The organism is Aestuariivivens sp. NBU2969 (genome assembly GCF_019931125.1).
Taxonomy (GTDB): Bacteria; Bacteroidota; Bacteroidia; order Flavobacteriales; family Flavobacteriaceae; genus Aestuariivivens; species Aestuariivivens marinum.
On sequence record NZ_JAIOUU010000011.1, the window covers coordinates 1 to 110678 of the forward strand.

At 35.7% G+C, this 110678-nt stretch carries 90 protein-coding genes and 1 tRNA gene; 43 read left to right on the top strand and 48 right to left on the bottom strand.

Annotated features, from left to right (window positions below; genetic code table 11):
* Window positions 1-102: 102 nt before the first annotated feature.
* From K7G79_RS09235 to K7G79_RS09245, 3 genes are all read right to left on the bottom strand, one after another.
* On the bottom strand, window positions 103-1923 hold the full coding sequence (locus K7G79_RS09235; protein ID WP_223551284.1) for a lysophospholipid acyltransferase family protein: 1821 nt from the start codon (window positions 1921-1923) through the stop codon (window positions 103-105).
* Between the two features lie 23 nt (window positions 1924-1946).
* The gene (locus K7G79_RS09240; RefSeq protein ID WP_223551286.1) at window positions 1947-3197 is read right to left on the bottom strand and encodes an aspartate kinase; all 1251 of its coding nucleotides are present in this window, start codon (window positions 3195-3197) and stop codon (window positions 1947-1949) included.
* Window positions 3198-3391: 194 nt separating this feature from the next.
* Window positions 3392-3871: a GNAT family N-acetyltransferase gene (locus tag K7G79_RS09245; RefSeq protein ID WP_223551288.1), complete on the bottom strand. Its 480-nt coding sequence runs from the start codon at window positions 3869-3871 to the stop codon at window positions 3392-3394.
* A gap of 120 nt (window positions 3872-3991) precedes the next feature.
* Here K7G79_RS09245 and fbp point away from each other — a divergent pair, with 120 nt between their 5' ends.
* Window positions 3992-5002 carry a class 1 fructose-bisphosphatase gene (gene fbp, locus K7G79_RS09250; protein ID WP_223551290.1) on the top strand — a complete coding sequence of 337 codons (1011 nt, stop codon included), beginning with the start codon at window positions 3992-3994 and terminating at the stop codon, window positions 5000-5002.
* Between the two features lie 85 nt (window positions 5003-5087).
* On the opposite strand, the gene K7G79_RS09255 is transcribed toward fbp, so the two are convergent.
* From K7G79_RS09255 to gltB, 8 genes are all read right to left on the bottom strand, one after another.
* Window positions 5088-6944 carry a SulP family inorganic anion transporter gene (locus K7G79_RS09255; protein WP_223551292.1) on the bottom strand — a complete coding sequence of 619 codons (1857 nt, stop codon included), beginning with the start codon at window positions 6942-6944 and terminating at the stop codon, window positions 5088-5090.
* A 128-nt stretch (window positions 6945-7072) separates the two neighbouring features.
* Window positions 7073-7738 carry a DUF2490 domain-containing protein gene (locus K7G79_RS09260; protein ID WP_223551294.1) on the bottom strand — a complete coding sequence of 222 codons (666 nt, stop codon included), beginning with the start codon at window positions 7736-7738 and terminating at the stop codon, window positions 7073-7075.
* A gap of 24 nt (window positions 7739-7762) precedes the next feature.
* Window positions 7763-8392: a carbonic anhydrase family protein gene (locus K7G79_RS09265; RefSeq protein WP_223551296.1), complete on the bottom strand. Its 630-nt coding sequence runs from the start codon at window positions 8390-8392 to the stop codon at window positions 7763-7765.
* A 36-nt stretch (window positions 8393-8428) separates the two neighbouring features.
* Window positions 8429-9241 carry a universal stress protein gene (locus K7G79_RS09270; RefSeq protein WP_223551298.1) on the bottom strand — a complete coding sequence of 271 codons (813 nt, stop codon included), beginning with the start codon at window positions 9239-9241 and terminating at the stop codon, window positions 8429-8431.
* 6 nt (window positions 9242-9247) lie between these two features.
* Window positions 9248-10840, bottom strand: coding sequence for a SulP family inorganic anion transporter (locus K7G79_RS09275; protein ID WP_223551300.1), 1593 nt, complete (start codon window positions 10838-10840; stop codon window positions 9248-9250).
* Between the two features lie 87 nt (window positions 10841-10927).
* Window positions 10928-11224 (bottom strand): hypothetical protein, encoded by a 297-nt coding sequence (locus K7G79_RS09280; protein WP_223551302.1) that lies wholly within the window; start codon window positions 11222-11224, stop codon window positions 10928-10930.
* 167 nt (window positions 11225-11391) lie between these two features.
* Window positions 11392-12855, bottom strand: coding sequence for a glutamate synthase subunit beta (locus K7G79_RS09285; RefSeq protein ID WP_223551303.1), 1464 nt, complete (start codon window positions 12853-12855; stop codon window positions 11392-11394).
* A gap of 4 nt (window positions 12856-12859) precedes the next feature.
* A complete protein-coding gene (gltB, locus tag K7G79_RS09290; RefSeq protein WP_223551304.1) occupies window positions 12860-17374 on the bottom strand; it encodes a glutamate synthase large subunit in 4515 nt (1504 codons plus the stop codon).
* A gap of 515 nt (window positions 17375-17889) precedes the next feature.
* On the opposite strand from gltB, the gene K7G79_RS09295 reads away from it, so the two are divergent.
* The 4 genes from K7G79_RS09295 to K7G79_RS09310 all read left to right on the top strand — a co-directional run bounded on the left by K7G79_RS09295 (window position 17890) and on the right by K7G79_RS09310 (window position 21988).
* Window positions 17890-18909 (top strand): outer membrane beta-barrel protein, encoded by a 1020-nt coding sequence (locus tag K7G79_RS09295; protein WP_223551305.1) that lies wholly within the window; start codon window positions 17890-17892, stop codon window positions 18907-18909.
* A 76-nt stretch (window positions 18910-18985) separates the two neighbouring features.
* Window positions 18986-19324, top strand: coding sequence for a P-II family nitrogen regulator (locus K7G79_RS09300; protein WP_223551306.1), 339 nt, complete (start codon window positions 18986-18988; stop codon window positions 19322-19324).
* Between the two features lie 21 nt (window positions 19325-19345).
* A complete protein-coding gene (locus tag K7G79_RS09305; protein ID WP_223551307.1) occupies window positions 19346-20575 on the top strand; it encodes an ammonium transporter in 1230 nt (409 codons plus the stop codon).
* Between the two features lie 234 nt (window positions 20576-20809).
* Window positions 20810-21988 carry a serine hydrolase gene (locus K7G79_RS09310; protein WP_223551308.1) on the top strand — a complete coding sequence of 393 codons (1179 nt, stop codon included), beginning with the start codon at window positions 20810-20812 and terminating at the stop codon, window positions 21986-21988.
* A 268-nt stretch (window positions 21989-22256) separates the two neighbouring features.
* Here the strand turns inward: K7G79_RS09310 and K7G79_RS09315 are convergent, their stop codons facing one another.
* Window positions 22257-24845, bottom strand: a complete 2589-nt coding sequence (locus tag K7G79_RS09315; RefSeq protein ID WP_223551309.1) for a phosphoenolpyruvate carboxylase — start codon at window positions 24843-24845, stop codon at window positions 22257-22259.
* A gap of 287 nt (window positions 24846-25132) precedes the next feature.
* Here K7G79_RS09315 and nadA point away from each other — a divergent pair, with 287 nt between their 5' ends.
* Window positions 25133-26059 (top strand): quinolinate synthase NadA, encoded by a 927-nt coding sequence (gene nadA, locus K7G79_RS09320; RefSeq protein WP_223551310.1) that lies wholly within the window; start codon window positions 25133-25135, stop codon window positions 26057-26059.
* A 5-nt stretch (window positions 26060-26064) separates the two neighbouring features.
* Window positions 26065-27621 (top strand): L-aspartate oxidase, encoded by a 1557-nt coding sequence (gene nadB, locus K7G79_RS09325; RefSeq protein WP_223551311.1) that lies wholly within the window; start codon window positions 26065-26067, stop codon window positions 27619-27621.
* A gap of 40 nt (window positions 27622-27661) precedes the next feature.
* Here the strand turns inward: nadB and K7G79_RS09330 are convergent, their stop codons facing one another.
* Window positions 27662-27994, bottom strand: coding sequence for a single-stranded DNA-binding protein (locus tag K7G79_RS09330; protein ID WP_223551312.1), 333 nt, complete (start codon window positions 27992-27994; stop codon window positions 27662-27664).
* Window positions 27995-28240: 246 nt separating this feature from the next.
* On the opposite strand from K7G79_RS09330, the gene K7G79_RS09335 reads away from it, so the two are divergent.
* Genes K7G79_RS09335 through K7G79_RS09350 form a run of 4 tightly spaced genes read left to right on the top strand, consistent with a single transcriptional unit; the run spans window position 28241 to window position 30309 of the window.
* Window positions 28241-28675 carry a GNAT family N-acetyltransferase gene (locus K7G79_RS09335; protein WP_223551313.1) on the top strand — a complete coding sequence of 145 codons (435 nt, stop codon included), beginning with the start codon at window positions 28241-28243 and terminating at the stop codon, window positions 28673-28675.
* A 9-nt stretch (window positions 28676-28684) separates the two neighbouring features.
* Window positions 28685-29194 carry a DinB family protein gene (locus K7G79_RS09340; protein WP_223551314.1) on the top strand — a complete coding sequence of 170 codons (510 nt, stop codon included), beginning with the start codon at window positions 28685-28687 and terminating at the stop codon, window positions 29192-29194.
* 12 nt (window positions 29195-29206) lie between these two features.
* A complete protein-coding gene (locus K7G79_RS09345; protein WP_223551315.1) occupies window positions 29207-29557 on the top strand; it encodes a hypothetical protein in 351 nt (116 codons plus the stop codon).
* 50 nt (window positions 29558-29607) lie between these two features.
* Entirely contained in the window at window positions 29608-30309 is a 702-nt protein-coding gene (locus K7G79_RS09350; protein ID WP_223551316.1) for a hypothetical protein, read from the top strand.
* A gap of 71 nt (window positions 30310-30380) precedes the next feature.
* On the opposite strand, the gene K7G79_RS09355 is transcribed toward K7G79_RS09350, so the two are convergent.
* Window positions 30381-30851, bottom strand: coding sequence for a CBS domain-containing protein (locus K7G79_RS09355; protein WP_223551317.1), 471 nt, complete (start codon window positions 30849-30851; stop codon window positions 30381-30383).
* Between the two features lie 127 nt (window positions 30852-30978).
* Here K7G79_RS09355 and K7G79_RS09360 point away from each other — a divergent pair, with 127 nt between their 5' ends.
* On the top strand, window positions 30979-33258 hold the full coding sequence (locus K7G79_RS09360) for a M28 family peptidase (RefSeq protein ID WP_223551318.1): 2280 nt from the start codon (window positions 30979-30981) through the stop codon (window positions 33256-33258).
* A gap of 75 nt (window positions 33259-33333) precedes the next feature.
* On the top strand, window positions 33334-34056 hold the full coding sequence (locus K7G79_RS09365; protein ID WP_223551319.1) for a hypothetical protein: 723 nt from the start codon (window positions 33334-33336) through the stop codon (window positions 34054-34056).
* A gap of 53 nt (window positions 34057-34109) precedes the next feature.
* On the opposite strand, the gene K7G79_RS09370 is transcribed toward K7G79_RS09365, so the two are convergent.
* On the bottom strand, window positions 34110-37565 hold the full coding sequence (locus tag K7G79_RS09370; protein WP_223551320.1) for a T9SS type A sorting domain-containing protein: 3456 nt from the start codon (window positions 37563-37565) through the stop codon (window positions 34110-34112).
* 5 nt (window positions 37566-37570) lie between these two features.
* Window positions 37571-38086 (bottom strand): hypothetical protein, encoded by a 516-nt coding sequence (locus K7G79_RS09375; RefSeq protein WP_223551321.1) that lies wholly within the window; start codon window positions 38084-38086, stop codon window positions 37571-37573.
* A 199-nt stretch (window positions 38087-38285) separates the two neighbouring features.
* Between K7G79_RS09375 and K7G79_RS09380 the strand changes: the two genes are divergently transcribed.
* The 3 genes from K7G79_RS09380 to K7G79_RS09390 all read left to right on the top strand — a co-directional run bounded on the left by K7G79_RS09380 (window position 38286) and on the right by K7G79_RS09390 (window position 41173).
* Window positions 38286-38876 carry a HupE/UreJ family protein gene (locus K7G79_RS09380; RefSeq protein WP_223551322.1) on the top strand — a complete coding sequence of 197 codons (591 nt, stop codon included), beginning with the start codon at window positions 38286-38288 and terminating at the stop codon, window positions 38874-38876.
* A 276-nt stretch (window positions 38877-39152) separates the two neighbouring features.
* The gene (locus K7G79_RS09385; protein ID WP_223551323.1) at window positions 39153-39584 is read left to right on the top strand and encodes a dCMP deaminase family protein; all 432 of its coding nucleotides are present in this window, start codon (window positions 39153-39155) and stop codon (window positions 39582-39584) included.
* Window positions 39584-41173: a S41 family peptidase gene (locus tag K7G79_RS09390; RefSeq protein ID WP_223551324.1), complete on the top strand. Its 1590-nt coding sequence runs from the start codon at window positions 39584-39586 to the stop codon at window positions 41171-41173. The genes K7G79_RS09385 and K7G79_RS09390 overlap by 1 nt, the downstream gene beginning before the upstream one ends.
* A gap of 86 nt (window positions 41174-41259) precedes the next feature.
* On the opposite strand, the gene K7G79_RS09395 is transcribed toward K7G79_RS09390, so the two are convergent.
* The 3 genes from K7G79_RS09395 to K7G79_RS09405 all read right to left on the bottom strand — a co-directional run bounded on the left by K7G79_RS09395 (window position 41260) and on the right by K7G79_RS09405 (window position 42746).
* The gene (locus K7G79_RS09395) at window positions 41260-41865 is read right to left on the bottom strand and encodes an FAD-dependent oxidoreductase (RefSeq protein WP_223551379.1); all 606 of its coding nucleotides are present in this window, start codon (window positions 41863-41865) and stop codon (window positions 41260-41262) included.
* Entirely contained in the window at window positions 41865-42068 is a 204-nt protein-coding gene (locus K7G79_RS09400) for a hypothetical protein (RefSeq protein WP_223551325.1), read from the bottom strand. The genes K7G79_RS09395 and K7G79_RS09400 overlap by 1 nt, the downstream gene beginning before the upstream one ends.
* 96 nt (window positions 42069-42164) lie before the next feature.
* Entirely contained in the window at window positions 42165-42746 is a 582-nt protein-coding gene (locus K7G79_RS09405) for a MarC family protein (protein WP_223551326.1), read from the bottom strand.
* Between the two features lie 100 nt (window positions 42747-42846).
* Here K7G79_RS09405 and K7G79_RS09410 point away from each other — a divergent pair, with 100 nt between their 5' ends.
* The 5 genes from K7G79_RS09410 (at window position 42847) to K7G79_RS09430 (ending at window position 49775) form a co-directional block, all read left to right on the top strand.
* Window positions 42847-43410, top strand: a complete 564-nt coding sequence (locus K7G79_RS09410) for a DUF3109 family protein (protein WP_223551327.1) — start codon at window positions 42847-42849, stop codon at window positions 43408-43410.
* Window positions 43411-43699: 289 nt separating this feature from the next.
* Complete coding sequence (locus tag K7G79_RS09415) at window positions 43700-44680, top strand: ribonucleotide-diphosphate reductase subunit beta (protein ID WP_223551328.1); 981 nt, start codon at window positions 43700-43702, stop codon at window positions 44678-44680.
* A 190-nt stretch (window positions 44681-44870) separates the two neighbouring features.
* Window positions 44871-47360: a ribonucleoside-diphosphate reductase subunit alpha gene (locus K7G79_RS09420; protein WP_223551329.1), complete on the top strand. Its 2490-nt coding sequence runs from the start codon at window positions 44871-44873 to the stop codon at window positions 47358-47360.
* 110 nt (window positions 47361-47470) lie between these two features.
* Window positions 47471-47995 (top strand): RDD family protein, encoded by a 525-nt coding sequence (locus K7G79_RS09425; protein WP_223551330.1) that lies wholly within the window; start codon window positions 47471-47473, stop codon window positions 47993-47995.
* A 13-nt stretch (window positions 47996-48008) separates the two neighbouring features.
* Window positions 48009-49775, top strand: coding sequence for a Na/Pi cotransporter family protein (locus K7G79_RS09430; protein WP_223551331.1), 1767 nt, complete (start codon window positions 48009-48011; stop codon window positions 49773-49775).
* Window positions 49776-49840: 65 nt separating this feature from the next.
* Here K7G79_RS09430 and K7G79_RS09435 read toward each other — a convergent pair whose 3' ends face one another.
* Window positions 49841-52150 (bottom strand): inorganic phosphate transporter, encoded by a 2310-nt coding sequence (locus tag K7G79_RS09435; RefSeq protein WP_223551332.1) that lies wholly within the window; start codon window positions 52148-52150, stop codon window positions 49841-49843.
* Between the two features lie 73 nt (window positions 52151-52223).
* Window positions 52224-53450 (bottom strand): porin, encoded by a 1227-nt coding sequence (locus K7G79_RS09440; protein WP_223551333.1) that lies wholly within the window; start codon window positions 53448-53450, stop codon window positions 52224-52226.
* Between the two features lie 574 nt (window positions 53451-54024).
* On the opposite strand from K7G79_RS09440, the gene K7G79_RS09445 reads away from it, so the two are divergent.
* The gene (locus tag K7G79_RS09445) at window positions 54025-55368 is read left to right on the top strand and encodes a deoxyguanosinetriphosphate triphosphohydrolase (protein WP_223551334.1); all 1344 of its coding nucleotides are present in this window, start codon (window positions 54025-54027) and stop codon (window positions 55366-55368) included.
* Window positions 55369-55386: 18 nt separating this feature from the next.
* On the opposite strand, the gene dxs is transcribed toward K7G79_RS09445, so the two are convergent.
* The 3 genes from dxs to K7G79_RS09460 form a co-directional block, all read right to left on the bottom strand.
* Window positions 55387-57141 carry a 1-deoxy-D-xylulose-5-phosphate synthase gene (dxs, locus tag K7G79_RS09450; protein WP_223551335.1) on the bottom strand — a complete coding sequence of 585 codons (1755 nt, stop codon included), beginning with the start codon at window positions 57139-57141 and terminating at the stop codon, window positions 55387-55389.
* Between the two features lie 63 nt (window positions 57142-57204).
* Window positions 57205-58572, bottom strand: coding sequence for a PAS domain-containing sensor histidine kinase (locus tag K7G79_RS09455; RefSeq protein WP_223551336.1), 1368 nt, complete (start codon window positions 58570-58572; stop codon window positions 57205-57207).
* Entirely contained in the window at window positions 58562-59908 is a 1347-nt protein-coding gene (locus K7G79_RS09460) for a sigma-54 dependent transcriptional regulator (RefSeq protein WP_223551337.1), read from the bottom strand. Before K7G79_RS09460 ends, K7G79_RS09455 begins: the two co-directional genes overlap by 11 nt.
* 201 nt (window positions 59909-60109) lie before the next feature.
* Between K7G79_RS09460 and K7G79_RS09465 the strand changes: the two genes are divergently transcribed.
* The 6 genes from K7G79_RS09465 (at window position 60110) to K7G79_RS09490 (ending at window position 67198) form a co-directional block, all read left to right on the top strand.
* Window positions 60110-61360, top strand: coding sequence for an efflux RND transporter periplasmic adaptor subunit (locus K7G79_RS09465; RefSeq protein ID WP_223551338.1), 1251 nt, complete (start codon window positions 60110-60112; stop codon window positions 61358-61360).
* 94 nt (window positions 61361-61454) lie between these two features.
* Window positions 61455-62132 carry an ABC transporter ATP-binding protein gene (locus K7G79_RS09470; RefSeq protein WP_223551339.1) on the top strand — a complete coding sequence of 226 codons (678 nt, stop codon included), beginning with the start codon at window positions 61455-61457 and terminating at the stop codon, window positions 62130-62132.
* Window positions 62133-62183: 51 nt separating this feature from the next.
* Window positions 62184-64643 carry an ABC transporter permease gene (locus K7G79_RS09475; protein WP_223551340.1) on the top strand — a complete coding sequence of 820 codons (2460 nt, stop codon included), beginning with the start codon at window positions 62184-62186 and terminating at the stop codon, window positions 64641-64643.
* Between the two features lie 33 nt (window positions 64644-64676).
* Window positions 64677-64829, top strand: coding sequence for a hypothetical protein (locus K7G79_RS14800; protein WP_370634204.1), 153 nt, complete (start codon window positions 64677-64679; stop codon window positions 64827-64829).
* A 281-nt stretch (window positions 64830-65110) separates the two neighbouring features.
* On the top strand, window positions 65111-66541 hold the full coding sequence (locus tag K7G79_RS09485; RefSeq protein ID WP_223551341.1) for a TolC family protein: 1431 nt from the start codon (window positions 65111-65113) through the stop codon (window positions 66539-66541).
* A gap of 207 nt (window positions 66542-66748) precedes the next feature.
* A complete protein-coding gene (locus K7G79_RS09490; RefSeq protein ID WP_223551342.1) occupies window positions 66749-67198 on the top strand; it encodes a nucleoside deaminase in 450 nt (149 codons plus the stop codon).
* 42 nt (window positions 67199-67240) lie between these two features.
* Here the strand turns inward: K7G79_RS09490 and K7G79_RS09495 are convergent, their stop codons facing one another.
* The 4 genes from K7G79_RS09495 to aspS are packed head-to-tail and all read right to left on the bottom strand — an operon-like array spanning window position 67241 to window position 71799.
* Complete coding sequence (locus tag K7G79_RS09495; protein ID WP_223551343.1) at window positions 67241-67477, bottom strand: hypothetical protein; 237 nt, start codon at window positions 67475-67477, stop codon at window positions 67241-67243.
* 10 nt (window positions 67478-67487) lie between these two features.
* Window positions 67488-69269: a chloride channel protein gene (locus K7G79_RS09500; RefSeq protein WP_223551344.1), complete on the bottom strand. Its 1782-nt coding sequence runs from the start codon at window positions 69267-69269 to the stop codon at window positions 67488-67490.
* A 2-nt stretch (window positions 69270-69271) separates the two neighbouring features.
* A complete protein-coding gene (locus tag K7G79_RS09505; protein ID WP_223551345.1) occupies window positions 69272-69985 on the bottom strand; it encodes a DUF6503 family protein in 714 nt (237 codons plus the stop codon).
* 59 nt (window positions 69986-70044) lie between these two features.
* Window positions 70045-71799, bottom strand: coding sequence for an aspartate--tRNA ligase (gene aspS / locus K7G79_RS09510; protein ID WP_223551346.1), 1755 nt, complete (start codon window positions 71797-71799; stop codon window positions 70045-70047).
* A 171-nt stretch (window positions 71800-71970) separates the two neighbouring features.
* Between aspS and K7G79_RS09515 the strand changes: the two genes are divergently transcribed.
* On the top strand, window positions 71971-74550 hold the full coding sequence (locus K7G79_RS09515) for an alpha/beta hydrolase (RefSeq protein ID WP_223551347.1): 2580 nt from the start codon (window positions 71971-71973) through the stop codon (window positions 74548-74550).
* 63 nt (window positions 74551-74613) lie between these two features.
* Here K7G79_RS09515 and K7G79_RS09520 read toward each other — a convergent pair whose 3' ends face one another.
* Genes K7G79_RS09520 through K7G79_RS09535 form a run of 4 tightly spaced genes read right to left on the bottom strand, consistent with a single transcriptional unit; the run spans window position 74614 to window position 81248 of the window.
* Entirely contained in the window at window positions 74614-78126 is a 3513-nt protein-coding gene (locus K7G79_RS09520) for an efflux RND transporter permease subunit (protein WP_223551348.1), read from the bottom strand.
* A 14-nt stretch (window positions 78127-78140) separates the two neighbouring features.
* A complete protein-coding gene (locus tag K7G79_RS09525) occupies window positions 78141-79307 on the bottom strand; it encodes an efflux RND transporter periplasmic adaptor subunit (protein WP_223551349.1) in 1167 nt (388 codons plus the stop codon).
* Window positions 79308-79309: 2 nt separating this feature from the next.
* Window positions 79310-80635: a TolC family protein gene (locus K7G79_RS09530; RefSeq protein WP_223551350.1), complete on the bottom strand. Its 1326-nt coding sequence runs from the start codon at window positions 80633-80635 to the stop codon at window positions 79310-79312.
* 10 nt (window positions 80636-80645) lie between these two features.
* Entirely contained in the window at window positions 80646-81248 is a 603-nt protein-coding gene (locus K7G79_RS09535; protein WP_223551351.1) for a TetR/AcrR family transcriptional regulator, read from the bottom strand.
* Between the two features lie 124 nt (window positions 81249-81372).
* On the opposite strand from K7G79_RS09535, the gene K7G79_RS09540 reads away from it, so the two are divergent.
* From K7G79_RS09540 to ric, 4 genes are read left to right on the top strand one after another with little or no spacing between them, the layout of a single operon-like run.
* On the top strand, window positions 81373-82347 hold the full coding sequence (locus K7G79_RS09540) for a polyprenyl synthetase family protein (RefSeq protein WP_223551352.1): 975 nt from the start codon (window positions 81373-81375) through the stop codon (window positions 82345-82347).
* On the top strand, window positions 82347-82697 hold the full coding sequence (locus K7G79_RS09545) for a hypothetical protein (RefSeq protein ID WP_223551353.1): 351 nt from the start codon (window positions 82347-82349) through the stop codon (window positions 82695-82697). The genes K7G79_RS09540 and K7G79_RS09545 overlap by 1 nt, the downstream gene beginning before the upstream one ends.
* Before the next feature lie 46 nt (window positions 82698-82743).
* Window positions 82744-83178 carry an Rrf2 family transcriptional regulator gene (locus K7G79_RS09550; RefSeq protein ID WP_223551354.1) on the top strand — a complete coding sequence of 145 codons (435 nt, stop codon included), beginning with the start codon at window positions 82744-82746 and terminating at the stop codon, window positions 83176-83178.
* A 50-nt stretch (window positions 83179-83228) separates the two neighbouring features.
* Window positions 83229-83963: an iron-sulfur cluster repair di-iron protein gene (gene ric / locus K7G79_RS09555; RefSeq protein ID WP_223551355.1), complete on the top strand. Its 735-nt coding sequence runs from the start codon at window positions 83229-83231 to the stop codon at window positions 83961-83963.
* Between the two features lie 76 nt (window positions 83964-84039).
* Here the strand turns inward: ric and K7G79_RS09560 are convergent, their stop codons facing one another.
* The 8 genes from K7G79_RS09560 to K7G79_RS09595 all read right to left on the bottom strand — a co-directional run bounded on the left by K7G79_RS09560 (window position 84040) and on the right by K7G79_RS09595 (window position 91129).
* Window positions 84040-84822 carry an ABC transporter permease gene (locus K7G79_RS09560; protein ID WP_223551356.1) on the bottom strand — a complete coding sequence of 261 codons (783 nt, stop codon included), beginning with the start codon at window positions 84820-84822 and terminating at the stop codon, window positions 84040-84042.
* Window positions 84815-85522: an ABC transporter ATP-binding protein gene (locus K7G79_RS09565; RefSeq protein WP_223551357.1), complete on the bottom strand. Its 708-nt coding sequence runs from the start codon at window positions 85520-85522 to the stop codon at window positions 84815-84817. The genes K7G79_RS09560 and K7G79_RS09565 overlap by 8 nt, the downstream gene beginning before the upstream one ends.
* Window positions 85516-86703 (bottom strand): nitrous oxide reductase family maturation protein NosD, encoded by a 1188-nt coding sequence (locus K7G79_RS09570; RefSeq protein WP_223551380.1) that lies wholly within the window; start codon window positions 86701-86703, stop codon window positions 85516-85518. Before K7G79_RS09570 ends, K7G79_RS09565 begins: the two co-directional genes overlap by 7 nt.
* 153 nt (window positions 86704-86856) lie before the next feature.
* The gene (locus K7G79_RS09575) at window positions 86857-87294 is read right to left on the bottom strand and encodes a nitrous oxide reductase accessory protein NosL (protein ID WP_223551358.1); all 438 of its coding nucleotides are present in this window, start codon (window positions 87292-87294) and stop codon (window positions 86857-86859) included.
* A 30-nt stretch (window positions 87295-87324) separates the two neighbouring features.
* Window positions 87325-87918: a hypothetical protein gene (locus K7G79_RS09580; RefSeq protein ID WP_223551359.1), complete on the bottom strand. Its 594-nt coding sequence runs from the start codon at window positions 87916-87918 to the stop codon at window positions 87325-87327.
* 116 nt (window positions 87919-88034) lie between these two features.
* A complete protein-coding gene (nosZ, locus tag K7G79_RS09585) occupies window positions 88035-89999 on the bottom strand; it encodes a Sec-dependent nitrous-oxide reductase (RefSeq protein WP_223551360.1) in 1965 nt (654 codons plus the stop codon).
* A gap of 30 nt (window positions 90000-90029) precedes the next feature.
* Entirely contained in the window at window positions 90030-90605 is a 576-nt protein-coding gene (locus tag K7G79_RS09590; protein ID WP_223551361.1) for a fasciclin domain-containing protein, read from the bottom strand.
* Window positions 90606-90628: 23 nt separating this feature from the next.
* The gene (locus tag K7G79_RS09595; protein ID WP_223551362.1) at window positions 90629-91129 is read right to left on the bottom strand and encodes a cytochrome c; all 501 of its coding nucleotides are present in this window, start codon (window positions 91127-91129) and stop codon (window positions 90629-90631) included.
* Window positions 91130-91839: 710 nt separating this feature from the next.
* Here K7G79_RS09595 and K7G79_RS09600 point away from each other — a divergent pair.
* Both K7G79_RS09600 and odhB read left to right on the top strand, forming a co-directional pair.
* A complete protein-coding gene (locus K7G79_RS09600) occupies window positions 91840-94584 on the top strand; it encodes a 2-oxoglutarate dehydrogenase E1 component (RefSeq protein ID WP_223551363.1) in 2745 nt (914 codons plus the stop codon).
* Window positions 94585-94626: 42 nt separating this feature from the next.
* Entirely contained in the window at window positions 94627-95841 is a 1215-nt protein-coding gene (gene odhB, locus K7G79_RS09605) for a 2-oxoglutarate dehydrogenase complex dihydrolipoyllysine-residue succinyltransferase (RefSeq protein ID WP_223551364.1), read from the top strand.
* A 113-nt stretch (window positions 95842-95954) separates the two neighbouring features.
* Here the strand turns inward: odhB and K7G79_RS09610 are convergent, their stop codons facing one another.
* Window positions 95955-96395: a TIGR02281 family clan AA aspartic protease gene (locus K7G79_RS09610; RefSeq protein WP_223551365.1), complete on the bottom strand. Its 441-nt coding sequence runs from the start codon at window positions 96393-96395 to the stop codon at window positions 95955-95957.
* Window positions 96396-96475: 80 nt separating this feature from the next.
* On the opposite strand from K7G79_RS09610, the gene K7G79_RS09615 reads away from it, so the two are divergent.
* The 8 genes from K7G79_RS09615 (at window position 96476) to K7G79_RS09650 (ending at window position 101621) form a co-directional block, all read left to right on the top strand.
* Complete coding sequence (locus tag K7G79_RS09615; protein WP_223551366.1) at window positions 96476-97243, top strand: TatD family hydrolase; 768 nt, start codon at window positions 96476-96478, stop codon at window positions 97241-97243.
* Between the two features lie 4 nt (window positions 97244-97247).
* Window positions 97248-98279, top strand: coding sequence for an asparaginase (locus K7G79_RS09620; protein WP_223551367.1), 1032 nt, complete (start codon window positions 97248-97250; stop codon window positions 98277-98279).
* Window positions 98280-98358: 79 nt separating this feature from the next.
* A tRNA-Ser gene (locus K7G79_RS09625) sits at window positions 98359-98446 on the top strand.
* A gap of 73 nt (window positions 98447-98519) precedes the next feature.
* Complete coding sequence (locus K7G79_RS09630) at window positions 98520-99293, top strand: MotA/TolQ/ExbB proton channel family protein (RefSeq protein WP_223551368.1); 774 nt, start codon at window positions 98520-98522, stop codon at window positions 99291-99293.
* A gap of 25 nt (window positions 99294-99318) precedes the next feature.
* Complete coding sequence (locus tag K7G79_RS09635) at window positions 99319-99750, top strand: hypothetical protein (RefSeq protein WP_223551369.1); 432 nt, start codon at window positions 99319-99321, stop codon at window positions 99748-99750.
* A gap of 1 nt (window position 99751) precedes the next feature.
* Window positions 99752-100360, top strand: coding sequence for a biopolymer transporter ExbD (locus K7G79_RS09640; RefSeq protein ID WP_223551370.1), 609 nt, complete (start codon window positions 99752-99754; stop codon window positions 100358-100360).
* A gap of 22 nt (window positions 100361-100382) precedes the next feature.
* The gene (locus K7G79_RS09645) at window positions 100383-100865 is read left to right on the top strand and encodes a biopolymer transporter ExbD (RefSeq protein ID WP_223551371.1); all 483 of its coding nucleotides are present in this window, start codon (window positions 100383-100385) and stop codon (window positions 100863-100865) included.
* A gap of 63 nt (window positions 100866-100928) precedes the next feature.
* The gene (locus tag K7G79_RS09650) at window positions 100929-101621 is read left to right on the top strand and encodes a porin family protein (protein ID WP_223551372.1); all 693 of its coding nucleotides are present in this window, start codon (window positions 100929-100931) and stop codon (window positions 101619-101621) included.
* Here K7G79_RS09650 and K7G79_RS09655 read toward each other — a convergent pair.
* The 7 genes from K7G79_RS09655 to pyrH form a co-directional block, all read right to left on the bottom strand.
* The gene (locus K7G79_RS09655; protein WP_223551373.1) at window positions 101616-102221 is read right to left on the bottom strand and encodes a hypothetical protein; all 606 of its coding nucleotides are present in this window, start codon (window positions 102219-102221) and stop codon (window positions 101616-101618) included. The two genes, K7G79_RS09650 and K7G79_RS09655, sit on opposite strands and share 6 nt — an antisense overlap.
* On the bottom strand, window positions 102221-103678 hold the full coding sequence (gene rpoN / locus K7G79_RS09660) for an RNA polymerase factor sigma-54 (RefSeq protein WP_223551374.1): 1458 nt from the start codon (window positions 103676-103678) through the stop codon (window positions 102221-102223). Before rpoN ends, K7G79_RS09655 begins: the two co-directional genes overlap by 1 nt.
* Window positions 103679-103841: 163 nt before the next feature.
* The gene (gene asnS / locus K7G79_RS09665) at window positions 103842-105278 is read right to left on the bottom strand and encodes an asparagine--tRNA ligase (protein ID WP_223551375.1); all 1437 of its coding nucleotides are present in this window, start codon (window positions 105276-105278) and stop codon (window positions 103842-103844) included.
* Between the two features lie 116 nt (window positions 105279-105394).
* Entirely contained in the window at window positions 105395-107791 is a 2397-nt protein-coding gene (locus K7G79_RS09670) for an RND family transporter (RefSeq protein ID WP_223551376.1), read from the bottom strand.
* Between the two features lie 59 nt (window positions 107792-107850).
* Window positions 107851-109119 (bottom strand): hypothetical protein, encoded by a 1269-nt coding sequence (locus K7G79_RS09675; protein WP_223551377.1) that lies wholly within the window; start codon window positions 109117-109119, stop codon window positions 107851-107853.
* A 58-nt stretch (window positions 109120-109177) separates the two neighbouring features.
* Entirely contained in the window at window positions 109178-109735 is a 558-nt protein-coding gene (frr, locus tag K7G79_RS09680; RefSeq protein WP_223551381.1) for a ribosome recycling factor, read from the bottom strand.
* 41 nt (window positions 109736-109776) lie between these two features.
* Window positions 109777-110484: a UMP kinase gene (gene pyrH / locus K7G79_RS09685; protein WP_223551378.1), complete on the bottom strand. Its 708-nt coding sequence runs from the start codon at window positions 110482-110484 to the stop codon at window positions 109777-109779.
* Window positions 110485-110678 lie beyond the last annotated feature (194 nt).

Sequence of the window (110678 nt, forward strand, 5' to 3'; positions counted from 1 at the left end):
GATAATTCCAGCAAACAATTAATTATGCCCCTATAAACAAAGGGACACAGAAACTTTATTGCCCGTTTTCAAAAACTTTTGGACGGCAGTGAAAAACTAACCTCAATTATTCTCCAACTTTCGTTCCAATTCGGCCTGGAATTCTTCCATAACGGGACGTACGGTGCTTTCTGGAAGATCGGCAATTTTAATGTACATCAACCCATCTACCGCATTGTTAAATAAGGGGTCTACATTAAAGGCAACCAGTTTGGCGTTTTGTTTAATATACTTTTTAAGCAGTACGGGCAAGCGCAAGGCCCCTGGTTCCACTTCATCAATAATCTTATCGAACTTGTTTAAGTCGGCTTCGGTTTCATCAAAAACAAAGTCCTTGTCGGCATCCTTCAACTTTACCTTAAATTCCTTTTTTGGGTGCACGTATTGTGCTATGTAGGGGTCGTAATAATGCGATTTCATAAACTCAATCATCAGCGACTTTGAGAAGTTAGAAAACTGGTTGCTAATACTTACCCCACCAATTAAATACTTATGTTCTGGATAGCGTAAGGTGGTATGTACAATACCTTTCCAAAGTAAAAATAAAGGCATGGGGCGTTGCTGGTATTCTTTAATGATAAAGGCACGTCCCATTTCTATGGACTGGCTCATCATTTTGTACAATTCTGGTTCAAAACGAAACAGGTCCTGCAGATAAAATCCGTTAATTCCATAATGGTCAAAAATTAGCGATCCTAAGCCCATACGGTAAGCCCCAACGATAACCTGCTTTTCGTTATCCCATAAAAACATGTGGTGGTAGTAACTATCAAAGCTATCCAGATCGATGGCTTCATTAGTACCTTCTCCAACTTCCCTGAAAGTAATTTCCCGTAACCGTCCTATTTCCCTTAAAATATTAGGAATATGTTCGGCCTCGGCTAAAAACACTTCATAATTTTTACTTGTTAATAAGCGATTGTCTTTTTCTCGAAGGACTTCAACTTCTTGGTTCATAGTGTTATTGTCAACCGGAGTAACAATATTTTTAGGAGGTTTAGGGGGTTTTAACGACGAGGATATGTTTTCTAATATTTTTGGTTTATCCTCAAAAGCATTAGACAGCATATAGGTTTTTTTACGCACAAAATTTGAAAATTCCTCTAGTCCTTCAAACTCTTTTTGATCGGCTACAGCAATGGGTTTTCCAACTCTTACCTTAATTACACGGCGTTTTTGCGTTAATAGTTCCGAAGGTAACTTGGCTGTTCTAAAAGTGTCATTAATTTTTGATAACTTGTAAAATAGCTTACTGTTCTTGGCGTGAAAATAAATTGGGACAATAGGTACTTCGGCTTTTTTAATGAGTTTCATAGCAGCTTCTTCCCAAGGCTTATCAACTACCAATTTACCATCCCTGTAGGTCGAAACTTCTCCTGCTGGAAAAATACCTAAAGGATGCCCATCCCTTAAATGTAAAATGGAATTTTTAAACCCAGAAACACTAGACATCACTTCCTTTCTGTCCTCGAAAGGATTAACGGGAATAATATAAGGTTTTAGGGGCTCTATACGATGCAATAAAAAATTAGCGATAATCTTAAAGTCCTTACGTTGTTCCAACATTAATTTTAAAAGTAATATCCCATCTATGCCTCCTAGTGGGTGATTGGACACGGTAATATATGGCCCTTCTTTGGGCAAGCGTTTTAGATCTTCCTCGGGAATTTCAAACTTGATTTGAAAATCGTCCAAAATACCATTTAAAAAGTTTAAATCTTCTAGATGTTTGTTGCTGAGGTAAATTTTGTTGAGGGTGGATATTTTAAGTAGTTTCATTAAAATCCAACCTATAAACGTGCCTATAACACCATATTTATCCATTTGGATGGCCTTGGCAACTTCTTTAGCAGATACTAATCCAGAATATTGTGGTTTGGTCATGGGCATAAATGTACTAAATAAAACTATTGGGTAACGACTTGAACGGTTTCTTGTGTTAGTTGTTTTAATAATACCGTTTTACCAGTTTCAATTTGTGCAATGGCCTTATCATTATAGTGCCTAATGGTGTATAACGAAACATTTTGGTGGCAAACTACTTTAAAATTTGCTTTTAATTGCAACAATAATTTGTCCAGATTATTGTAAATATTGTCCACGCATACTGAAAAACTAATAGCCGAATTTTGAATAACGTCCACCTTCATTTTATGCTGATGCAACAAGTTGAAAATATTACTTATGTTTTCTTCAACAATATATGAAAAGTCTAATGAGGACAAACTAATGAGCACTTGATTATTTTTAACGATAAAACAGGGCATCATGGGTTCTAAAACAATATCCTTACATATTATTGTGCCGTTTGCCTTGGGGTTTAAAAACGATTTCACAAACAAGGGTATTTCCTTGCGCTGTAAAGGCTGTAGCGTTTTAGGATGTATTACCGATGCACCATAAAAAGCCAGTTCTATGGCTTCGCGATAGGATATTTTGTTGAGTAATTTGGCATTTTCAAAATGGCGTGGATCGGCATTTAACACACCCGGAACGTCTTTCCAAATGGTTACGCTTTTGGCGTTAAGGCAATAGGCAAAAATGGCAGCGGTATAATCGCTTCCTTCCCTGCCTAAACTGGTCGTAAAATTATTGGCATCGCTGCCTAAAAACCCTTGCGTTATGTTTAGAGTTAACGTGTTTAGGTTTTGGGTTATTAAACTTTGTGTCACTTCCCAATCAACATTGGCACGTCGGTAATAGGTATCTGTTTTAATGTAATTTCTAACATCTATCCAATTGTTTTTTATGTTGACGCTGTTAAGGTATTCGCTTATTATGGTAGTAGAAATTAACTCACCATAGCCAATAACCTGATCGTAAACAAAATTATAATCGGGTGATTTGTTAGTGTTTAAAAAGGTATTTAATTCATTAAAAAGTGTACTAACGTTTTTAAATACTGAATGGTTCTCGTTGTCAAAAAGTTCCAAAAGGATTTCATTATGGTATTTTTTAACTTCTTGCAATGCACTTTGTAATTCAGGCTTGTTGTTGAAATAGTTTTTAATAACCACCTCAAGGGCATTAGTTGTTTTTCCCATAGCCGAAACCACTACCAGAGTACTATCATAACCTATGGTTTGTAAAACATTAGCTAGGTTTTTTACACCGTTGGCATCTTTTACTGAAGCGCCGCCAAATTTAAATATCTGCATGTTGAGTTAATGGTTATTGAGTTATTGGTTATTGAGTTAATGGTTGATGAATGCAGTTCTCTTTGTTTGTATTTTACGATTTGAATTTCGAACATAATATCCAGCGTATAAAAATCTACCACCAACTATTAAAAATACAATTGCTCCAATTAAGTTTTCCATTCAGTTTCTTGAACTACTACAGTTATTTACAACTAAATATTATCAACATAATTCTTAATTCCAGCTTCGTTTAAATGTACAACATCCCATTCGCGCATCACATTAGCTCCTTTGCTTTCATAGAACTTAATGGCAGGTTCGTTCCAATCCAACACTTCCCAGTTCACACGTTTAACGCCTAGGTTATGCGCATATTTAACAACTTCATTCAATAGTGCTGTACCAAGTCCACTACCACGCATGGCTTCGCTTACTATTAAATCTTCCAAATGGATAGCTTTGCCTTTCCAAGTGGAGTAACGGTTATATATTAAGGCGATACCTTCTATTTTTGAGTTAACTTCGGCAACAAAACAATGAAATGCTGGAGCCTCACCAAAGCCATCACTCTGTAGGTCTGTAACCGTTACCTCTACGGCATCAGGTTCCTTTTCAAAAACCGCTAATTCTTTTATCAGCTCCAGAACGGCAGACATATCATGTTTTGTAGCGTCTCTTATTGTATAATCCATAATTATTTTGAGATTTTTCAAATATAGTTTAAAGTTGATTATTTAAAGCCATGATTAGTTTACGAAAACGTTGTAGTTAGCTAAAATTTATTGGATATTTGCAGCAAAAAATAACGACGCATGTCCTACAAAAAGCAGACTTTAGGTGAATTTATTATTGAAAACCAGACTTCTTTTAAATACTCATCAGGGGAACTGTCCAGTTTACTCAATTCTATTCGTTTGGCGGCAAAAGTAGTAAATCACGAAGTCAATAAGGCTGGCTTGGTCGATATTATAGGCGATGTGGGCGATACTAATGTTCAAGGGGAAAACCAGCAAAAGCTGGATGTTTATGCTAATGAAAAGTTTATACAAACCCTTACCAAACGTAACATTGTTTGTGGTATAGCAAGTGAAGAGGAAGACGATTTTATAAGTATTAACAGTCAGGATGAAAACCACCAGAATAAATATGTTGTTTTAATTGACCCGTTGGATGGGTCTTCTAATATTGACGTTAATGTTTCAGTAGGGACTATCTTCTCCATTTACCGTCGTGTTACTCCTATTGGGACTCCAGTTGGACTTGATGATTTCCTTCAAAAAGGAAGTAAACAGGTAGCGGCAGGCTATGTGGTATATGGTACGTCTACCATGTTAGTTTATACTACTGGGAATGGTGTTAATGGGTTTACGCTTAACCCAGCTATAGGGACCTTTTACCTATCACATCCCAATATGCAGTTTCCTTTAGATGGTACTATTTATTCGGTTAATGAAGGGAACTACGTTCATTTTCCGCAAGGCATTAAGGATTATATCAAGTACTGCCAAAAGGAAGAAGGTGATAGGCCATATACATCGCGTTATATAGGATCTTTAGTATCCGATTTCCATAGGAATATGATAAAAGGGGGCATTTATTTATACCCACAGAGTTCCAACAATCCTAATGGAAAATTACGTTTACTATACGAATGTAACCCTATGGCTTTTTTAGCCGAACAAGCTAATGGTAGGGCCAGTGATGGCTTTACTCGCATTTTGGATATTGAACCTACAGAGTTACATCAACGTGTGCCTTTTGTATGTGGGAGTAAAAACATGGTTGAAAAAGCAGAAGCGTTTATGGTGGGGCATAGAAATTAAACTTTTTGGTAAGTTTATAAACCACTTCGATAAACACATTTCCATAACCTTTTGGTAACTGAGATTATGGAAATGAGTTTAATTATCATTCTTTCATATTGGCCTTAATCCACTTGGTACACTCCTTAAAATTATCAAAAATATGCTCTTTGGGAATTAAATCGGGGATAATATCAATACGTTCCATCATATAACGTGGCTGCTTCAACACATTGACCAAAAGTACAGTGATACCCGATTTTTCCAAATCAACTAAAACGTCTTCCAAAGCATACAAACCTGACTGATCAATATATTGCATGCGACCGGTTCTAATAATAACGGCTTTAGCGTTATTAGGGATTTGTTTTGCCAGTTGTTGGAACTCACTGGTAGATCCAAAAAACAAAGGGCCTTTAATGTGTTTTATAAATACCTGTTCTTTTAAATTTTCAGGAAAATCGACTTCGTCTGCCCAAGCCTTTTCTTTTAGGGGTTCTACATCAGAGCGTTCGGCAGTTAAATCGCCTATCTTCTTCATAAACATTAACGAAGCAATTATCAAACCTATACCTACAGCGTATACTAGATTCCAGAATGTTGAAAGTAATAAAACAGTAAGCATAATCAATACTTCAGAACTTAATTTTACACCTCCTAGGGTTATATCTCTAGGTAAGCTGGGGATGGCTTTTAATCCTTTATAGTCCATAACGCCAATACCTACAGTAATTAAAATACCTGCTAAAACGGCGGCAGGAATTTTAGAGGCCACAGGTCCTAAGCCCAGTAAAATAACAAGTAGCATAATGCCGGCAATCATTCCTGAAAGTTTGGTTTTTCCGCCAGAAGTAATATTTACAACAGTTCTAATGGTCGCCCCAGCACCTGGAATACCACCAAATACGGCAGCGATACTGTTGCCAATACCTTGACCTACCAATTCCTTATTGGGTTTGTGCTTGGTTTTGGTCATGTTGTCGGCTACAACACTTGTTAGTAATGAGTCGATGGCCCCAAGTAAGGCCAAAGTCAATGCGGTGAAAATGTAAGGAGTAAGATTACTTAAGCTAAAGCTTGTAAAGATTTCCAAATTAGGTACTGGTAGGCCACTTGGTATTTCTTCAATAGGTCTATAATCCAAACCGAATCCTACGGCAATACCCGACATGATCACTAGGGCAACAAGGGTGCTAGGTACAGCTTTAGTAATACGCTTAAAGCCATAAATTATGATAATGGTGCCTATTGCTAGTAAAAGCTCTAACCAATTAATATGTTCTAATGCCCGTGGCAATACTTTTATGGCTCCGTAAGCCCCAGAAGCATCTTTGGCTGCTAGGGTTTGTGATTCCTTTAAAATATCGGCATCGGTTATTTTTTCAGCACGGCTTATGGTTTCCTTAAAATTTTCTAACACTAAAATACCTTCACCTGCTTCTTCTTTTAGGATGTTTTCTAGAATTACTTCTTCAGCTTGAGGTTTAAACTGATTTACAAATGCTGCATCTTCCTTGGGATAATACCCTAAAGACGGTAAAATTTGAGTTAACAAAATAATAACACCAATGGCGGTCATAAACCCTGAAACTACAGGATAGGGAATGTACCTAATGTATTTTCCCAGGCCTAAAGCCCCAAGACCTATTTGCATAAGTCCCGCCAATAAAAACACAGTAAGTATAATGGGTAGGGCTTTATTAACATCACCGTCGTTAACCGCTATAATACTGGCAATAACCACCATGCTTACGGCTGTCATTGGTGCTGTTGGTCCCGATATTTGTGTATTGGTACCACCAAATAGGGCAGCAAAAAAACTAATAAATATAGCTCCGTATAACCCTGCCGTGGGGCCTAAACCAGATGACACCCCAAAAGCCAATGCCAAAGGCAATGCAACAATACCTGCCGTAATACCTCCAAAAGCATCCCCTTTAATATTTGAAAACAAATTCTTCATAGTTGTAGTCTTTTTATTTCTACTAATTTACTTTTTTTTAGCACAAAACAAAAAAGTAAGTATAAAGCCTAAAACTAAATGAAGTGTTTAAGATATTTTATTCCAGTGTTTTTTTAAAAGTGGTTTGATTAGAAATTGACAAAAGTGATAATGTTTAGTTGGTCTCTTCCAGAATTCTCAAAAAATTGGTTCATGTAACCTAACTCTACTTTTACGGCATCTGAAAATTTATACCCCAAACCACCGTACAAACGATTTCTATCAAAAACCGAAGATTTTGAGTTTAGGAAAATCTCATTATAAGCTGAAAAATATAACGGGTTTTTACCCGACTCTTTATATTGTAATGGCATGTTAATACCTAAAAAGTACCGAAAGCGTAATTTAAAATCTGATTCCACAAAACGTTGCTCAAATCGGTAACGGTGATTTAATTTGACCTGACCAACAGATTGCTTAGTAGTAAACTGCTGGAATATTCTATGCTCGTTGATGGATATTTTATCATCTTCATTAAAATAATTTTCAGATAAGATATAGCCATATCCTAACAGGATATTATTTTTGTTTTCGTTAAAACTATACCCTAATCCAGTACGTAATAACAATTGCTCTAAATCACCAATGGCGTTATAATTTCTATATTGAACTTCGTTATGGATGTTCCATTTGTTATTAAGCTTTTTGTTCCCAATATAAATTAACCAATTACCAAAATTACTTTCTTGACCCTGTATGTAGACTAATGGCATTAACATAAAGGTTAATGCCATTAGTATTATTTTCTTTTTCATAAAATTTTCTCCCAACAACGGTTTTTAATCATAAAATGTAACAGCGCCTGTTGCTATGTCGTACATGGCACCAATAATTTTAATTTCTCCATTCTGTTCCATTTCAGCCAAAATAGGACTTTCTTTACGAATTCTTTCTATAGTGAGGTGTACGTTTTTTTCAGATACGCTATCTACAAAATCTAGATTGGAAGAATTTCTTTGACTTTCATCTTTTGGTTCTTCAACAGCATTAACAGCTGGTTCTATCTTTTGAATAAGCTTGGTTAAATTCCCCATTTTAGCATGATCGCAAGCTCCTTTTATAGCACCACAGCTAGTGTGACCCAATACCACAATTAACTTAGTCCCAGCTAGTTTGCATGCAAACTCCATACTGCCTAAAATATCTTCGTTAACAAAGTTTCCAGCAATTCTTACACTAAAGATATCGCCAAGTCCTTGGTCGAACACTAACTCTGCCGATACCCTCGAATCTATACAGCTTAAAATGGTAGCAAAAGGAAATTGTCCCTCACTAGTATCGTTTACTTGTTCTAAAAGGTTTCTATTGGCTTTAAGATTATTTTGAAATCTTACATTTCCCTCCTTTAGGAACTGTAATGATTTTTCTGGTGTCATTGTGGCCTGTGTTTCTCTTGTATGTGCTTTCATAATTTATTTTTAATTAATGTTCTTTGATTGGGGTGTTTAATTAACCCCCGATAATAATAATGAAATATCTAGATTATTGATAATTTGGTTTATGTCCGACCCTTTTAGCGTTGTCTTTGTTTTTGCTTTTTGGGACGCTCTATTTAAGCAAAGTAAGTTAACATTATTTTTCAAAATATAATTTGAAAGATTTTTAACCGAATTATCATTATGCTGAAAAATATATTCCTCTACATCTTTAGAAAAGGGTTTTGACCTTTCTTTTAAGGGATGGTTTGGTTTAATCATTTGAAAAGCCTTTAAAGGGCTGTTGGTACAATCCATTAATTCTTTCTCAAAACCAACCTTAAGCGAACCTTCAAAATTATTTAACAGACCAATGGTCAATGCTTTATTTGGTTCAAAGAGATTTTCTTCAGAAGAAATTATAACGGTACCTTTAAAATGTTTCAACACGAAAGGTGTAATAGAATCCCCGGACAATTGTGTTCGCCTTGGTTTTCTTTTGCCAATAACAATAACGTCTGGTTTGTACTCATTAATATAATGTCTTATTTCATCTTTCACATTGCCATAAGATAGAGTATGGCTTATATCGATACCATGTTTTTTAGAAATGGGTGTAATACTTTTTAATATTGCTTTTTTCGTACTAAGATATTCTTGGTTCATGGTGCGCATGGCCGATAATTGGTTGTCACTTCTTACAACACTGGAGGGTTCTTTTACACACAGGACCTCGACCGAAGCGTTGATTATTTTCGCTAGTGACACCGAATTGTTTAGCATCGTATTTACAGGACTTTTAAAGTCTGTAAGCACTGCTATTTTGTATTTATTTGTTTTCATGACGGTTTAATTTAAGCCTAAACTCGATTTAGGTCGTTCTTTAAAAAATTGAACAAAACTAGGCGGGTTTTCTACTACTCCACGTTTTGAAACAAGATTAATGTCAATGTTGCGCTCTTTGGCCTTTATGGCAAAGTCTTCTAAAATTTCGATAATGTCGTTATCCAAGTATCGCGTTTTAATAAGATTGAGCTCTAAGTATGTATCCCTTGGTAAGCTGTCCAACTCCTTTAAAATAGCTCCTTTATTGAAAAAGGTAACCTCTTCGGCCAGGGTCATTTTTATTTTATGCTTGCCGTTACTCTTATCTTCTATATGAAGGAAATGCGAATTTTGGTAACTTTTTAGAAGGATGACAACTACACCAACAGCCAAGCCCAAACCAATACCCCATAGTAAATCAATAAATACGATACCGAGCACTGTAATAGTAAATGGAACGGATTGCTTCCAGCCTAAATCATACATTTGTTTAAATAGCTTTGGTTTAGCAAGCTTATATCCCACTACAAACAAAATAGCTGCCAATACAGACAAGGGGATCATATTTAATAATTTAGGAATTAATACCACAGAGATTAGCAATAAAATTCCATGTATTATGGTTGATGATTTTGAAACACCTCCCGATTGAATATTTGCAGAACTCCTTACAATTACCTGAGTTATGGGCAATCCACCGATTAATCCTGAAATAATGTTGCCTGTACCTTGCGCCAATAACTCCCTGTTTGTTGGAGTAACATTTTTGTGTGGGTCTAATTTATCTGTAGCCTCTACACACAATAAGGTTTCCAAACTTGCCACTAATGCAATGGTAAATGCTATAACCCATACATCTGGATTAGTAATAACTCCAAAATTAGGAAAGTTAAATTGTGCTAAAAAGGAACTGGCATCTTCTGGTACTGGAACATTTACCAAATGTGATTGAGATATAGATAAAGTACTATGCGATTGGGTTAATGAAAAAAAGATAATACCAACAATAACAGCAACCAAAGGGCCTTGTATTAATTGGAAAATTTTAGCTTTTTTAGATAACACCTTATCCCAAAGAATTAAAATAGCTAGACTAACAATACCAATAATCAAAGATCCCAAAATGATATTGTCGGTAATGTGTAATAAGGAAGAAAATGTGTTTTCACTTGAAGTCTGAAAAAACCCATCCTTTCCGTCTGGACCAGCATCATATCCAAAAAAGTGCGGTATTTGCTTTAAAATAATAATAATACCAATACCCGTAAGCATGCCTTTAATTACTGATGATGGGAAATAATAACCGATAATACCAGCTTTTAACACGCCAAAAATGAGTTGTATAATCCCCCCCAATACTACGGCAACTAGAAAATTTTGATACCCTCCAAGGGTGCCAATAGCCGTTAAAACAATAGCAGCCAAACCAGCTGCGGGGCCACTAACCCCAATTTTGGAGCCACTTAGGCTACCAACAACAATACCTCCAATAATTCCTGCAATTAATCCTGAAAAAAGTGGTGCACCACTCGCCAATGCTATACCCAAGCATAAAGGTAGTGCAACAAAAAATACGACTATACTCGCTGGTAAGTCATTTTTAATAGTTCTAAACATGTAATAAAAAGTTAATTTAAATTGAATAAATAAAAAGATAACAGCCAAGTCCCGCTTTGGAATAGACTGTATTTAAAACAAGATAAACTAACTGAGGTCTGGAGGAGGAGAGATAAGGTTTAAATGAGGTTTAGCATAGGTTTTAAAAAAATATGCCAAGTTGTTTTCCGATTCGTCCAAACACAAGTCAGACTCAAATAAATTGGCCGAAGAAAAAAGAATTTCTATGTTTTTGTCTTTTTCACTGCCTTTTTCTTCTTCTTCAGCTAAAGAGTAAAAAATAGAAATGTCAACAGCGTCATCTAGAATAGTAATGATTGATGGAGCCATAATAAAGCCCATAAATATTACTATGAAAAATGTTGCTATTGTGTTTTTGGACATTTTTAAAATTTGAAAAGCAAATATACTATTTAGCTTCTTTAAAATTGTTAACAGAAATTTAAAAATTAAAAAAATCATTCAGAACACGAACCTTTATACTAAAAAACAAAAAAGGTTCTTCAAGCAGCCCTTTGGGCCTATTCTGAATGAAACTAAGATGTACAAATCTATAAGGTTACTAAATCACCACTAGCATCTTTAGTGGTTAAATCCGATTTACCCATAAGGTAAATATCCACTTGTCTGGCGGCTTCACGACCTTCTGAAATCGCCCAAACAATCAGCGATTGTCCACGACGCATATCACCAGCTGTAAATATATTTGGGATATTGGTTTGATATTTGCCATATTCTGCTTTATAATTAGAACGAGCATCCCTTTCAATACCTAATTTATCGGCCAATGTGCTTTCCGGTCCAGTAAAACCAAGAGCCAATAAAGCCAAATTACAAGGCCATATTTTTTCGGTGCCTTCAATTTCTATTAGTTGGGGACGTTCACCAGAAACCATTTTCCATTCAACATTTACTGTTTTAAGAGCGGTTAGTTTCCCATTTTTATCTGTAATAAATTCTTTGGTGTTTATTAGCCAGTTACGTTCAACACCTTCTTCGTGTGAGGACGATGTTTTTAACTGCAAGGGCCAAAATGGCCAAGGTGTTGTAGGCGAACGATGACCTGGAGGTTTTGGCATGATCTCGAAATTGGTCACTGATTTGGCCCCTTGACGGTTTGAGGTTCCAATACAGTCTGACCCAGTGTCACCTCCACCAATAACAATTACATCTTTTCCTGTAGCCAATACTTGGTCTTTTACCTCTTTACCAAACAATACTTTGGTTTGTTGGGTTAAAAAATCCATGGCCTGTACCACGCCATCAGCATCAATTCCTGGTGTTGGTAAACTGCGTCTTTCTGTAGCACCACCACATAAAACCACAGCATCAAATGCTTTGAGTTCTTCAACATCGTAATTAACCCCAACATTTACATTGGTCTTAAAGGTAATGCCTTCAGCTTTTAAAATGTCTAAGCGACGGTCTATAATTTCCTTTTCCATTTTAAAATTGGGGATACCATATCTCAGTAGTCCTCCAATTTCATCGTCGCGTTCAAAAACGGTTACAGTGTGCCCTGCTCGGTTTAATTGCTGAGCAGCTGCTAACCCTGCAGGACCAGAACCCACTACGGCAATGGTTTTTCCTGTTCTTGTTTTTGGTGGTTGGGGTTTTATCCAACCTTCCTTAAAGGCGCGCTCTACGATGTTTTTTTCAATATTTTCAATAGATACAGGATCTTCTATAAGTCCCAATACACATGATTTTTCACAGGGTGCTGGGCACAAACGACCTGTAAATTCTGGAAAGTTGTTGGTTGAATGTAATATCCAAGAGGCTTTTTGCCATTCACCTTGATGGACCATGTGGTTAAAATCTGGAATTAAGTTTCCTAACGGACATCCACTGTGACAAAAAGGAATGCCACAGTCCATGCAACGTGATCCCTGTTTGGTCAATTCGGGTTCACTTAACGGAATCGTAAATTCTTTATAGTTTTTTACACGATCCTTTACAGGTTCGTTTTGTTCATCTTGTCTTTCAAATTCTTTAAATCCTGTTACTTTTCCCATGACACTATGCTATTGTTAATTCTTCAACCATTGGTTCATCTGTCTCAATGCGCTTTAAAGCGACTTTATATTCTTTAGGCATCACTTTAACGAATTTTGGTAAGTAATCTTGCCAGTTAGCTAGGATTGCAGAACCTTTTTCGCTATTGGTATAAGCTACATGCTTTTCAATAAGGTTTTTTAATTCCGTTTCATCTTCATTGTTGATCGGATCAAAGTCAATCGTTTCTTCATTGCAAAGGCCTTTAGTGAATTGACCGCTTTCATTTAATACATAGGCATAGCCACCACTCATACCAGCAGCAAAGTTTCGTCCTGTTTTGCCCAGTACAACTACTTTTCCTCCTGTCATATATTCACAACAATGGTCTCCAACGCCTTCAACAACAGCGATTGCTCCAGAGTTGCGTACGGCAAAACGTTCACCTGCAATACCATTAATGTAAGCTTGGCCTTCTATGGCACCAAATAGGCACACATTACCAACAATGATGTTCTCATCAGCAACAAAAGTGGCCTTAGCTGGTTTCTTCACAATAATTTTAGCTCCAGACAATCCTTTTCCTAGATAGTCATTCGTATTGCCTTCTAATTTAAAGGTTAATCCGTTTGCACCGAAGGCTCCAAAACTCTGACCTGCAGATCCAGTATAATTAACATTAAGCGTATCCTCAGGTAAACCTAAATGACCATAAATCTTGGAAATTTCGTTGCTGATTATGGCACCAACAGTACGGTCGGTATTTTTAATTTTATAATTAAGTGCAGTTTTCTCTTTTCTATAGATAGCTTTATGGGAATCCTTTAATATTTTAAAGTCTAATACACCATCTAAATTATGATCTTGTTGTTCAGTGTTTCTTACTGGTAATTGACTATAAACAGCGGGCCTGTGTAGAATATTTGTTAAATCCAATCCTTTGGCCTTATAATGTTTTATAGCTTTATTGGCGTTTATCTTGTGGGTTTGTCCTACCATTTCCGCTAAGGTTCTAAAACCTAATTGCGCCATGATGCCTCTTAATTCCTCGGCTACATAATAGAAGAAATTGATAACATGTTCAGGTGTGCCTTTAAAGTTTTTACGTAATTCTTTATCTTGTGTAGCCACACCAACAGGACACGTATTCAAATGGCATTTACGCATCATAATACAACCTGAAGCGACTAGCGGTGCTGTAGCAAAACCAAACTCTTCTGCGCCTAAAAGGGCAGCAATGGCTACATCGCGACCTGTTTTTAACTGGCCATCGCATTCTACAACAATTCGGCTTCTTAGTTTATTTAAAACAAGGGTTTGCTGTGCTTCAGACAGACCAAGTTCCCATGGTAACCCTGCATGTTTTAATGACGTTAAAGGAGATGCACCCGTACCACCATCATAACCAGAGATAAGTACTACATCGGCTTTGGCTTTGGCTACCCCGGCAGCAATGGTACCTACACCAACTTCGGAAACTAACTTCACATTGATTCTAGCATCGCGATTGGCATTTTTTAAATCGAAAATTAATTGTGCCAAATCTTCGATGGAATAGATATCATGGTGTGGTGGTGGTGAAATCAATCCTACAAAAGGTGTTGAGTTACGTGCGGCTGCAATCCAAGGCAATACTTTTTCACCTGGTAACTGGCCACCCTCACCAGGCTTGGCGCCTTGAGCCATTTTAATTTGAATTTCCTTAGCATTGGTTAGGTAATGCGAAGTAACGCCAAAACGACCTGAAGCCACTTGCTTTATGGCAGAGTTACGATTATCGCCATTGGCATCTAAGCGAAAACGTTTTCTGTCTTCACCACCTTCACCAGAATTGGATTTTCCGCCAATACGGTTCATGGCAATAGCTAGGTTTTCGTGGGCTTCTCTTGAAATGGAACCGTAGGACATGGCACCGGTTTTAAAACGCTTAACGATTTCGGTCCAAGGCTCTACTTCTTCAATTGGAATAGGGTTTAAATTATCGAACTCAAATAAACCTCTAATGGTCATTAAATTCTCAGACTGTTCGTTAACTGCCTTAGCATAGGTGTCGTAACTTTTTTGGTCATTTAGTCTAACCGCCTGCTGTAGCTTGGCTACTGTGGTTGGATTGAACATGTGACGTTCACCGTTTCGTCTCCACCTATAATCACCACCTATGTTAAGCCCTAAACGTTTATCAATATAGTTGTCCGGATAGGCATATTTATAACGTTCATTAATTTCCTTTTCAATTTCGTAAAGACCAATGCCCTCAATCCTCGATGCGGTATAAGGGAAATATTTTTCAACAAATTGGGAATTGAAACCAACAATTTCGAATATTTGTGAACCTCTGTACGAATGTAACGTTGAGATACCTATTTTATTCATAATCTTCAATAAACCCTTACCAATTGCTTTATTGAAATTTCCTACAGCTTTATCTTCGTCTATACCGGTAATGAAGCCTTCTTTTACCTGCATTCTAATGATTTCGTTTACCATGTATGGGTTTATGGCACTTGCGCCATAGCCAAAAAGGGTGGCAAAATGGTGAGGTTCACGTGGTTCTGCAGATTCTATGATGATATCGAAATAAGAGCGCTTGCGAAGTCTGTTTAATTGATGGTTTACATAAGAGCAAGCCAGTAAAGCAGGTATTGGAGCAAAATCTTTGTTGACACCCCTGTCGGATAGAATGATAATATTGGTTTTTCTGTCCAGTGCTTTTTCAACTTGTTTAATAATATCTTCCAAGGCATCTTCAAGACCGTTTAATCCTTGCGCTTTAGGGTAAAGCATATGAATAGTCTCAGCTTTGAAACTTTCAATTTGAATAGTCCTAATTTTTTCTAAATCGGCATTTGAAATCACAGGGTTTTGGATACGTAGCTTTCTACATTGTCGCTCAGTAATACTAAAGATGTTTCGGTCTTTACCCAGATTTAGACTAATATCGGTAACAATTTCTTCACGGATACCGTCCAATGGAGGGTTGGTAACCTGTGCGAACAATTGTTTAAAGTAATTTGAAATCAGCTGAGGCCTATCCGATAAAACTGCCAAAGGCGTATCTGTACCCATAGAGCCCAAGGCTTCTTTTGCATTAACTGCCATGGGTGTGATAATCTCTTGAATATCTTCAAAAGTATAGTTAAATAAACGCTGCCGTGTTTTAATGTCGATGGTTTCAATAGGGCAAGTTTCGTTGGTATAAGGTACGTCTCTTAAATGTAACCTTGTTTTGTCCAACCATTCTTTATAGGGTCTTTCGGAAACAATTTTATTCTTTATCTCTTCATCATCAACAATACGTCCTTCGTTCATGTCTACTAAGAACATTTTGCCAGGTTCTAATCTGCCGTGTTTTTCAATATCGCTTGGGTCGAGATCAACAACACCAACTTCTGAAGACATGATTAATTTACCGCTTTTGGTAAGTGTATAACGAGAAGGTCTTAAGCCATTTCTGTCCAATAAAGCACCTATATAATCACCGTCTGTGAATGGCACCGAAGCTGGGCCATCCCAAGGCTCCATGATACAGCAATTATATTCATAGAATGCCTTTTTTTCAGGCGACATTGTTTTATGTTTTTCCCATGCTTCGGGAATCATCATCATCATAATTTCAGGCAGTGATCTATCGGTATGCGTGAGTAGTTCCACAACCATATCCATGGAAGCCGAGTCAGATTTACCCGGTAAGATAATAGGGAATAATTTATCGATTTGGGGACCAAACACCTCACTTTTCATTATTTCCTCACGTACGCGCATTCTACTTACATTGCCACGAAGGGTATTTATTTCTCCATTTTGGCACATAAATCGGAATGGCTGTGCCAATTCCCAGGTAGGCATGGTGTTAGTAGAGAAACGTTGGTGTACCAAAGCCAATCGTGTTACCAAATCCTTTTCTTGTAAATCGGTATAATAGGGGCCAATATCTTCGGGCATGATGATGCCCTTATATATTATGGTTGTGTTAGATAAACTTGGTACATAGAAATAGCCGCTTTGTGAAATTTTGGATTGCCTAATAACATGTTCGGTAATTTTTCTAGCGGCATAAAGTTTTGCCTTAAAAACAGATTCGTTGTAATCTTTTGCTTTGCCAATAAATACCTGTTCTATGGTAGGTTCAGAAGCAAGAGCAATCTCACCTAATTGAGTGGAGTCTACAGGTACTTTTCTCCAGCCAAGGATTTCTAGACCTTGTGCCTGTATTTCTTTTTCGAAAGTATTCTTACAGTATTGGTATTGGTTTGCTATTTTAGGCAAAAATACCATCCCAACAGCATATTCTCTTGGATTTGGAATATTGAAGTCGCAAACACGCTTAAAATAATCGTGGGGAATATCAATTAACAAACCAGCGCCATCACCTGTTTTTCCATCGGCACTAACACCACCACGATGTTCCAGTTTTACTAGAATTTCCAGAGCGTCATGTATAATTTGATTTGTTTTTTCTCCTTTAAGGTTACAAATAAAACCAGCACCACAATTTTCGTGTTCGAATTCTGGGGAATAGAGTCCTTGTTTCTTCAGCATAATCAACAAAATTTGGTTTAAAAACTTGAGTTGGAAAAGCTAAGATAGAGACTAGGTTTGGAAAACCAATGGAGGCTATTTCATTATTCCGATTTTAGGAGCTTTAGGAATATAAAAATAAGCATATAACAATTATATCGGTAATTTTTAATAAAAATTCAATATGTAAAATTCAGTAATAAAAACAAAAACGTGAATTATTAATAACAAATACTGAGAAATCCAAAAATAATAGCTATAAAAAAGTATAAAAGCTAACAATAATTCAATGATTCGAATTGTTAAAAACTCAAAAAAAAACAATATTGAAATTATACCCATAAAAAAATAAGGGTTAAAATGAAATATTGATAAAAATCATTATTATACCCCTATATTTTTGGGGGGTAAATTATTTTTAACATAGTTTTACATCGTCTTAAGGAAATTTTAGGTCTAACTTATTTAAAAAATTAACTCAAAACTAAAATCAATTTTCAGACCTAAGAGATTAATAACTTAAAATGAAAACTATTATGAAAAAATGTATTACAGTTTCAATGCTTTTTATGGCAACAGTATTATTTGCACAAGAAGAAACAAAAGAAAAGAAATTATCGATTAGCGGTAGTGTTGATGCCTATTATAGAGCAAACCTAACCGCGCCAAATGATGAGAATGCCATTGCTCCAGGCTCTTCATTTGCTAATTTATCTGGTTTTTCACTAGGTATGGCCAACGTTATTGCGAGTTATGAGGGCGAAAAAGTAGGTTTTGTTGCCGATTTGGTATTTGGGCCCAGAGGGACCGATGCTATTTTTGCTTCTCCAATGTATTCGGCTACTGGGAATATTATAAATCAATTGTACGCTTATTGGAATGTGAGTGAGTCTGTCACATTAACCATGGGTAACTTTAATACCTTTTTAGGATATGAAGTTATTTCTCCAACAGGCAATTTTAACTACAGTACTTCGTACTTATTCTCTTATGGGCCATTTTCGCATACAGGGTTAAAGGCTGATTTTGACCTTGGCAATGATTTTAGCTTAATGTTGGGAGTGATGAACGATACCGATTTAACCGAATTTAATCCAACGGGCGATTATGCCTTTGGTGCGCAATTGGGGTATTCTGGGCAATACTTAAATGTATTGTTGGATCCTTCTTTCTTTGAAATTGATTTTACCGGTGGGTTTGATATCTCAGATTCTTTCTATTTAGGGATAAATGCAGCCCACTTAAGCCTAGAGGATGATGCTGGAGGATTTACTGGAGTAGCATTATACCCTCAGTTAGCAACATCCGATACTTTTACCATTGGACTAAGAGGAGAATATTTTGTTGAGGATAAGGATTTTGGAGCTATTGGTACAGGGGTAGAAGATTCCAGTGTCTTTGCTTTAACCCTTACAGGAAGCTTGGCGGTTGACGATTTAACCATTAAGCCAGAATTTAGATTAGATAATGCATCAGATGATGCGTTTATAGATAATGATTTAGCTGCAACCAAGAGTTTAGGTTCTTTTGTGTTGGCCGCTATCTATTCGTTCTAAGGATAAAAACAAAGCATTGCTAAATAGTTGGCAATGCTTTATAATATAAATGTCTAACCATAAAACATGCTTAAATATGAAGAAAATTGAAGCAATTATTAGAAAATCCAAATACAGTGCAGTAAAAGAAGCATTGCACGAAGTTGGGGTAAATTTTTTCTCCTACTGGGATGTTACCGGTATTGGAAATGAAAAGGAAGGTCATGTGTATAGGGGGATCTCCTATAGTACTAGTGATATACAACGTCGGTTTTTATCCATAGTTGTAAACGACGACTTCGAAGAGGTTACTATAAAGGCCATTCTTAAGGCTGCAGCTACTGGAGAAGTGGGTGACGGTAAAATCTTTGTGTCCGACATCAATGAAATTTACCGAATAAGAACGGGAGAAAAGGGAGGAGAAACTTTAAGATAACACGCATCAAACATTAAAATTATGGAATTACTTACAACAAATAATGTATGGATGATGATCTGTACAGCTTTAGTTTTCTTTATGCACGCTGGTTTTGCATTTTTGGAAATTGGATTGACAAGACAAAAGAATACAATTAATATTCTGTTTAAAAATATTTTTATCATTACAATAGGCCTTTTGCTATACTGTCTAGTGGGCTTTAACTTAATGTATCCAGGTTTTGCTGAAGGATCATCAGGGTTCTTTGGCTTTGCAGGATTTGGTTTGGATGCAGCTGCTGCAGCTGATTTGGCTTATAATGAAGGCTATACCTATTGGACCGACTTTTTATTTCAAGGGATGTTTGCAGCAACAGCAGCAACTATAGTGTCTGGAGCAGTTGCTGAACGTGTCAAGATAGGGCCTTTTATGATTTTTACAATTATATATGTTGGGATTATTTATCCTCTGGCTGGTTCATGGAAGTGGGGCGGTGGATTTTTAGATATGAGGGATACACCTTTTTATGATTTTGCAGGTTCAACCTTGGTACACTCTGTTGGTGGCTGGGCAGCTTTAATAGCCGTATGTTTATTAGGGCCAAGAATTGGTAAATTTAAAGACGGAAAGCCCCAAGCGATTCCTGGACACAGTATACCATTAGCTACTGCCGGTGTTTTAATCCTGTGGTTAGGATGGTTTGGATTTAACGGTGGTTCCGTACTTTCTGCAGACCCTGCATTAACATCATTAACCTTAGTGACTACTTGTTTAGCTGCTGCTGCTGGTGGTGTAATTGCAGCTTTAGTGTCGTTTTTAAAGTTTAAGAATTTAGACTTAACCATGTTCTTAAATGGTATTTTAGGAGGACTTGTAGGAATTACAGCAGGAGCTGATCAAATGGGGCCAACAGATGCCATTTTAATAGGCGCTATTGCAGGAGCCATTATCGTTTTTGCTGTGAGTGTTATTGATAGGTTACGTTTGGACGATCCTGTAGGTGCTATTGCAGTGCATTTAGTATGTGGTATCTGGGGGACTTTAGCTGTTGGTATTTTTGGAGCTTTAGCAGGTTGGGACCAATTTGTTAGCCAACTGGTAGGCGTATTGTCTTATGCTGTTATATGTATTGTATCTTCATTCTTGATATTCTTTGTAATGAAGAAAACCGTTGGTATTCGAGTTTCTGAAAAAGAAGAATTGGAAGGCTTGGATGCCCACGAACATGGTATGGATGCCTATCCAGATTTCAGGTTGAATGAACATTAATAAATAACCTTAGTTTAGTTAGATTTTTAAGGCGCCCTGCAATTGTGGGGCGCTTTTTTATGTGTATTTCAATAAAAAAACTATAAAATGGTTAGCTTTGTGTAGAGGCACTTATATATAGGTTTGAGGTGGATAAGAGTAATGTGCTTATGCAATAGTTAGGCACAATATTGAAATGCATAGTAACAAAAAGTATGTTGTGGCGTCTTATTTAAGTTACCTTTAATACAACTAATGAAAAAAAGAAAAGTATTATTATTGATCATTCTTATTCTAACTATAGGAGTTACTTGGATTATTGAACCACTAACTTTCAATCCTTTTATTCAAGTCGAAATTCCTGAAGCCAAAAGTCAAACTAAGTTTAATTGTGACGAACCGCATTTAGCCGTAAATAGCGAATTGGAAAGTAAAGCGAATGAAATAATCAATGCGCATATAGCTTCCAAAAACTTTTTGGGAGTTACGGCAGGATTGTATATAGAAAATTGCGGTACTTATCTATGTGGAGCAGGTTTTACTAATAAAAGCGCCAAAAAAAGAACAAATAGCGATATGCTTGGAAGAATTGCATCTATTACCAAACCAATGACGGCAATTGCAATTATGCAACTTTACGAAAAAGGAATATTGGATTTGGATAAACCAATTCAAACTTATTTAAAGGAATTTCCAAAAAAAGCTAAGGGAGATATTACAATAAGACATCTGCTAAAACACACATCTGGAATTTCTCATTACTCGTCCAAATGGGATGCACTATCATTCACTCATTATCCATCATTAGTAGCCGCATTAGATGCTTTTAAGAAAAAAGAATTGGAATTTGAGCCAGGGACTCAATATATGTACTCTTCCTATGGATATACGGTTTTAGGTGCAATCATTGAAAAAGTATCCCAAATGAGTTATGGGGAATATATGAAAAAAAATATTTGGGATAAAGCTGGAATGTCAAATACAAGCCTCGAAGAACAACAAGTTTATAATAATAAATCACGGCTCTATCTTAAAGTAAAATCAACATATATCAAAAGCCCAAAAACTGATTTAAGCATAATATATCCTGCAGGAGGTGTTCAGTCTACAGCCAAAGATTTGCTTAAATTCGGAGAGGCTGTGCTGAGTCACAAGCTTATAGATAGTACAAGTCTGAATATGATGATAAACGCAACCGATGAACTCTCTCCTGCAAAAGGAGACGACCCATATGGTTTTGGGTGGTCGGTATATAATGATTCAAAAGATGGAATAATAATCCAACATGGTGGTACTCAACCAGGAACTAGTGCATTTTTCGCAATCTATCTAGACCGTAAGATTGTTTCAGTTGTTTTGTCGAATAGCTTTGGAACTCGCCAAAATGCTTTTAATCTTTCTAGAGATATAGCAAGTTTGGCTTTGGTAAAATAAAAATAAAGTGCCTAACAATGGCTAATAAAGCATAAGTGAGTCGACTCATTTTGATTGGCTGAAGCTTCGGCAACCAGCGCCAAATAGTTGATTTGGCTTTAAAATGGATAAGATAAAAACAAATACAACGTTTGGCTCAGTGAAGTTTGGTAGTGAAAACTGGCTAATATTCACTTACGCTTCATGGCCGAGCCGTTGGCAACAACTTTGCCCCGTCCTGAATAAAGGCTACATAATTTAACCAAACCTTTTTAAAGAAAAAAATTGTTTAAGCCGAGTTCCTACTGGCATTAATATTACCAAACAAGGAGCGGGTTACAATTTTTTCAAAAATCTCTAGTTGTTCTTCGTCCTTAACCTCAGCTTTATTTAAATCCTGTATTTTTTTAAGAGCGTATTGCTGAATGGTCAACAAAGGCAATACAATGGATTCGCGAACTTCAATAGAGGCTTTGCCAGAAGGCTCATTTTCCATAAGTTCGGTATATCCGGATACTTTTAAAAGTAGGCGTTTGGTGGTTAAGTATTCTTCGTAAATAATGGTCCAGAAAGCACCAAACTCTTTGTCTTTAGCCATGTATTTAGTGAGGTCGAAGAACGATTTAGTTAAGGACATCATACTGTTATCCAGTAGTGTTTTAAAGAATTTAGAGTTATTATAAAGTTGTATGACTTTGTTTAACTCTCCTCTGTCTTCATAGGCCTTTATGGCTGTACCTACGCCAAAGAATCCCGGAACATTTTGTTTTAATTGGCTCCAAGAGCCCACAAAAGGAATGGCTCTTAAATCTGAAAAAACCAAGCTATCGGAAGAACCCCGCTTTGAAGGGCGGCTACCAATATTGGTCTTGGCGTAATATTTTAAAGTACTCATGCGTTCCAGGTAGGGGATAAACATGGGGTGACTTTTAAAATTCTTATAAGTTTGATAACTTGTTTCTGCCAAATCGTTCATCACGGCCCTGTCTTCTTGACTCAATGGAATTTTGTTCTTCCCAAAACGGTTAAACAATCCCGAACTTATAAGTTGCTCTAAGTTATATTGTGAAGATTCCAAAGTGCCAAAATTAGAGCTAATCGTTTGCCCCTGTATGGTTAACTGTACTTCCTTATCTTCTATTGTTGGGCCCAATGAGGCATAGAAATTATGGGTCTTTCCGCCGCCTCTTGCTGGCGGTCCACCACGACCATCAAAAAATATGGCAGTGATATCGTACTTTCTTGACATTTCGGTTAGGAGTTCCTTGGCTTTAAAAATACCCCAGTTGGCCATGAGGTAACCGCCGTCCTTGGTGCCATCTGAAAAGCCTAACATAATGGTTTGCTTATTACCACGTTTGGCTACATGTGCCCTGTAGGCTGGGTTACTATATAACTGCTCCATCACGGCAGGGGCATTTTCTAAATCGGTAATGGTTTCAAACAAAGGAACCACATCAACGGTTAAATTGTCCTTAAATGCAATCATTTTTAACATGGAGAATAATTGCATGACGTTTAAAGCCGTTTGATTATTGCTAATAATATAGCGATTGGCTCCTTTTTCACCATTATTGGCCTGAATGTCCTTTATGCATTTAATGGTTTTTAAGGTATTTACTACCATTTCATCATCAAAAACACTTAAATCATCAATATCATCATTGGCTTTCGAGAGAATATCAATTTGTTCAGCTTCGGTTAAGTCGTGGTAATTTTTAGGGAAAAATCCACTTCCCTTTTCAATTAGATGATTGATAACCGTAGTGAAAACAGCATGGTGTATTCTACTATCCTGCCTAATGTCTAGCGTAGCAAAGTGGTATCCAAAAATATGGATTCTGTTAATTAAATTGTTTATTTGGGAAACGTATAACGACTGGTGTTCTTTTACAATATGGTTTCTTATACTTAATAATTCTTTAATAAGCTCTTTGTATGTAATACCATCTGTAGAATAAGGGTCTAGGCTGTAATTGTACATTATGGTTTCAAGCCTAATAACACGTTCTTCTACATCTCTAAACGTAAGTCGTCGTCTTAGGCTTTTTAAGTCCTGATAATATTTTTTAAGAATTGCCTGTTTAAGCTTTTTAGCTACTTTTAAAGTGGTGTCGGGCTTAACAAATGGATTCCCATCACGATCCCCTCCGGGCCAAAAACCAACGTTAATAATTTCGTTGTGTTTTTTACCATCATCGTAAATATTTTGTTGGATGTAATTATAAATTTCTCCAAAAGAGGCATAAAATACGTTTTCCAAATACCAAATTAAGCTTATCGCCTCATCATAAGGTGTTGGTTTTTCCCTCTTAAAAAACGGGGTTTTCCCTAATTGTCCAAAAAGGTTACTAATCTCAGACAGGTTGTTTTCCTTAATAGCTTCGGTTAAATCGGTTATAATCCCTAAAACAGAACCTGGATAAAACTGTGTGGGATGTGCTGTTAACACAATGCGTACTTTAAACTCCTCTAAATAATCCTTAAGTTCTTGTAAACGATTTTCGGAATTGGCCGTTTCTTTTAAATTACGTAAGGTCCCAAGCCCTTCCATATTATTTATTATCGGGAAAGCGGCATCTTCAATAGCATCAAACAAAACCACTTGACGCTCAATATATTGTATGAACCTAAACAATAAATTTATCTGGCTTTCTTTGGTGCGCCTCGCTTGGTATTTTTTAAAAAATGTATCGACTATGGTTGTTGGGTCTTCACCTTTGGCAAACCCTTTTTGGCAAGTTTCGTGGAACAACGGTAATAAAACGCCCGTTTTTGTAATGGTATCAAAAGGTAAAGTCATAAATATACTGTTGTATATTTGGTATTTAGACAATACATTTTGCTTAAATCGTTTTAACTTTGGTTCTACAGACATAGTATCAATCTAATAAAAATTAAGCATAAAAGTAGTGAAGCTTCGGTTAACAAGCATGGTTATTAAAAATATTTATCGATTTACAACGTTTCTTTAACTCTGATTGTGAAAAATTTAAAAAAATAAATACTGATTATAAATTTTTTAATGCCAACCTACCTGTAAAGCGTATATGTGAAGATTTATGTGAATACCAACCGAATACAAATTATATTTATGATATTTGCAAAGAATTTTTATGACTACTTAAAGTTATTTATATAGAATAGTATCCTGAAGCTTTAGTTATGGATTTAGTGAAAGAAATAAAACGCCTTAAAGAGGAAAAGAACGCTGTGATTTTAGCACATTACTATCAGGTGCCAGAAATACAGGATATTGCTGATTATGTTGGGGATAGTTTAGGGCTCTCTCAAAAAGCAGCCGAAACCGATGCCGATATTATTGTGTTTGCCGGGGTGCATTTTATGGCCGAGACAGCTAAGATATTAAACCCCAATAAATTGGTAGTTCTACCCGATTTAAATGCGGGTTGTTCTTTGGCAGACTCTTGTCCGCCAGATGCTTTTAAACAATTTACAGAAGCGCATCCCAATCATGTTGTGATTACCTATGTAAACTGTTCGGCTGAAATTAAGGCTTTAAGCGATATTGTTTGTACCTCTTCCAACGCCTTAAAGATTGTGCAATCCATTCCTAAGGATACACCTATTATTTTTGCGCCAGATAAAAATTTGGGGGCTTACATTATTAAAGAAACAGGACGAGATATGTTGCTGTGGGATGGTAGTTGTGTGGTTCATGAGGCTTTTTCCATGGACAAATTAATTGAGCTTCATAAAAAACATCCCGATTATAAAATTATAGCCCATCCCGAATCTGAGGGACATATTTTGAAAACGGCAACCTATATTGGGTCTACATCGGGGATGATTAATTATGTAAAGCAGCATCAAGACCAAAAGTTTATTGTGGCTACCGAAGCAGGTATTTTGCATAAAATGAAAGAAGAAATGCCAAATACCGAGCTCATTCCGGCTCCTGCTAAAGAAGACAATACCTGTGCCTGTAGTGAGTGTCATTTTATGAAAATGAATACATTGCAAAAGCTTTATGATTGCTTGCTTAATGAATCGCCACAAATAGAGGTAGATGAAGCGATTATTGAGCGGGCTTTATTGCCTATTGAGCGTATGTTGGAGTTATCTAAATAAGTATAATGGTTACGGACTATTTAGTCATTGGTTCTGGTATTGCTGGGTTAACGTTTTCGGTTAAAATAGCCGAGAAATTCCCCAACAGGCAAGTAACCATCATTACTAAATCTAATGAGGAGGAGTCCAATACTAAGTATGCACAAGGCGGTGTGGCCGTGGTTTTGGATGTCGAAAACGATTCCTTTAAAAAGCATATTCAAGACACCTTAATTGCTGGAGACGGCTTATGTGACAAAGCCGTAGTTGAAATGGTCATTAAAGAAGGTCCAAAACGGTTTAAGGAACTGGTGGAGTGGGGGGCCTATTTTGATGTCGACAAAAGTGGTAACCTTGATTTAGGTAAAGAAGGCGGACATTCAGAATATCGAGTGGTACACCATAAAGATGTCACTGGGGCCGAAATAGAACGCGCCTTGTTAGAACGAGTACACCAATTGAAAAATATAACTCTTTTACCGCACCATTTTGCCATAGATATAATTACAAACCACCATATAAAAGGCGATAAACCTAAAGCAGAAGCCTGTTATGGGGCTTATGTTTTCGACCAAAAAAACAATACCATTTTCACTATAAAAGCCAAAAGTACGCTGTTGGCTTCGGGCGGTATAGGACGTGTTTATGGACACACTACTAATCCCATCATTGCGACGGGCGATGGTATTGCTATGGCCTATCGTGCAAAGGCTTTAATTAGGGATATGGAATTTGTGCAATTTCACCCTACAGCTTTATACGAGGTTGGAGGCGAATCGTCTTTTTTAATATCAGAAGCCGTTAGGGGCTTTGGGGCTTACCTGAGAAATAAGAATGGCGAACGTTTTATGCTAAAATATGATGAACGTGCTGAATTAGCTTCTAGGGATATTGTATCGCAAAGTATTGATAATGAGTTAAAAAAATATGGAGAAACCCATGTCTTTTTAGATTGTACACATCTGGATATTGAAGCATTTAAAGTTCATTTTCCCAATATTTACGATAAATGTATAACTAATCATATAAATATTGAAAAAGATTGGATTCCTGTGGTGCCAGCCTCTCATTATTTATGTGGAGGGATTGTAGTAGACCAAGATGGTAAAACCTCTGTCCCTAATTTGTTTGCCTGTGGTGAATGTACAAGAACAGGATTGCATGGTGCCAATAGGTTAGCCTCAAATTCATTATTGGAAGCTTTGGTTTATGCCCATAATATTTTTAAATATCACAGTAATAATGAGCTTCAACCTGTAAATGTTATCATTCCAGACTGGAACGATGAAGGGACATCTATTGCCAAAGAACACGTGTTAATTCAACATAATTTAAGACAGCTACAGGCATTAATGAGGGATTATGTTGGAATTGTTCGTAGTAATGATCGCTTAAATAAAGCAATAAAACATCTTAATTTAATTTATACTGAGGTTGAAGACCTGTACAAGGCTTCAAAAATTACGACATCGCTTTGCGAATTACGTAATATGGTTAATGTGGCACACCTAATTATAAATCAGTCACTTCAACGTAAGGAAAACAAGGGAGGGTATTTTAATTTAGATAATGTAAAAAATTAACTGGAGCTTTATTAATAAAGCTCCAGTTAACAAGTAGCAATTATTTCCCTAGCATAAGTAGTTCGTTACAAACTACTTCGGTAATGTATCGCTTGTTGCCATCTTTATCATCGTAGCTGCGTGAAGTTAATTTGCCTTCTATGGCTACTTCTTTACCTTTGGTTAAATACTTTTCAATGATTTGAGCGGTTTTGCCCCAAGCCACTATATTATGCCATTGGGTTTCAGTTACTTTTTCACCTTTGTTATTGGTGTAGCTTTCATTTGTGGCAATATTGAATTTTGCCAATGTCCTTCCAGATTCTAAATTAATGACTTCCGGGTCATTTCCTAAGTTACCAATCAACTGTACTTTGTTTCTAAGCGTGTTCATAATTTTAATTTTTATTGTTAAACAGTTAATACTATTGAACCTTCAGCGATTCAACAATGCAAAATTGTAAAGGTTTTATAGTCTTACTCGGTTGTTACTTGTTTAAATTCGTTTGTAAATGTTTGTAGTCGTTTGTAAATGGATAAATTATTCTTATATTAGTACTGTTATATAAGGGTTGTATAATTTGATCAATTAAAAAATCCATTGGAGTTCGTTAGGTTATATAGACTTTCAAAAAAGCAAATGAAGGACATTCGTATGCTTTGGAATAATGAATATCCTACAGGATTAAACCATAAAACCCTTAAAGGTTTTGAAGATTATTTAACCAAGCTGTCTGGGCAATCCCATATTTTAGTGATTAATGAGAATAAAGAAATTATAGGGTGGTATTTTGATTTTATTAGAAATAGAGAAAAATGGTTTGTTATTCTTTTAGATTCTAAACATCAAGGAAAGGGATTGGGAACAAAAATTTTAAGTATGGTAAAAAAAAAAGAAATAGAATTGAATGGTTGGGTAATTGATCATAATGATGATAGGAAGAAAAATGGAGAGGTCTACAAATCTCCTTTAAAATTTTACTTGAAAAATGGATTTGAAAGATTAGCCGATGACAGACTTATACTTGATAATATCTCAGCAGTTAAAATAAGATGGAACGCAATTAAAACCTAAAATAGTGTTATGGATATCAAGTATGCCATTAATCAGCTTAAACAAAACCAAACCGTTTTTAAAGGCCTGTTGCAAAACAAATTACCTGAAGAGAGCTTGTGGCGACCTGAAGAAGGTAAATGGTGTTTGTTGGAAATTGCCTGTCATTTATTGGACGAAGAGCAAAAGGATTTTAAAGCTCGTATCCAGTATATTTTTGAACAACCAGAGTATGATTTGCCTTCCATAAATCCTGTAGCATGGATTAAGGAGCATGATTATATGTCCAAAAATTATGAGGAGGTGGTCGCTACTTTTTTAGATGAACGCCAGCAGTCGGTTACTTGGTTAAAAGGACAGATAGATGCAAATTGGGAACAAAAACTAAAGCATCCCAAATTAGGTGAGATGTCGGCCAAGTTATTTCTTGCCAATTGGTTGGCTCACGATTATTTGCACATCAGACAGATTTTAAGATTACAATATAATTTTTTAAAATCCCATAGCAGACTTAACCTGGACTATGCTGGGAACTGGTAAAAAGTAAATAATATGGAGAAAACATGTTTAGAATGTGGTGAAAAAATTGTCGGCCGAATTGATAAAAAATTCTGTGACGATGCCTGTAGAAATGCCTATAACAATCGCGTAAACAAGGATAGCAAAAATCTAATACGCAATACCAATAACCGATTGCGTAAAAATTATCGCATATTGGAAACCCTTAACCCTGAGCAAAAAACAAAAACATCAAGGGCCAAGCTTATAGAGGCAGGGTTTGATTTTAATTATTTTACCAGTATTTACACCACTAAGGTAGGAACAGTGTATTATTTTGTCTACGACCAAGGGTATTTGCCTTTAGAAGGCGATTATTTCGCCTTGGTAAAACGTGAAGGTTAATCATGTAACGTTTTAAATATAATCTTTACTAATATTAAAACTATCTATTTATGTTTCTTACTCCAGCCTCTTTTATTCCTATTCTCATTTTTAGTGTTGTTGTATTAATTATAGTGCTTTCCGTTGTGTTGAGTAGAAAAAATATTGTGTTGAGAAAATTGGCCAAGTTTAAACACAATCGTATCTCCCAGTTTAGGAATAACGAGCTTACCAAGGTAACAGGTAAGGTTTTGGAGGTCGAAACGCCTTTTGTGGCACCGTTTAGTAAACGGCCCTGTGTTGCCTATATTTTTAAAATACAGCAACGGGTGAGTACGGGCAAAAGTTCTCATTGGAAAACCTTGGTGAAGAAAGAAGATATTCAGGATTTTTTTATAGAACAAAGGGGCGACTTGGTTATGGTAAAACCCTCAATGCAATCCAGTAATTTTTACAGTTTTATGGTCGAAGACCAAAGTATTAGATCGGGAACTTTTAAAGATCCTTCACCCGAATTCAAAAAAGTGCTGGATGATTCTGGGGTCGACAGCGAAACCTGGCTAGGCTTTAATAAAACATTAAAATATACCGAACGTATTCTTGAAATTGGAGAAACCATTACCGTAGGGGGCATTGCCAAATGGAAAGTGCTTAATGAGCCCATTAATGGACATAATTATTCAAAAATTGCTGCTTTAGAAAGCGGTCCCAAACAAAAACTTATAATTACTGACCATCCAAAAGCTGTTACACCATTAGATAGGGGGTTGTAATAAAGTATTTAAACGTAAACCTTAAGATGGTATTGTTTGCCTAACACAGGTTTTTCTTGGTAGTCGAGGCATTACTTCCACCAATTTTGACCCTTTAATTTCATGGCAGCCTTAAGAACATCCTTTTGACTTATTTGACCTACCAATTTACCATTTTCAACTATAGGGAAACGGCGGCGCTTAGCATTTAAAAATTTATTGGCGGCATCAAATATGTTCATATTACCGTCAATAGTTTCAACATCGGCCACCATATGTTTTTCAATGGTTTTATCTTGCATTGGCATATTATAGTAGCGGCTTTCACTAATTTGTTTTATACAATCACCTTCTGAAATAATGCCGATCAACTCATTTTTTTCATTAACTACAGGTCCTCCAGAAATACGATGTTTTATTAAGGTCTGCATCACACTTTCAATAGTTTGGTCTGGTTTAAAGGTTATTAAATGACGAGTCATATAATCACTAACTTTTAGCGGTATGTTGTCATAAGTACTATTTTTATTCCTTCTTGCGCCTATAAAACTCTTTATGCCCATGATTCCTATTTTTTAATAAAATTAAATGTAGCTAAATTTTTTGATTTTTCCTAAAAACAAAAACTGTTGAGTTTTATAAGCTTCTCAATTTATGTACATTTATAGCATAACATAATCTTTAAACTTTATGATTAAAAAAGCCATTGCTTTGTTAATAATCGTTTGGGGCGTGTATTGGAGTTTTTCTTCCCTTATGCCAAGAGAGGAGATATCCATTGATGTTCCCGATAATCAATTCTCGACCCATCGGGCACTTATGCATCTAAAGACAATAGCCAAGGCTCCGCATTATGTGGGCAGTGAAGAACACCATAGGGTGCGTGATTATATTATAGCACAATTAGAACAACTTGGACTGGAAACACAAATACAAGAGGGGTTTTCTGTAGATAATTATGGAAATCTTACCAAGCCAAAAAATATTATTGGTCGTTTGCGAGGCAAAGAAAAAGGAAAAGCATTATTGTTGTTAACACATTACGATAGTGATCCACATTCGGCTATAGGAGCAAGTGATGCCGGTTCCGGTGTGGTAACTATTTTAGAAGGGTTAAAAGCCTTTTTAAGTAGCAATAAAACACCAAAAAATGATATAATAGTCTTGATTTCAGATGGCGAGGAATTAGGGCTAAACGGAGCGAATATTTTTGTAAATAACCATGAATGGGCCGATAATATTGGTTTGGTCATTAATTTTGAAGCTAGAGGCAGTGGGGGACCTAGCTTAATGTTTATTGAAACTAATCAGGGCAATGCCAATTTAATAAAAGAGTTTGTTAAAGCCAATCCAGAGTTTCCTGTAAGCAGTTCCTTGTTTTACAGTATCTATAAAATTTTACCTAATGATACCGATTTGACCGTCTTTCGTGAAGATGGTAATATCGATGGGTTTAACTTGGCTTTTATAGATGATCATTTCGATTATCATACTCAATTAGATACTTATGAAAGATTGGATAGAAACACTCTAAAGCATCAAGGTAGTTATCTAATGCCTATGTTATATTATTTTGCTGAAGCCGATTTAGAAGCGTTGAAGAGTAATGAGGACAATATCTATTTTAATGCACCTATTTTTAAAATGGTTTCCTATCCGTTTTCATGGATTTATCCTATGCTAGTTATCGCTATTGTCGTATTTGTAAGATTGTTAATTTATGGCATAAAACAAAAGGCGCTTAGAGCTAAACCTATTGGTAAAGGCTTTTTGGCTTTTTTTATTGCTTTAATTTTGGCTGGGCTCATTGGTTATTTTGCTTGGCCAATGTTAAAAACAATTTATCCGTATTATGATGAAATGTTACAGGGTTTTACCTATAATGGACATGATTATATTGCTGCTTTTGCTTTCGGGACTTTAGCCTTATGTTTTTTTGTTTACCATAAAGTTTATGAAAAGGGCAATACGGCAAGTTTGCTTGTAGCACCAATAACGTTTTGGATCATTATTTGTGTCGCCATAGCTTTAAAATTAAAAGGAGCTAGCTTTTTTATTTTCCCCGTATATTTTGCTTTATTGTGTTTGTTTGTTTTAATCCGACAAAAGCAGCCAAGCCTTATTTTAATGGCATTACTATCTTTACCATTACTAATTTTAATAACACCACTAGTTCAATTGTTTCCCGTAGGCCTTGGTTTAAAAATGATGTTAACCAACACTGTTCTAGTAGTTTTATTATTTGGATTACTATTGCCTGTATTTGGGAGGTTTAAGTATAAAAAACGATTGGGATATTTAAGTGTTTTAATAGCGGTATTTTTTTTAATTTCTGCACATTCAAAATCTGGATTTACACAAGATCGACCCAAACCCAATAGTTTGCTATATGTTTTTAATGCTAACGACAGTACTGCCGTTTGGGTAACTTACGATAAGCTTTTGGACGACTGGACTCGACCAATTTTTGGAGAACAACCGGAAGTTGCTTCAAGTTTAAATAAACATATTGTAGACAGTAAATACTCAACACGATTCACCTATACAAAGCCCGCTCCTTTAAAGTTTATAGAGCAGCCCAAAATTAATATTTTTAAGGATACGATAATTCAAGACGTAAGGCATATTAAGTTAGACATTACACCCCAAAGGAGAGTAAATAGAATTGAGTTATTAGCCAGTACATCAAATGCATTTCAGGTATTTAAAGCAAACGGACAAGTAATAAAAAGTCCCAAAAAGTCAAAAAACAATAGGTTGTTAAGTTATTATATTGTCGATAACGATCCCTTGGTATTGGAATTTGAAGTTCCAAATGGTCAAAAAACAGAATTTACACTTTTAGAAGCGTCCTATGACTTGTTGGATAATACTTCTTTTAATCTGCCAAAACGTGATGCTATCATGATACCAAAACCTTTTGTGTTGAATGATGCGTTAGTTGTGAAGAAAACCATAACCATTGATTGAAAATAATTAGCATTCTTTTATGAGTTTAATTGGTAAATTTTTATAGTTTTAGCAAAATTTTTAAAAGAAGTAGAGATGAAACGATTTTTGTTGTTGATTGTTATGGTTGGAGCGCTTCATGTAAATGCACAGAGCACCCCAGATTTATTGAAACATTTTGAAGCCTATTATACCCAAATGAGAGCCCAAGGCGATATACAAGGTATTATAAATGCCATGACACATTTAAATGTCCTTGCCCCTTCCCAAGCTAGAAAAGATACTTTGGCTTATATCTACATGAGTGAAGGTCAGCATGTACAGGCCTTAAATACTATTGGTATAGATAAGGTTACTACGGATTCTGATATTGCTGTTGAAGTAAAGGCAATTTCATTAAAAGCAGTAAAGCAACCACAATTGGCTGTCGGACATTTTGAAGAAATGTTCAAGAGAACTCCTAGCGCCTTGATAGCCTATGAATTGGCAGAATTGAACTTACAATTAAAAAACCTAACAGATGCCGAGAAGCATATTAATTATGGTTTGGCAAATTCTAAGGTAGAGGAAACCAAAGCATTTTATGAAACACAAACGCCATATCAAGTATCCCTTAAATCGGCTTTTATGTATTTGAATGCTTTGTTGACTTATAACAAAGATCCTAAGGGAAACATTGATGCAGCTGTAGATATTTTGGATGCTACATTAAAAGCGTCACCAAATTTTAATTTGGTAAATCTTAGTAAGAGTGAGTTATTAAGACAAAAACAAGTCATACAAGCACAAGCAGCACAGCAAGAGCAACCTAAGAATTAATTTTAGTTGCTTAATATATCATATCAAGGGTTTGTTTAACAAACCCTTTTTTGTTATCTAAGAATAAGTTTTTTAGTTGATTTTCCAGATTCAGTAATTATATTTATAAAGTATATGCCTGGAGCATATCCATTCATATCCAGTTGATATATATTGTTTTTAAGCTGAATATGATGTTTACGCAAGATAATTTTTCCTGTAATATCGGTTATATTGTAGTTGAAAGTAGAAAGGCTTTTGGATTGAATATTGAAAACCTGTTTGGATGGATTAGGATAAATTCTAAATACTTCAGGAGCAAAATGAGATACATTAAGCGCGCCTTCTATACTAAAATCATCTATAATAACGCCTTCATTGACTGTATATTGATCGGAATGGAATACAAACCGAAACACAATATTGGTCTCACTATTTAAGGGTGTTAGATCGTAACTATACTCTTGAAGAATGTTATTAGAACCTGTCCATTGTGCTCCTGGACAATTAAAGCAATTCGTTCCCGGCGTAGTATTACTATTGTACCAGTTTGTATCATCTGCACTTCCCAAAACCGTCCAATTCAACCCAGCATCAGTTGAATATTCCACAAACAGGATGTCCCAATCTTCCTCTAAATCGAAAGCCATTTTAAACTTAAACATGGGACTGCTCAATATTGATAAATCATAGCAATTGCTAACCAAATAACTTTTTATATTATTCTCATAATTACCACTTAGGTTCGTTCCATAAACATTATTGTTAGAGGCTTCAGTATTCAAAACACTTCCAGTTGCAACACCGCGTTCCCAATAGCCACTACTACTATCGCAGTTGCTCATGGCGTTAAAGTTGATTAATTCGTCAGCTGGGGCTTCAAAAGTATTAACTGTGTTTATGGTTCCCGATGTATTACCATAAAATGTAGCCATTAAATCGTTATTTTCAGAAAAAGTATCATTAGTAATTGTTGCATTTATCTTTAACTCCTGTAGGCTACTTCCATGTACAGACAAAGATGGGATGTCTATTAATTGTGTGTTTCCAGACGCTAAAGAACCATTCCAAATGGTTTGGTTAGGACTGCCATTTAGGGTGTAATTAAGGGTTACCGAATTAATAACATTTGCCCCCCTGTTTTTTACTAATGCCTTAACTGAATTAAGATTACCGCATACAACCTGCTCATCAATGCCTTGTATGTCTTCTAAGCTAATTTCATCTTGAAGTGTTTCCGTAGGAATATCGGATTTCCAAATGCCCCTACCATAAGTAGCAGCAGAAATATTATCATCGTTTAAATTAATTTCCAAATCACTTACCGATACATTGGGTAAACTGTTTCCAAAGGGTTCCCAAAATCCTGTAGTATCATCATATCTATAAACGCCTAAGCTAGTGCCTAAAAACAATGGGTCATCACTATGTAGTTTTTGATGTTTAATGATGTTTTTAGTGACATTGGGGAGGTTTCCTGTAATATCGTTAAAATTAGAGCCCCCATCAATCGATTTGTAGACTTTACCCGTATAGCCTGCTGTAGTGACGTAAACAATATCACTGTTGTTATTGTTAACTTCAATAGACGTAATGTTTGAAGAGAATGTATTATTAACTGTAATAAAGGAAGCTCCTTTATCGGTACTTTTTCTTAGCGTATTATCAATGGCGATATAAATGTTGTTTGGTTCAATTTCATCAATTTCTAAAAAATCAATGTTAACATTGTTTCCAAAAGAGGGCGATATGGCTTTCCATTCGGTGCCACAAAGTTTATAGAGTCTAGAATAACCAGCATATAATTCACCATCCCTATTCATGGATAAAGGCGTTACCCAATTACCTCCACTATCGTTCTCCCCAGTTTCATCAACAGGAGCAGGGACATAAGCGTCATTGCTGGCACCAGCAGAGTTTGAGATGTATAAATTGCTCCCGTATTGAATAAAGCCATATATAATATCAGAATTATTATGGTTGATAGCCGTATCCATACCATCGGCACCATAATATACTTGCCAGTAGCTATTATTTAAAGCATAACCTCCATTGTCCTGTAAACCACCTACCATTTTGTTTGAGCTTTCTTTGGAAACACTCAATCTGTAAAATTGCCCGATTTGCATACCATCAGTTAAGTCCATAAAATTTGTGCCTCCATCTGTGGTTTTATAGAATCCGCCATCGGTTCCCGCAAAAAGTACGCCATCATAAAAGCGCAACAAATGTATATCTGCATGAGAATATGATGCCGAGGCGGGTTGAAACCATTCGTTTACCTTTGTAAAACTAGCACCGCCATTAATGGATTTCCAGATATTTAAAACCCCGACATAAATTTCATTCTCATTCGTGTTAGAGACTGCTAATGCCATGTCGTAATAGGCTTGTTTGCTATTATCGAATAAATCTGCATTAGAAGGGGTATTGGCTGTCATTTGAGAAAACGTAACACCAGAATCTGTAGACTTGTAAAGCCCTTGAAAGTCATTATCTAAAGCACTTAATGTATAAATTACATTAGTATTGTCTGCTGTAACATCAATTACCAAACGACTTGAAGAGGCAGGTAATCCTGATCCAAATCCAGTATTGGTGAAAGTTTCTCCAGCATCTATTGATACATAGAAAGTATCCGATGTTACCGCATAAATGGTATCGGGATCCCCAGGTTTTAGCTTAATGTCTTTAATATTCATGTTTTGGGTGCCGTTAGTATTGGTCCAATTAACCCCGCCATCAATGGTTTTATAGACGCCTTTGTTAGTGGCTACCCATAATATATTAGAGTTGTCTGGATGCATGTAAATATCGTTCATGTTAGTGGGGTGCCCTGCACTTGTATTTAAGCCCGTACTATTCCATGTGGTTCCACCATCTGTAGATTTCATTACACCAACGCTATAGGTGTCCCAACCATCGTCGTCTCCTGTGGCAATATATATAATGTTGCTGTCATTATAATCGATAGCAATTCCAGAAACGCCAATTTGTGGTAAATTATCCGATAGAGGCAACCAAGAGCTACCTGAGTTAATAGATTTCCAAATGCCTCCCGCTGGAGCTCCGGCATAATAAGTATTTGGATTATTAGGGTCTACTATAATAGCATTAATACGTCCTTGACCCGAACTCCATGACCCGGTGTTGGTATGGCTGAACGGACCCACAGGTTGCCAATTGCTTAAATCAGCTTTTAAGCTGTTAGCCTTGGCTTGTTGCACGTTCATCCAAGTAGTCCACAACTCGTAAGGTGTTGGTAGGGTACCATCATCCTTAACAAAGTTTTTCCAATAATTTTCCCAACGTTTAAAGGGTTTGTATCCACTGCCTTTTGTGTAGGGATTCTTATCTTTCCAATAGTCATTAAAGGCATCAATAACATCCTTAAAAGTAGGGTTGTTTGATTTTGAAGATTGACTTTTGGAAGCCGCATTCAAGTTTTTCATCCAAGGAGTATCAGGATTGTATTGTGCTTGAATATTAAGGACAAATAGCAGGATAAAAATATAGGTTGAGGCTTTCATAAGAATTAGGGTTTTGGGATATTTTCATATCGTCTCAGTTCTATAACTTCATTGAGTTGTAGGTCTAAATTAGAAACCGAAATTAAAAAAGCTTTAATACCTTCTATAAGCTCTGGTTTGGTAGTTGTGGATAATTGCACTAAACTTTCAAGTTTATATATTGTGGTTTCTACTACTTTTAGTCTAGCTAAAATGGAATTGTCCTTTAAATCTTCTGGTATATTTTTGTTTAAATCTTTTAGAAGTGTTTCAATGGCTTTTTTATTATCGTTAAAGAAACTTAAATCTCCTTTTTTAAGGTAGCCAACCTGCTCTTGCAGTTGATTGTATTCCACCCAATTTTCAATTGCTCTCTGTGCTTCTGGACTTAGCACAAATTCGGTGTAATTGATTTTGGACAGATCACTTTGGTTGACAGTTTTAATAAAGGGTTGGTCAGTTTTATTGTCACTTTTTGAAGTGTCCCTTTGATTACAGGAAAGAAATAATATAAATAGACTAAACAGATATATAGGCTTCATAGAGGTCTTAGGGTTTTATGTTGTTTTACAAAGATATAGGAATATTTTTAGTTGTAATTTAAAATTACGATAGGCTATGTGACTGAACACTATTAACTGGATACAGAGCGAAAACTGCCATTGTTTTGTTCCATTTTTTATAAGCCATCCAAGCTATAATCTAAAATCGTATATTTAGCAACTTAAATAGAATAAAGCTATGCTTGAAAACTTTTGGTTTAATGTAGAATACGGTGTTAACCATGTTCTGGATATTAATGCTTATGATCATGTTCTCTTTTTAATTTGCTTAACAGCACCTTATGTGTTTAAAGATTGGAAACGTATTGTTTTATTGGTATCTATGTTTACCCTGGGGCATACACTGTCTTTAATATTAGCGGCTTATAGTATTGTTAATGCCAATGCCCAATTGGTGGAGTTTCTCATTCCCATTACCATTTTAATCGTTGCGGTTTATAATGTGTTTACTGCCGGGAAAGGAGCACAAAAAGAACGTATTGGTATTTTATTTTATACCACCCTGTTTTTTGGTTTGATTCATGGTTTGGGCTTTGCACGTGAATTTCGAATTCTTTTAGGAGACTCAGACAATAAATTGGTTTTACTTCTGGAATTTGCGCTTGGTATAGAATTAGCTCAGGTTATTATCGTGTTTATGGTGCTCTTTCTAGGATACCTAGGACAGACCATTTTTAGATTTTCTAAACGCGATTGGGTCATGGTTATTTCGGCAGTTGTTATTGGATTGGTATTACCCATGTTACTTAACAGTGATTTTTTAAAATAGGATAATGGATTGGTTTGGTATTTGGGATGGAAATAAGTTATAAAGCATGCTTTGGAATAATTAAATCTCGATTATCGAGTTAAACTTTCATAAAACTTTAACGCACAAGGGTTGTAATTAAAATACGAAGCCACTATATTCGTTATTAGGTTTGCGTAAAGGATTGCAACGGTATCCTTATGTTTGGGGCTTCGAGTACCTAAGCCACCAAATTAATATATAGAAAAAGCCTGTTTGCCTTTAAGGGCAACACGCCTAAGTTTTTAAAAACAGTGTATGCCAGAACATAAACAACTTAAGTATGATAAGGCCTATTTACAAATGGCCAAGGAATGGGGTAAACTCTCGTACTGCAACCGCAAGCAGGTTGGTGCACTTATTGTAAAGGATAGAATGATTATTTCTGATGGTTATAATGGAACACCTACAGGTTTTGAAAATTTTTGTGAAGACGAAGAAGGCTATACCAAATGGTATGTATTGCATGCCGAGGCAAATGCCATTTTAAAAGTGGCGTCCTCTACTCAATCTTGTAAAGGGGCTACCTTGTATATTACCTTGTCTCCGTGTAAGGAGTGCAGCAAATTAATCCACCAAGCAGGGATTGTTAGGGTGGTTTATAGTAAAGCTTACAAAGACGATTCTGGATTGCTTTTTTTGGAAAAAGCAGGAATAAAATTAAAATTAATAGAAGATTTAATGACATAATGCCCTATAAAAAAAAATATCTACCCTTGGTTTTAGGTGTTGCTATTGCGGCGGGAGTGCTCATTGGAGGAAAGTTGAATTTTACCGATTCACCAGACCGCTTGTTCTCTACCAATAGTAAGAAAGATAAACTCAACAGGCTTATCGATTACATTGAGTACGACTATGTAGACGAGATTAATACCGATAGCATTGTTGATGTTACCGTCAATGGTATTTTAGAGAATCTGGATCCACATTCCGTATATATCCCCAAAAGGGATATGGCACGTGTTGCTGAAGAAATGCGTGGTGATTTTGTAGGGATTGGCGTTAGTTTTTACACCTATAGAGATACCATAACCGTAATACGTCCAGTAGTAAATGGCCCTAGTGAAAAAGTAGGCATTAAGGGAGGCGATAGAATTATTATGGCAAATGGTGATTCCCTCATTGGAAACCGTATTGCAGATGATAGTTTGGTGAAAAAGTTAAAAGGCCCAATTAACTCTAAGGTGCATTTAAAAGTTTACCGAAGAGGGGAGCCAAAACTTTTGGATTTTACAGTAAAGCGATCGGTCATACCTATTAAAAGTGTGGATGCCGCCTACATGTTGACTGAAAAGTTGGGGTATATAAAAGTTAATCGTTTTGCTGAAACGACCTATAAAGAATTCAAAACAGCTTTAAAAAAACTAAAAGATGTTGGCGCTACCGAGATAGCTTTGGACTTACGTGATAATCCCGGAGGTTTTCTAGACATTGCCGAAAAGATGGTCGATGAATTCTTAGAAGATGACAAACTCATTCTCTTTACTAAAAACAAACGTGGCGATATTGAAAAAAGTTATGCCACACATAAAGGCGATTTTGAAAATGGCAAAGTGTATGTGCTCATAAACGAAAACTCCGCATCAGCAAGTGAAATTGTCGCTGGAGCATTGCAGGATAATGACAAAGGACTTATTGTTGGGCGACGCTCTTATGGCAAAGGTTTAGTGCAACGCGAAATGGATCTGGGTGATGGTAGCGCAGTTCGTTTAACCGTGTCCAGATACTATACTCCTACTGGACGCTCCATACAACGACCATATAAAAACGGACATAAAGATTATTACGATGAATATTTGGAGCGTTTGGATAGCGGTGAACTGTTGAATCAAGAAAAAATAAAAGTCGCTGATTCGTTAAAGTATGTTACGCCTAAGGGTAAGATTGTTTATGGAGGTGGCGGCATAATACCAGACGTGTTTGTGCCTGTAGATAAAGGTATATTTAATGGAACCTTAAATTATTTAATGCGTCGCGGCTATATTGGTTACTTTGTATTTGAGGAGTTGGAAAAGGACAGGCATCTTTATGACGGTATTTCAAGACAGGATTTTATTGATAATTTTAAGGTGAGTGACGACCTTGTGACGTCTTTTCAAGATTACCTTAATCTAAGATCGGACACAGTAGTTACATTTGTTGCCTATTATGAAGAAATAAGGCAATATGTTAAGGCTGCTTTAGCAGATCAGCTTTTTGGAGACGGTGCTTTTGAAGAAGTATTTAATCAAACCGATATCATGATTGATGAAGTGATTAGGTTGAGTGAAGGGGAGTAATTTTTTAGAATTTTTAAACTTGAGCATGTCAAGCATACCATGTTGCTCAAAACAGGCTAAAGCGAAGACCTTTGACGGCATTGATTTTAAACTACCTTATCATGCACCTTGGTATGTTTCCCGTCATTCCAAAGGGTTAAAATATCTGTGGCGACATGAGCGCCACTTCCTGAGGCTATGGCAAACTGACTGCGCCAACCCGCCAGCGTGCCTGCAACATAGAGATTGTGTTCAATTAAATGGTCAGTGTTTTTTAACCATATACGGTTCTTTTCAATAGTGGCTCTTGGATGAGGTTGTACATATTGTTCGAGCCCTTTAATGCGTATTAAATTGGTATAGCCTACTGCTATTACGACGGCTTTTGTATGGTATAAATTTTTGTTTGTTCTTAAGGTAAAAGAATCTTCCGCTTTGATGATTTCCAGAACCTTTTCTTTATCGATTTGCTGTACATGGGGGTATAATATGGCCAATTGCGATTTGCCACTTTCCAAAATGGAAGCTCCCATGGTTCCTGGGCTAAGTCCCAATACATTATTGAATAAAGCGTCCTGTAAGTGGGATGTTTTCTGGTGAACTATAATGCCAATTTGTTTGTCTTTGGCGTAAGGTTTGTCTTTGGCGGAACCTAAAACCAAGGCGCATGATAAACCTGCTGCACCACCACCAATAATAAGGACATCAAACATCATTTTTTATGTTTTACCTTTTCTTCAATACGCTTTGAAATTTTTAAAATAAGCATCAAAACAATAGCGCACAATGCAGCTAGTATAGTTATTAGGGCAACAATGCTATCACCCTCAAAAGGGGTATTAAAATTTACTTTAGTGGCATTAAAAACTATCAAAACCAAAGCAATTACAATAAAGAGAGTAGAAACAAATTTCATGTGTTAATATTTATTGATTTTTCAAAAGTCATCTGGAACATCCAAGTTATTATTTTGCCGTGTTGTGTTGTTAAAAAATTAGTCATGAATGTTTCATTAATTGAATAGGATTTTAATATTGTGGGCAAAGAGTTTAACGGCAATGGCCAATAAAACCACGCCAAAAACTTTACGAATAATATTGATGCCATTAACACCCAAAAAACGTTCAATTTTAGATGAAGTTTTTAGAACGATATAAATAACAATAACATTTAGTATAATGGCAAGGATAATATTTTCAACCCTGAATTCAGCACGTAAGGAAAGCAGTGTTGTTAGGCTTCCTGGGCCTGCAATTAAAGGAAACGCCAATGGAAACACAGAGGCCGTTAATGGGTTGGTACTTTCTTCTTTGTAAAGTGTAATGCCCAAAATCATTTCCAGAGCAATAAAAAACAAAATAAAGGCACCAGCTACAGCAAAGGAGTTAACATCAATGCCTATAAGGTTTAAAATGCTTTTTCCTAAGAAAAGGAACAATGTCATAATAATACCCGCGATAATCGATGCCTTTTCACTTTGTATATGCCCCACTTTTTTACGCAAATCGATAACAATGGGAATATTGCCAACTATATCTATTACGGCAAAGAGCACCATAAAAGCAGTAAAGATTTCTTTTAAATTTAATTGCATGGTCTTATGATTAAATTGCGATGCAAAGGTCTATATTAATTGTCAAATAACAAGACCAAAAATATAAAGTTTATCTATTTTTGCTACAATTAAGAGTGTTATGTTTCAGTTAGGAAAAACCATAGTTTCAGAAGATATTATTGAGAAGGATTTTGTTTGCAACCTTTCGGCCTGCAAAGGGGCCTGTTGTATAGATGGCGATGCAGGTGCACCATTGGAGGAGGAAGAGACCAAAATTCTCGAGACTATCTACCCTAAAGTGAAACCTTTTTTAAGACAAGAAGGTATAGAAGCTATTAAAAATCAAGGGGTGTTTATTACGACTGAAGATGGTGAATTAGAAACGCCTTTAATTAATCGAGCCGATTGTGCCTATGTTATTTTTGATGAAAACAACGTGGCGCTTTGTGCAATTGAAGAAGCGTACAATCAAGGAGAGATTTCTTGGAAAAAACCAGTGTCCTGTCATTTATACCCCATAAGAGTAAAAGATTATACCGAGTTTTCTGCTGTAAATTATCATAGATGGCAAGTTTGTGATGATGCTTGTACTTTAGGAAAGGAGCTTCGGGTTCCTGTTTATAAATTCGTAAAAGAAGCCCTTATTAGGAAATTTGGAACTGATTGGTATGATGAACTGGAAAAGGTTGTCAAAACTTTTTAACAGAATTAAGAAATAGCTTTAAACCGCCCATTTTACTAAGCTTTCTTAACTTTTCAAGTAAAAATTTTTGTCAACTTTTTCAAAATCAAAAAAAGTTAAAATGCTGTAAATCAAATTTATAACCAATTTTTTGTGTAAACTTCTGTTTCTCAACACCTTTTTTGTTTGTTAAAAACTTGTTGAAAAGGTTTCTGTAATTTTTTTAAAAAATATCAATCATTTTACAATCTTTGTTAACCTCAAATCATCTCAAATTTTTTTCAATTTTTATAAAAACACCATTTTAGTAATGTCACAAGCAGTAGAGCCTATTCTTCAAGAAAATAAAGATCGTTTTGTAATTTTTCCAATTAAACATCATGATATTTGGGAATGGTACAAAAAACAGGAGGCTAGTTTTTGGACTGCAGAAGAGATAGATTTACATCAGGACATTACAGATTGGGCCACCAAATTAAACGACGATGAGCGTTATTTTATAAAGCATATTTTGGCTTTTTTTGCCGCCAGTGATGGTATTGTAAACGAAAATTTAGCCGAAAACTTTGTTAGTGAGGTGCAATATAGTGAGGCCAAGTTTTTTTACGGATTTCAAATTATGATGGAGAATATCCATTCCGAAGTGTATTCACTGCTTATAGACACCTATGTTAAAGATGAGAAAGAAAAAGATATTCTTTTTAAGGCCATAGAAAATTTCCCAGCAATTAAGGAGAAAGCAGAATGGGCATTAAAGTGGATTGAGTCTCCGAGTTTTGCTGAACGCTTAATTGCTTTTGCTGCAGTAGAAGGAATCTTTTTCTCTGGAAGTTTCTGCTCCATTTTTTGGTTAAAGAAACGAGGTCTTATGCCAGGATTAACATTCTCCAATGAACTTATTTCAAGAGATGAGGGGTTGCATTGCGATTTTGCTGTGCATCTGCATAATAACCATATCATAAATAAGGTGCCCAAAGCCCGTATAACCGATATTATTACAAATGCATTGGATATTGAACGTAGTTTTATAACAGAATCCCTGCCTGTTAGCTTAATAGGGATGAACGCTAAGTTAATGACACAATATCTTGAATTTGTAACCGACAGATTATTGGTAGAGTTTGGATGTGATAAAGTCTACAATGCTACTAATCCGTTTGACTTTATGGATATGATTTCATTGCAAGGGAAAACCAATTTCTTTGAAAAGCGGGTGTCGGAATATCAAAAAGCAGGTGTTCTCAATAAAGAAGATAACGAGAACAAGTTTAGCTTCGATGAAGATTTCTAGGAAAATTCTAAAAGAAGGAACAAAAAATGTCGTCGTCCTTTTAAATTCTTAAAGGGAAACGATCTCAACCATAAGTAATTATTTTAATTAACTGATTTTGGAACTAATTAACCCTTAGTTTCAAAATGAGAACAACTAACTAACCATTTTTCTGAAGGTGTATCAGGAAAACCTAAAAAACGTGTAAAAAATGTATGTAGTAAAAAGAGACGGAAGAAAAGAACAGGTCATGTTCGACAAGATCACCGCTAGGGTGAGAAAATTGTGCTATGGATTAAACGAATTGGTCGATCCATTACGTGTTACCATGCGGGTAATTGAAGGCTTGTACGATGGTGTAACGACAAGTGAATTGGATAATTTGGCGGCAGAGATAGCAGCGACTATGACAACGGCCCACCCCGATTATGCGCGTTTGGCAGCACGTATATCGGTTTCTAACCTACATAAAAACACGAAGAAGACCTTTAGCGAGGTTATGCACGACCTCTATACTTATGTAAATCCTAGAACAGGTAAGGATGCTCCTTTACTTTCCGATGAGGTTTATAACGTCATAATGGAACATAAAGACCGTTTGGACTCTACTATTATTTATAATCGTGACTTTGGTTACGACTATTTTGGTTTTAAAACCTTGGAGCGTTCTTATTTATTGAAGCTTAATGGGAAAATAGCAGAACGCCCACAACACATGCTTATGCGTGTTTCGGTTGGCATTCATTTGGATGATATTGAATCAGCGATAGAGACGTATGAACTGATGTCTAAAAAATATTTTACACACGCTACACCAACACTGTTCAACTCTGGTACACCAAAACCTCAAATGTCGTCATGTTTCTTATTGACTATGAAGGAAGATAGTATAGATGGCATATATGATACATTAAAACAAACAGCTAAAATCTCGCAATCTGCAGGAGGAATTGGTTTGGCAATGCATAATATACGCGCTACAGGGAGTTATATCGCAGGGACCAACGGCACCAGTAACGGTATTGTACCTATGCTTCGTGTGTTTAATGATACGGCACGTTATGTAGATCAAGGTGGCGGTAAGCGTAAAGGTAGCTTTGCGGTTTACATAGAACCTTGGCATGCCGATATTTTTGATTTTCTAGAATTGAAGAAAAACCATGGAAAAGAGGAAATGCGCGCACGCGATTTGTTCTACGCCATGTGGATTCCAGATTTGTTTATGAAACGTGTACAGGAAGATGGCCATTGGACCCTTATGTGCCCTAATGAATGTCCTGGTCTACCTGAAACCCATAGTGAAGAATTTGAAGCCCTCTACACCAAGTATGAAGCCGAAGGTTTGGGAAGAAAGACCGTTAAGGCCCGTGAACTTTGGGAAAAGATTTTGGAATCCCAAATAGAAACTGGCACACCGTACATGTTATATAAGGATTCTGCGAACCGTAAATCCAATCAGAAAAATTTGGGAACCATTCGTTCTTCCAACTTATGCACCGAGATCTTGGAATATACATCACCAGATGAGGTGGCCGTTTGTAACTTAGCATCTATAGCCTTGCCTATGTTTGTAAAAAATGGTGAGTTCGACCATAAAGAACTGTTCCGTATTACAAAGCGTGTTACTAAAAACTTAAATAGGGTAATAGACAGGAACTATTACCCGGTACCAGAAGCTAAAAACTCCAACATGCGCCACCGTCCTATAGGTTTAGGGGTACAAGGTTTGGCCGATACCTTTATTCAATTACGTTTACCTTTTACAAGTGATGAAGCCAAGCAATTGAATCAGGATATTTTTGAAACGCTTTACTATGCTGCAGTAACGGCCAGTATGGAAGAAGCTAAAGCAGATGGACCTTATCAAACCTATAAAGGGTCTCCTATAAACAAGGGTGAATTCCAACACAATCTTTGGGGCTTAAAGGATGAAGAATTGAGTGGCAATTGGGATTGGGCAAAATTACGCAAGCAGGTACTTAAACATGGCGTACGTAACTCCTTGTTAGTTGCACCAATGCCAACAGCATCAACTTCGCAAATATTAGGTAATAATGAATGTTTCGAGCCTTATACGTCAAACATTTATACCCGTCGTGTATTATCAGGTGAATTTATTGTGGTGAATAAACACCTGTTGGAAGATCTTGTAGAATTAGGCCTTTGGAATGAAAGTTTAAAACAGGATATTATGAGGGCCAACGGGTCCATACAAAACATTGATGTTATTCCTCAGGACATTAAAGAGCTGTACAGAACAGTTTGGGAATTAAGCATGAAGGATATTATCGATATGTCCCGTCAACGCGGCTATTTTATAGACCAGTCACAATCGCTTAACCTCTTTATGGAAGGTGCGACCATGGCAAAGCTTACCTCAATGCATTTTTATGCATGGAAGAGTGGCTTAAAAACGGGTATGTATTACTTAAGGACCAAGAGTGCTGTTGACGCCATTAAGTTTACCTTACAGACTACCAAAAAAGAAGAACCAACGGCAGAAGTTGTTGAGTTGAAAACGGTTTCAGTAGAGCAAGAAGAAGCTAATAAAAAGAAGTTAGCCGCACAAAATGCCGCTAAATTTGCAAAGCAAAGCACACAGCAGGTAGAGGTAGAGCCAATGAGTGCAGAAGAAATGAAAGCGCTTATAGCTCAAGCTAAAGCTGGTCAAGGCGATGATTGCCTTATGTGTGGGTCTTAAATCTAAACATGAACAAAAAAGTTTTAAAGTGTTAAACAAAAGCATCCCGACATGGCGGGATGCTTTTGTTTATAATTAATACTATATTTATAAAATTTAAAATGATTAATATGTCGAACCAAGAATTTACAGTTATGCCAGATTTATATGCATCGAGGGGGAATAGATTTGCCAATTTTATCATTGACAAAATAGTATTTTATGCCCTAATATTAGGTTTAAGCTTTCTTGCAGGAATGATTGTTTATTCTTTTTTTACAGATACAACGGCTTTTGATAAATTTTTATATGAGTTAGAAAACAAAGGTGATCTCATGGACAGATTGATAACGAGCATAATATTTGCCGTTTTTTATATGATTTCTGAAATTTTACTTAAAGGAAAGACTATAGGAAAGTATGTAACAAAAACAGTCGTGGTCATGGAAGATGGATCAAAACCAAAGGCGTCTGATATTATTTTAAGAAGCTTATGTAGGTTAATTCCTTTTGAAGCACTTTCTTTTTTAGGAGCTGAAGCTAGGGGTTGGCACGATACATTATCGAAAACATATGTGGTTGATATTTCCAGGCTTGAAGCCAAGAAAAAAACACATAGTGAATTGGATCAAATAGGAGTTTCCTTAAATATTTGATTCAATGGGTGTTATGATTAAAAGATTATTATTTTACTTCCTTTTAATTTTATTAGGAATTCTACTCTATCATAACCCGAATTTTAAAACCATTTCGGCAGGTGTTGCCATTTTATTGTTTGGTATGATTATGTTGGAAGAGGGCTTTAAGGTATTTACCAAAGGCCCCTTGCAAAACATTTTAAAATCGGCAACCAACAAGCTCTATAAGAGCATTACAACTGGGGCTATGGTTACGGCTTTAATACAGTCCAGTTCTTTGGTTTCAGTTATCACTATTTCTTTTATTAGTGCGGGGTTAATTTCTTTGGCTGGAGGTTTGGGATTGATTTTTGGTGCGAACATTGGTACAACAGCAACAGCTTGGTTGGTAGCAGGTTTCGGGCTTAAAGTTAAAATTTCTGCATTAGCATTACCCATGCTGATCTTCGGAATTATTTTTTCATTCCAAAAGAAAGTTTCGCTTAAAGGCATTGGTAATGTTCTAGCAGGTTTGGGCTTCTTTTTCTTGGGAATCCATTATATGAAGGAAGGATTCGATGTGTTTAAGGAATACATCGATTTGTCACAATATGCCGTACCAGGTTTTTTTGGAGTTGTTGTATACACCGGATTGGGTATTGTCATTACCACAATTTTACAGTCCAGTAGTGCCACTTTAGCCTTAATTTTAACAGCATTGGCTGCAGGGCAAATAGAATACGAGAATGCCTTGGCGTTGGCCATTGGGGCTAATGTAGGTACAACCATAACAGCGGTATTAGGAGCTATTGGCTCAAATAGTGCCGGGAAGCGTTTGGCCTTAGCCCATTTTATATTTAATATGGTTACGGGATTGGTGGCTATTGTATTTATTTACCCTTTGGCAAAACTAGTTAATAATGCGTCGGATTTTTTACATATTGCTAACACAAATTATACATTAAAACTAGCGTTGTTCCACACCATATTTAATATTGTTGGGGTTATTTTGATGATTCCCTTTATTAAAAAACTGGAGCGTATATTATTGCGATTTTATAAAGAAAGGAGCGATAAGGATATTGATGAGCCAAAATATTTAAACCCAGCTGTATTACAATTTCCGGGTGCCGTTATCTCTGCTTTAGTTAAGGAGTCTAAGTTTTTATACCAAAACAGTGTTTTTGAAATTGTTACCCATGCACTAAATATTCACAGGGAAGATGTGAAATCAGACAAGAAATTAAAAACCGTCATACAGGACTCACAAACTGATTTTCATACCAATGTTGAAGACCTTTATTATACCAAGGTAAAATCCATATATAGTGAAATAATAGCATACGCTACCACTGCACAAAGTACTTTAACGCTTAATAATAAGCAAAACAAAGCCATAACAGATATAAAGATTGCTAACCGAAAAATGGTTGAAACCATTAAAGATGCCCGTGAGTTAAATAAAAATATAACCTATGCTTTGAGTAAGGGTAATGACTATTTGAACAAGGAATATGATAGCTATAGAAAAAAGTTGGTCAAGGTACTACGAGTTATTTATTTGTTTAGAAAGGAAGAGGATGCTAAAGTGTACGAGGGTAAACTTAAAGATTTAAAAAAAGAGGCGAAAGCCAATATTAAACACAGTAATAAATCCATTGATAAACTCATTCGTAAAAACTTAATCACAGCCGAAATGGCTTCATCCTTATTTAACGATTACGCCAATGTAAACGACATGATTAAAAAACTAATTGAAGTTGCGGAATTGCTTTACGGTAAAAAGGATAGCTTGTTTGAGGATAATGGTGGCGATTAAGTTATAATAATAAAAGAAGAAAGCACCTTTTTAGGTGCTTTCTAATAGATAGTATAAAAATTATTTTACTCCTGTTCCTTGTTTTCTGGAGTTAATTTAGCAGGTTTAACTGAAGCGTCATGGGCATTATGGTATTCCTCCATAAGGCTCATAGTTGCTTTAAGTAAATCTTTCGTTTCTAATAACAAGCCAAAATAAAGTGTAGTGTTTTTTGGACTAGACTCTTCGGTACGGGTACGTTCTACCTGTTTTTGGATCTTACTACTTACTAAAGAGGTTATTTCTTCCTTACGACTTAAAATGGCTCCTATCTCTTCAAAAGATCTGGATTCAAAAGCATTTTTAGTATTGTTGAACAAGCGCTCAAAACGTTCATCAACTTCTTTTAGCTCCTTAATTTGGGTGAATTTTAGTTTCTTATGGTTATTGTTTACGTGCTTATGGCTCTCTTTTACAATGTATTCCAAAGACTGCACCATATCCTGTAGATAGCCTAAGATATGTATATAAAAATTACTGGCCCCAACACTGGACTCATCTAAATTCTTGATAAAATAAAAGATGTTATCGCGTAACTCGTCTACTTCATTCGATAGTTTTAGAATTTGTTTTTTGTTCTTTTTAAGCATAGCCAAATCTTGCTTGGCAAGACCGTTTATGGCATTAGTGTAAATTTTGTTGCCACGTTTTACTACGTTAGCAATGTTATTTGCACTTTCATGTATAACACCTTGTATAGAACTACTTTCAGCTTTAATTAAACTATCTTCAGCTCTAATTTCTTTAGATTTTTTGTTATGTACAATAGTACTTCTTATTAGTAATGTAAATGCAACTACCAGTAATAGGGGAAACATAACACTCAAATTTAAATTCAAGAGATAAGCAACCAATGCAGCCGCAGAGAAGGCACTAATAGCAGTAAAAAACCAACCCCCAATTACATTTATTACCCCTGCAACTCTATACACTGCACTTTCTGGTCCCCAGGCTCTATCTGCTAAAGATGTACCCATAGCAACCATAAAGGTTACATAAGTTGTAGATAATGGTAATTTATAAGATGTGGCAACAGATATTAATACGGCAGCAACCATTAAATTAACGGCAGCTCGTACTAAATCGAATGCAGGAAGTTCGTATTTTTTGTCTTTGGAAATTTTAATAATAGGAGCTTCAAATTGCTTGTCGATTTTAGTTTTCCAAGATTCAGGTAACATGTAGGAATACATTTGAGACATTAACATAGCGGATCTAACAAAGCCCCGAGATAGTGTGTTAGGTTGAAAACGTTCTTTAGTTTCACCTTGACTGGATAAATCCAAGGACGTTTTTACTACGGCTTTTGCTTTAGATGAAAACCATAATGTTAATACCATTATCATACCTGCACCAAAAAGCAACCAGTTATTTGTAGGTACTTTTTCAGCAAGAACATCCATAGGAAAAGCCGATGCGGCAACACCCTCAGCAGACCACGCCAAAAAGGCATTGTATGCTGCTACAGGCACTCCAATAAAGTTAACCAAATCGTTGCCCGCAAACGCTAAAGCTAATGCAAAGGTACCTACAATTATGATTAATTTGTAAATATTTGTCTTAAAAAAGGCGATTAGAGCATATGATAAAATAGACCAAAACACCGAACTTATCAATACAATAGAAAGGACTTGGGCTTCTAAAAAGTCTTTCATTGTCATACCACCTAAAATATCGAAGGACTGGCTGGCATAAGATGTCCCTTTTAAACCTTTCATAAAAATGAAATACGTGATAGAGGTTAAGGCTATACCACCAAATAAAGCCCCTACCCAATGTGCTTTATTTTCAATATTGTATGATAGAAGTAATCTTGAAAACCACTGTATAATGGCACCTACAGTAAATGCCACCAGAACCGAGAGCAGTATACCAAATATAATTTGCGAAGCTTTAGAGGTATTAATATAACTGATAACATCACTAAAACTACCTCCGTCATGGCCAATTTTAATTAATGCAACAGCTACTGCAGCACCAAGCAATTCAAATACAATGGAAACGGTGGTTGAAGTAGGCATCCCTACTGAATTGAAAAAATCCAGTAACAAGATATCGGTTATCATAACGGCCATGAAGATAATCATGATTTCATCAAACATAAATTCACCAGGGTTAAAAATACCCTTTCTTGCCACTTCCATCATACCGCTTGAAAACACGGCTCCAATTGCAACGCCCAAACTGGCTACAATCATTATAGTTCTAAATGAAATGGCTTTAGAACCAATTGCGGAATTTAAAAAGTTTACCGCATCGTTACTCACACCTACAACCAAATCAGCAATTGCTAAAATGGCTAAGGCTATGATCATGTACAAATAGATATTATCCATTGGGTTTAATTGTAAAATATCAGCAAATATCATGACTATTATTAATTATATTGTTATCTAATTGTTATTTTTTTTAAAAATGGATATCAAATCCTAACCTAAAAGTAATGTTATCTTTATTTCCATCAACAGTAGTATAGCTAATATCTGATTGTACCTTTAGTTTGTGACCAACAATAAACTTATTAACACCTAAAGTGTATTGTTTTCTAGGCATAGTCTCATTAATAGAGCTTGAATTAATTGTAACCGAATCATAGTCAACAGTAGTAAACCTTCCAGCTATTTCGTAATTACTTTTAAATAAATAGCCAGCTTGTAGGTTTAATGCATTACCAGTTAATACAAAGTCTTCTGTAAGGGTGATGCCATCTACATCTGTTGCTAAAGCTTCATCTGCTGTTCTATTGGCAAATTCTCCCATAAAAGAGAACCCTTTGTACTTAAACATAGCATCTACAAATACAGTAGTTTGGTCAGTTTCATATAAGGTTTCATCACTTCTAAACATATAGCTGCCAGCAAAGCCACGTTCCCTAACGGCATCTTGGTTATAGTTATAGGTAAAACCAGCCATAAGTTTTGGTTTTTCTTCGCGTTTTAAATCAGACTGACTATAATCGCCTTTGGATTTAAACTCACCAAAAGGTAAAAACTCCAAACGACCAGTATACTGCAAGCCACCTTCGTTACCTTCAGTCACATTTCTACCTTCGCCTTGGGAGATGGCAAATTTTTCACGCATTAAAAAATCACCGCCTAAACTGGTTTTATGACGTAATTGAATCCCTAGATCACGATCAATATTAAAGCGGCTATTTAACAAGGAACGATCTACCAATTGTAGGTTTGCAGAAGATACCACACGTTCCACATTTCCGGGTAACTTGGTTTGTCCTGCCCAAAGTTCCCAATTTCCTGCAAAGTTCCACATGAGTACCGCATCCAAGATGTAACGTGGCGTATTTCTATTAAATTGATTGGCGCCTGAAATATCACGGTTAGATAGGCCTAGTTCTATTTTATATTTTAGTTTAGGACTATAAGCAAAACCATCAAATTTCAAACGAGCGCGTCTTACAATAAAGTTGTGCTCAGGGCTTCCATATTGATCACCATCATAATCCCAAGAGGAAATGGATCTCACTTGAAAGCGTGGTGCAAATTTTACACTAAAAGAGCTGTCTTTTGCAGTAAAGTTAATGAGTCCTTTTCCAAAAGAAGTATCACTGATTTCTTGTGCTTTTATTGATGTAAATGCAAGGATAAAAATACCTAATAGGGTACATTTAGTATTCATAAAGTTTAATTTTAGTTTTTGTCGCTGCAAAGAACAGCAACCAATGTTAACTAAATGTTTCCTAATCGTTAAGCTTTATGACAAAAAAAAGACTGCCTTGGCGGCATTGACAGCCATAGCAATATCAATTTCAGTTGCTTTTTCTGTATTCACTTTAGCTCTTATTTCTTGGATTTGACAACCCAGATAACTAAACGGTAAAATATAGGTTCCAGGATATAGGTTTTCAAAGTTATATAGACATCAAAATCGGAAGAGGTTCCTTTTGTAGTTCCTTTTAATTAAACTTTCGCAAATGATAGAGGTTCGTTAACAGATTCTGAATCTAATAAAACACCACTAATAGAACCTGAGTTTTGAGAAAAACATAAGGCTGTAAAAAAGAAAGTTAGAAGTATTAAAAAGGGTCTCATTAGTTCGCTCTAAAATGATAATGCAAATAAACAGGCTTTATATAAGTTTTATGTTAAGTTAACTTTAAAGAACAGTGATTAAAATGTTACGCTAATGTTAACAAGTTTGAGCTCGCTTTTTTGTTGAATTTATTTATATTGCCCAAACATAAATTTATACTATGAACTGGGAGCAGTTATTATCCTTAAAGCGCTTTGGCGATACTAATAAACGTATAAGAAAAGAGCAGGATGAAACCCGATTAGGTTTTGAAGTGGATTACGATCGCATCATTTTTTCTTCGGAATTTAGGAGTTTACAAGATAAAACACAGGTTATACCACTATCTAAAACAGATTTTGTCCATACTCGTTTAACACACAGCTTGGAAGTTAGTGTGGTAGGGCGTTCATTAGGGCGTAAGGTAGGACAAAAATTAATTGAAAAGCATCCGCATTTAAAAAACATTCATGGATATAAAGCCAACGACTTTGGAGCTATTGTTGCTGCTGCTGCCTTAGCTCACGATATTGGTAATCCGCCATTTGGTCATTCTGGAGAAAAAGCTATTGGTGAGTTTTTTAAGAATGGTGAGGGAAAGGCGTTTCAAAAACAATTAACGCCCAAAGAATATCAAGATTTATGTGATTTTGAAGGCAATGCCAACGGATTTAAAATATTAACAGAAAGTAAGGCTGGACGGTATGGTGGTTTGCGATTGAGTTATGCGACCTTGGGGGCTTTCATGAAATACCCGAAGGAGTCGCTTCCCAAAAAGCCAACAAACCATATTGCCGATAAAAAATATGGAGTTTTTCAAAGTGAAAAAGAGATTTTTGCTGATGTAGTTAACGAATTGGGATTGTTGCAACGCAGTCAAAATGACTTTAGTTATTCACGCCATCCTTTAACCTATTTGGTTGAAGCTGCCGATGATATCTGCTATACCATTATAGATTTTGAAGATGGTATTAATTTGGGGCTGATTCAAGAGGAATTTGCATTGGAATACCTGTCGAAAATCATTAGAAATACCATAAGGCCGGAGAATTATTATGCGCTTTCCACAAAAAAAGATCGTGTTGGTTACTTAAGGGCATTAGCTATAGGTACACTAATCAACGAAGCCGTAGAAATATTTATGTCTAACGAAGAAGCCATTTTAAGTGGTAAATTCGATTGTGCCTTACTTGATAAAAGTACCTATGAAGCACAAATAAGGGATATTATAAAGATAAGTGTCGAAAAAGTTTATCAAAGTAAGGATGTTGTAGAAAAAGAAATTGCGGGATACAGGGTGCTGTCTGATTTATTGAAGGTGTTTACAACTGCAATTAATAATACACATGATAATAAAGCATCTAATTACGATAAATTGATCATGCATCTTTTGCCAGAAAATTTTAAGGCTATTAATAGTTCCTTGTATATTAGGTTACTGTCGGTTTGCAGTTTTGTGTCTAACATGTCCGATAGTTATGCAATTATGTTGTTTAACAAAATTAGAGGGATTAATATTGGTTAACCTTTTTTGACTATTTTTTTAAACTAAACCCTTAAAATAATTTTGTAGGCTTTCAGCATCGAGACCAATTGTACTTTGCAATTCATCTACATTACCATGTTCTATGAATACATCTGGAATACCTAAAAGTTTGATTAGGTTTGTGTAGTTGTGTTCTGAAGCAAATTCCAAAACCCCACTACCAAAACCACCTTTAATTGTGCCATCCTCCACTGTAACAATGGATTCGTAAGTGTTAAAAATATAATGTAATAATGTCTCATCCAATGGTTTTGCAAAACGCATATCATAGTGCGAGAAATCCAAACTTTGAATAGCTTCAGTAACATTTTTGGCAATGCTGCCTATACTTAAAACAGCCACTTTGTTACCTTTCTTTAGTTGAATGCCTTTGCCAATTTCAATCTTAGAAAACGGTTGTTTCCAATCCAAGGTAACACCTCTGCCACGCGGATAGCGAATGGCTATCGGTAAATCTAACCCTAATTGTGAGGTGTACATGATGTTACGTAACTCGATCTCATTTCTAGGTGCAAAAAAGATGAGGTTAGGAATGCATCTTAAAAAGGCCAAATCAAAAGTGCCATGGTGTGTTGCGCCATCTTCGCCAACCAATCCTGCCCGGTCTAAGCAGAAAACAACAGGAAGTTTTTGTAAGGCCACATCATGGATTACCTGATCGTAAGCACGTTGTAAAAAGGTAGAATAGATATTACAAAAAGGGACTAAACCTTGGGAGGCCATGCCCGCTGCTAATGTGACGGCATGCTGTTCAGCTATGCCCACATCAAACGCTCGATCGGGGATTTCGGCCATCATGTATTTTAAGGAACTTCCCGTTGGCATAGCGGGTGTAATGCCTACAATGTTTTTGTTTGCTTTGGCTAGTTCAACAATAGTATGCCCGAAAACATCTTGATATTTTGGGGGAAGTTCAGCGTTTGATTTCGGATTTAACTCTCCGGTAATGGCATTGAACTTTCCTGGCGCATGATATCTTACCTGATCTTTTTCGGCTTGTCTTAAGCCTTTTCCTTTTGTCGTGATAACATGCAGGAATTTGGGGCCTTTTACGGTTTTTAAACGTTGCAGCTCAGTAATTAGGGCATTTAAATCATGACCATCTATAGGACCAGAATAGTTAAAATTTAAAGCCTCAAAAATATTTTCCTGTTTTTGCGTGCCTTTTTTAACATTGGTTAAATATTGTTTTAGGGCGCCAACACTAGGGTCTATTCCTATGGCATTGTCGTTTAAAATTACCAACAGATTGGCATCTGTTACCCCGGCATGGTTTAGGCCTTCAAAAGCCATGCCACTGGCAATACTGGCATCGCCAATAACGGCGATATGGTGTTTGTCATCCCCTTTTAATTGTGAGGCGATGGCCATCCCCAAAGCTGCTGATATGGATGTAGAGGCATGCCCTACACCAAAGGTATCGTATGCGCTTTCCTCACGTTTTGGGAATCCGCTTAAGCCGTCCAATTGTCGGTTGGTATGAAATTGTTCCCGTCGTCCAGTTAACAGTTTATGACCGTAAGCTTGGTGTCCCACATCCCAAATAAGTAAATCTTCGGGCGTATTAAACACGTAGTGCAATGCAATGGTAAGTTCCACAACACCCAAACTGGCACCTAGATGCCCTTCTTTAGTGGCCACAATACTGATGATAAACTCACGTAGGTCTTGAGCCAATTGCGATAAATCTTCTTGCGTCAAAAGCCGTAAGTCTTTTGGGGAATTTATGGTATGTAACAATTTATTTTGCACGAGGCAAAAATACGGGAATTTATTGTTTGTAAATCAAGATAATTAACATCAATAATATTTAAACTAAAACACCAACTGCACACTAGTTCCTTTACGTTCCTTGCTCCTAATTTGAATTTTCCCATTGTGCAATAGCATGATTTGTTTGGAAAGGCTTAGGCCAACACCACTGCCTTTTTTTTTGGTGCTAAAAAATGGCACAAACACATTATCTATGATGTTTTCGGGGATGCCACTGCCGTTATCGGTAACTTTTATAACACTGTGACCGTTGATGTTTTTTTCGGCAGTGACCGTAATTTTCGGGTCAAGACTGTTTTTACAGGCCTCTACGCCGTTTAGAATAAGGTTTATTAACACTTGCTCAATTAAATAGCGGTCTATTTCTATTTGTAAATCAGGGGTGTTACTCTTAAATTGCAACTCAATGTTTTTGCTTTCTAAAGACGATTGCATCAACAATTTTATATTTTCAAATAAATCATTTACCAAAACACTACTAAGGTTTAATGTGGTGACTTTATTAAGACTTCGGTAGGTTTTGGCAAATCGTAATAGGCCTTCGCTTCGCTTTTTAATACTTTCTATGCCGGCATCCAGATCGTTCATATTTATGACTTCGGAAGAATCTTTTAAGGATGATTGTACTTTACTTTGAAGCGTGTCGGCCAAAGATGAAATGGGCGCAATAGAATTCATAATCTCATGGGTCATCACGCTCAACAATTTTTTCCAAGCTTCCGATTCGGTTCTGTTCAAGGTATCGTCTATATTTTGAAGTACTACCAATTTAAATTGCTCTTCTTTTATATGAAAAACCGCAGATGAAATCAATATTTTAAGAGTCTCACTATTTACGGAAATGTCAATGTTCGAATTTTTATTATGATGGGACGTAAATACCGTATGAAATAAATCGGGATGTCTTTTTTCAACAAATTGAACAGACTTAAAAGACGGTAGATTTAAGATGTTTTTAAAAGCATCATTGACCCACAAAACCGCTCCAGATTGTACGTTAAAAGCTATGATGCCCGTATCAATAAGCTCCAGTATTTTTTTAAGGTAAAGGTGTTGCGCTTCCTTTTCTTTATTTAGGGTGATAATGGTTTTGTTGACCGCGTTAAAACCTTTGTGCAGGGTTCTAATATCTTCTGCGCCTTTTTGTTCTGGATACCATCTGGAAAAATCCTTGTATTTGGTCGATTCAAAAAAATCATCCATTTCATAAAACCGCTTGGTGGTGTAGTTTAATAGGTTTTTAATGCTATAGATAATTAAGACTAAAATGAGTGCTACAATTATAATGGCAAGGGATAGATTGGGTTTTATAAGCAGTAGTTGGTTTATGGCGAACGCCAACCCCGAAAGCCAAATCAAAAGCATGCCAACCCGAAAAATAAGACCCCATTTGTATTTTCTATAAGCCATATTTATCAAGTCTTCTGTAGAGTGCAGCGCGCGTTATACCCAATTCCTTGGCAGATTTTGAAATATTGCCGTTGTGTTTTTCAATAACTTTTAGAATGGTGTTTTTTTCAATCGTTTCTAGTTTTAGGGCATTGGCTTCCGTTTTATTAGTGTATTTTTCAATGGGTGAAAACACCAAATCGGTTTCACTAAGCGTATCGTGTTCAACCATGATAACGGCACGCTCCAAAGCATATTGCAATTCCCTAACGTTACCGGGAAACCTATAAGTTTTTAATTTTTTAAAAAAACTGTAGGTGGCCGTGATGTTGGGCTTAAAATACTTTTCGCTGTAGCGTTCAATAAAATGTTTGGCCAATAAAGTAATGTCCTTGCCCCTATCCCTTAGGGGCGGAATAACAACTTCAACGGTATTGATACGATAGATAAGGTCTTTTCTAAACTTTGTTTCATCTGCTAAATGTTCCAAAGTTACATTGGTGGCGCAAATCAATCGAATGTCAATAGGCATTTCAGTATTGGAACCTAAAGGTGTAATGCATCTGTTTTGCAAGGCTGTTAACAAGCGTGCCTGTTGCTGCAGGCTTATATTTCCTATTTCATCTAAAAACAAAGTGCCTCCGTTAGCAGCTTCAAATCGGCCAACCCTATCCATTCGGGCATCGGTAAAAGCCCCTTTTTTATAACCAAATAATTCACTTTCAAATAACGAAGCTGTTAATGCGCCAACATCCACTTTAACAAAAGGCTTGTCCTTTCGTAGGGAATGATCATGAATGGCTTTGGCAATGAGGTCCTTTCCCGTACCGTTTTCGCCTAAAATAAGTACATTGGCATCGGTAGGTGCCACCTTTTTAAGTTTATGGAACACATGTTCCATAGGTTCACTTTCACCCAAAAGTTTAACACCATCTACTTGGGGCAGCCATTTCTTTGCTTTTTTGGTCCTTTTTTGGGCAATTACTTCTTTTATGGATTGTATTAATTTATCGTTTTGCCATGGTTTTACCAAAAAGTCGGAAGCACCTTCCTTAAGCGATCTAATGGCTAAATCCATATCACCAAACGCCGTTATTAAAATCACATTTAGATCGTTGTTGGCATTTTTAATTTTATTGAGCCAATAGATGCCTTCGTTGCCCGTATTTACCACACTGTTAAAGTTCATGTCTAAAATAACGAGATCGAAGTTTTGTTGCTTAAGTAAGGGCAGAATGTTATCTGGATATTGTTCAACAACTATGTCTTTAACCAAGGATTTAAGCAGAATCCGTATAGCTGTTAGCACATCCTTATCATCATCAACAACTAATATAGTTGCATTTTTTAGTAGCATAACACAATATTACAATTTTATTGCCATGCTTAGAAGGAATTTAATGCAGAAAATTTTTAAGATTAGAAAGTGTCCTGTATCGAACACAAAGTGTATCAAAATCGGACACTCTATTATTTTTAATTTTATGCAAATAGCTGTTTTTTAATGAATTACACATATGGCACAGTTATTCCTATTTAGTTAAACAAATGTTATAAGATGGATGTCCCTTTAAAGAAAAAGAGGTTTAACAAGTCGAAAATCACCATGATTGTAGGGGCAGGCCTTTTGGTTTTGCTTATTGTTTTTGTAATTGTTGCTACCAGTGGAAAATCTCGGTTAAATGTCGATGTGGAGCGCATTTCAATTAGTAATGTTGAATCTGGTCTTTTTCAGGAGAACATTTCGGTAACGGGAAATGTATTGCCTATTACGACTTTTTATTTGGATGCTTTGGAAGGCGGTATTGTTGAAGAAATATTTGTTGAGGATGGTGCCATTATGAAACATAACGACCCTATTTTAAAGCTTTCCAACACCGATTTAGAATTGAGCTTGGTCAATCAGGAAACTTCGGTGTATAACCTGCTTACCCAGATGCAGATTTCCCAAAATGCGGCGCGACAAAATACCATTAATAAACTCAACCGAATGACTGATGTTGAAAATGCCCTTGTAGAAGCTGAACGCCAGTATATGCTCAGTAAAAAACTGTTTGAAGCAGAGGCTATCGGTAGTCAGGAGTTTAAGGAATCCCAAAATAATTATACTTATCAAAAGCAGCGTATGGAATTGGCTAGAGAGGTGTTGCAACAGGATTCTATATCGGTTAAGCAGGAAGCCAATCAATCCAGAAGTTTATTGGCGCGCACCCAAAGTGCTTTGGAATTGATGCGTAAAAAAGTGGGCGATCTTATTGTACGTGCCCCAGCCGATGGCCAATTAACTTCTTTGGATGCCGAAATTGGTCAATCGAAAAATAAAGGGGATCGTTTAGGACAGTTGGATGTATTGAGTGGCTATAAAATACGTGTGGATGTTGATGAGCATTACATTTCAAGAATCTATACAGGTCAGGTAGGTACCTTTACGTTTAATGGAGAGACTTACAAATTGATTATTAAAAAAGTATTTACCCAAGTCACTTCGGGACGGTTTCAAGTCGATATGCAATTTGAGGGCGACGTCCCCGAAGGCATTAGGCGTGGACAGTCCCTACAGATCCGATTGACTTTAAGTGAAGAAAAACAAGCGGTTATGGTATCTAAAGGTGGCTTTTTCCAGCAAACGGGAGGCAATTGGATTTTTAAGCTGAGTGATGATGGAAAAATGGCTTATAGGATCAACATTCAATTAGGCAGTCAAAACACAACATACTATGAGGTATTGGAAGGGTTAAAACCAGGTGATAAGGTTATTACCTCTAGTTATGACAATTTTGGAGATAAGGAAGAATTAATATTAAAATAAGGCGTCATTACGATCCGGAGTATTCGGGAGAAGTAATCTCCTTAATTAATAGATTGCTTCGTTCCTCGCAATGACAAATAATAAACATAAAACAATGATAAAAGTAACAGACCTAGAAAAGTACTATAGTACCGAAGAAATTAAGACCATAGCCTTAAACCAATTTTCGTTTGAGGTTAAACAAGGCGAGTTTATTGCCGTGATGGGGCCTTCGGGATGTGGCAAATCGACCCTTTTGAACATTATTGGCTTATTGGACGATTTGGACGGCGGCAGCTTTATTTTTAATGATGAAGATGTTACCCGCTATAACGAACGCAAAAGAGCCAATTTACGCAAGCATAACATTGGGTTTGTGTTTCAAAGCTTTAACCTTATCGATCAGTTGACGGTTTTCGAAAATGTGGAACTACCACTCATATACCTTGGCATGAAAAAGGCCGACAGGAAACAACGTGTCCATGAGGTTTTGGAAAAAATGCAAATAATGCACCGGCGCAATCATTTTCCACAGCAACTTTCAGGAGGACAGCAACAACGGGTTGCGGTTGCCAGAGCCGTAGTGAACAATCCGAAACTCATTCTAGCCGATGAGCCTACCGGAAACCTGGATAGTAGTAACGGTAATGAGGTTATGGAACTTTTAACCGAATTAAACGATCAGGGCGCTACCATTATCATGGTAACCCATAGCGAGCATGACGCCAAATACAGTCACCGTATTGTTAGAATGCTCGATGGACAAAAGGTAACCGAAGTGAGTTTGGTTTAAAATAACGATTTTATAGTTAACCAATGGCAATAGCCTAAACCCCGCGTAATCATGTTTAATAATTTTATAAAACTGGCCTTTCGAAATTTTATAAAGTCACCACTTACCTCGTTTATTGAGTTGTTTGGGATGACTGCGGGTCTGACCGTATTTTTATTAATCCTGCTTTGGGTATTTCACGAAACGAGTTACGATAAATTTCATGAAAATGCAGATAATATATATAGACTGGAGTTAGTACAAAAAGGTAATAAACACAAGGCAGGATTATATACTATTATAAAACCTTTATTAGAAGAAAACTTTCCTGAAATAGAAAAGGTGGTTAGATTTAGGCATATGTCTGACTATACCAAAGTATACAAGATAAATAGCAACAAGACCAAAGATTATTTTGAAACAAGTTCACGATTGCATGCAGACCAGGAATTTTTCGATATATTTTCCGTAGAGTTTGTTTTCGGAAACCCTAAAACGGCATTGAAAGAGAAAAACACGGTAGTGATAACCGAAAGCCTCTCTGAAACTTTGTTTGGATTACAAAACCCCATAGGGGAAACCATTTTTGATGAAGAACATAATTTGTTTACTGTTTCAGGAGTTATAAAGGATGTTTCTAATTTCCATATACCGTTTACAATGCTTCGTGATTTTGAATTTATAAATCAGGGTATAGTCGATCTTGGTCTTAAGGCAGATAATTGGATAATACCTCTTTTCCCAACATATGTAATGTTAAATTCTAAACAAGATATAAGTCAACTTGAAAAAAGAATATCAAAAGTTATAGATGCACATCGCCCCGAAAACTTAAAAAAAGCCAATCCAGATCTAGAGTTTCACTTACGTCCTTTAACCGATATTTATTTTAATAGTCGTAATGTTGAAAATGTCGGCTACGCAGTTCAAGGTGATCGTAAAAAAGTAGTAGCCTATAGTGCTGTTGCTATTTTTATGCTATTGCTTGCTATTATTAATTTTATTAACCTTAATAGTTCTAAATCTTTAGAACGCGCCAAAGAAGTAGGGATTAAAAAAGTAGTTGGTGCTTCTAGAGTTTACATAATTGTTCAGTTTCTAGGCGAAGTTGTTATTCTATGTATTATAGCATTGGTCTTGGCATTTTTCTGTACAGCTAGTTTTATACCAACTTTTAATAACTTAATGCATACTCAAATATCTTTAAGTCAATTGCTTCAACCTTGGATTTTCACCTCTATGCTTCTAGGTATTGTTCTTATTAGTTTAATTTCTGGTGGATTTCCTGCCCTGTATTTATCTTCTTTTAAACCAGTAGCTGTAATTAAAGGACTCCCTGTTAGTACGGGCAAAAAAATAAGTTTTAAAAAAATGAACCTTGCTGTTCAGTTTGCGATTACTATTTTTTTAATAGTTGGTAGCATTACGATACTAAATCAAATTAACTTTATGAAAGATGCCGATTTAGGATTAAAAACAAATCATAGACTTGTATTTCCTTTTAATTCATATCAATTTAACAAAAAATCATATCAATTTAACCACAAAGTAGTTGAAGTTTTAAAAAATAAACTATTGTCCAACCCTAATATTAATAACCTTAGTTATTCCTACGCTATTCCAGGAAAATATAGTGAGAATCATCATTTTCGAGAGGTAACATTTAATGGTAATGATTACAATATAGCATTTACAGTTGTAGATGAAGGTTATTTAGAAACACTTGGGTTAGAACTTGTTGAAGGTCGTTTCTTTGAAAAAAACAGAGCAGGTGATTTTATTTCAGTTGATAGCACCCCTGATGAGGGTATAAAAAATATTGTACTAAATGAATCTGCGGTTAATATGTTAGGGTTAGAAAACCCAGTAGGGGCTGTAGGAACGTCTCTCTTCTTTGGTAAACAACTCAAAATACGTGTTATTGGAGTATTGAAAGATTTTCATTTAAACGCATTGAGCCAACCTATTTTACCAATGGTTTACACATCAACTCAACAACGATATTTTATGATTGCTGATATTTCATCTGTTAATATGCCTAGCACAGTTCAATTTGTAAAAACAGAAGTAGAAAATTTAACAAAATCACCACCTGATATAGAGTTTTTAGATGAGGTGTATAATAAGCAATATAGGGAAGATGAAAACTTTGCTTCACTTATAGGGTATTTTACCATATTAGCCATTCTTATTGCTTGCATGGGTTTATTTGGGGTAGCTACTCATACAATAAAATTACGTCTTAAAGAGATTGGAATTCGAAAAACTTTAGGTGCTTCTTCTTGGGTAATATTAAAACTAATTACCATTTACTTTTTAAAGATACTATTGTTTTCCATATTTATTGCCATACCAATAGTGTGGTTTGCCATGCACGAATGGTTGAATAATTATGCCTATCGTATTGAATTAACAATTTGGGTATTAGTTTTAGGGTGTACACTCACAATTGCTATTGCTTTACTAACCATTATATGGAAAAGTTGGCAAGCTTCTAACATCAACCCAGTGAAATTAATAAAGTATGAATAATAATCATCAAAAACAATTTTAAAAACATAAAACATGCTACTACAAATAAAAGATTTATTTAACTGGGCAAGCTCTAGAGGGAACAGGGCATTAGTTGCAAGTCCTAAGCTTATCCTAGCCGATGAGCCCACGGGGAATTTAAACTCCAAACAAGGCATGGAAATATGGAGGTGTTTAAAGCATTAAATGAAGAAGAAGGGTTACACCATTATCCAGGTCACCCATTCTGAGCAAAAAGCGGCCTATAGCTCTCGAATTATTAACCTGTTGGATGGCAGGATTGTTAGTAATTAAAACCTGAGTACATGACAAAAATTAATATTGTAATTGGATGTCAGCCTGAGCGCAGTCGAAGGTTTTAGAATATGGCTTTCAATAGCATTTCGACTTTAGTTTATCTTGAGCGAAGTCGAAAGGCTCAATATGACACCTGTACTTTTTGTCATGTGCAAAAAATTAAAAATACAATGAACACAAAAATAATTAAGATAGGTCTTGTCGTATGGACGTTTTTTTTCGGTGCAGTACATGCCCAATCACAACTCACTTTAGAAGACTGTATTGCCTTGGCTCTTGAAAACAATAATGATTTAAAGCGTTCTGGCCTGCAGTCCAAATCGGCAGTAATAAACTATAAGCAATCGGTTAACCAATTAATGCCCAACATTAATGCGAATTATAACATTGGGGTTAATGATGGTAGAAGTATAGATCCTTTTACCAACAGTTATATCAATCAAGAGCTCACCTTTTCAACTCTGGGCGTTAACTTAAATGCAACCATTTTTAACGGTTTTAGGGCCTTAAACCGCATCAAGCAAAGTAAGTTTAATATGAAAGCTTCTGAAATGGAGTTGGAAGAGACCAAGCAAAACCTAATTCTCCAAGTTACCATTGGTTATATCCAAATACTGAACAATCGTGATGTGTTGAAACTTTCCAAATCGAGATTGACCACTACCGAAGCTCAGTTAAAGCGCTTAAAGACCAATTATGACCAAGGCACAGGAAACCCGGTAGATTATACCGACATGAAAGGGCAATATGCTATGGAGAAGATTAATGTGGCTAACGCCGAAAATAATTTTAAAGCTACGGTATTGAGCTTTAAAACATTACTGAATTTGGAATTGGATACCCAAAGGGATTTTGAAAACATCTCCGAATTATTGACTTCTGATGAATATACCCTGTCAGCGACCGATGTTTTTAATGATGCCCTGCAAAATTTAGCAACGTTTAAATCGAAGCAATTTCGAATAGATGCTGCCGACACTGGTATAAAAGTGGCAAAAGCGGATTATTATCCTGAGATTACTTTGTTCGGACAATTAAACACGAATTATTCAAGCCTTGCGGAAACGTTCACTGAAACAGGTAACAGCACAGTAGAAACAGGCGATTTTGTAACAATTAACGGTCAGGATTATCCCGTACTTCAAAATCAGTCTCAGTTTTTAGGTAATAAAATTAGTTATGAAGATCAATTCAATAATAACTTGAATTCGGTCGTTGGTGTTGCCGTCCGTGTGCCGTTGTTCAATGGGTTTAGAACAAAAAATGCAGTACAGTTACAAAAAATTGCATTAGAGGAATCGCAACTGGAACTAGAAAACACAAAGTTACTCTTAAAACAAGCCATACAACAGGCCTATAACGACATGGAATATGCCCTTAATAAATACAAGGTTTTATTGGATCAGGTCACAGCGTTTAAGGAATCGTATCGCATAAACGAAGTGCGGTTTAATAATGGTGTATCAAATATCGTAGAATATATTACCAGTAAAAACAATATGGAATCGGCCTTAATAAACTTGAACAATGCCAGGTACGAGTATGTATTGCGTATTAAAATTTTAGACTACTACCGGGGGCTATATTATCAAACGACATAAATTCGTTCTTAATGTTGACCTGAGTTGATTAATGGGAGTCATGCTGAGTTTTTATTATTAGTATCTTAGTAAAGGTGTCTGGTCCAGGAGACTTACGAGAAATTTGAGAACCTTTAGCTTTCGACTCCGCTCGAAGAGACAAAATTGATTTTTAGTGTTTTAAAATTGAATACAGGTTATTAGCTTTGAAATTGTATTTTTGTTTCTATGCTAGAACCATTTGACGATACCTATTTCATGAAAAAGGCCTTGCAGGAAGCCGAACTGGCTTTCGATAGGGGCGAGATTCCTGTTGGGGCGGTCATCGTTATTGACAATAAAATTATAGCCCGAGGGCATAACCTTACCGAAACCCTTAACGACGTTACAGCCCATGCCGAAATGCAGGCCATTACGGCCGCTGCCAATTTTTTAGGGGGCAAGTATCTTCAAAACTGTACGTTATACGTTACTTTAGAACCCTGTCAAATGTGTGCCGGTGCTTTATATTGGAGCCAAATATCGAAAATTGTGTATGGCGCTAGGGACTTAGAGCGTGGGTGTATCCATTTAAAAACAAAACTCCATCCTAAAACAGTGATGCAAGGCGGTGTTTTGGAACAAGAAGCGAGTTCACTTTTAAAGCGTTTTTTTATTGAAAAACGAAATTTGAATTAATCTATATCAGTCTGAACCCGTATCGGGTTCTTGCATAGAAAATCAATACTTTTTTTCCTTTTGGCTTTCTCTCATCTTATCTAGATTTTCTTTAGTGAGCATATAGTCTTTTAAATTTTTGTCTTTCCAACGGTAATAGCCAAACAAAGGAAATACCACTAAAAACAAACCTATAACACCGAAACCAATATATTTTTGGGCATATTCTGAAGCAAAAAAATAACCAAAAAGAATACTGCCAATCGATGCTAAAAAAAAGATGAATATAAAATACTTCATGATAATATGATTATTGTGTGAAGTTAATCAATTGTCTACGGTACGCCGTTAATAGTTTCGATTTTGATATGTAACCGTAATATTTACCATCTTTAATTACAGGCAAGTTCCATGCGCCAGTAGTTTTAAATTGTTCCATAATATCGTTCATTGAATCATGGTCGTAATCAATAATACCATAATCAGCATGCATTAAACTAGAGGCGTCTACCTTGTCATAAAGATTTGCATCAAACATCATGTGTCTTATATCATCTAACCTAATAACGCCTAGGAATTCATGCTTGTCATTGACCACAGGGAAGTGGTTTCTGGAGGATTTTGCAACGGCCTTTTTTAATATTTCGCCTAAAGTCATGTCTGGCTTTAAAATAATAAAATTGGTTTCAATTACTTTGTCAATATCCAAAACCATTAGCACATTTTGATCTTTATTATGGGTGATTAATTCACCGCGTTCGGCCAATTTCAATGTGTATATAGAATGTGACACATAGTATTTTGTAATGGCAAACGAAATGGCAGAAACCAACATTAGAGGGACAAATAATTCATAGCCACCGGTAATTTCTGCAATAAGGAATATGGCAGTCAAAGGGGCATGCAGAACCCCGGCCATAAGACCTGTCATGCCAATAAGTGTAAAATTGGATTCAGACACATGAAAATCGAATCCAATGTTATTGATAATTTTAGCAAAGGCATTACCTAAAGCACTGCCCATAACCAGTGTGGGAATAAATACGCCTCCAACACCACCTGCGCCAAATGTAGTAGTCATGGCAATGGCTTTAAAAACTGATATGCCAAGTAACAAGGCTATTACTATCCAGATATTGGAAAGGTCTAAATTAAAAGGAGTAGTGCCAATGGCGGCCAAGTGATCACCTTTTAAAAGGTTGTTCATTATACCATATCCTTCACCATAAAGCGGAGGAATAACATAAAGCATGGTGCCAATGGCAAGTCCGCCAATTAACAAGCGTTTTGCCCGGCTTTCAAATTGCTTAAAGAAATTGGTAATAGCAAAAAATATTTTTGAAAAATAGACTGATGCCAAAGCAGTAACCAATCCTAAAACAATGTAGAAGGCAATGTCGTTAATTTCAAATTGATCAATAAGCTCAAACCGTAGTAGAACATCTGTTCCCAAAAAGAAATAAGAGGTTATCACTGCCGAAACTGAAGCGAGTAACAGGGGGACCAAAGAGCCAAAAGCAATATCCAAGCTAAATATTTCTACGGCAAAAATGATAGCGGCAATGGGCGCTTTAAACATGGATGCCATTGCTCCTGCTGCTGCACAGCCTATTAATAGCATTCGGGTTTTTGTGTTCATATGAAACAACCGGGCGGTGTTAGAACCTAAAGCAGCCCCAACACTTACTGCCGGCCCTTGGAGTCCTACCGATCCACCAAAACCTACTGTTAATGGTGCTGTAATTAAAGCCGCATAGATATTGTATCTGGGAATTATACCATTGAGTTTTGAGATGGCATGTAGTGTTGTAGAAATGCCATGCCCAATGTGTTTTTTTAACCAAGTTTGTTTAATAATATAAACCAATAACAACCCTATTATTGGGAAAATAAAATACATTGAGCTTTGGTAATCCTTAAAAAAATCCAGTTCAAAAAGTAATCTTATAGAGTGGGTTAAGTTTTTTAAGGATACAGTACCAATACCCGCTAAAAAACCTACCAAAATACTTAAAGCGTAAATGAATTGTTGCTCGGAAATATGTTTGTATTTCCAAATTAAAAATTGACGCAATAAACTTTTAAAGGTCATTGTTATTGTTTAGAAGATTTTAAAATATCAGTGCCTAAATGCTTTCCATCTTTATTTCTGTACCAGGCTCTAATTTTTGGCATTTTTATATCGTTAATAGTTTCTTCACCACTTAGTAAAATATATTCACCATCATTTTTGGATTCATCATGGTAAAATTGATAGACTTCCATATTATAAGCGTGCTTATCAAAGTAAAAATACCAAGTGTCTTTCCCCACTTCTTTCTCATAAGTAGCTTTTAAAACCCAATAGGTTTTGCCTTTAAACGTTTTCTCTTCAACTGTATCGTGTATTATGGTGCCCGGGTTGTTCAATTTCATTGGCAACCCATATAAATAAGTGTAATAGTTTTTATAGAGCGATGCCCTGGCCTTGCTTAAATTGTTCTGTTTTAAAATGTCTTCTGAAGGATTTTTATTCCCGTTAAAAACAATAGTAATACTGTCTTTATTTATAATATATTCTGAAGTGTTATCTTCAATAGTTGATTTTACTGAAAAGAATTGATTTGGCAGATCAATAAAAATAGCACTATCCCTATTAGGTTTATTGGGAATTTCCATAGTGATGGACAAGTGCCCATTAAATGTTTTCCAATTGTCATTGGGGTCGTGGTATTGAACCGCCTTTTCCAATAGCTGTTTACCAATAAGATTTTGGCTATAGGTGTATGATGAAAATAATAATGCAGTAACAAGAAGTAGATTTTTCACCTGTAATAGATTAATCATTTAAAAGTAATAAAAAATCCTGCGCTATGCAGGATTTGAAATTATGATTTTAAGCTAAGTTTTAAACTTAGCTCTTCAAGTTGATCATCATCAATAGGAGCAGGTGCATCGATCATAACATCACGCCCAGCATTATTTTTTGGAAATGCGATAAAATCACGAATGGTCTCCTGTCCGCCCAAAATCGCTACCAATCTATCCAATCCAAAGGCCAGACCACCATGTGGCGGCGCGCCATATTGAAATGCATCCATTAAAAATCCGAATTGAGCCTTAGCTTCTTCTGGTGTAAATCCTAGGTAATCGAACATTAAGGATTGTGTGGCTTTGTCATGTATTCTTATGGAACCACCACCAATTTCGTTACCATTAAGAACTAAATCGTAAGCATTTGCCTTAACTGCGCTTGGATCTGTTTTCAGCAATTCAATTTGTCCGGGTTTTGGTGAAGTAAACGGGTGGTGCATGGCGTGGTAGCGTTTGGTTTCCTCATCCCATTCCAGTAAAGGGAAGTCCATAACCCAAAGTGGTGCAAATTCATCGGGTTTACGTAAGCCTAAACGCTCTGCTAATTCCATGCGCAGGGCACTTAATTGGGTACGTACTTTATGGGTGTCACCTGAGAGTATACAAATTAAATCACCCGGTTTGGCACCTGTGATTTCTGCCCATTTAGCCAAATCATCTTGGTCGTAGAATTTATCAACAGACGATTTATAAGAGCCATCCTCGTTACAGCGACAATATACCATGCCCAAAGCCCCTATTTGAGGACGCTTTACCCAATCAATTAATTGATCTATTTCTTTTCTTGTATAGCTATTGCCTCCAGGAACGGCGATACCAACAACCAGTTCGGCATTGTTGAACACGCCAAAATCCTTGTGCTGTGCCACGGCATTTAGCTCTCCAAAGGTCATACCAAAACGGATGTCTGGTTTGTCGTTTCCGTAGCGCTGCATAGCTTCATCGTAAGTTATACGTGGAAACTTTTGAATGTCAACACCGTTAATTTCCTTAAGCAAATGTCGTGTTAAACCTTCAAAGGCATTTAAAATATCTTCCTGCTCAATAAAAGCCATTTCACAATCTATTTGGGTAAACTCAGGCTGTCTGTCTGCACGTAGATCTTCATCCCTAAAGCATTTTACAATCTGGAAGTATTTATCCATGCCGCCAACCATTAGCAATTGCTTAAAGGTTTGCGGCGATTGTGGTAAAGCGTAAAACTCGCCAGCATTCATGCGTGAAGGCACTACAAAGTCCCGTGCGCCCTCTGGTGTAGATTTTATTAAATAAGGTGTTTCAACCTCTATAAAACCTTCTTTTGAAAGGTAATTACGGACTTCTTGTGTTACTCTGTGCCTAAAAATTAAACTTTGTTTTACAGGATTTCGACGAATGTCCAAATAACGGTATTTCATACGTAATTCCTCACCGCCATCGGTTTTGTCTTCAATTGTAAAAGGCGGTAAAATGGCTTCGTTCAAAATGTTAAGTTCTTCAACCAAAACCTCAATATCTCCAGTAGGGATATTCGGGTTTTTTGAAGCTCGTTCAATAACTTTTCCTTTAATCTGAATAACAAATTCACGACCCAGGTTTTGGGCTTGTTCCATTACTGTTTTTGAAGTACGTTCTTCATCAAAAACCAATTGGGTAATCCCGTAACGATCCCGTAAATCGACCCAAATAATAAATCCTTTGTCTCTTGATTTTTGTACCCACCCAGCTAGGGTAACTGCCTCATTTATATTTAAAGCGTTTAATTCGCCGCAATTATGACTTCTATACATGGTTTGAAATTGATGTGCAAATTTAAAGAATTACTATCTAGATAGCGTTATTTAAGGTTCTTTTTTAAGGATTAAAAAAGTTATTTGTGCTTTATTGGTTGTCGCTGGTAGAAATAATGGTTTTAAATAAAATTAAAAAATTAATTTTATCAAAAATTAAAGGAAGCACTCATGAAGTTAGCACATATTAAAGTATTGGGAATGGTTTTGGTGGCAATGTTCATATCGACTGTTCTAACTGCCCAACAAAAAACAGGGAATATTGTTGAATATTTTGGTAAAGAAAAAGTCAATACCATTGAAGAAGGGGAATTGTTGCATGTTTTTAAAAAAGCCTTGGCCTTAAAAGTCCAAAGTTTTGAGTTTAATTCATCGTCTTTTCCAAAAGATCCAGTTTACAGTAAATTTTTAATGGAACCTTATTACAGGCCTAAAAAGGATGATGTTTTTGATATTGATTTTTTGGGGAACACCATGACTTGGGAAACAATTGTTGTAGATTCCACCAACACGTTTAATAATGAAAATTTACGATCTAGTTATGTGTATTTGAATTATGAATCCACTAGCGAGCGTATTGTGCTTTTTGAAGCTTCGGGTCATTCGTTGGTGTTAATTAACGGATTGCCCCATGAAGGTGATCATTACGATTTTGGATGGAATTTAATTCCATTAAAATTAAAGAAAGGGACTAATACTTTTGTTTTGAAAGTAGGTCGTTTTCCTAGGCTTCGTGCACGATTAATAGAACCACAACAGGGTGTGCAATTTACTATTAGGGATGTAACATTGCCTGATCTTTTAGTAGAAGAAGATAAAGAATATTTAGGAGCCATTAGGGTTATAAATGCTACCGATTACTGGGTTAAAAACCATCGGGTAAAAGCATTGGTTAATAATACACCATTGGAACACCATGTTATTGATATTCCGCCAATGAGTGTCTTAAAAGTGCCGTTTAAAATGGCTGGAGTAACTGATAATAATTTGCAAGGCAAACAAGATTTAAAACTAGAATTGATTGATGGTAATACACAAGTAGTCGATTCAAAGGAGATTTCCATTGAGGTGAAGTCCAAGTACGAGCACCATAAACGTACATTACTTAGCCATATTGATGGCAGTGTGCAATACTACTCTGTGGCTCCATCCAGTAATAAAAAACTCGAAAAAGGGGCTTTATTTTTATCGGTCCATGGAGCATCGGTTGAAGCAGTGAATCAGGCCAATGCTTACACAAAAAAGGACTGGGGAAATATTATTGCACCAACCAATAGACGTCCGTTTGGATTTGCTTGGGAAGATTGGGGCCGATTGGATGCTTTGGAAGTACTGGCTGATGCAAAATCTATTTATACACCAAACCCAAGTAAAATTTATTTAACGGGGCATTCTATGGGTGGCCATGGTACCTGGTATTTAGGCGCGACTTATCCAGATTATTTTGCGGCCATTGCACCTTGTGCCGGATATCCAGATTTGTTGTTGTATAGGGATAGTTTTTTAAAACGCATGCTTGAAGGAGACGAAGAGCGATTGTTGCGTTTTGGTATGACACCTAAAGTAATTGAACGTTTGAAAATAGACTATATTAAGACCCCTGTAGAAACTATGATTGAACGTGCAGGTACCCCAAGCCGAACATTAAAACTTATGCGTAACTATTTGCATCATGGTGTTTATATATTACATGGTGAAAAGGATAATGTAGTACCCACCTATTTGGCACAGGATATGCGAGAGCGTTTGGGTAAGTTTCATCCCGATTTTACCTATTATGAATATCCCGGGGGTGAGCATTGGTACGGCAATCACAGTATGGATTGGGAGCCTATTTTTAACCTTTTTAAGGCTCGTACCATACCTAACGACCAAGACCTTAATACCCTTGAGTTTTATACGGGTTCACCAGGGGTATCAGCAACATCGCATTTTATTACCATTCATCAGCAAGAACAACCTTTTCAAGTGAGTTCGTTTACGTTTTCAAAAGAGGATCAGTATAGTATAAAAACTAATAATGTTTCTGTGATTGAAGTTGATTTTGAAAAATTAAACCATAAGATTGAAGGGCTCCTCATTGATGATAGTCAATTCAAACTCACCAAAAAAGAAAGATTGTTTTTTAAAAAAGAGAATGGTTTATGGAAGACTGTTCCTGCACCATCTTTAAAAGAGAAAGGACCACATAGAAATGGAGGGTTTAAAGATGCTTTTAGAAATAATGTTGTATTTGTTTACGCTACAAAAGGTTCTGATACTGAAAATGAATGGTATTATAATCGTGCTCGATTTGATGCAGAAACTTTTTGGTACAGAGCCAATGGTCATATTGAAGTAGTTAGAGATATTGATTTTTCCTTGAAAAAATATCCCAATCGCAATGTCGTTTTATACGGCAATGCCGATAACAATGCCGCTTGGGATGTACTTTTAAAAGATTGTCCAATACAAGTAAAGGATTACGGGGTTAATTTTAACGGAAAAATGGTATTTGGTAACCAATGGGGTATGTATTTTATAGTGCCAAGAAAAGATAGTGATAAAGCAAGTGTTGGCGTTGTAACCGCTACCGGAAGTAAAGGCATGAAAGCGGCCTATATGAACCATTATTTGGTGAACGGTACTACTTTTCCAGATGTTTTATTATTTGATGATTCTGTTTTGACCGAAGGTATGCGTGCCGTAAAATGTGCTGGGTTCTTTGGGAATGATTGGTCTATAGAACGTGGCGATTTTGAGTGGAAGTAAAAAAATAATATTTAATAATATAAAACCCCCAGAGACGTAATAACTCTGGGGGTTTGTTAATTCCTAAAAGGATGTGCTCGAAATTTGCCTTCTTAAAAAGATTTTTCGCTTTAGTTTATTGACTAAAAAGAATAATACTGGCACTATAATTAGGGTCAAAAATGTGGCAAATATTAACCCAAAAATAACAGTCCATGCTAAGGGTCCCCAGAAAATAACATTATCTCCACCTATATAAATATTTGGGTCAAAGTTGTTGAACAATGAAAAGAAATCAATATTAAACCCAATAGCTAATGGAATTAACCCAAAAACGGTGGTGATGGCTGTTAACAATACTGGTCTTAAACGTGCTTTACCACCTTTTACAATGGCCTCCTTAATGTCTTCAACGGGTAAGCGTTCGGCAACATCAATATTGTCCATTGTGGCACGTTTTCTATCTATCAATAATTGTGTATAGTCAAGCAACACAACACCATTGTTTACAACAATTCCAGCTAAGGATATAATACCCATCATGGTCATCATGATTACAAAAGACCAACCTGTTATGACCAAACCTAAGAATACCCCTGCAAAACTTAAAAAAATGGCTCCCATAATTATCGAGGGTTTAGAAACAGAGCCAAATTGGAAAACTAAAATTAGCATAATTAGGCCCAAGCCAGCTAAAAGTGCTTTGTTTAAGAAAGCCTGTTCTTTGGCTTGTTCTTCCAGTTGTCCTGTATAATCAATTTTAATATCACTGGGAAGTATGCCATACGTATCGCTATACGATTCCATTTCGGTTTTAATCTGGTCAACTATAACATTGGCATCAATATAGCCAGGTGCCAATGCTGAATAAACGGTGACTACACGTTTATAATCACGGTGCTTTATAGAGCTGAAAGATGAGGTGTTTACCACTTTTGCAACTGCAGAAATAGGGACTTCTTTTAATTTTCCCGTGGCTTGATCCCTAAAAATAATGTTTTGATTAAAAAGGGCACTGGTGTTGTACCTAATGTCTTCATTAAAACGAACATTAATATCGTAATCTTCGCCATCTTTTTTATAAACGCCTGCTTTTGCTCCAAATATTGAGTTACGCAGTTGTTGACCTACTTGACCTGCAGAAACGCCTAATTCTCCAGCCTTTTCACGGTCAATATCTACTCTGGTTACAGGTTTTCCACGGTTTACATCAATTTTTAATTGGTCAATACCTGGTACATTTTTACTGTCAATAAACTTTTTGATGTTTTCTGCAACTGTAATTAATTGATTATAATCCTGGCCTTCAATTTCTATATTTATAGGATAACCCGTTGGTGGACCTACGGGATCTTTTTCAACCGATATGGATACCCCTGGATAAATACCTTTTAAAGCGCTTTGAATGTCTTTACGCAATTCTTCACTATCAATAATATTGTTGTTAGCATCCCTTCTAAATTTAAACTCACGCATAGTGGCAGTAATTTTACCTCTGTTGGGCATTTCTGCAGCAGAGCCACCATCGGTAAACGGGTTTCCGGCACCTTCGCCTACTTGGGATACCACAGATTCTACCAAGAAATTTTTACTATCGTCATTAGAGTTTGTGTATTTCTCGCTTCTTATAATACTGTAAACCCTGTTCTCTATGTCCTTGGTAATCTTATTGGTTTTTTCAATGGCTGTTCCTTCAGGGTATTCAATATACACTACAATTTGTTTGGGTGTGTTGTCTGGAAAAAATTCAATGTTGGTTCTTTGGCTGGCAATGGACATCCCGAAAGCCATAAATGAAATGATAAGAATAAGTACAGTTCCTCCAACATATACATAAGGCATTTTTCCTCTTAAAGCATTTCTTAATTGTTTTTCATATAGGTTTTCTAATCGTGGTAAAAATTGGTCTTTAAAAGTATGTGTTAATCCTTTTATAATATATTTATAGCCCCAAAGTAATACTGAACTAAAGATGAGTAATGTACCTAGACCGTGATATTTGCCACCAATAAAATAGATAATTAGTCCTAGTACTACAAATACAATAGTGATTTTTATTAAGTTCTTTATTGGCATTTCTTCTTCTTCAATTTTCATAAATTGTGAAACCATAACAGAGTTGATAAAAACGGCTACAAACAACGAAGACCCTAAAACTATGGATAATGTAATGGGGAAATAAATCATGAATTCTCCCATCATACCTGGCCACATCCCCAATGGAATAAATGCTGCAACCGTTGTTAGGGTTGAAATAATTATTGGCATGGCAATTTCACCAATCCCTTTTTTGGCCGCCTCTATACGGTTCATGCCTTCGTCTTCCATTAAACGATAAACGTTTTCTACTAACACGATACCATTGTCAACCAACATACCTAATCCCATGATTAATCCAAAAAGAATCATGGTATTCATGGTGTAGCCTAAAATTTGTACAATCATAAATGCCATGACCATGGACATAGGTATGGCGAAACCAACGAACAGGGCGTTTCTAAACCCAAGGAAAAACATTAAAACGGTTGTTACTAGTATAATCCCAAAAATGATGTTGTTTACTAGATCATCAACTTGATTTAAGGTAATTTGTGACTGGTCGTTAGCTGCGGTTATTTTTACATCCTTTGGAATAGCATTTGTTTCTTGCGATGTTTTTATGATTTTGTAAATGGCTTCTGTTGCGGCTACCATATTTTTTCCAGCGCGTTTTTTTACATCTAGCATCACTACATTTTTTCCAAAATCACGGGCAAAAGTGGTGTGATCTTCATCAATAAAAGAGACTGTTGCAATATCACGCAGGTATACAGCTCCATTATCTGATTTTACTACAAAATTTTCGAGTTGTTTTGGGTTGTCTATTTCACCAATTACCCTAACGGTTCTACGTTGACCACTTACAATAAGATTGCCACCGCTCATGGTTATATTGCCATTTTGAATGGCAGAAATAACATCGTTAAAGCTTACTTTGGCCGCCATCATTTTGTAGATGTCTACTGCTATTTCAACTTCTTTTTCTTGGGCCCCTCGTATATCGGCAGCTTTAATTTCTTCTAAATCTTCAATATCGTCTTGAAGAATTTCTGCAAATGCCTTTAGCTTGTCAACCGGATAGTCACCAGTTAAATTAATATTTAGAATGGGCATTTCTTCGGAGAAATTAAGATCAAAAACATTGGGTTCTACTTTGGCACCATTAAAAGTTGGCCAATCTTCAGATGCTTTTTCACTGTCTACTTCATCTTTTACTTTTTGTCTAGCAGCTTCAACGGTAATATTTTCATCAAATTCAACGATAATCATTCCGTAGTCTTCTTGTGATGTTGAAAGTACTTCGGTAACATTGCTTATATTCTTTATGCGGTCTTCAAGCGGATCCACTATAAGTTTTTCAATGTCTTCTGCCGTATTCCCTGGATAAGGTGTGCTAATGTATATTTTGGTTTCTTTTACTTCTGGAAAGCTTTCGCGAGGTAAACTAAAGTAGGCTGAAATTCCCATGAAGAGGAAGATGGCCACAATTACATAAATAACCGTTTTATTGTTTATAGCCCACGATGAGGGTTTAAATTCTTTATATAACTTGCTCATTAGTCTTTGGTTTTTTAGTTTGAAATCTCAACTTCTTGCTCATCTTGAACGCTTCTTGCACCATCTTTAATTACAAAATTTCCAGCATTTAAACCCGTTAGGACTTCAATAAAATCGCCTTGCGTCTTACCGGTAGTAATAATAACTTTTTTAGCTTTACCAATATTATTTTCACCACTGCCATCAACTACAAAAACATATTGCTCACCTAAACTGTTCTCTGAAATGATATTTTGAGGGATTAGTATTGCTTTAGGATTTGTGTAATCGTTAATTTTAAGTTTACTGGTTAAATTAGGTTTGATATCACCATCTTTATTTGGCACACCTACTTCGATTTTAAAAGCTCTGTTATTTGGATTTATAAAATTTCCAACTTGACGAATAGAGGTTATAATTGTTTTTCCTAAAACCGGAAAGCTAACTTCTACTTTTTTGCCTTTTGTTACATTTGGCAAATGTGTTTCTGGGACTTCTGCCTCAATGTACATATTGTTTAAATTAACAATTCTTAATAGAGGAGATTGTCCTGGAGCCACAACACTTCCTTGTTCGGTAATAACATCGTCAATAATACCTGAGAAAGGTGCCTTTACAAAAGTTTTTTCCAATTGAGATTGTAATTGTTTTACAACATCCTGCGCTGCTTTATATGTAGTTTCGGCTTGTAAAAACTGAATTTCTGAACCAATTTTTTGCTCCCATAAACGTTTTTGGCGTTCATAAGTTGTTTTAGCTAAGGCCTCCTGTGTTTTAGCTTGAGATAGTTGCCGACCTAAACCTCCATCATCAATTTTTGCTAAAGTTTGTCCTTTATTTACTTTTTGACCTTCTTTTACATAAACGTGTGTTAATGTACCAGCAAACTCTGGATATAATAAAATGTTTTGTTTTGTTTTTACGCTGCCTTGAACTTCTAGAAAGTGATTAAATTCTACTTTTTCAATTGTTATAGTGGTAATCAGTGGCAATACTTTTTTATTGTTAAGTTTATCTAATTCAGCTTCTATTTTTTCTAAATCTGTAGCTATCTGTTGTTGTTGTTGTTTTAATTCAGTTCGTTTAGTTTCAATAGCAGTTTTGTCTTTAGAAGCAATAATGTCTTCAACCGATTTTTTACTAGTGTCTCCACAAGACGATAAAATAATGGTGCTTAAGAGAGTTATGTATATATATTTCATGATTATTTATTGTTTAAATTTAATAAGTTAGTTAATGCTGCCTTTTTATTGATAACGTCTATAATGGATTGCAAATATTCTTGCTGACTGGTGTAAAGCTGCATTTGGGCTTGTCTTAAATCAAAGCTACTAGCGACACCCTCTTTATACTTAACAGTGTTCTTTCTTTCTATTTTCTCAGCTAAGGCCAAGTTTTTTTTCTTGTTTGCATAGGTGTCTATGGCTAAAGTATATTCACTTTTAGCATTTTTATAGTCGATTTCTAACTTCTGCTCGGTGAGCGACAAGTTGTTTTTTGCTTTGTCCCATTCAATTTTGGCTCTTTGCCGTCTGGCTTTACCCGCAAAGGAGCTAAAAACGGGAACGGTTAATTTAAAGCCTCCTACAGTTGTAAATAGCCAGTCTTGCTCAGGTTTAAAATAATTAGAAAAGGAATTACTATAGCCTAGATAGCTAGAGGATACAAATGCGTTAAGCTTAGGTAATTGTTCAGATTTTTCAAGTTTATATTGCAAGCTTTTACTAACCGATTCATTTGCAGCAATTTTATAGTCTATGATATTTTCGATAGAGTAAGTATTACTAATAAGGTCTAACGAAATATTTTCCGTTATTAAATCCTCTAAAGAATCTGTAAGTTCTATTGATATGTTTGGGTCTAAACCTAGCAGAATTTTTACATAGCCTTTCGATATATCGTATAAGGTTTCTAAATTTTTAAGATTAATTTCTAAGCTAGATAATGTTAATTGCAGTTGTTCAACATTTTCCTCTTCGGTTAGACCATTTTCATATATTTTAGTGGTCTCATATAAGTTAGTCTTAAGGACATTAATGTTGCTTTTGGTTATTTCTATGCTTTCTTTAGTTAAGAGGGCATTATTGTATGCGTTAACAACCATGTTTTCTACTTCGTTTGAGGTTTTATCCTTGGCGTTTTGGGAAATTTCCAAAAACACTTTGTTGGATTGTAACCCTACTATATAACCACCGTCAAAGAGTAACTGGTTTAAAGTTACTGCAGGTGTCAAATTATGCTTTGGAAACATAAACCTAAATGGGCTGTCCTCTGGGAACATGTCTATATCAAAAGGTGTTTTGATGTTTATGGAGTAATCAATAGTTCCATTTATTTGAGGCAATCCGCGAGCCGTAGTTTCCCAAACCTGCTGTTTTGCTGCAAGAATGCTGAGGTCGGCATTTTTGATGTTGGTATTATTTTTTAAGGCGTAATTTATAGCTTCTTGTAAGGAGAAACTGTAATTTTCTTGGGCGTAGGTATGTACTGTAATTAGTAATCCGAAAATAATAATCAATCGGTTTTTCATTTTTTTTATGTTAAGTCGGTGTGTTTATAAATTGGTTCAATGTTTCGAGACCTGTTTTGCTGCAAATGCCTCTTAAATGGTATTCAATAAAGTAGTCCATAAGGACGTTCATTGAAAAATACTTTAGGGGAAATAAGTCTTTGTCTTTTATTGCCATCATGGAATTAAAATAGATTCTGGATATAAATTCTATATTAACAGTTTCTCTATACAAACCCTGAGCAATACCACGTTCTAAGTTTGTTTTTACACAGCCCTGCATCACTTCAAATTGCTTTTGTTTTAATGTTGAAAAGATAATAGGATAATATTTTTGAAGCTGGTATTGTGGTGAGGACTTTTCATCCTTTAGATTATTCATCACAAAATGTTTGATATCGTAAATTTCTTCAATGGGGTTCTTTTCCAAAGCGCAAATACAATTAATACCATTTGAAATATTCTCGAAAACATACATTACTGTAGCTTCTACCAATTTAGTTTTATTATCGTAATGTTGATAAATAGTTTTTTTTGAAATGCCTAAAGTATTGGCAATGTCATCCATAGTAACGCTCTTAAATCCATAATTTAAGAACATCTCTCCTGCAAGTTGTAGTATTTTATCTCTCATAATTGTATGCAAAATTACAATAGGAAACTTAAAAAACAAAAAAAGTTTCCTAAGTTTTACAATTATTTAACACATATTTTATATCATAATGAGTTCATTCCCTTTTTTAATTTATTTTTACCGCATGTTATCAGTAGAAGAATACCATCAGCATTTTGTTACATACTTAAAGGATTATGCTGTAACAAAAGAGCCTAAAAATCTTTACCAGCCTATACATTATATATTAAACTTAGGGGGTAAACGATTAAGGCCGGTTTTAACACTAATGGCGGCAGATATTTTTAATAGTCATTATAAAGAGGCTTTAAATGCAGCTTTAAGTATAGAGGTGTTTCATAATTTTTCTTTAGTACATGATGATATAATGGACGAAGCCCCTTTGCGTCGTGGACAACTTACGGTGCATGAGAAATGGGATATTAATACGGGGATTTTGTCGGGCGATGCTATGCTTATTATGGCCTATCAGTTATTCGAAAATTACCCGTCACAGACCTTTCGTGCTTTAATACAGTTGTTTAGTAAGACAGCTTTGGAAGTTTGTGAAGGGCAACAATACGATATTGATTTTGAGACTCGAGACAATGTTACCATTCCTGAATATTTAAAAATGATAGAATACAAAACGGCTGTTTTGGTGGGGACGTCACTTAAAATGGGAGCCATTGTTGCTAACGCTTCGATTGAGGACCAAAAAGGTATTTACGAATTTGGTAAAAATCTCGGGATTGCCTTTCAGCTGCAAGACGATTATCTGGATGCATTTGGTGACCCGAAAACCTTTGGGAAACAGATAGGGGGTGATATTATTGAAAACAAAAAGACCTATTTGTATCTAAAGGCATTGGAATTTTCCAATGATACCGATCAATTAGCATTACGTGAATTATTCGCTTCCAATCCAGAAGATCTTTCAACCAAAGTAAAAACAGCAAAACAGTATTTTGAATCATCTGGTGCGACAGAAGCCACTCTCAAAGCGATAGAACACTATACTAATAAGTCTTTTATGATTTTGGAGACTCTACAAATTTCTGAAGAGAAAAAGCAATTATTGAAAACTTTTGGAACCCAATTAATGTATAGAGCTGTTTAATGCAATTACCTACTAATTTTGAAGCGTTAATTAAACAAGCCGATGCATTGGACTTGTACAAAAAATTAATTTTACAACTTAATAAAGATTTTCTTTTGGCTAACATTGATTTAGCATTTCATGAAGCTATCGCACCCTTAAGCCTTAAGTTGTTACTTCATGAAACGGTTTACAAGCTCATCCAGGAAAGATTTTCAGATTACCTTAATTTGCTTTACATTATAGATGTACCTGAAGCACAGATTAAAGCTTTAGACGGTTCTTCAGACACTATTAAACTGTCTGAAGACGTTGCTTTTTTAATTTTAAAAAGAGAATGGCAGAAAGTATGGTATAGACATCAATATTAATTAAGATAAATTTGTCTTAAATTAATTTTTGTTTTAAATTAGTGGCATGTTTTCAAAAGCTTGTGAATATGGTATAAAAGCGATTATTTTTATTGCTTTAAAATCGCATGAAGGTGTACGTGTAAGCCCAAAGGAAATAGCCAAGGAAATAGATTCTCCGGAAGCGTTTACCGCTAAGATTTTGCAGGCATTGGCTAAGAACAATGTGGTAAATTCCATTAAGGGTGCTTATGGCGGATTTGAGATTTCCAAAAGCCAAATACCACTTATTAAGCTAGCAGACATTGTTGACGCCATAGATGGTGATTCTATTTATAAGGGCTGTGGACTAGGACTAAAGGCATGTGACGAAAATCATCCATGTCCGGTACATGACAAGTTTAAATCCATTCGAGAAGGCTTACGGGAGATGTTGGAACATACTACTTTAGAAGAATTAGCGTTTAATATAAAATCGGGCGTATCATTTTTAAAGGTTTAAAAAAATTTATAAACAAAAAGGATAAAACTATCCGAAATAAACAATTAGTCGTGATCACATTACAAAACAATTCAAAAAAACAAATAGGCCAATTTGTTGCAGAAGACTTTAGAACAGCAGCAGTTTTTTCAAAACATAACATTGACTTTTGCTGCAAGGGCGACCGTACCTTAGAGGAGGTATGTGAAAAAAAGGGAATAGATCCAAATATTCTATTGGAAGAAATCCATAATGTTTTAAATACAAATTCCAATCAGTCTATAGATTATAAATCTTGGCCTTTGGATTTGTTAATAGATTATATTGAAAAGAAGCACCACCGTTATATAGAAGAAAAGGTTCCTGTTCTGCTTCAGTTTTTAAATAAGCTGTGCCAGGTTCATGGCGAACGTCATCCTGAATTATTACAGATTAATGAGCTGTTTAAGGCATCGGCAGGCGGGTTGGCAGCACATATGAAGAAAGAGGAACTCATTTTATTTCCATTCGTGAAAAAGATGGTGAATGCCAAATTAGGTCTGTGTGCCATTGATTCACCTGGATTCGGTACTGTTGAAAACCCTATAGCCATGATGAAGTATGAACATGAAAACGAAGGTGAACGCTTCAGGCAAATAGCCAAGCTAAGTAACAATTATAATCCGCCGGAAGATGCCTGTAATACCTATAGAGTAACTTACGCTATGTTGTGTGAATTTGAAAAGGATTTGCATTTACACATTCATTTAGAAAACAATATATTGTTTCCTCAAGCTATTAATATGGAACAACAATTTGGTTCGTAATATGTAAATTTATTACATCATATTACATAGGTTGGTTGAGTCTCTCGAATATTACTGTATTTGAGTGATTTCTTTTTTAAAAATCTTTTTTTCTAGACTTTATTATAATTCTAATGACAGGTAATACTACCCAAATAGTCATCATCAATGAGGATATAATAAGTCCGAAATTGGTACCGAAGAATTTTTTAAATATAGCTCCGGTATAACCCAGTAATGCCGATATATCTAATTTTAAAAGGATAAGGGTTCGGGATAAATCTATGGGATTCAACATGGTGCCTACCAAGGAAAGTTTATCTAAGGGGTAATCTTCAAAAAGAATTAAGGTCATTAAAAAAAAGCCATCGTAAATTATAGCAAAGAAAAGCCATAGAAGAATGGCGTAACCGAAGCCTTTAATTTTATTGTCTTGAGAAAGGGCAATATTAAATGCTAAAGCTGTAAATATAAAGGTTAAAAATGTCCCAGATGTCAAGAGTAGTGAAAAATCCCAAATAGCGGTAGATTGTAATAAACCATAAAAAATAAAAGGGATGCCCAGTCCAAAGATTAAACTCATAGATAATGATAAGGCTACTCCTAAATATTGTCCTATAAATATAGAAGCGCGCTTAAGTGGCTGTGCTAATAACAATTCGGTAAATTCTTTGGAATTGTAATAGTACATAACGCCAAATATTGTACCAATTAATGGCACGAGCACTATAATTACATTCATGAGAGTAATTACTGCTTTGGAAAGGTCGTTATTTAAAAAAAGTAGAATGATTCCCAATAGCAAATAAAAAGCGAAATACACATAGCTCCATCGGCTACGCATAAGGTCAAAGAAACTATATTTTAAAATTTTAAGCATGGTTTTCAGTTAGTATAGATGCAATGGCGCGTTCGAAATCAAGTTCATTAGTTTTGTTTTTTAATTTAGATATGGTGCCCTTAAAATAAACTTGCCCATCCAATAGGAATACAATTTCATCTGAGACCTCTTCTACAAAACTCATTATATGAGAGGTGATCAATATGGTTTTTCCCTTGGCTTTTTCAGTTTGAATGAGCTCCTTTAATTGTATTAAGCTAATGGGATCTAATCCTGTTGTGGGTTCATCTAAAATAATTAAAGGACTTTCGAACATAAAGGTAAGTACAATATTCACCTTTTGTTTGGTACCACCTGATAGGTTGCCCAATTTTTTATCCAAAAAGGGTTCTAGTTTAAAGCGTTTTATGAGATCTAAATCGGTTTTAGTATCTCCCCGCAAATCCTTAATCATTTTAATGAGCTCTTTAACCTTTAAGTTATTTGGGAAATTAGCAATTTGAGGCAAATAATCGATTTGGTGACGATATAATGAGTCATGCTTTATGTCTTTTTCAAGAACAGTAATTTGTCCCTTATTGGGAATAACCATACCCAAAATGGTTTTAATAAGTGTGGTTTTACCAGAACCATTTGGTCCCAAAATAGCAAATATGCCACCACCCCTTATCTCAAGGTTTACACCACTTAACACCGTGTTTTTATTAAATGTTTTATGTAAATTTGTTATGCTTACCATTGTATTTTTTTTGTTACAGGGTTATTGTCCAACAGATTATCAGGAGTAAAAACGGGAGAAACTTTTTCTGAAAAATCAATAACATCTATAAATAGGCTACGAAGCAATATAATAGTTTCAGGTGTTCGGTTTACAATGTACGAAAACAACTTTACTGGTCGGTATGGGACATCGCCCACACCGTCTTTATTTAGGTCATAGCCTGTATAATTGCTCCAATAGTTTCTGTTGAATATATTATCGTTTACCTTGCTGTTATAGGCAATATCAAAAGAGTTGTATAAAAAATTGTTTTCTAAAAATTGATTGGTATAACAAGCTCCACGAACTTTAATGGCCCAACCATTATTGCTAAAATTGTTGTGTTTATACAAAATCCTATTGGAACCCTCTATATTAATTCCTATGGTGTTTTCCATAAAGGTATTACCAATAATTTCAGCATCGTTAATTTCCTTTAACAACATACCGTAAGATGCGGTACCCCAATTCTCTTTAAAGAGATTATTGTACATTTTTATGTTTTTGGAAAACATCACGGCTACACCGGCTCCGTTATTTTTAAAGGTATTATTTTGATAAATATCGTTATTAGAAAACATGAAATGCAGGCCGTAGCGCAAATTTTCGGTGCTTACATTATTTTTAATAAGGCAATTGTTGGCAAATTCTAGGTAAATACCATCACGTACATGCTGAATATGGTTATATTCAATTTCGATATTGTTACTATACCATAATTGAATACCGTTACCTGAGTTGTACTCTTCAACCGCATGCCCTATAATTTTGTTATTATAGATTTTTCCGTAGTTGGATTTTTCCAAATAAATACCAAAGAACAGGTTTTCCAAAATCAGATTTTTTAGGGTGAAGTGTTTGCTTCTTTTTACCCTAACAGCGGCATAATCTTCTGTGTAGCTAGTGCCTACATTTATGATGGATAAACCATTTACTGTAACACTATCTGAAGAAATGGTAATGATTTCCCCTTTTAATTCACCATCAATAATGGGGTAATCTTTTCCAATGAGAGTGAGGGGTTTCTCTATTTTAATATTGTGTTCTTTATAAGTATCTTTTTTTATGAGAATAGTATCGAAAGCATTGGCATTTGCAATTGCAGTTTTTATAGAATTGAAATCACAACTCTTACATACTTCAATGCTTTGGGGAAATATGGGACAGCTTGTAATAAGAAGTAAAAAAAGAGCGATATGTGTTATTAATGGTTTCAAATTAGTATGCTAATGTCTTTTATAGATGAGCTAAAACTGTATAAAGTAACTAAATACTTTTTGAAATATAAATACTAATTAGGAAATATAGGTAGGCTATTTATTTAAATGATCAAGAAGTTCATGCCAATTGTATAGTGTACCACCATTTTTCTGTTGCACTTTTTCGGCATCGGATTTGTTTTTAAAAGCTGAAAGGAATGCTCCCATGGGACTGGGAATATTTTTACTTATTAAAAAGGTTGCCATTGTTGCATCAATAAGCACTTCTGGTTCAGTATAATTGTTAGATAGGTATAATTTAATTTCAGAAGTATCGATATCTTCCATAAAATGTACCATGCATTCGGCGGCGTCAAACTTGTACACCTTACCTTTTTGTGTGACTATCTCTGCTGCATGGACTTTATCCACAATCGTCATTTTGCAAAAATGGCAACCATCATTACCATAGTCGATGGGTTTTGGGCCAGCATTACAGCCTAAAAACAGGATGGATAATGTTAGTGTTAAATAGTGTTTTAGTGTTTTCATTTTAGTGTTTTGATGTTTTCTTCTTAGGATTTAATCATATTTTTTTATTGCTTTTTTTCCAACAATGTATGCAAAAAAAGCAGCAAAGATGCCTATACCTAAGAAATAGGCCCCTAATCTTGGGTAAGAGTGTGCTGTGAAATTTAAAATTTGCTTTGTGCCAAATAAAGGAGGTTGAAAGCCCATTATAGATCCATCGGGATTAGTAAATTTCATAATGGCTTTTGGGTCTAAGTTGTGACCATAATCATGCTCCCAAAGATAAAAATCATAAAGTCCAGCACTGCTCAAAATAATCATTAAGATGAACCAGTATAAAAACCATTTATAATTACCTTTAAAAGCGATAATTAAACCAATAATAGTTGTAATAATTATGCCTAACGGAAAAATTTTAAATTCTGGAATGGCATCTGGGATGTACTTCATCCCTACATAGTGGTTCATTAAATTAATGTTTTTAATGTCATGCGGATTGGCGTCAGCAAAATCATTAATATGGATGTACATGCCTAAAGGTGTAGGGTATTGGGGAGCTTCTAAAGTAATTTTCCATAGCGGAAATAAAAACAACCCTAATGGAAGCAATGCTGCAATTAGCATGATGATATTTGACTTTTTCATCTATTTAAGTCTAATGATTTAATTTTTTAGTGTTTCAATAGAAAGGCGAGAGCGATATTATACTCTCGCCTTTAATAGGAAAATAAACACTAAAACAAAAATTTCCCTAAGCTTTATTATTCTATATCCTCACCAAGAGACCATTTAAGAGGTGTATTGGCATTTGCAGCTGAAACGCGAACGTAACCTTGCATTTCCTGATGCAGTGCAGAACAGAAATCGGTACAATAAAATGGCCAAACCCCCACTTGTTTAGGTTCCCAAACGAAAGTTTCAGTTTGTCCTGGCATAATGAGTAACTCAGAAGTGTTGGCTCCAATCATGCTTACACCATGAGGTACATCATAATCCTGTTCTAAATTGGTAACGTGGAAATATACTTTATCGCCTACTTTTATACCTTCAATATTATCTGGGGAAAAATGACTGCGTATGGTTGTCATATATACATGAACAATATTTCCATCTCTTACAACTTTAGTATCTAATTCAGATTTTGTAGCATAAGGATGATTGTTATCTTCTAAATTGAAGATCTTTTTTGAACGTGGTTTTATAAGATCTGCAGGACATCCAGCAGCGTAGTGTGGTTCACCAACGGTTGGGAAATCTAACAACAATTCCATTTTATCACCTGAAATATCATAAAGTTGAGCCGATTGGGTTACCTCTGGACCAGTTGGTAAATAACGGTCTTTGGTTATCTTGTTCATCGCTACTACATATTTTCCGAAAGGTTTTTGGGAGTTGCCTCCTGGGATCATTAAGTGGCCAACGGAATAGTAACAAGGTTGTCTATCCAATACCTCCCAAGTGCCTACTTTCCATTTAACAACTTCAGAAGAAATAAAGAAGGTTGTATAGGCATTACCCTGACCGTCAAATTCGGTGTGTAATGGGCCTAAACCGGGTTGCTCAACAACACCAGCCAATGAATCCTCAAAATTTATTATTGGAATACCATAGGCGTCACCAGCAAATTTTTGGTTTTCAATAGCGGCTAACATTTTAGTAAACGAATGTACTGTTAAGTTAGCTGAAAGTTTTCCACTACCTACAATATATTCCCCAGTTGGATCTACGTCACAACCGTGGGGCGATTTAGGTGTAGGCATTAAATAAACTGCACCAGGAACATCCAATGGATTTACAGTAAGAACCTCTTTTTTCATGGTAGAAGTGGCCATATGGGTGCTTTCATCGTACACGTTATGAGCGTAATTTGTTGGCATCATAATACCACCTCCATTGTTTACGTATTCTTCAATTTTTTTCCAATTAACAGCCGCTATGAAATCCTTATCATTTTGTGAGGCGTTTACTTCCATAAGTGTACTGGCTTCCTCAGTGTTATAGGTTGAGAAGAAGAACCAGCCGTGCGATTTACCACGACCTGGATGTGATAAATCGTAATCGAAACCAGGCATGATTAATTGGAATTTAATATCCATATGCCCATGTTCTGGGTCAACAGAAATAAAGGTTAGAGCCCCTTTAAAGTTCCCTTTGTAGTCTTTAATTGGCATATCTTTTTGAGGTACTGGAACAGAAAAACGGGTTCCGGCGACAACGTACTCTGTATTTTCAGTAACGAAAGACGAACTGTGGTTACCAGCACTATTGGGGACTTCAATAATTTCTGTAGTTTCAAAAGTAGATAAGTCTATTTTTGCAATACGAGGTGTATTATTTCCATTAATAAAAACCCAACGTCCATCAATAACCCCATTGGTTTGTGAAATATCGGGGTGATGTGCATCGTCCCAAGGTACAAAGCCATGTGATGTGTTCAACATAGGTTTAGTTTCTTCGTTATATCCCCATGCTTTTTCAGCATCTTGCGAGAAAACAGGAATCACTTTAAACAAACGTCCCGATGGCAAACCGTAAACAGATACTTGCCCACTAAAGCCACCTGAAATAAATGCATAGAATTCATCATGCTCACCAGGAGCAACATAAACCTTGTCTGCTACATTACCTGCCAATGCACCAGAATTGGATTGTTTGGAATTATTGCAACTTGTAAATGCTATAAGCACACTTAGCATTGCAACTACTAATTTTAATATTTTCTTCATTGTTATATGGTTTTTTTATTTATAATATACTTATTCGGCTGGAGGCAGTAATACTTTGTCAATAACATGAACGATACCATTACCTGCCTTAACCGAAGCAATAATATTAGCACCAGCGATAACTGGTTTTCCGTCAATGACTTCCACATTTACGTATTGGTTATTAGCCTGTCCTAATCTTGGCAGTTTTGTTAAAATGGCAGTACTTAAATTACCAGGAGTTACATGGTACTTTAAGATATTTGCTAAAGTTTCTTTGTTTTCAGGTTTTACCAAATTTTCTACTGTGCCTTCGGGTAAAGCTGCAAAAGCAGCATCAGTTGGAGCGAAAACGGTTAGAGGTCCTACATTAACCAAAGCGTTTTCTACTTGGGCTGCTTGTACTGCCGCTACCAATGTTTTATGGTCTGGGGAGCCTATAGCAATTTGTAAGCAGTTAGGGGTAGCTTCATCATCTGTAATAAATGCCTGTCCTGTTTTGTCATCAGATTGTTTTTCAATATTACTATCTGTATTGTTCGTTGGGGCATTACTGTTATTGTTTTTGCATGAGCAAACAAATGCTAAAAGTGCTAAAACAAGAAATAGCTGTTTTATTGAATTCATATTTTTTGGTTTATATTAAAAGGTTATTTAAGTGTTCTGAAGTATTCTAGTACAGCTCTCGCTTCTTCCTGGGTCAAGTTTTGGTTTGCCATGGGAGAACCGTTAAATTCGATGAGTAATTCCTTGGCCAATGGGTCTTTTTGTACCATTCCCTCAGGATTTAAAATCATGTTCATAATCCACTCTGGGCTTCTACGTTCTAATATGCCAGTAGGAGCAGGTCCAATGAATTTTTTATCAGCTCGGTGACATGCGGTACACATTTTTTTAAACACATCGGCGCCATGGGTTGCCATCTCTTGGTCTATTTCGGAGCTTAAATCTATTGATGTTATGGGACCAACACCTTTATTATTAAGGGATATTTTTTTTGAAGCTGGAACTGCATCTTCTTTTTTTAGGGTTTGTTCTGTAGTGGATTTCTTTTCATAAGAAAAGCCTTCTTTCTTTTTTTCTTCCTTACCGCCACAGTTCATTAGTAATAAAGAAAATAAAAGGGTCATTAGCTTTAGTGTTGATTTCATATTTGCGGTTTTAATTAAACAAAACTATAACCTTGACATTGAAAAAAATATGATAAAAATCATATTTAAGATAAAATTGTCTTTATTTAAAAAATTGTGGATTGAATACAAAGGAAAGTGGCTTTAAAATTTACTAGAGGATATTACAGATAATAGAACCTTGCAAAAGGCATCCATCGTTCTATAAAGCTGTTTTGTTTCTGTTGTATAGCATATGCTAATGCTCTCATGAAGTTACATTCTACTTTTAATAGCCTGCCCCAAAATAAGAGTTGAAATACAAATATTTATCATTTGTAAAATTTAAACTAATCTCATAGGGTTTATCAACACGTTGGATTTAAACATGATACTTATAAATCATTTATAATGCATATTAGTTCCATTATAGTCTGCACTTAAAATCACTGAATGTGGCATTTAGGCCTAAACTTCATTAAAGCTAATGTGTTTCTGGAAATTATTTTGGGGTTTTTTAAGCCAAAAGGCCTTTGCTATTTAATGATAAAATTATAGACGTATTAGTGTTTTTAACAGATATTTATCTTTGGTTTTATATATGTAAATAGCCTAAGTTACTATATAAAATAAAACTGTTTTTTTGATATAGAATCACATGTTATAATTATACTAAAATCAGTATCTGATTTTGTTAAAAGTTGTATTTTTGGAAAATATTTTGACCAGGCCTAAGGCCATTAAAAATTATAATGGATAAATTTTCATTTTTAAATGCGGCGCATACAGCATACTTTGCTGATTTATATGATCAATATTTACAAAACCCAGATAGTGTAGAACCAAGTTGGAGAGCGTTTTTTCAAGGTTACGATTTTGGTAGTGAGAGCTTTGGGTTAAATGGTGAGACTGCAGAGGCTAGTTCAACTGAGATAACCGAACATGTTCACAAAGAATTTTATGTTGTTAGGTTAATTGATGGATACAGGATGAGGGGACACCTATTTACTAGAACTAACCCTGTGCGTGAACGAAGAAGTTATTACCCCACTTTAGATTTAGAAAACTTCAACCTATCAGAAAATGATCTAGATACCGTTTTTAGTGCCGGAGAAATTTTAGGAATTGGTGCTTCAACATTACGTGAAATTATTAAACATTTAGAGCGTATTTATTGTAGCTCCATAGGTGTGGAATATATGTATTTGCGTAACCCAGACGTTATTGGGTGGTGGCAAGACCAATTGAACAAGAATGATAATCAGCCAAATTTTTCTGCGGAAACTAAAAAATATATCCTTTCAAAATTAAATCAAGCAGTTACTTTTGAAAATTTTTTACAGACCAAATATGTAGGACAAAAGCGTTTTTCATTAGAAGGCGGGGAATCATTAATTCCGGCTATTAGCAATGTGCTTTTTTACTCTGTTGAAAAATATGGGGTTAAAGAATGTGTTCTGGGGATGGCACATCGTGGCAGATTGAGTACTCTTGTGAATATATTTAGGAAACCAATTAAGGAACTTTTTAGTGAGTTTGATGGTAAGGATTTTGAAGATGAAAATATAGATGGTGATGTGAAGTATCATTTAGGATTTACATTAAACAAGACCTACCAAAATGGGAAAAACATTAAGATGAATTTGGTGCCCAATCCTTCACATTTAGAAACTGTCGCTCCTGTGGCCGAAGGTATTGCCCGAGCCAAAATAGATACAGATTATAATGGTGATAACTCAAAAATAGTACCCATAATAGTACATGGCGATTCGGCAATTGCTGGTCAAGGCATTGCATACGAAGTAGCACAAATGAGTCAGTTGAATGGATATAAAACAGGTGGGACCATTCATATTGTGGTTAATAATCAGATAGGGTTTACAACCAATTATTTAGATGCCCGTTCCAGTACCTATTGTACCGATGTTGCTAAGGTAACATTATCACCAGTTTTGCATGTTAATGCAGATGATGCCGAAGCTGTAGTGCATGCTGTAGAAATGGCATTGGAATATAGAATGCGTTTTCAAAAAGATGTTTATATAGATTTGTTGGGCTATAGAAAATATGGACATAATGAGGGTGACGAACCACGTTTTACTCAACCCAAGCTTTATAAATATATTGCAAAACACCCAAATCCGTTTAAAATTTATTCTGATAAACTTATTGCAGAAGGGACTATAGACAAAACATATTCTGATGGAATTGTAGCCGAGTTTAAAGGTACACTAGAACGGGAATATGAAAAATCCAGACATGCCGAGTCCTCAAAAGTCAGGGAATTTATGCAGGAACGTTGGGAAGGATTTGAAAGAAGGGGGCTCAAAGCTATGTTGGATTCTATTGAAACTTCATATCCAAAAGAAAAGTTAGAAGGGATTTCAAAAGTCATTTCTACAGTTCCAAAAGGTGCTACTTTTTTAAGAAAGGCTGAGCGCATTTTGGAAGGACGCTATAAAATGGTTTTTGAAACCGATACATTAGATTGGGGTATGGCAGAGACCTTAGCCTATGGCAGTTTAATGGAAGAAGGTTATAATGTTCGTATATCTGGACAGGATGTAGAACGAGGAACCTTTAGCCATCGCCATGCTATCTTACGTGATGAAAAGACAGAAGAGCGAATCAACCTTTTAAATACTAATCCGAATAATAAAGGTACGATGGATATTTATAATTCATTGTTATCCGAATATGGTGTGCTTGGTTTCGATTACGGGTATGCTATGGCTAACCCCAACACTTTAACTATTTGGGAAGCCCAGTTTGGAGATTTTAGTAATGGAGCTCAAATTATTTTCGATCAGTATATCTCTGCAGCCGAAGATAAATGGAAATCTCAAAATGGCATTGTAGTGTTATTACCTCATGGTTATGAAGGGCAAGGGGCTGAACATTCCTCGGCAAGAATAGAACGTTACCTTCAATTGTGTGGAAATGATAATATGATTGTTGCAGACTGTACGACGCCAGCAAACTTTTTCCATTTATTACGTCGACAAATGAAACGTGATTTTAGGAAACCACTTATTGTTTTTACGCCAAAAAGTTTATTACGTCACCCTAAAGCAGTGTCCTCCTTAAATGAATTGGCCATTGGTAAATTTGAAGAAGTTATAGATGATACAATAGAACCTAAACAAGTAAAAAAATTGGTATTCTGTACAGGTAAGTTCTATTATGATTTGCTGGTCGAAAGGGAAAAACTAAATAAGGAAGACGTGGCCTTAATAAGAATAGAACAATTGTTTCCATTGCATTTAGATAAAGTTCAGGAAGTCATAGACAAGTATCCAAATGTAGAAGAATATGCATGGGCACAAGAGGAACCCAAAAATATGGGGGCATGGACCTACATGCTTGAACGCATGGATTTGGTAAACTTAAAAGTGTATTCAAGAGCGTTTAGTTCTGTACCGGCACCAGGTTCCAGCACTAGGGATAGAAATAGGCAGCAACGTGTAATTGATGCCGTTTTTGATGTTTCAAAATAAGATTAACAAAATTAACTCAGAATATTATTCAAATTATAGCATATGATTTTAGAAATGAAAGTGCCTTCTCCGGGTGAATCTATTACCGAAGTAGAAATAGCAACATGGTTGGTTGAAGATGGTGATTTTGTAGAGAAGGACCAAGCCATTGCAGAAGTAGACAGTGATAAAGCAACACTTGAATTACCTGCAGAAGCAAGTGGAACCATAACACTTAAGGCAGAAGAAGGTGATGCCGTAGCTGTAGGGGCTATAGTATGTTTAATTGACACCTCTGCTGAAAAGCCAGATGCTTCGACAAGCTCAGCAACTCAAGAAAAAATGGAGGCCCCAAAAACTGAAGCGGTTGCAGGTGCACCAATACAACAGGCGGCCATTTATGCCACAGGAACAGCAAGTCCAGCTGCTAAAAAGATTTTGGCTGAAAAGGGTATTGATTCTACATCGGTTTCAGGTACAGGAAAAGATGGTAGGGTAACTAAAGAAGACGCTGTAAACGCCGTGCCTTCTATGGGAACACCAACAGGGGGGAATAGAGGAACGACCAGGTCAAAAATGTCTATGTTGCGTCGTAAAGTAGCCGAACGTTTGGTTGAGGCAAAAAATACAACAGCAATGTTAACTACATTTAATGAGGTAGACATGTCGCCTATTTTTGCTTTGCGCAATGAATATAAAGAGATCTTCAAAACAAAGCATGGCGTTGGATTAGGATTTATGAGTTTCTTTACTTTGGCCGTGGTTAGGGCTTTAAAACTGTACCCTGCGGTTAACTCTATGATAGATGGCAAGGATATGGTCTCATACGATTTCTGCGATATAAGCATTGCTGTTTCTGGGCCAAAAGGACTCATGGTGCCTGTAATGCGAAACGCAGAAAATTTGAGTTTTAGAGGTGTTGAAGCTGAGGTTAAGCGATTGGCGTTGCGTGCACGTGACGGACAAATTACCGTTGATGAAATGACTGGAGGTACATTTACTATTTCCAATGGGGGCGTTTTTGGTAGTATGTTATCTACGCCTATTATTAATCCGCCACAGAGTGGTATTTTAGGAATGCATAATATAGTTGAACGTCCTGTGGCTGTAGATGGTAAAGTAGAAATAAGGCCTGTCATGTACGTGGCATTGTCTTACGACCATAGAATTATTGATGGCAGGGAAAGTGTTGGCTTTTTAGTAGCGGTTAAAGAAGCTTTGGAAAATCCAATTGAACTTTTAATGAATAATGATGCTAAGAAAGCATTAGAGTTGTAAAAGCTAAAACATTAAGTTTATATAAGGCCTTTTAAGTTTTTTAAAAGGCTTTTTTTGTGATTTCCAATAAGAGAAAGGGTTGTCTTAAGCAAATTTTCCTAACAATAAGGAAATTATAACTTCAAATAGAGATATTTCTTTTGATAATCTATAATAGCTTTAGCCTTTTTTAAAATATCTGCGCCTATAATACCATCAACTGGCCTAGCGTTATGTTTTATTAGGGCTGTATTCACATGGGTTAGGTTGAATAGTACCAAAATAACTTTATTATTTTTCCATTTTCCAATTTTTATCTTGTTTTTTTTTGATGTTTTGGTGTCCATGTCTATAGCTCCAGCACCCGCAGCTTTTACTATAGAGTCTTCGGCTTGTAATTTAAAGGTCTCTATGGCTTCAAAATCTACACAAGAATTTGACGCTCCGGTATCTAAAATAAATACGCCTTTTATACCATTTATAGTTGCGTTAATTTCAAAATGATTGGTTTTGGTAAGGTGTAATTTTACACGGGTATAGTTTTTAGCACTAAGAAATTCATGAAGTGACAGCATCTTATTAGGCTTTTAGCAAAGATAATCATGTAAAACGATTATTTTTACAAATTAAAGAGGTTAATAAAAACAATTCTATTTTGATTATTACGGATACCCATACCCATTTATATAGTGAGGCTTTTAATGACGACAGGCATGACATGATACATAGAGCTGTTAAGCTTGGTGTGTCCCGTTTTTTTATTCCGGCAATAGATTCTACGTATACCCAATCCATGCTTCAATTAAAAGAAGACTTTCCAGAACAAGTGTATTTAATGATGGGATTACATCCTACTCATGTAAAGGAAAATTATGCTGATGAACTTAAGCATGTAGAGCATATGTTGACTCAACACCAATTTTATGCAGTTGGTGAAACAGGAATTGATTTGTATTGGGATAAATCGACCTTAGGGATACAAAAAAAAGCATTTAAACATCAAATACAATTGGCAAAAAAACATAAGCTACCTATTGTGATTCATTGTCGAGATGCGTTTGACGACATATTCGATGTTTTGGAAGGTGAAAAGGATGATAGCTTATTTGGAATTTTTCATTGTTTTACAGGGACTTTAGAACAAGCCCAACAAGCCATATCCTATAACATGAAATTGGGGATAGGAGGCGTAATAACTTTTAAGAATGGCAAGATAGACCAGTTTATTAACCAAATAGATCTGAAGCATATTGTTATGGAAACCGATGCGCCTTATCTTGCTCCTGTGCCTTATCGAGGCAAACGAAATGAAAGCGCTTATATAGTTAACGTATTGGAAAAACTTTCCAGTATATACAATAGGCCAGTTGAAGATATAGCTGAAATAACAACTCAAAATTCGAAGGACGTTTTTAAAGTATAATATTATGAGTCAAGAAAAACAAAAAATACTCCTTATATATACTGGTGGTACCATAGGTATGGTGAAAGATTTTAAGACAGGAGCTTTACGTACTTTTGATTTTAAAACCCTTTTGGATAAGATACCCGAACTAAGGCTTTTGGACTGTAATATAGAAACTGTTTCGTTTCAAGACCCAATTGACTCCAGTAATATGAATCCAACCTATTGGGTACAGATTGCTGAAATAATTGAAGCCAATTATAAGAGTTTTGACGGGTTTGTAGTACTTCATGGAAGCGATACCATGAGCTATACGGCATCTGCACTTAGTTTTATGCTGGAAAATTTAGCAAAACCAGTTGTGTTTACAGGGTCACAATTACCTATTGGTGATTTACGTACCGATGCTAAGGAAAATTTAATAACTTCCATTCAGATTGCATCGTTACATGAGAAAAACAAACCCGTTATAAAAGAGGTGTGCCTATATTTTGAATATAAGTTGTATCGAGCTAACAGGACTACAAAAGTAAGCGCAGAACACTTTGAAGCCTTTCAGTCACCCAATTATCCAGATTTGGCCCAATCAGGTGTACACTTGAAAATTAATACAGATGATTTATATAACCATAATGTGAACAAGCCTCTTAAAACCTATAAGGATTTTGATACGGATGTTGCCATAATAAAATTATTTCCAGGTATTACAGAATCATTTATGCGCAGTATTTTATTAACACCGAACTTAAAAGGTGTGATTTTGGAAACCTATGGTGCTGGAAATTGTACCACGGAAGTTTGGTTTAGTGATTTGTTATCAGATGCCATTCGAAAAGGTGTATATGTTATAAATATAACACAATGCACTAAAGGAACTGTGGTTATGGGGCGTTATGAGACCAGTAACCAATTGAAGCATATTGGGGTAATATCGGGTAAAGACTTAACGACAGAGGCAGCAATTACTAAATTAATGTGGTTGTTGGGTAATAAAACAGATGCTAATACTTTCAAAACCATGTTCGAAAGCTCCTTAAGAGGAGAAATGTCCTAAAAAATAACAGTCAAAGTTTTATCATCTAAAGATTTTTTTGTTATTTGAGCCACCTAAAAACAAAAGCTTTTTAGAATACAGAGAGGTGGCCGAGTGGTCGAAGGCGCACGCCTGGAAAGTGTGTATACGCCAAAAGCGTATCGAGGGTTCGAATCCCTTCCTCTCTGCTGTTATTTTTATTTTTAATAGCTTTTTTTTTATATCTTTAACACTTTAACTAATAAAATTAAGATTTAGAACATGAAAAGATTATTTTCTATCCTTGCCATTACAGGAATTATGGCATTCGGAACGGTTAATGCAACTACAAATGCTGCTAGCACAACCACTACTACTGTGGCCACGATGACACAAGATGATGCAGCTGATTCACCTGCACAAGAGGTAGGGTTTCATCAAGAATTAAAAAAGCGTTTTATTGAAGGAGGCCCAGGATTTATGGGAATTGTATTGTTGTGTTTAATTTTAGGTCTGGCAATTGCAATTGAGAGAATTATCTTTTTAAACTTATCTACTACAAACACATCTAAATTAACACAAGAAGTCGAAGATGCTTTAGCATCAGGAGGTGTTGAGGCTGCTAAAGAAATTTGTAGAAATACTAAAGGCCCCATTGCTTCAATTTACTACCAAGGACTGGATAGAACAGACGAAGGCTTAGAGGCCGTTGAAAAAGCTGTTGTGGCCTATGGAGGTGTTCAAATGGGACAATTGGAAAAAAATGTATCTTGGATTTCGTTATTCATCGCCTTAGCTCCTATGTTAGGATTCATGGGAACAGTAATTGGGATGATTCAGGCATTCGATAAAATTGAAGCTGCAGGAGACATGCAACCTTCACTTGTAGCAGGAGGTATTAAAGTAGCACTTTTAACAACCGTGTTTGGTTTGATTGTTGCAATCATACTGCAAATATTCTACAATTATATTATTGCTAAAATCGATAGCATCGTTAACAATATGGAAGACGCTTCTATTACGTTAATGGACTTGCTAATTAGAAACAAGAAGTAATAATTTAAATTGTAAACCATTTATTATGAAAAAAGTATTAACCATAATATTAGCATTGGTAGGACTACTTTCTATAGTATTCCTGGCGATGATAATATCGGCAGGAGACGAAGCTGTAAAGGTTGGAGAAGCCGGCGGGAGTGTAGATTCGTTTATGTATGTAGCATATACCGTTTTGTTTTTAACCTTGGCTTTTGTTGTTTTCTTCACTTTAAAAGCTATTTTAACCAATATAGATATGCTAAAAAGTACTTTAAAGAGCGTGGGAGCTTTTGTAGTACTGGCGCTTATATGTTATTTTAGTGCAGAAGGCGTTGAAACTCCACTTAAAGATGGAGATTCGTTATCAGCTAGTGGATCACAATTAGTTGGCGCAGGCTTATATTTGTTTTATGCGCTTATTCTTATAGCAGGGGCACTTATGTTGTTTTCTGGAATTAAAAAAATGATAAAATAATATGGCAAAACGAGCAGCACCGGAGGTTAATGCAGGCTCAATGGCCGATATTGCCTTCCTTTTATTAATATTTTTCTTGGTTACCACAACTATTGAAAAGGATTCGGGTATTAACCGTAAACTACCCCCAATGGAAGAATCTGAAGAAGATGTGGTAATCAAACAAAAAAATATTTTTACGATTTTAATCAATGGTAAAGATCAATTGCTTGTTGAGGAAGAGCGTATGGAACTTAAAGACCTACGTAAAGCAGCAGTAGAGTTTTTAGATAATAACGGCGATGGATCCTGCACTTTTTGCAAAGGGAAAAGAGACCCAAAATCTTCAGATAATCCTGATAAAGCCATTATTTCTTTAAAAAATCAACGAGAGACTTCTTATGCTGCTTATGTAGCTGTTCAAAATGAAGTTATGGGCGCTTACAATGAGCTAAGGAATAGACGTGCATTAGAGATAGGATCTCAAAAAGGGTTTCCTGGTATGGATTTTATAAAAATGCAGGAAAATTACAAAGATGCACGATGGGTTGGTAATAAGGATAAACTTAAGGCGGTTATAGACCAAATTAAGGAAGAGATTCCGCAAAAGTTTTCAGAAGTCATCGATTAATTTAGAATTAAACAGAAACATTATGTCTAAATTCAAAAAGAAAAAAGGTGGCGATTTGCCACCAATTAGTACAGCATCCTTGCCAGACATTGTATTTATGTTGTTATTCTTTTTTATGGTTGCTACCGTAATGCGTGAAAATACTTTGATGATTCAAAACGCTTTACCTGTTGCGAACCAAGTAGAAAAATTGGATAAAAAGAATCCCATAAGTTATGTTTATATGGGAAAACCCAGTGATAATTACAAAAAAAAGTTCGGAACAGAAGCTAGAATACAACTGAACGACAAATTTGCTGATGTGAGTGATGTAGGCCCTTTTATTGAAGCCGAACGCGCTGCATTAAGGGAAGAATTAATACCTTATTTAACCGTATCGTTAAAAGTTGATAAAGATGCACAAATGGGTATTGTTGGTGATGTAAAACAAGAACTAAGAAAAGTGAATGCCTTAAAAATAAACTATACTACAGGTGTAGGGGATGCATTAACCAACATAAAATAATATCTTAATTTGTTAAAAGTAGGAAGGCATTCAATATGAATGCCTTTTTTTAGTTAATAGTATATGAAAAAGATATTAATTAGAATGGCTTTTATTTCATCTGGCTTGTTATTGTATGCACAAGAACCAACAATAACTGTAATTGATTCGCTTTATAGAGAAGACCAATTCTATGCCGGAGTTACTTATAACTTATTAGGGAATATACCAGAGGGTGTTTCTCAAAATGGTTTCTCTGGAGGATATCATATTGGGTTTATTAGGGACATGCCCATTAACAAGAATAGAAATTTTGCTCTAGGTCTTGGAATAGGGCTTTCTGCCAATTCCTACAATCAAAATATGTTCATAAATAAAGACAGTTCTGGATCTATAAGCTTTTCTTTATTAGAAGGTAGTAATAACTTTTCTAAAAATAAGTTTACTGGATATTTGATTGAATGTCCTTTAGAGATACGTTGGCGTACATCCACACCATCTGAATACAAGTTTTGGAGAATTTATACGGGGGTTAAATTAGGTTATGTCTTTGCCCATAGTGCCAAATATAAAGGTGATCTGGGAAAAATAAAGCATAGTAATATAAATGAGTTTAATTCGCTACAATATGGTTTGACCTTAAGTGTTGGATATAACACTTGGAATATTCATTGCTATTATGGTCTTAATCCTATTTTTTCTGAGCATGCTCAATTAAATGGAAGTCCTATTGATATGAACAGTATTAAAATTGGACTGATGTTCTATATTCTATAGCCAGTAGTTTACCAAAATAAGTTGTGGAATCATACCTAGAAAAAATCCAACTACTAACTCTGTAAAACGATGCGCCTTCAAATGCAATCGGGAAGTTGCTACTGCACCTGTTATAATAATCATAAAAGCTAAGGTTCCATTTATATTGATGCTAAAATGAATACTTAACGCAATAAAGAACATCAATAAACCAGACATAGCCATCAAGTGAATACTTGCTTTAAATTTTAAAACAGCCAAAATAAGGCAAGACAATGTTGAAATTAAAATACCTACAAAAAAGAAATACAGTTCAACAACTTGTGTAGGGGTTAAAATCCGTTTTATAATAACTAAGGTTACTACAAAATTTAATATTAAAGGTATGATACGCTCTTTAGTACTTTTTAGATAAATGGAAGTTACCTTCCCGAGTGTTTTTAAAAGAAAATATAAAAGAATGGGAAGAATAACGGTCAAAATGAAAAGAGACACTAGTTTAGCATTGATCACTTCGACTGGGATGTATCTTGGAGATTTTGAAAAATAAAAAAGTACACCAAAAATAGGCATCAATAATGGATGGAAAATAAATGAAATACTTCTTAAAATACTATCCATTATATTTTTTTACGTAGCCTTGCTACGGGAATATCAAGTTGTTCTCTATATTTAGCCACTGTCCGCCGTGCTATAGGATAGCCTTTATCTTTTAAGATATTTGCTAAGGCATCATCAGTTAAGGGCTTTCTTTTGTTTTCTTCTACAATAACAGTTTCCAGTATTTTCTTTATTTCCCGTGTTGAAACATCTTCACCTTGGTCATTTTTCATGGATTCTGAAAAGAACTCTTTAATTAATTTTGTTCCATAAGGGGTGTCTACATATTTACTATTGGCTACCCTAGAAACGGTTGAAACATCCATTTGTATTTCATCTGCAATATCTTTAAGAATCATAGGTTTTAACTGTCGCTCATCACCAGTTAAAAAATAATCCTTTTGGTAATGCATAATGGCACTCATGGTTATAAAAAGTGTTTGCTGACGTTGTTTAATGGCCTCAATAAACCATTTGGCGGCATCCAATTTTTGCTTAATGAACAAAACAGCATCTTTTTGGGATTTAGACTTGTCCTTGGATTCTTTATAGCCTTTAAGCATATTGTTATATTCCCTTGAAACATGTAATTCGGGGGCATTCCTTCCATTAAGGGTTAATTCTAACTCACCATCTTCAATTTTAATGGCAAAGTCTGGAACAACGTGTTCAACTATTCTATTATTACCAGAATAGGAACCACCGGGTTTAGGGTTTAAATGTTCAATTTCGTGTATGGCTCCCTTTAGTTGATCTTCCGTAATGTCAAACTTCTGGATCAACTTTTTGTAGTGCTTTTTAGTAAACTGTTCAAAAGCAGAGTCTATTATATTTAAGGCTAATTCTGTATTTGTATTTTTTTCTTTCCTATGAAGCTGAATGCTCAGGCATTCTTGCAGATTTCTGGCGCCAACACCTGCGGGATCCAACTGATGGACAATGTGTAACACCTGTTCTATTTTTTCTTCGGAGGAGTATACATTCTGGGTAAAAGCCAAATCGTCCATAATATCAGATAATGTTCGACGGATATAACCACTTTCATCCACGCTTCCCACTAAAAATTCAGCAATATCTCGTTCTTCATCATTCAATCGATACGTGTTTAATTGGTTTACTAAATGTTGGGTAAACGATACACCAGCAGCATACGGAATAGTTTTTTCCTCATCATCACTACTGTAATTGTTAACTTGTGTACGGTAATCTGGAATTTCGTCATCGCTTAAATACTCATCAACATTAATGTCTTCAGCGGCTATAGATTCGTTATCAGAATAATCATCATCAGAATTTTCAAAATCTGAACCAAATTCATTTTCGATTTCTTTACCACTTTCTAAAGCTGGGTTTTCTTCCAATTCCTGTTTTAAGCGTTGTTCAAAAGCTTGAGTAGGCAACTGTATCAATTTCATCAATTGAATTTGTTGCGGCGATAACTTTTGCGATAACTTAAATTGTAATTGTTGTTTAAGCATTGATTATGATTTGGTATTCAATATCAATATAAAGATAGACATTTAGATTGAAAATTGGAGTTAGAGGTTTCCGAAGTCATCTATTCATTATGATATTTGATTACTGAGTTATTATACTTTATAGTTAAAGACCTATCGAATTTTCAAAACAGGTCTAAACATTTTAAAACTCAGCATTTTGTGGCGTCCTAGGAAACGGAATAACATCCCTTATATTGCTCATTCCAGTAGCGAACATTACTAAACGTTCAAAACCTAAACCAAAACCAGAATGTACAGCTGTACCGTATTTCCTAAGGTCTAAATACCACCATAAATCTTCCTCGGGAATGTTAATGTCTGCCATTTTTTGTTTTAGAACCTCAAGACGTTCTTCGCGCTGTGCACCACCAACAATTTCACCAATGCCAGGGAATAAAATATCCATAGCACGAACTGTTTTGCCATCATCATTTAAGCGCATATAAAAGGCCTTTATATTGGCAGGGTAATCAAATAATATCACAGGGCACTTAAAGTGTTTTTCTACCAAATAACGTTCATGTTCACTTTGTAAATCGGCTCCCCATTCGTTAATTATATATTTAAACTTCTTTTTCTTATTGGGTTTACAATTGCGTAAAATATCGATAGCTTCGGTATAACTTAAGCGTTTAAAATGATTTTCTGTAACAAACTTCAACTTTTCAATTAGGTTCATTTCATTACGCTCAGCCTGTGGCTTTGTTTTGTCTTCATCCTGTAAGCGCTTGTCTAAAAACTCTAAATCTTCTATGTTGTTTTCTAAAATATAGCCGAGAACATACTTTAAAAAGTCTTCAGCCAAATCCATATTACCTGCTAAATCTAAAAAAGCTACTTCAGGTTCGATCATCCAAAACTCGGCAAGATGTCTGGATGTGTTTGAATTTTCGGCACGAAATGTTGGCCCAAATGTATATACTTTACCTAGCGACATGGCATAGGTTTCTGCTTCTAGCTGTCCAGATACAGTTAGGTTGGTTTCTTTTCCGAAGAAATCTTGAGTATAATCTATTTCGCCAGCATCATTTATTGGTGGATTTTTAGCGTCAAGGCTAGTCACCCTAAACATTTCACCTGCGCCTTCGGCATCACTGCCTGTAATAATAGGCGCATGCATGTAATAAAATCCTTGATCGTTAAAATACTTATGGATGGCAAACGATAATGCCGAACGCAAACGCATAACGGCACTAAAGGTATTGGTACGGGTACGCAAATGGGCTTGCTCCCTTAAAAACTCAAATGAATGCTTTTTAGGTTGAATAGGGTATGACTCTGGATTACTGTCTCCCAATACATCAAGTTCACTTACAATAATTTCTACCTTCTGTCCTTTACCTTGGCTTTCAACTAGTTCACCTTTAACATGTAAAGCGGCACCAGTAGTTATGCGTTTTAAAAGTGACTCATCAAACTTCTCAAAATCTACAACACATTGTATATTGTTTAAAGTGGAACCATCGTTAAGGGCAATGAATCGGTTGGCGCGAAAGGTTCTTACCCAACCTTTTATTTCAACAGGTTCAAGAACAGATGGTTCTTTTTGCAATAATTCTAAAACGGTAAATATCTTCATTTATAAATTATGATTTTCAAAAAGTAAATATAAAAAAAGGTGTTCGGCTTTCAAGTAATTAAACTCTAAATTATAGTTTAAAAACGTGTTCAAATAAATGAGTCTAAATCCAATGGTTATTCAAAAAGCTCTTCTTCCTCTTCTTCCGGTATAATATTTATTGAGGGCTCCCTTAATACTTCTTTGTTTGCAATACTGCGCTCTAAAGATAACAGTAGTGAAGGTAGCAACAATAAATTTGATAGCATGGCAAATAGTAATGTAGCAGAAACTAGGGCCCCTAAAGCTACCGTACCACCAAAACTTGAAATGGTAAATACCGAAAACCCAAAAAACAACACTATTGAGGTATAAAACATGCTTACCCCTGTTTCCCTTAGGGCTCTGTAAACAGAAGTCTTTATTTTCCAGTTATGAGCTTGCAGTTCTTGGCGGTATTTGGCTAAAAAGTGAATGGTGTCGTCTACCGAAATACCAAAAGCAATGCTAAAAACCAATATCGTTGATGGTTTTATGGGAACCCCTAAATAACCCATTAAGCCAGCAGTAACTAAAAGAGGTAATAGGTTAGGGATAAGTGAAACAATAATCATTCGCGCAGAACGAAACATATAAGCCATAAAAAGAGAAATTAAAAAAATGGCTAATGATAAAGATATAGCCAAGTTTTTAACCAAATAAGTAGTTCCTTTTTGAAATACCAAGGCTTTTCCCGTCATAGTAACATTGTAACGATCCTTTGGAAAAACCTTATCGATTTTATTTTGAAGATGTTCTTGTATACGCTCCATTTTATCGGTACCAATATCTTTCATAAATGTGGTAATACGAGCATATTGACCTGTGCTATCGACAAAGTTCTTAAGGAGATCGACATTAGAAGACGAATTTTTGGCATAGGATAAAATAAAGTTGTTTTCCTGCGAGGAAGGCAACTGATAAAATTTAGTATTACCATTATAATAGGCCTGCTTGGAATACTTGACTAGGCTAACAGCAGATAAGGGTTTCGATAGTTCGGGCGTATCCAAAATCAAATCCTCTAGTTCATTCATGCTTTTTAAGGTAGAAAGTTTCATGACACCTTTTTTGCGCTTGGTGTCAATCATGATTTCCAAAGGCATAATCCCATTAAACTCTTCTTCAAAAAAACGAATATCCTTAAAGAATTCAGTATTTTTGGGCATGTCCTCAATTAAACTCCCAGATATTTTAATTTGATAGATGCCTATCATACTGGCTATTAAAAGTATTACGGATGTAGCATATATGGCAATACGTTTGTGTTTTACCATACGCTCCATCCAGTTTACAAATCCACCAATCCAACGTTTGTTTAAGTGTTCTAAATGACGATCTTTAGGAAACGGTAAAAAAGTGTATATAATAGGGATAATGAGTAGACATAATATAAAAATGGCCAAAATGCTAAGTGAAGCAACTACACCGAATTCTTTTAATAGGTCACTCTCGGTTAAAATAAACGTTGCAAAACCCGAAGCAGTAGTTACATTGGTCATTAAGGTCGCATTACCAATTTTTGTGATTACCCGTTGTAGTGATTTAACTTTATTGCCATGTAGCTTAACTTCGTGCTGGTATTTATTGATTAAAAAAATACAGTTAGGAATACCAATAACAATTATAAGGGGTGGAATGAGTGCTGTTAAAACGGTAATCTCGTAATTTAAGGCGCCAATAATACCCAAAGTCCACATCACTCCAATACAAACCACGATAAGTGAAATAAAGGTGGCCCTAAACGATCTAAAGAAGAAAAAGAAAATTAAAGAGGTTACAAGCAAGGCTGCAGCTACAAACCATCCTATTTCATCTACTATAATTTGTGAGTTTAGCGTTCTTATATAGGGCATGCCCGAAATGCGAACATCTATATTGTTTTTGGTTTGAAAAGCTTCAATTTCTGGAATCAAATGATCTACAATGAAATCTTTTCTAGTGGGCGTATTAACAATGTTCTTTTTTAAATATATGGCTGTTCGAATGGTTTGTGTTTCGGCATTGAACAAAAAGTTATCGTAAAAAGGATATTTATTAAAAAGCTCATTTTGAAGTTGATTAAGGTCACTTATAGACTTGATGGAATCTTTTATGAAGGGTTGTAGTTTAAACTTTTCATTGTCCGTATCCTTAATGAGTTTTTGTAAATCTTTAATGGAGATTACGGTTTCAACTTCATTGTATTTATTAAAACTATCGGAAAGCCTGTTCCATGCATTAAACTTTTCAACAGAAAATAAAGAGCTATCCTTAACGCCTAAAACAATGAGGTTGCCTTCTTCACCAAAAGTTTTTAAAAAATTGTTATAAGTAATGTTGACGTCATGGTCATTGGGCAATAAATTGGCTTCGGTATAGGTAAAACGCATATTTTCCCATTTCATACTAAAGAAAAGGGTAACTAAAACTATGGCAATAAGAATAATAATTTTATTACGCAGGATAAGACGGGCAACGACGTCCCAAAAATCTTTAGTGAAAAGTTTTAGCATGCTTTATTTTAAAGTTGGGCAAAGGTAGAAAAAACAAAGTATTACATATCTTATAAGACTTATAATGTTACGTTAAAAGTAAATTTAAATGCTATGTTATCTTCAAACTCTGGCAGGTGGTATGCCCCATAGCGATACGTTAAACTTAAACCAAAGCCAAAAAGCAGTTTATTTATCTCTAGACCAGATTCGGAATAACCCTTTTTAAGCGAACCAAAGGTTATGTTTTCGTGTTTTTCGGGATCACTCATGTCACCTATAGCATACCGGGTTATCAATACTATTTGGGGCTTGTATCTTGTGGAAAAAACAAAAGGTTTTAGGTAATACTTGAATTGAAGCGTAGTAAATCTATCAGAGAAAAACTCATTAAAAAACATGGTTTCAAAGCTTGTTAGACCAGCAACTGAGAAACGTTGTAAAATAGTTTCTTTGTTAATGTTGTTAGGGTAGGCATGGTACATGTGCGTTATTGGAACATTCCCTCTAGCTATGCCTGAAACTAAAGTAAATTCAGAGAAGGCAGAATTTTCGTCACCTATTTTATAGATGGTTTTAAAGTTAAGTTTGGAAAAACCCAAGTTGCTTTTAAAGATATTATTAAAACTTTTTGTGTATTGAATGGTGAATTTTGGATAGCCCGAATTGATTTCTACTAATCCATTTTCAGAAGATTTAATTGTATTGAACGGGCTCCATTGTATGGCTGTTTTTAGGGTGCTTAAATGAAAGTTGTTAATTATGGAGTTGTTTACATGATATCCGTAACTATATGTGGGATTGATGTTACTTATAGCAAATTCGGTTTCGGTAAGTAACTTGGGGCTTAGCTCATGCTTTAAAGAAATGGCTTTTGTAATATGTTTATGAAATAAACTGATATTTAATAAACGGGGTTCAAAAAATTGAAAAAAACGGCCATCGGTTAAAAATATAGTACTGCCGGTTTCCTGAAGATCATCTGTATAAGACAGGTTTATCCAAGTATTTGTTTTTTCTGATATTATTAATCCACCGCCAATACTGTATTTAAAACGATGGTCCCTAAAACCGTACACTGCATAGGCATTTAATCTATAGCGTTTAGAAAAGGCTTCGTTTGTTACGCCGCCAAGCCCGGTTCTAATACCTTCGTATTGATTGTATTTTATCAGATATCTCAAATCACTATTGAAATATTTTGAAGGGAAATAACCGTTACCAAGGCTTGTTAGAAGTTTGGTTTTAACAGAATCCTGTGCAGGGCCTAAGTTGTTTTTGATGAGCGATTGCGATTGTGCCAATGCTGCGATGGAAATAAAAGCTAGTAACGTATAAAATTTTAGCATTACTGAAAACAGGCTAGGTTTTATATAATAAAAAAGCGACTTAAAATGTCGCTTTCATTTATACGGTCATAATTTCCTTTTCTTTGACGCCGTATAGCTCATCTACCTTTTTAACGTATTTATCGGTCATTTCTTGTACGTCTATTTCAGCGTTACTTTGAAGGTCTTCAGAGACATGGTCCAACTTTTTTATCTCGTGATTGGCATCTTTACGAGCAGTTCTAATACTAACCTTTGCGTCTTCGGCTTCTGCCTTAGCCTGTTTTGATAACTCCCTACGGCGTTCTTCGGTTAGTGGGGGCACGTTGATAATAATCATTTCTCCATTGTTCATGGGGTTAAATCCTAAATTGGCATAAATAATGGCACGTTCAATTTCTTGAAGCATGTTCTTTTCCCAAGGCTGTACACTAATAGTTCTACCATCTGGAGTGTTAACATTGGCCACTTGGTTTAAAGGGGTTTGCGATCCGTAGTAGTCTACCATTACGCTACCCAACATAGCAGGGCTTGCTTTACCTGCCCTAATATTTACAAATTGCTTTTCTAAATGCTTAATGGCATTGTCCATAGCTTCTTTTGCAGTGTCTAATATAAATTGTATATCGTCCATTATTTTAAAATTTTGGTCAATAAATATTCAAAAATTACGCAATTTTACAAGTTAACTTCTGTCCCAACATTTTCACCAGAAACAACTTTAAGCAAATTACCTTTTTTATTCATGTCGAATACAATAATGGGTAATTTATTTTCTTGACTAAGGGTAAATGCAGTCGAGTCCATTACTTTTAGACCTTTTCTCAAAACATCATCAAAGGAAATAAAGTTGAACTTTGTAGCAGTTTGGTCTTTTTCTGGGTCAGCATTATAAATGCCATCTACACGGGTTCCTTTTAAAATTACATCGGCTTCAATTTCAATGGCTCTAAGTACAGCTGCCGAATCGGTAGTAAAATAAGGGTTTCCAGTGCCTCCTCCAAAAATAACAACTCGGCCTTTGTTTAAATGGCTCAAAGCCTTTCTACGAATAAAAGGTTCGGCCACTTCGTTGATTTTAATTGCTGTTTGCAATCGTGTTTTTAATCCAGCATCTTCCAAAGCACTTTGTAATGCCAGGCCGTTTATAACCGTAGCCAACATGCCCATATGGTCACCCTGTACGCGATCCATTCCATTACTGGCGCCTGCAACACCCCTAAAAATATTACCACCACCAATAACAATTGCCACTTCAACGCCTTTTTCGGTAATTTCTTTTATATCTTGGGCATATTCTGCTAAGCGTTGTGGGTCAATACCATATTGTCGGTCTCCCATAAGGGCTTCACCAGATAGTTTGAGGAGTATTCTTTTGTATTTCATAAATGTTTGATGAGTTTTCCACACATGCGGAAACAGGGTTGTGCAAAACTAAACATTTTTTTGCTGTTTAGCGATAGCCGGATTATTAAAATAGTTTTCTTGTCACTAGCGTCCAAAAGTTTTAATTTTAAAGTAGCCTGAGAATCCCGTATTTTAGATTTGTGATAAAAAAATACGAATTATGGGACTCTTCA

What these genes read in the sequence shown, in the direction of transcription:
- K7G79_RS09235 (WP_223551284.1), bottom strand. Translation starts at nt 1,923, where the DNA reads ATGACCAAACCACAATATTCTGGATTAGTATCTGCTAAAGAAGTTGCC.
- K7G79_RS09240 (WP_223551286.1), bottom strand. Translation starts at nt 3,197, where the DNA reads ATGCAGATATTTAAATTTGGCGGCGCTTCAGTAAAAGATGCCAACGGT.
- K7G79_RS09245 (WP_223551288.1), bottom strand. Translation starts at nt 3,871, where the DNA reads ATGGATTATACAATAAGAGACGCTACAAAACATGATATGTCTGCCGTT.
- fbp (WP_223551290.1), top strand. Translation starts at nt 3,992, where the DNA reads ATGTCCTACAAAAAGCAGACTTTAGGTGAATTTATTATTGAAAACCAG.
- K7G79_RS09255 (WP_223551292.1), bottom strand. Translation starts at nt 6,944, where the DNA reads ATGAAGAATTTGTTTTCAAATATTAAAGGGGATGCTTTTGGAGGTATT.
- K7G79_RS09260 (WP_223551294.1), bottom strand. Translation starts at nt 7,738, where the DNA reads ATGAAAAAGAAAATAATACTAATGGCATTAACCTTTATGTTAATGCCA.
- K7G79_RS09265 (WP_223551296.1), bottom strand. Translation starts at nt 8,392, where the DNA reads ATGAAAGCACATACAAGAGAAACACAGGCCACAATGACACCAGAAAAA.
- K7G79_RS09270 (WP_223551298.1), bottom strand. Translation starts at nt 9,241, where the DNA reads ATGAAAACAAATAAATACAAAATAGCAGTGCTTACAGACTTTAAAAGT.
- K7G79_RS09275 (WP_223551300.1), bottom strand. Translation starts at nt 10,840, where the DNA reads ATGTTTAGAACTATTAAAAATGACTTACCAGCGAGTATAGTCGTATTT.
- K7G79_RS09280 (WP_223551302.1), bottom strand. Translation starts at nt 11,224, where the DNA reads ATGTCCAAAAACACAATAGCAACATTTTTCATAGTAATATTTATGGGC.
- K7G79_RS09285 (WP_223551303.1), bottom strand. Translation starts at nt 12,855, where the DNA reads ATGGGAAAAGTAACAGGATTTAAAGAATTTGAAAGACAAGATGAACAA.
- gltB (WP_223551304.1), bottom strand. Translation starts at nt 17,374, where the DNA reads ATGCTGAAGAAACAAGGACTCTATTCCCCAGAATTCGAACACGAAAAT.
- K7G79_RS09295 (WP_223551305.1), top strand. Translation starts at nt 17,890, where the DNA reads ATGAAAAAATGTATTACAGTTTCAATGCTTTTTATGGCAACAGTATTA.
- K7G79_RS09300 (WP_223551306.1), top strand. Translation starts at nt 18,986, where the DNA reads ATGAAGAAAATTGAAGCAATTATTAGAAAATCCAAATACAGTGCAGTA.
- K7G79_RS09305 (WP_223551307.1), top strand. Translation starts at nt 19,346, where the DNA reads ATGGAATTACTTACAACAAATAATGTATGGATGATGATCTGTACAGCT.
- K7G79_RS09310 (WP_223551308.1), top strand. Translation starts at nt 20,810, where the DNA reads ATGAAAAAAAGAAAAGTATTATTATTGATCATTCTTATTCTAACTATA.
- K7G79_RS09315 (WP_223551309.1), bottom strand. Translation starts at nt 24,845, where the DNA reads ATGTCTGTAGAACCAAAGTTAAAACGATTTAAGCAAAATGTATTGTCT.
- nadA (WP_223551310.1), top strand. Translation starts at nt 25,133, where the DNA reads ATGGATTTAGTGAAAGAAATAAAACGCCTTAAAGAGGAAAAGAACGCT.
- nadB (WP_223551311.1), top strand. Translation starts at nt 26,065, where the DNA reads ATGGTTACGGACTATTTAGTCATTGGTTCTGGTATTGCTGGGTTAACG.
- K7G79_RS09330 (WP_223551312.1), bottom strand. Translation starts at nt 27,994, where the DNA reads ATGAACACGCTTAGAAACAAAGTACAGTTGATTGGTAACTTAGGAAAT.
- K7G79_RS09335 (WP_223551313.1), top strand. Translation starts at nt 28,241, where the DNA reads ATGAAGGACATTCGTATGCTTTGGAATAATGAATATCCTACAGGATTA.
- K7G79_RS09340 (WP_223551314.1), top strand. Translation starts at nt 28,685, where the DNA reads ATGGATATCAAGTATGCCATTAATCAGCTTAAACAAAACCAAACCGTT.
- K7G79_RS09345 (WP_223551315.1), top strand. Translation starts at nt 29,207, where the DNA reads ATGGAGAAAACATGTTTAGAATGTGGTGAAAAAATTGTCGGCCGAATT.
- K7G79_RS09350 (WP_223551316.1), top strand. Translation starts at nt 29,608, where the DNA reads ATGTTTCTTACTCCAGCCTCTTTTATTCCTATTCTCATTTTTAGTGTT.
- K7G79_RS09355 (WP_223551317.1), bottom strand. Translation starts at nt 30,851, where the DNA reads ATGGGCATAAAGAGTTTTATAGGCGCAAGAAGGAATAAAAATAGTACT.
- K7G79_RS09360 (WP_223551318.1), top strand. Translation starts at nt 30,979, where the DNA reads ATGATTAAAAAAGCCATTGCTTTGTTAATAATCGTTTGGGGCGTGTAT.
- K7G79_RS09365 (WP_223551319.1), top strand. Translation starts at nt 33,334, where the DNA reads ATGAAACGATTTTTGTTGTTGATTGTTATGGTTGGAGCGCTTCATGTA.
- K7G79_RS09370 (WP_223551320.1), bottom strand. Translation starts at nt 37,565, where the DNA reads ATGAAAGCCTCAACCTATATTTTTATCCTGCTATTTGTCCTTAATATT.
- K7G79_RS09375 (WP_223551321.1), bottom strand. Translation starts at nt 38,086, where the DNA reads ATGAAGCCTATATATCTGTTTAGTCTATTTATATTATTTCTTTCCTGT.
- K7G79_RS09380 (WP_223551322.1), top strand. Translation starts at nt 38,286, where the DNA reads ATGCTTGAAAACTTTTGGTTTAATGTAGAATACGGTGTTAACCATGTT.
- K7G79_RS09385 (WP_223551323.1), top strand. Translation starts at nt 39,153, where the DNA reads ATGCCAGAACATAAACAACTTAAGTATGATAAGGCCTATTTACAAATG.
- K7G79_RS09390 (WP_223551324.1), top strand. Translation starts at nt 39,584, where the DNA reads ATGCCCTATAAAAAAAAATATCTACCCTTGGTTTTAGGTGTTGCTATT.
- K7G79_RS09395 (WP_223551379.1), bottom strand. Translation starts at nt 41,865, where the DNA reads ATGTTTGATGTCCTTATTATTGGTGGTGGTGCAGCAGGTTTATCATGC.
- K7G79_RS09400 (WP_223551325.1), bottom strand. Translation starts at nt 42,068, where the DNA reads ATGAAATTTGTTTCTACTCTCTTTATTGTAATTGCTTTGGTTTTGATA.
- K7G79_RS09405 (WP_223551326.1), bottom strand. Translation starts at nt 42,746, where the DNA reads ATGCAATTAAATTTAAAAGAAATCTTTACTGCTTTTATGGTGCTCTTT.
- K7G79_RS09410 (WP_223551327.1), top strand. Translation starts at nt 42,847, where the DNA reads ATGTTTCAGTTAGGAAAAACCATAGTTTCAGAAGATATTATTGAGAAG.
- K7G79_RS09415 (WP_223551328.1), top strand. Translation starts at nt 43,700, where the DNA reads ATGTCACAAGCAGTAGAGCCTATTCTTCAAGAAAATAAAGATCGTTTT.
- K7G79_RS09420 (WP_223551329.1), top strand. Translation starts at nt 44,871, where the DNA reads ATGTATGTAGTAAAAAGAGACGGAAGAAAAGAACAGGTCATGTTCGAC.
- K7G79_RS09425 (WP_223551330.1), top strand. Translation starts at nt 47,471, where the DNA reads ATGTCGAACCAAGAATTTACAGTTATGCCAGATTTATATGCATCGAGG.
- K7G79_RS09430 (WP_223551331.1), top strand. Translation starts at nt 48,009, where the DNA reads ATGATTAAAAGATTATTATTTTACTTCCTTTTAATTTTATTAGGAATT.
- K7G79_RS09435 (WP_223551332.1), bottom strand. Translation starts at nt 52,150, where the DNA reads ATGGATAATATCTATTTGTACATGATCATAGCCTTAGCCATTTTAGCA.
- K7G79_RS09440 (WP_223551333.1), bottom strand. Translation starts at nt 53,450, where the DNA reads ATGAATACTAAATGTACCCTATTAGGTATTTTTATCCTTGCATTTACA.
- K7G79_RS09445 (WP_223551334.1), top strand. Translation starts at nt 54,025, where the DNA reads ATGAACTGGGAGCAGTTATTATCCTTAAAGCGCTTTGGCGATACTAAT.
- K7G79_RS09455 (WP_223551336.1), bottom strand. Translation starts at nt 58,572, where the DNA reads ATGGCTTATAGAAAATACAAATGGGGTCTTATTTTTCGGGTTGGCATG.
- K7G79_RS09460 (WP_223551337.1), bottom strand. Translation starts at nt 59,908, where the DNA reads ATGCTACTAAAAAATGCAACTATATTAGTTGTTGATGATGATAAGGAT.
- K7G79_RS09465 (WP_223551338.1), top strand. Translation starts at nt 60,110, where the DNA reads ATGGATGTCCCTTTAAAGAAAAAGAGGTTTAACAAGTCGAAAATCACC.
- K7G79_RS09470 (WP_223551339.1), top strand. Translation starts at nt 61,455, where the DNA reads ATGATAAAAGTAACAGACCTAGAAAAGTACTATAGTACCGAAGAAATT.
- K7G79_RS09475 (WP_223551340.1), top strand. Translation starts at nt 62,184, where the DNA reads ATGTTTAATAATTTTATAAAACTGGCCTTTCGAAATTTTATAAAGTCA.
- K7G79_RS14800 (WP_370634204.1), top strand. Translation starts at nt 64,677, where the DNA reads ATGCTACTACAAATAAAAGATTTATTTAACTGGGCAAGCTCTAGAGGG.
- K7G79_RS09485 (WP_223551341.1), top strand. Translation starts at nt 65,111, where the DNA reads ATGAACACAAAAATAATTAAGATAGGTCTTGTCGTATGGACGTTTTTT.
- K7G79_RS09490 (WP_223551342.1), top strand. Translation starts at nt 66,749, where the DNA reads ATGCTAGAACCATTTGACGATACCTATTTCATGAAAAAGGCCTTGCAG.
- K7G79_RS09495 (WP_223551343.1), bottom strand. Translation starts at nt 67,477, where the DNA reads ATGAAGTATTTTATATTCATCTTTTTTTTAGCATCGATTGGCAGTATT.
- K7G79_RS09500 (WP_223551344.1), bottom strand. Translation starts at nt 69,269, where the DNA reads ATGACCTTTAAAAGTTTATTGCGTCAATTTTTAATTTGGAAATACAAA.
- aspS (WP_223551346.1), bottom strand. Translation starts at nt 71,799, where the DNA reads ATGTATAGAAGTCATAATTGCGGCGAATTAAACGCTTTAAATATAAAT.
- K7G79_RS09515 (WP_223551347.1), top strand. Translation starts at nt 71,971, where the DNA reads ATGAAGTTAGCACATATTAAAGTATTGGGAATGGTTTTGGTGGCAATG.
- K7G79_RS09520 (WP_223551348.1), bottom strand. Translation starts at nt 78,126, where the DNA reads ATGAGCAAGTTATATAAAGAATTTAAACCCTCATCGTGGGCTATAAAC.
- K7G79_RS09525 (WP_223551349.1), bottom strand. Translation starts at nt 79,307, where the DNA reads ATGAAATATATATACATAACTCTCTTAAGCACCATTATTTTATCGTCT.
- K7G79_RS09530 (WP_223551350.1), bottom strand. Translation starts at nt 80,635, where the DNA reads ATGAAAAACCGATTGATTATTATTTTCGGATTACTAATTACAGTACAT.
- K7G79_RS09535 (WP_223551351.1), bottom strand. Translation starts at nt 81,248, where the DNA reads ATGAGAGATAAAATACTACAACTTGCAGGAGAGATGTTCTTAAATTAT.
- K7G79_RS09540 (WP_223551352.1), top strand. Translation starts at nt 81,373, where the DNA reads ATGTTATCAGTAGAAGAATACCATCAGCATTTTGTTACATACTTAAAG.
- K7G79_RS09545 (WP_223551353.1), top strand. Translation starts at nt 82,347, where the DNA reads ATGCAATTACCTACTAATTTTGAAGCGTTAATTAAACAAGCCGATGCA.
- K7G79_RS09550 (WP_223551354.1), top strand. Translation starts at nt 82,744, where the DNA reads ATGTTTTCAAAAGCTTGTGAATATGGTATAAAAGCGATTATTTTTATT.
- K7G79_RS09560 (WP_223551356.1), bottom strand. Translation starts at nt 84,822, where the DNA reads ATGCTTAAAATTTTAAAATATAGTTTCTTTGACCTTATGCGTAGCCGA.
- K7G79_RS09565 (WP_223551357.1), bottom strand. Translation starts at nt 85,522, where the DNA reads ATGGTAAGCATAACAAATTTACATAAAACATTTAATAAAAACACGGTG.
- K7G79_RS09575 (WP_223551358.1), bottom strand. Translation starts at nt 87,294, where the DNA reads ATGAAAACACTAAAACACTATTTAACACTAACATTATCCATCCTGTTT.
- K7G79_RS09580 (WP_223551359.1), bottom strand. Translation starts at nt 87,918, where the DNA reads ATGAAAAAGTCAAATATCATCATGCTAATTGCAGCATTGCTTCCATTA.
- nosZ (WP_223551360.1), bottom strand. Translation starts at nt 89,999, where the DNA reads ATGAAGAAAATATTAAAATTAGTAGTTGCAATGCTAAGTGTGCTTATA.
- K7G79_RS09590 (WP_223551361.1), bottom strand. Translation starts at nt 90,605, where the DNA reads ATGAATTCAATAAAACAGCTATTTCTTGTTTTAGCACTTTTAGCATTT.
- K7G79_RS09595 (WP_223551362.1), bottom strand. Translation starts at nt 91,129, where the DNA reads ATGAAATCAACACTAAAGCTAATGACCCTTTTATTTTCTTTATTACTA.
- K7G79_RS09600 (WP_223551363.1), top strand. Translation starts at nt 91,840, where the DNA reads ATGGATAAATTTTCATTTTTAAATGCGGCGCATACAGCATACTTTGCT.
- odhB (WP_223551364.1), top strand. Translation starts at nt 94,627, where the DNA reads ATGATTTTAGAAATGAAAGTGCCTTCTCCGGGTGAATCTATTACCGAA.
- K7G79_RS09610 (WP_223551365.1), bottom strand. Translation starts at nt 96,395, where the DNA reads ATGCTGTCACTTCATGAATTTCTTAGTGCTAAAAACTATACCCGTGTA.
- K7G79_RS09620 (WP_223551367.1), top strand. Translation starts at nt 97,248, where the DNA reads ATGAGTCAAGAAAAACAAAAAATACTCCTTATATATACTGGTGGTACC.
- K7G79_RS09630 (WP_223551368.1), top strand. Translation starts at nt 98,520, where the DNA reads ATGAAAAGATTATTTTCTATCCTTGCCATTACAGGAATTATGGCATTC.
- K7G79_RS09635 (WP_223551369.1), top strand. Translation starts at nt 99,319, where the DNA reads ATGAAAAAAGTATTAACCATAATATTAGCATTGGTAGGACTACTTTCT.
- K7G79_RS09640 (WP_223551370.1), top strand. Translation starts at nt 99,752, where the DNA reads ATGGCAAAACGAGCAGCACCGGAGGTTAATGCAGGCTCAATGGCCGAT.
- K7G79_RS09645 (WP_223551371.1), top strand. Translation starts at nt 100,383, where the DNA reads ATGTCTAAATTCAAAAAGAAAAAAGGTGGCGATTTGCCACCAATTAGT.
- K7G79_RS09650 (WP_223551372.1), top strand. Translation starts at nt 100,929, where the DNA reads ATGAAAAAGATATTAATTAGAATGGCTTTTATTTCATCTGGCTTGTTA.
- K7G79_RS09655 (WP_223551373.1), bottom strand. Translation starts at nt 102,221, where the DNA reads ATGGATAGTATTTTAAGAAGTATTTCATTTATTTTCCATCCATTATTG.
- rpoN (WP_223551374.1), bottom strand. Translation starts at nt 103,678, where the DNA reads ATGCTTAAACAACAATTACAATTTAAGTTATCGCAAAAGTTATCGCCG.
- asnS (WP_223551375.1), bottom strand. Translation starts at nt 105,278, where the DNA reads ATGAAGATATTTACCGTTTTAGAATTATTGCAAAAAGAACCATCTGTT.
- K7G79_RS09670 (WP_223551376.1), bottom strand. Translation starts at nt 107,791, where the DNA reads ATGCTAAAACTTTTCACTAAAGATTTTTGGGACGTCGTTGCCCGTCTT.
- K7G79_RS09675 (WP_223551377.1), bottom strand. Translation starts at nt 109,119, where the DNA reads ATGCTAAAATTTTATACGTTACTAGCTTTTATTTCCATCGCAGCATTG.
- pyrH (WP_223551378.1), bottom strand. Translation starts at nt 110,484, where the DNA reads ATGAAATACAAAAGAATACTCCTCAAACTATCTGGTGAAGCCCTTATG.